The organism is Synechococcus sp. RS9916 (genome assembly GCF_000153825.1).
In the GTDB taxonomy this organism is placed as follows: Bacteria; Cyanobacteriota; Cyanobacteriia; order PCC-6307; family Cyanobiaceae; genus Synechococcus_C.
The window spans coordinates 456,887-567,231 of the sequence record NZ_DS022299.1; the positions used below are offsets into that span (position 1 = coordinate 456,887).

General features: G+C 59.6%; 119 protein-coding genes and 1 tRNA gene (2 of these 120 running past the window's edge). 67 read left to right on the plus strand and 53 right to left on the minus strand.

The window, feature by feature from the left end:
* On the minus strand, window positions 1-515 hold the 5' portion of the coding sequence (lepB, locus tag RS9916_RS02550) for a signal peptidase I (RefSeq protein ID WP_369791589.1). The gene continues 139 nt to the left of window position 1, outside the view; only the first 515 of its 654 coding nucleotides appear in the window; the start codon lies at window positions 513-515; the stop codon falls past the left edge of the window.
* 42 nt (window positions 516-557) lie between these two features.
* Between lepB and menD the strand changes: the two genes are divergently transcribed.
* The 5 genes from menD (at window position 558) to RS9916_RS02575 (ending at window position 6,442) form a co-directional block, all read left to right on the plus strand.
* The gene (gene menD, locus RS9916_RS02555; protein ID WP_369791590.1) at window positions 558-2,372 is read left to right on the plus strand and encodes a 2-succinyl-5-enolpyruvyl-6-hydroxy-3-cyclohexene-1-carboxylic-acid synthase; all 1,815 of its coding nucleotides are present in this window, start codon (window positions 558-560) and stop codon (window positions 2,370-2,372) included.
* Complete coding sequence (gene menB, locus RS9916_RS02560; RefSeq protein ID WP_007097646.1) at window positions 2,372-3,247, plus strand: 1,4-dihydroxy-2-naphthoyl-CoA synthase; 876 nt, start codon at window positions 2,372-2,374, stop codon at window positions 3,245-3,247. Before menD ends, menB begins: the two co-directional genes overlap by 1 nt.
* A gap of 74 nt (window positions 3,248-3,321) precedes the next feature.
* Window positions 3,322-3,903 carry a L,D-transpeptidase gene (locus RS9916_RS02565; RefSeq protein ID WP_369791600.1) on the plus strand — a complete coding sequence of 194 codons (582 nt, stop codon included), beginning with the start codon at window positions 3,322-3,324 and terminating at the stop codon, window positions 3,901-3,903.
* Between the two features lie 66 nt (window positions 3,904-3,969).
* The gene (gene glgA / locus RS9916_RS02570) at window positions 3,970-5,490 is read left to right on the plus strand and encodes a glycogen synthase GlgA (protein ID WP_007097648.1); all 1,521 of its coding nucleotides are present in this window, start codon (window positions 3,970-3,972) and stop codon (window positions 5,488-5,490) included.
* 103 nt (window positions 5,491-5,593) lie between these two features.
* On the plus strand, window positions 5,594-6,442 hold the full coding sequence (locus RS9916_RS02575; RefSeq protein ID WP_007097650.1) for a hypothetical protein: 849 nt from the start codon (window positions 5,594-5,596) through the stop codon (window positions 6,440-6,442).
* Between the two features lie 3 nt (window positions 6,443-6,445).
* On the opposite strand, the gene RS9916_RS02580 is transcribed toward RS9916_RS02575, so the two are convergent.
* Window positions 6,446-6,709 carry a hypothetical protein gene (locus RS9916_RS02580; protein WP_038023124.1) on the minus strand — a complete coding sequence of 88 codons (264 nt, stop codon included), beginning with the start codon at window positions 6,707-6,709 and terminating at the stop codon, window positions 6,446-6,448.
* 92 nt (window positions 6,710-6,801) lie between these two features.
* Between RS9916_RS02580 and murF the strand changes: the two genes are divergently transcribed.
* Window positions 6,802-8,223 carry a UDP-N-acetylmuramoyl-tripeptide--D-alanyl-D-alanine ligase gene (murF, locus tag RS9916_RS02585; RefSeq protein ID WP_038024075.1) on the plus strand — a complete coding sequence of 474 codons (1,422 nt, stop codon included), beginning with the start codon at window positions 6,802-6,804 and terminating at the stop codon, window positions 8,221-8,223.
* Here the strand turns inward: murF and RS9916_RS02590 are convergent.
* Window positions 8,159-9,010, minus strand: a complete 852-nt coding sequence (locus RS9916_RS02590; protein ID WP_007097653.1) for an HAD-IIB family hydrolase — start codon at window positions 9,008-9,010, stop codon at window positions 8,159-8,161. The two genes, murF and RS9916_RS02590, sit on opposite strands and share 65 nt — an antisense overlap.
* Window positions 9,004-10,713 (minus strand): alpha-amylase family glycosyl hydrolase, encoded by a 1,710-nt coding sequence (locus tag RS9916_RS02595; protein WP_007097655.1) that lies wholly within the window; start codon window positions 10,711-10,713, stop codon window positions 9,004-9,006. The genes RS9916_RS02590 and RS9916_RS02595 overlap by 7 nt, the downstream gene beginning before the upstream one ends.
* A 73-nt stretch (window positions 10,714-10,786) precedes the next feature.
* Here RS9916_RS02595 and RS9916_RS02600 point away from each other — a divergent pair, with 73 nt between their 5' ends.
* Window positions 10,787-12,043: a hypothetical protein gene (locus tag RS9916_RS02600; RefSeq protein WP_007097656.1), complete on the plus strand. Its 1,257-nt coding sequence runs from the start codon at window positions 10,787-10,789 to the stop codon at window positions 12,041-12,043.
* Here RS9916_RS02600 and RS9916_RS02605 read toward each other — a convergent pair.
* From RS9916_RS02605 to RS9916_RS02620, 4 genes are all read right to left on the minus strand, one after another.
* Window positions 12,040-12,234, minus strand: coding sequence for a hypothetical protein (locus RS9916_RS02605; protein ID WP_038023127.1), 195 nt, complete (start codon window positions 12,232-12,234; stop codon window positions 12,040-12,042). The two genes, RS9916_RS02600 and RS9916_RS02605, sit on opposite strands and share 4 nt — an antisense overlap.
* A gap of 86 nt (window positions 12,235-12,320) precedes the next feature.
* Window positions 12,321-13,661: a bifunctional UDP-N-acetylglucosamine diphosphorylase/glucosamine-1-phosphate N-acetyltransferase GlmU gene (glmU, locus tag RS9916_RS02610; RefSeq protein WP_007097658.1), complete on the minus strand. Its 1,341-nt coding sequence runs from the start codon at window positions 13,659-13,661 to the stop codon at window positions 12,321-12,323.
* A gap of 61 nt (window positions 13,662-13,722) precedes the next feature.
* The gene (locus tag RS9916_RS02615) at window positions 13,723-13,908 is read right to left on the minus strand and encodes a hypothetical protein (protein WP_007097659.1); all 186 of its coding nucleotides are present in this window, start codon (window positions 13,906-13,908) and stop codon (window positions 13,723-13,725) included.
* A gap of 98 nt (window positions 13,909-14,006) precedes the next feature.
* Window positions 14,007-14,288: a hypothetical protein gene (locus RS9916_RS02620; protein ID WP_038023130.1), complete on the minus strand. Its 282-nt coding sequence runs from the start codon at window positions 14,286-14,288 to the stop codon at window positions 14,007-14,009.
* Between the two features lie 611 nt (window positions 14,289-14,899).
* Here RS9916_RS02620 and RS9916_RS02625 point away from each other — a divergent pair.
* The gene (locus RS9916_RS02625) at window positions 14,900-15,088 is read left to right on the plus strand and encodes a hypothetical protein (protein ID WP_007097661.1); all 189 of its coding nucleotides are present in this window, start codon (window positions 14,900-14,902) and stop codon (window positions 15,086-15,088) included.
* A 75-nt stretch (window positions 15,089-15,163) separates the two neighbouring features.
* On the opposite strand, the gene RS9916_RS02630 is transcribed toward RS9916_RS02625, so the two are convergent.
* Both RS9916_RS02630 and aroA read right to left on the minus strand, forming a co-directional pair.
* On the minus strand, window positions 15,164-16,150 hold the full coding sequence (locus RS9916_RS02630; protein WP_007097662.1) for a tRNA (5-methylaminomethyl-2-thiouridine)(34)-methyltransferase MnmD: 987 nt from the start codon (window positions 16,148-16,150) through the stop codon (window positions 15,164-15,166).
* On the minus strand, window positions 16,125-17,444 hold the full coding sequence (gene aroA, locus RS9916_RS02635) for a 3-phosphoshikimate 1-carboxyvinyltransferase (protein WP_038023134.1): 1,320 nt from the start codon (window positions 17,442-17,444) through the stop codon (window positions 16,125-16,127). Before aroA ends, RS9916_RS02630 begins: the two co-directional genes overlap by 26 nt.
* Window positions 17,445-17,719: 275 nt before the next feature.
* On the opposite strand from aroA, the gene RS9916_RS14295 reads away from it, so the two are divergent.
* On the plus strand, window positions 17,720-18,343 hold the full coding sequence (locus RS9916_RS14295; protein ID WP_007097664.1) for a helix-turn-helix domain-containing protein: 624 nt from the start codon (window positions 17,720-17,722) through the stop codon (window positions 18,341-18,343).
* 355 nt (window positions 18,344-18,698) lie between these two features.
* Window positions 18,699-19,193: a ferritin gene (locus RS9916_RS02640; RefSeq protein ID WP_007097665.1), complete on the plus strand. Its 495-nt coding sequence runs from the start codon at window positions 18,699-18,701 to the stop codon at window positions 19,191-19,193.
* 217 nt (window positions 19,194-19,410) lie between these two features.
* Here RS9916_RS02640 and RS9916_RS13705 read toward each other — a convergent pair whose 3' ends face one another.
* Complete coding sequence (locus tag RS9916_RS13705; RefSeq protein WP_071961543.1) at window positions 19,411-20,004, minus strand: Crp/Fnr family transcriptional regulator; 594 nt, start codon at window positions 20,002-20,004, stop codon at window positions 19,411-19,413.
* Window positions 20,005-20,468: 464 nt separating this feature from the next.
* Between RS9916_RS13705 and RS9916_RS02650 the strand changes: the two genes are divergently transcribed.
* Window positions 20,469-22,148 carry an iron uptake porin gene (locus tag RS9916_RS02650; protein WP_007097668.1) on the plus strand — a complete coding sequence of 560 codons (1,680 nt, stop codon included), beginning with the start codon at window positions 20,469-20,471 and terminating at the stop codon, window positions 22,146-22,148.
* 104 nt (window positions 22,149-22,252) lie between these two features.
* Here the strand turns inward: RS9916_RS02650 and RS9916_RS13710 are convergent, their stop codons facing one another.
* Both RS9916_RS13710 and RS9916_RS02655 read right to left on the minus strand, forming a co-directional pair.
* Window positions 22,253-22,579, minus strand: coding sequence for a hypothetical protein (locus tag RS9916_RS13710; protein WP_083773026.1), 327 nt, complete (start codon window positions 22,577-22,579; stop codon window positions 22,253-22,255).
* Window positions 22,580-22,581: 2 nt separating this feature from the next.
* On the minus strand, window positions 22,582-23,250 hold the full coding sequence (locus tag RS9916_RS02655; RefSeq protein WP_007097670.1) for a Fe2+-dependent dioxygenase: 669 nt from the start codon (window positions 23,248-23,250) through the stop codon (window positions 22,582-22,584).
* Between the two features lie 92 nt (window positions 23,251-23,342).
* On the opposite strand from RS9916_RS02655, the gene RS9916_RS13715 reads away from it, so the two are divergent.
* A complete protein-coding gene (locus tag RS9916_RS13715) occupies window positions 23,343-24,353 on the plus strand; it encodes an extracellular solute-binding protein (protein WP_007097671.1) in 1,011 nt (336 codons plus the stop codon).
* A gap of 24 nt (window positions 24,354-24,377) precedes the next feature.
* Here the strand turns inward: RS9916_RS13715 and RS9916_RS02660 are convergent, their stop codons facing one another.
* Window positions 24,378-25,943 (minus strand): UbiD family decarboxylase, encoded by a 1,566-nt coding sequence (locus RS9916_RS02660; RefSeq protein WP_007097672.1) that lies wholly within the window; start codon window positions 25,941-25,943, stop codon window positions 24,378-24,380.
* Between the two features lie 67 nt (window positions 25,944-26,010).
* Between RS9916_RS02660 and RS9916_RS02665 the strand changes: the two genes are divergently transcribed.
* The 5 genes from RS9916_RS02665 to sds are packed head-to-tail and all read left to right on the plus strand — an operon-like array spanning window position 26,011 to window position 30,524.
* On the plus strand, window positions 26,011-26,775 hold the full coding sequence (locus tag RS9916_RS02665) for a 2-phosphosulfolactate phosphatase family protein (protein ID WP_007097673.1): 765 nt from the start codon (window positions 26,011-26,013) through the stop codon (window positions 26,773-26,775).
* Between the two features lie 33 nt (window positions 26,776-26,808).
* Window positions 26,809-27,630: a carbon-nitrogen hydrolase family protein gene (locus RS9916_RS02670; protein ID WP_007097674.1), complete on the plus strand. Its 822-nt coding sequence runs from the start codon at window positions 26,809-26,811 to the stop codon at window positions 27,628-27,630.
* Window positions 27,631-27,635: 5 nt separating this feature from the next.
* Window positions 27,636-28,727, plus strand: coding sequence for an N-acetylmuramoyl-L-alanine amidase (locus tag RS9916_RS02675; protein ID WP_007097675.1), 1,092 nt, complete (start codon window positions 27,636-27,638; stop codon window positions 28,725-28,727).
* A complete protein-coding gene (gene murI, locus RS9916_RS02680) occupies window positions 28,724-29,521 on the plus strand; it encodes a glutamate racemase (RefSeq protein WP_007097676.1) in 798 nt (265 codons plus the stop codon). The genes RS9916_RS02675 and murI overlap by 4 nt, the downstream gene beginning before the upstream one ends.
* A 31-nt stretch (window positions 29,522-29,552) precedes the next feature.
* Window positions 29,553-30,524 (plus strand): solanesyl diphosphate synthase, encoded by a 972-nt coding sequence (sds, locus tag RS9916_RS02685; RefSeq protein WP_007097677.1) that lies wholly within the window; start codon window positions 29,553-29,555, stop codon window positions 30,522-30,524.
* Between the two features lie 23 nt (window positions 30,525-30,547).
* Here sds and RS9916_RS02690 read toward each other — a convergent pair whose 3' ends face one another.
* The gene (locus RS9916_RS02690) at window positions 30,548-31,219 is read right to left on the minus strand and encodes an HAD family phosphatase (protein ID WP_007097678.1); all 672 of its coding nucleotides are present in this window, start codon (window positions 31,217-31,219) and stop codon (window positions 30,548-30,550) included.
* A gap of 113 nt (window positions 31,220-31,332) precedes the next feature.
* Between RS9916_RS02690 and acs the strand changes: the two genes are divergently transcribed.
* A complete protein-coding gene (acs, locus tag RS9916_RS02695) occupies window positions 31,333-33,315 on the plus strand; it encodes an acetate--CoA ligase (RefSeq protein ID WP_007097679.1) in 1,983 nt (660 codons plus the stop codon).
* A 20-nt stretch (window positions 33,316-33,335) separates the two neighbouring features.
* Here the strand turns inward: acs and RS9916_RS02700 are convergent, their stop codons facing one another.
* The gene (locus tag RS9916_RS02700; RefSeq protein ID WP_232199509.1) at window positions 33,336-33,872 is read right to left on the minus strand and encodes a tellurite resistance TerB family protein; all 537 of its coding nucleotides are present in this window, start codon (window positions 33,870-33,872) and stop codon (window positions 33,336-33,338) included.
* Window positions 33,873-34,647: 775 nt separating this feature from the next.
* On the opposite strand from RS9916_RS02700, the gene RS9916_RS02705 reads away from it, so the two are divergent.
* Window positions 34,648-35,070 carry a hypothetical protein gene (locus RS9916_RS02705; protein ID WP_156777457.1) on the plus strand — a complete coding sequence of 141 codons (423 nt, stop codon included), beginning with the start codon at window positions 34,648-34,650 and terminating at the stop codon, window positions 35,068-35,070.
* A 1,416-nt stretch (window positions 35,071-36,486) separates the two neighbouring features.
* Window positions 36,487-36,792, plus strand: a complete 306-nt coding sequence (locus tag RS9916_RS02710) for a hypothetical protein (protein ID WP_007097683.1) — start codon at window positions 36,487-36,489, stop codon at window positions 36,790-36,792.
* A 389-nt stretch (window positions 36,793-37,181) separates the two neighbouring features.
* Here RS9916_RS02710 and RS9916_RS02715 read toward each other — a convergent pair whose 3' ends face one another.
* Entirely contained in the window at window positions 37,182-37,931 is a 750-nt protein-coding gene (locus RS9916_RS02715; RefSeq protein WP_007097685.1) for a DUF1350 family protein, read from the minus strand.
* Window positions 37,928-38,389: a peroxiredoxin gene (locus tag RS9916_RS02720; RefSeq protein WP_007097686.1), complete on the minus strand. Its 462-nt coding sequence runs from the start codon at window positions 38,387-38,389 to the stop codon at window positions 37,928-37,930. The genes RS9916_RS02715 and RS9916_RS02720 overlap by 4 nt, the downstream gene beginning before the upstream one ends.
* Window positions 38,390-38,472: 83 nt before the next feature.
* Here RS9916_RS02720 and RS9916_RS02725 point away from each other — a divergent pair, with 83 nt between their 5' ends.
* The 4 genes from RS9916_RS02725 (at window position 38,473) to RS9916_RS02740 (ending at window position 41,744) form a co-directional block, all read left to right on the plus strand.
* Window positions 38,473-39,426: a 3'-5' exonuclease gene (locus RS9916_RS02725; protein WP_007097687.1), complete on the plus strand. Its 954-nt coding sequence runs from the start codon at window positions 38,473-38,475 to the stop codon at window positions 39,424-39,426.
* 82 nt (window positions 39,427-39,508) lie between these two features.
* The gene (locus tag RS9916_RS02730; RefSeq protein ID WP_007097688.1) at window positions 39,509-39,829 is read left to right on the plus strand and encodes a hypothetical protein; all 321 of its coding nucleotides are present in this window, start codon (window positions 39,509-39,511) and stop codon (window positions 39,827-39,829) included.
* 132 nt (window positions 39,830-39,961) lie between these two features.
* The gene (gene pstS, locus RS9916_RS02735; protein WP_007097689.1) at window positions 39,962-40,936 is read left to right on the plus strand and encodes a phosphate ABC transporter substrate-binding protein PstS; all 975 of its coding nucleotides are present in this window, start codon (window positions 39,962-39,964) and stop codon (window positions 40,934-40,936) included.
* A 217-nt stretch (window positions 40,937-41,153) separates the two neighbouring features.
* A complete protein-coding gene (locus RS9916_RS02740; protein WP_050752233.1) occupies window positions 41,154-41,744 on the plus strand; it encodes a Crp/Fnr family transcriptional regulator in 591 nt (196 codons plus the stop codon).
* A 156-nt stretch (window positions 41,745-41,900) separates the two neighbouring features.
* On the opposite strand, the gene RS9916_RS02745 is transcribed toward RS9916_RS02740, so the two are convergent.
* From RS9916_RS02745 to RS9916_RS02765, 6 genes are all read right to left on the minus strand, one after another.
* Window positions 41,901-41,974 (minus strand) — tRNA-Pro (locus RS9916_RS02745).
* Window positions 41,975-41,988: 14 nt separating this feature from the next.
* Window positions 41,989-42,336 carry a hypothetical protein gene (locus RS9916_RS02750; RefSeq protein WP_007097691.1) on the minus strand — a complete coding sequence of 116 codons (348 nt, stop codon included), beginning with the start codon at window positions 42,334-42,336 and terminating at the stop codon, window positions 41,989-41,991.
* Window positions 42,337-42,404: 68 nt separating this feature from the next.
* On the minus strand, window positions 42,405-42,566 hold the full coding sequence (locus RS9916_RS15080) for a hypothetical protein (protein ID WP_007097692.1): 162 nt from the start codon (window positions 42,564-42,566) through the stop codon (window positions 42,405-42,407).
* Complete coding sequence (gene msrA, locus RS9916_RS02755; RefSeq protein ID WP_007097693.1) at window positions 42,563-43,279, minus strand: peptide-methionine (S)-S-oxide reductase MsrA; 717 nt, start codon at window positions 43,277-43,279, stop codon at window positions 42,563-42,565. Before msrA ends, RS9916_RS15080 begins: the two co-directional genes overlap by 4 nt.
* A gap of 24 nt (window positions 43,280-43,303) precedes the next feature.
* Entirely contained in the window at window positions 43,304-43,555 is a 252-nt protein-coding gene (locus RS9916_RS02760; protein ID WP_007097694.1) for a hypothetical protein, read from the minus strand.
* 49 nt (window positions 43,556-43,604) lie between these two features.
* Complete coding sequence (locus RS9916_RS02765; protein WP_007097695.1) at window positions 43,605-45,356, minus strand: ABC transporter ATP-binding protein; 1,752 nt, start codon at window positions 45,354-45,356, stop codon at window positions 43,605-43,607.
* A 164-nt stretch (window positions 45,357-45,520) separates the two neighbouring features.
* Here RS9916_RS02765 and trpD point away from each other — a divergent pair, with 164 nt between their 5' ends.
* From trpD to RS9916_RS02805, 8 genes are all read left to right on the plus strand, one after another.
* Window positions 45,521-46,567 carry an anthranilate phosphoribosyltransferase gene (trpD, locus tag RS9916_RS02770; RefSeq protein WP_007097696.1) on the plus strand — a complete coding sequence of 349 codons (1,047 nt, stop codon included), beginning with the start codon at window positions 45,521-45,523 and terminating at the stop codon, window positions 46,565-46,567.
* 35 nt (window positions 46,568-46,602) lie between these two features.
* Window positions 46,603-47,742: a glutamine-hydrolyzing carbamoyl-phosphate synthase small subunit gene (gene carA, locus RS9916_RS02775; protein ID WP_007097697.1), complete on the plus strand. Its 1,140-nt coding sequence runs from the start codon at window positions 46,603-46,605 to the stop codon at window positions 47,740-47,742.
* Between the two features lie 72 nt (window positions 47,743-47,814).
* Window positions 47,815-48,171: an STAS domain-containing protein gene (locus tag RS9916_RS02780; protein ID WP_071961544.1), complete on the plus strand. Its 357-nt coding sequence runs from the start codon at window positions 47,815-47,817 to the stop codon at window positions 48,169-48,171.
* Entirely contained in the window at window positions 48,168-48,575 is a 408-nt protein-coding gene (locus RS9916_RS02785) for a ribonuclease III domain-containing protein (RefSeq protein ID WP_007097699.1), read from the plus strand. The genes RS9916_RS02780 and RS9916_RS02785 overlap by 4 nt, the downstream gene beginning before the upstream one ends.
* 14 nt (window positions 48,576-48,589) lie before the next feature.
* Window positions 48,590-50,236, plus strand: a complete 1,647-nt coding sequence (rlmB, locus tag RS9916_RS02790) for a 23S rRNA (guanosine(2251)-2'-O)-methyltransferase RlmB (RefSeq protein ID WP_007097700.1) — start codon at window positions 48,590-48,592, stop codon at window positions 50,234-50,236.
* 75 nt (window positions 50,237-50,311) lie between these two features.
* Complete coding sequence (locus tag RS9916_RS02795) at window positions 50,312-50,560, plus strand: DUF1816 domain-containing protein (protein ID WP_038024084.1); 249 nt, start codon at window positions 50,312-50,314, stop codon at window positions 50,558-50,560.
* 31 nt (window positions 50,561-50,591) lie between these two features.
* Window positions 50,592-52,055, plus strand: a complete 1,464-nt coding sequence (gatA, locus tag RS9916_RS02800) for an Asp-tRNA(Asn)/Glu-tRNA(Gln) amidotransferase subunit GatA (RefSeq protein WP_007097702.1) — start codon at window positions 50,592-50,594, stop codon at window positions 52,053-52,055.
* A gap of 99 nt (window positions 52,056-52,154) precedes the next feature.
* The gene (locus RS9916_RS02805) at window positions 52,155-55,688 is read left to right on the plus strand and encodes a DNA polymerase III subunit alpha (RefSeq protein ID WP_007097703.1); all 3,534 of its coding nucleotides are present in this window, start codon (window positions 52,155-52,157) and stop codon (window positions 55,686-55,688) included.
* 71 nt (window positions 55,689-55,759) lie between these two features.
* Here the strand turns inward: RS9916_RS02805 and RS9916_RS02810 are convergent, their stop codons facing one another.
* From RS9916_RS02810 to ruvA, 3 genes are read right to left on the minus strand one after another with little or no spacing between them, the layout of a single operon-like run.
* Window positions 55,760-56,167: a PAM68 family protein gene (locus RS9916_RS02810; RefSeq protein WP_007097704.1), complete on the minus strand. Its 408-nt coding sequence runs from the start codon at window positions 56,165-56,167 to the stop codon at window positions 55,760-55,762.
* Window positions 56,168-56,195: 28 nt separating this feature from the next.
* The gene (rpsO, locus tag RS9916_RS02815; protein WP_007097705.1) at window positions 56,196-56,465 is read right to left on the minus strand and encodes a 30S ribosomal protein S15; all 270 of its coding nucleotides are present in this window, start codon (window positions 56,463-56,465) and stop codon (window positions 56,196-56,198) included.
* Window positions 56,466-56,519: 54 nt separating this feature from the next.
* On the minus strand, window positions 56,520-57,170 hold the full coding sequence (ruvA, locus tag RS9916_RS02820; RefSeq protein ID WP_038023139.1) for a Holliday junction branch migration protein RuvA: 651 nt from the start codon (window positions 57,168-57,170) through the stop codon (window positions 56,520-56,522).
* A gap of 22 nt (window positions 57,171-57,192) precedes the next feature.
* On the opposite strand from ruvA, the gene RS9916_RS02825 reads away from it, so the two are divergent.
* Window positions 57,193-57,666, plus strand: coding sequence for a hypothetical protein (locus RS9916_RS02825; protein WP_007097707.1), 474 nt, complete (start codon window positions 57,193-57,195; stop codon window positions 57,664-57,666).
* Here the strand turns inward: RS9916_RS02825 and RS9916_RS02830 are convergent.
* Window positions 57,639-58,571: a DMT family transporter gene (locus RS9916_RS02830; protein ID WP_038023142.1), complete on the minus strand. Its 933-nt coding sequence runs from the start codon at window positions 58,569-58,571 to the stop codon at window positions 57,639-57,641. The genes RS9916_RS02825 and RS9916_RS02830 overlap by 28 nt on opposite strands.
* 80 nt (window positions 58,572-58,651) lie before the next feature.
* Between RS9916_RS02830 and dnaG the strand changes: the two genes are divergently transcribed.
* Entirely contained in the window at window positions 58,652-60,724 is a 2,073-nt protein-coding gene (dnaG, locus tag RS9916_RS02835; RefSeq protein ID WP_007097709.1) for a DNA primase, read from the plus strand.
* Window positions 60,725-60,727: 3 nt separating this feature from the next.
* On the opposite strand, the gene RS9916_RS02840 is transcribed toward dnaG, so the two are convergent.
* Both RS9916_RS02840 and RS9916_RS02845 read right to left on the minus strand, forming a co-directional pair.
* The gene (locus RS9916_RS02840; protein ID WP_007097710.1) at window positions 60,728-61,945 is read right to left on the minus strand and encodes an NAD(P)/FAD-dependent oxidoreductase; all 1,218 of its coding nucleotides are present in this window, start codon (window positions 61,943-61,945) and stop codon (window positions 60,728-60,730) included.
* Window positions 61,942-62,910 carry a hypothetical protein gene (locus RS9916_RS02845; protein WP_007097711.1) on the minus strand — a complete coding sequence of 323 codons (969 nt, stop codon included), beginning with the start codon at window positions 62,908-62,910 and terminating at the stop codon, window positions 61,942-61,944. The genes RS9916_RS02840 and RS9916_RS02845 overlap by 4 nt, the downstream gene beginning before the upstream one ends.
* A 124-nt stretch (window positions 62,911-63,034) precedes the next feature.
* Between RS9916_RS02845 and RS9916_RS02850 the strand changes: the two genes are divergently transcribed.
* The 3 genes from RS9916_RS02850 to RS9916_RS02860 all read left to right on the plus strand — a co-directional run bounded on the left by RS9916_RS02850 (window position 63,035) and on the right by RS9916_RS02860 (window position 64,817).
* Window positions 63,035-63,292 (plus strand): hypothetical protein, encoded by a 258-nt coding sequence (locus RS9916_RS02850; RefSeq protein ID WP_007097712.1) that lies wholly within the window; start codon window positions 63,035-63,037, stop codon window positions 63,290-63,292.
* Window positions 63,292-63,588 carry a hypothetical protein gene (locus tag RS9916_RS02855; RefSeq protein WP_007097713.1) on the plus strand — a complete coding sequence of 99 codons (297 nt, stop codon included), beginning with the start codon at window positions 63,292-63,294 and terminating at the stop codon, window positions 63,586-63,588. The genes RS9916_RS02850 and RS9916_RS02855 overlap by 1 nt, the downstream gene beginning before the upstream one ends.
* An 83-nt stretch (window positions 63,589-63,671) precedes the next feature.
* Complete coding sequence (locus RS9916_RS02860) at window positions 63,672-64,817, plus strand: NAD(P)/FAD-dependent oxidoreductase (protein ID WP_007097714.1); 1,146 nt, start codon at window positions 63,672-63,674, stop codon at window positions 64,815-64,817.
* Between the two features lie 24 nt (window positions 64,818-64,841).
* Here the strand turns inward: RS9916_RS02860 and RS9916_RS02865 are convergent, their stop codons facing one another.
* Both RS9916_RS02865 and RS9916_RS02870 read right to left on the minus strand, forming a co-directional pair.
* On the minus strand, window positions 64,842-66,116 hold the full coding sequence (locus RS9916_RS02865) for a Y-family DNA polymerase (protein ID WP_007097715.1): 1,275 nt from the start codon (window positions 66,114-66,116) through the stop codon (window positions 64,842-64,844).
* Window positions 66,116-66,547 (minus strand): LexA family transcriptional regulator, encoded by a 432-nt coding sequence (locus RS9916_RS02870; protein ID WP_038023144.1) that lies wholly within the window; start codon window positions 66,545-66,547, stop codon window positions 66,116-66,118. The genes RS9916_RS02865 and RS9916_RS02870 overlap by 1 nt, the downstream gene beginning before the upstream one ends.
* 96 nt (window positions 66,548-66,643) lie before the next feature.
* Between RS9916_RS02870 and RS9916_RS02875 the strand changes: the two genes are divergently transcribed.
* A complete protein-coding gene (locus tag RS9916_RS02875; protein WP_038023146.1) occupies window positions 66,644-67,042 on the plus strand; it encodes a hypothetical protein in 399 nt (132 codons plus the stop codon).
* Window positions 67,043-67,063: 21 nt separating this feature from the next.
* On the opposite strand, the gene RS9916_RS02880 is transcribed toward RS9916_RS02875, so the two are convergent.
* Window positions 67,064-67,252 carry a hypothetical protein gene (locus tag RS9916_RS02880; protein ID WP_007097718.1) on the minus strand — a complete coding sequence of 63 codons (189 nt, stop codon included), beginning with the start codon at window positions 67,250-67,252 and terminating at the stop codon, window positions 67,064-67,066.
* Window positions 67,253-67,697: 445 nt separating this feature from the next.
* Between RS9916_RS02880 and RS9916_RS15240 the strand changes: the two genes are divergently transcribed.
* A complete protein-coding gene (locus RS9916_RS15240) occupies window positions 67,698-67,832 on the plus strand; it encodes a hypothetical protein (RefSeq protein WP_255346323.1) in 135 nt (44 codons plus the stop codon).
* A gap of 203 nt (window positions 67,833-68,035) precedes the next feature.
* Here the strand turns inward: RS9916_RS15240 and RS9916_RS02890 are convergent, their stop codons facing one another.
* The 4 genes from RS9916_RS02890 to RS9916_RS02905 form a co-directional block, all read right to left on the minus strand.
* A complete protein-coding gene (locus RS9916_RS02890) occupies window positions 68,036-68,224 on the minus strand; it encodes a hypothetical protein (protein WP_038023149.1) in 189 nt (62 codons plus the stop codon).
* An 85-nt stretch (window positions 68,225-68,309) separates the two neighbouring features.
* Window positions 68,310-68,744, minus strand: coding sequence for a 23S rRNA (pseudouridine(1915)-N(3))-methyltransferase RlmH (locus RS9916_RS02895; protein ID WP_007097722.1), 435 nt, complete (start codon window positions 68,742-68,744; stop codon window positions 68,310-68,312).
* Complete coding sequence (locus RS9916_RS02900; RefSeq protein ID WP_007097723.1) at window positions 68,741-69,208, minus strand: hypothetical protein; 468 nt, start codon at window positions 69,206-69,208, stop codon at window positions 68,741-68,743. The genes RS9916_RS02895 and RS9916_RS02900 overlap by 4 nt, the downstream gene beginning before the upstream one ends.
* Entirely contained in the window at window positions 69,208-69,684 is a 477-nt protein-coding gene (locus tag RS9916_RS02905; RefSeq protein WP_007097724.1) for a pentapeptide repeat-containing protein, read from the minus strand. Before RS9916_RS02905 ends, RS9916_RS02900 begins: the two co-directional genes overlap by 1 nt.
* A 178-nt stretch (window positions 69,685-69,862) precedes the next feature.
* Here RS9916_RS02905 and RS9916_RS02910 point away from each other — a divergent pair, with 178 nt between their 5' ends.
* The 9 genes from RS9916_RS02910 (at window position 69,863) to RS9916_RS13725 (ending at window position 77,769) form a co-directional block, all read left to right on the plus strand.
* Window positions 69,863-70,333 (plus strand): aromatic acid exporter family protein, encoded by a 471-nt coding sequence (locus RS9916_RS02910; RefSeq protein WP_232199610.1) that lies wholly within the window; start codon window positions 69,863-69,865, stop codon window positions 70,331-70,333.
* 92 nt (window positions 70,334-70,425) lie between these two features.
* Window positions 70,426-70,821, plus strand: a complete 396-nt coding sequence (locus RS9916_RS13720) for a YraN family protein (protein ID WP_071961545.1) — start codon at window positions 70,426-70,428, stop codon at window positions 70,819-70,821.
* Between the two features lie 935 nt (window positions 70,822-71,756).
* The gene (gene rsmA, locus RS9916_RS02920; protein WP_038024086.1) at window positions 71,757-72,590 is read left to right on the plus strand and encodes a 16S rRNA (adenine(1518)-N(6)/adenine(1519)-N(6))-dimethyltransferase RsmA; all 834 of its coding nucleotides are present in this window, start codon (window positions 71,757-71,759) and stop codon (window positions 72,588-72,590) included.
* A gap of 4 nt (window positions 72,591-72,594) precedes the next feature.
* A complete protein-coding gene (gene ispE, locus RS9916_RS02925) occupies window positions 72,595-73,527 on the plus strand; it encodes a 4-(cytidine 5'-diphospho)-2-C-methyl-D-erythritol kinase (protein WP_007097728.1) in 933 nt (310 codons plus the stop codon).
* Window positions 73,524-73,898: a DUF3082 domain-containing protein gene (locus tag RS9916_RS02930; RefSeq protein WP_007097729.1), complete on the plus strand. Its 375-nt coding sequence runs from the start codon at window positions 73,524-73,526 to the stop codon at window positions 73,896-73,898. Before ispE ends, RS9916_RS02930 begins: the two co-directional genes overlap by 4 nt.
* Before the next feature lie 202 nt (window positions 73,899-74,100).
* Window positions 74,101-75,084, plus strand: a complete 984-nt coding sequence (locus RS9916_RS02935) for a pyruvate dehydrogenase complex E1 component subunit beta (RefSeq protein WP_007097731.1) — start codon at window positions 74,101-74,103, stop codon at window positions 75,082-75,084.
* A gap of 4 nt (window positions 75,085-75,088) precedes the next feature.
* Entirely contained in the window at window positions 75,089-76,570 is a 1,482-nt protein-coding gene (gene secD, locus RS9916_RS02940) for a protein translocase subunit SecD (RefSeq protein ID WP_007097732.1), read from the plus strand.
* Between the two features lie 13 nt (window positions 76,571-76,583).
* The gene (gene secF / locus RS9916_RS02945; protein WP_007097733.1) at window positions 76,584-77,546 is read left to right on the plus strand and encodes a protein translocase subunit SecF; all 963 of its coding nucleotides are present in this window, start codon (window positions 76,584-76,586) and stop codon (window positions 77,544-77,546) included.
* 52 nt (window positions 77,547-77,598) lie between these two features.
* Entirely contained in the window at window positions 77,599-77,769 is a 171-nt protein-coding gene (locus RS9916_RS13725; RefSeq protein ID WP_369791591.1) for a hypothetical protein, read from the plus strand.
* 17 nt (window positions 77,770-77,786) lie between these two features.
* Here the strand turns inward: RS9916_RS13725 and RS9916_RS02950 are convergent, their stop codons facing one another.
* Genes RS9916_RS02950 through mnmH form a run of 4 tightly spaced genes read right to left on the minus strand, consistent with a single transcriptional unit; the run spans window position 77,787 to window position 81,370 of the window.
* On the minus strand, window positions 77,787-78,785 hold the full coding sequence (locus tag RS9916_RS02950; protein WP_007097735.1) for an AI-2E family transporter: 999 nt from the start codon (window positions 78,783-78,785) through the stop codon (window positions 77,787-77,789).
* A gap of 13 nt (window positions 78,786-78,798) precedes the next feature.
* On the minus strand, window positions 78,799-79,887 hold the full coding sequence (locus RS9916_RS02955; protein ID WP_007097736.1) for an AI-2E family transporter: 1,089 nt from the start codon (window positions 79,885-79,887) through the stop codon (window positions 78,799-78,801).
* Window positions 79,884-80,270, minus strand: a complete 387-nt coding sequence (psb28, locus tag RS9916_RS02960) for a photosystem II reaction center protein Psb28 (RefSeq protein ID WP_007097737.1) — start codon at window positions 80,268-80,270, stop codon at window positions 79,884-79,886. Before psb28 ends, RS9916_RS02955 begins: the two co-directional genes overlap by 4 nt.
* A gap of 29 nt (window positions 80,271-80,299) precedes the next feature.
* The gene (gene mnmH / locus RS9916_RS02965; RefSeq protein ID WP_038023154.1) at window positions 80,300-81,370 is read right to left on the minus strand and encodes a tRNA 2-selenouridine(34) synthase MnmH; all 1,071 of its coding nucleotides are present in this window, start codon (window positions 81,368-81,370) and stop codon (window positions 80,300-80,302) included.
* A 40-nt stretch (window positions 81,371-81,410) separates the two neighbouring features.
* Here mnmH and RS9916_RS02970 point away from each other — a divergent pair, with 40 nt between their 5' ends.
* Window positions 81,411-82,124 carry a GUN4 domain-containing protein gene (locus RS9916_RS02970; protein ID WP_038024088.1) on the plus strand — a complete coding sequence of 238 codons (714 nt, stop codon included), beginning with the start codon at window positions 81,411-81,413 and terminating at the stop codon, window positions 82,122-82,124.
* Between the two features lie 67 nt (window positions 82,125-82,191).
* On the plus strand, window positions 82,192-82,701 hold the full coding sequence (locus RS9916_RS02975; RefSeq protein ID WP_007097740.1) for an ATP-binding protein: 510 nt from the start codon (window positions 82,192-82,194) through the stop codon (window positions 82,699-82,701).
* Here RS9916_RS02975 and RS9916_RS02980 read toward each other — a convergent pair.
* Complete coding sequence (locus RS9916_RS02980; RefSeq protein ID WP_007097741.1) at window positions 82,661-82,915, minus strand: DUF6439 family protein; 255 nt, start codon at window positions 82,913-82,915, stop codon at window positions 82,661-82,663. The two genes, RS9916_RS02975 and RS9916_RS02980, sit on opposite strands and share 41 nt — an antisense overlap.
* Before the next feature lie 61 nt (window positions 82,916-82,976).
* Here RS9916_RS02980 and RS9916_RS02985 point away from each other — a divergent pair, with 61 nt between their 5' ends.
* Window positions 82,977-83,309 (plus strand): hypothetical protein, encoded by a 333-nt coding sequence (locus RS9916_RS02985; RefSeq protein ID WP_007097743.1) that lies wholly within the window; start codon window positions 82,977-82,979, stop codon window positions 83,307-83,309.
* Here the strand turns inward: RS9916_RS02985 and RS9916_RS02990 are convergent.
* A complete protein-coding gene (locus RS9916_RS02990; protein WP_007097744.1) occupies window positions 83,291-83,569 on the minus strand; it encodes a hypothetical protein in 279 nt (92 codons plus the stop codon). The two genes, RS9916_RS02985 and RS9916_RS02990, sit on opposite strands and share 19 nt — an antisense overlap.
* A 72-nt stretch (window positions 83,570-83,641) precedes the next feature.
* A complete protein-coding gene (locus RS9916_RS02995) occupies window positions 83,642-84,709 on the minus strand; it encodes a class I SAM-dependent methyltransferase (protein WP_007097746.1) in 1,068 nt (355 codons plus the stop codon).
* Window positions 84,710-84,902: 193 nt separating this feature from the next.
* Between RS9916_RS02995 and RS9916_RS03000 the strand changes: the two genes are divergently transcribed.
* Window positions 84,903-85,160: a hypothetical protein gene (locus tag RS9916_RS03000; protein WP_038024090.1), complete on the plus strand. Its 258-nt coding sequence runs from the start codon at window positions 84,903-84,905 to the stop codon at window positions 85,158-85,160.
* A gap of 86 nt (window positions 85,161-85,246) precedes the next feature.
* On the opposite strand, the gene glnA is transcribed toward RS9916_RS03000, so the two are convergent.
* The gene (gene glnA / locus RS9916_RS03005) at window positions 85,247-86,665 is read right to left on the minus strand and encodes a type I glutamate--ammonia ligase (RefSeq protein ID WP_007097748.1); all 1,419 of its coding nucleotides are present in this window, start codon (window positions 86,663-86,665) and stop codon (window positions 85,247-85,249) included.
* A 223-nt stretch (window positions 86,666-86,888) separates the two neighbouring features.
* Between glnA and RS9916_RS03010 the strand changes: the two genes are divergently transcribed.
* The gene (locus RS9916_RS03010) at window positions 86,889-87,413 is read left to right on the plus strand and encodes an allophycocyanin subunit beta (protein WP_007097749.1); all 525 of its coding nucleotides are present in this window, start codon (window positions 86,889-86,891) and stop codon (window positions 87,411-87,413) included.
* Window positions 87,414-87,493: 80 nt separating this feature from the next.
* Window positions 87,494-88,678 (plus strand): alanine--glyoxylate aminotransferase family protein, encoded by a 1,185-nt coding sequence (locus RS9916_RS03015; protein WP_038023159.1) that lies wholly within the window; start codon window positions 87,494-87,496, stop codon window positions 88,676-88,678.
* On the opposite strand, the gene RS9916_RS03020 is transcribed toward RS9916_RS03015, so the two are convergent.
* On the minus strand, window positions 88,620-89,123 hold the full coding sequence (locus RS9916_RS03020) for a nucleoside deaminase (RefSeq protein WP_007097751.1): 504 nt from the start codon (window positions 89,121-89,123) through the stop codon (window positions 88,620-88,622). The genes RS9916_RS03015 and RS9916_RS03020 overlap by 59 nt on opposite strands.
* 65 nt (window positions 89,124-89,188) lie before the next feature.
* Between RS9916_RS03020 and RS9916_RS03025 the strand changes: the two genes are divergently transcribed.
* On the plus strand, window positions 89,189-90,625 hold the full coding sequence (locus RS9916_RS03025) for an aminotransferase class V-fold PLP-dependent enzyme (protein ID WP_007097752.1): 1,437 nt from the start codon (window positions 89,189-89,191) through the stop codon (window positions 90,623-90,625).
* Between the two features lie 90 nt (window positions 90,626-90,715).
* On the opposite strand, the gene RS9916_RS03030 is transcribed toward RS9916_RS03025, so the two are convergent.
* The 5 genes from RS9916_RS03030 to RS9916_RS03050 form a co-directional block, all read right to left on the minus strand.
* Window positions 90,716-92,314, minus strand: coding sequence for a YcjF family protein (locus RS9916_RS03030; RefSeq protein WP_007097753.1), 1,599 nt, complete (start codon window positions 92,312-92,314; stop codon window positions 90,716-90,718).
* A gap of 24 nt (window positions 92,315-92,338) precedes the next feature.
* Window positions 92,339-94,525, minus strand: a complete 2,187-nt coding sequence (locus RS9916_RS03035; RefSeq protein WP_007097754.1) for a transglycosylase domain-containing protein — start codon at window positions 94,523-94,525, stop codon at window positions 92,339-92,341.
* Complete coding sequence (lspA, locus tag RS9916_RS03040; RefSeq protein WP_156777459.1) at window positions 94,506-95,000, minus strand: signal peptidase II; 495 nt, start codon at window positions 94,998-95,000, stop codon at window positions 94,506-94,508. Before lspA ends, RS9916_RS03035 begins: the two co-directional genes overlap by 20 nt.
* The gene (locus RS9916_RS03045; protein ID WP_038024095.1) at window positions 95,000-95,566 is read right to left on the minus strand and encodes a biotin transporter BioY; all 567 of its coding nucleotides are present in this window, start codon (window positions 95,564-95,566) and stop codon (window positions 95,000-95,002) included. Before RS9916_RS03045 ends, lspA begins: the two co-directional genes overlap by 1 nt.
* A gap of 120 nt (window positions 95,567-95,686) precedes the next feature.
* The gene (locus RS9916_RS03050) at window positions 95,687-95,911 is read right to left on the minus strand and encodes a hypothetical protein (RefSeq protein WP_007097757.1); all 225 of its coding nucleotides are present in this window, start codon (window positions 95,909-95,911) and stop codon (window positions 95,687-95,689) included.
* Window positions 95,912-96,450: 539 nt separating this feature from the next.
* On the opposite strand from RS9916_RS03050, the gene RS9916_RS13730 reads away from it, so the two are divergent.
* The gene (locus RS9916_RS13730; RefSeq protein ID WP_007097759.1) at window positions 96,451-96,717 is read left to right on the plus strand and encodes an NAD(P)H dehydrogenase assembly family protein; all 267 of its coding nucleotides are present in this window, start codon (window positions 96,451-96,453) and stop codon (window positions 96,715-96,717) included.
* Here the strand turns inward: RS9916_RS13730 and RS9916_RS03055 are convergent.
* Together RS9916_RS03055 and RS9916_RS03060 are read right to left on the minus strand one after the other, a co-directional pair.
* A complete protein-coding gene (locus RS9916_RS03055) occupies window positions 96,647-97,939 on the minus strand; it encodes a pitrilysin family protein (protein ID WP_007097760.1) in 1,293 nt (430 codons plus the stop codon). The genes RS9916_RS13730 and RS9916_RS03055 overlap by 71 nt on opposite strands.
* Window positions 97,939-99,177: a pitrilysin family protein gene (locus RS9916_RS03060; protein WP_007097761.1), complete on the minus strand. Its 1,239-nt coding sequence runs from the start codon at window positions 99,175-99,177 to the stop codon at window positions 97,939-97,941. The genes RS9916_RS03055 and RS9916_RS03060 overlap by 1 nt, the downstream gene beginning before the upstream one ends.
* Window positions 99,178-99,338: 161 nt before the next feature.
* On the opposite strand from RS9916_RS03060, the gene RS9916_RS03065 reads away from it, so the two are divergent.
* The 11 genes from RS9916_RS03065 to RS9916_RS03110 all read left to right on the plus strand — a co-directional run.
* A complete protein-coding gene (locus RS9916_RS03065; RefSeq protein ID WP_007097763.1) occupies window positions 99,339-100,076 on the plus strand; it encodes a phycocyanobilin:ferredoxin oxidoreductase in 738 nt (245 codons plus the stop codon).
* On the plus strand, window positions 100,076-100,978 hold the full coding sequence (locus tag RS9916_RS03070) for an efflux RND transporter periplasmic adaptor subunit (protein WP_007097764.1): 903 nt from the start codon (window positions 100,076-100,078) through the stop codon (window positions 100,976-100,978). Before RS9916_RS03065 ends, RS9916_RS03070 begins: the two co-directional genes overlap by 1 nt.
* Window positions 100,975-102,147 (plus strand): ABC transporter permease DevC, encoded by a 1,173-nt coding sequence (gene devC, locus RS9916_RS03075; RefSeq protein WP_007097765.1) that lies wholly within the window; start codon window positions 100,975-100,977, stop codon window positions 102,145-102,147. The genes RS9916_RS03070 and devC overlap by 4 nt, the downstream gene beginning before the upstream one ends.
* Window positions 102,148-102,831 carry a DevA family ABC transporter ATP-binding protein gene (locus RS9916_RS03080; protein WP_007097766.1) on the plus strand — a complete coding sequence of 228 codons (684 nt, stop codon included), beginning with the start codon at window positions 102,148-102,150 and terminating at the stop codon, window positions 102,829-102,831.
* 36 nt (window positions 102,832-102,867) lie between these two features.
* A complete protein-coding gene (locus RS9916_RS14305) occupies window positions 102,868-103,023 on the plus strand; it encodes a hypothetical protein (RefSeq protein WP_006850288.1) in 156 nt (51 codons plus the stop codon).
* A gap of 92 nt (window positions 103,024-103,115) precedes the next feature.
* Window positions 103,116-104,048 (plus strand): glycosyltransferase family 2 protein, encoded by a 933-nt coding sequence (locus RS9916_RS03085; protein WP_007097767.1) that lies wholly within the window; start codon window positions 103,116-103,118, stop codon window positions 104,046-104,048.
* Between the two features lie 112 nt (window positions 104,049-104,160).
* Complete coding sequence (gene rpsB / locus RS9916_RS03090) at window positions 104,161-104,880, plus strand: 30S ribosomal protein S2 (RefSeq protein ID WP_007097768.1); 720 nt, start codon at window positions 104,161-104,163, stop codon at window positions 104,878-104,880.
* A gap of 88 nt (window positions 104,881-104,968) precedes the next feature.
* Window positions 104,969-105,628, plus strand: coding sequence for a translation elongation factor Ts (tsf, locus tag RS9916_RS03095; RefSeq protein ID WP_007097769.1), 660 nt, complete (start codon window positions 104,969-104,971; stop codon window positions 105,626-105,628).
* Between the two features lie 149 nt (window positions 105,629-105,777).
* Window positions 105,778-106,872, plus strand: coding sequence for a hypothetical protein (locus tag RS9916_RS03100; protein ID WP_232199511.1), 1,095 nt, complete (start codon window positions 105,778-105,780; stop codon window positions 106,870-106,872).
* Window positions 106,833-109,367: an ATP-dependent DNA helicase RecG gene (recG, locus tag RS9916_RS03105; RefSeq protein WP_007097771.1), complete on the plus strand. Its 2,535-nt coding sequence runs from the start codon at window positions 106,833-106,835 to the stop codon at window positions 109,365-109,367. Before RS9916_RS03100 ends, recG begins: the two co-directional genes overlap by 40 nt.
* A gap of 343 nt (window positions 109,368-109,710) precedes the next feature.
* A protein-coding gene (locus tag RS9916_RS03110; protein WP_232199512.1) for a M15 family metallopeptidase crosses the window boundary here: on the plus strand, window positions 109,711-110,345 show its 5' portion. It continues 145 nt past the right edge of the window; 635 of the gene's 780 nt are visible here — the first part of the coding sequence; it begins with the start codon at window positions 109,711-109,713; its stop codon lies off the right edge, out of view.

The window sequence follows — 110,345 nt, forward strand, 5'->3', positions numbered from 1 at the left end:
CACAGGTGGGAATCCAGGCTGGCATTGCGGTTATCGCCTAAAACCCACAACGTTTCGCTAGGCACTTCGATGGGGGGCATCGTGTAGTCGATGGGCTCGTTGCGCCAGGTCTCCTCCACCCGCTTGCCATTACGCCAGAGGGAACCGTCCTTGACTTCCACCACATCTCCAGGCCCCCCCACCACACGCTTGATCAGCGCGGTGTTGGGGTCATAGCCAGCGTCGATCAGGGGCTGGGGCACGGAAAAGACCACCACCCGGCCAAGCGCCACGGGTTGATGCCGTTGCTGCGCCAGCTTGGGGCGGATCTTTTCCACCAGAATCCGGTCCTGCAGTTCCAGGGTGGGCAGCATCGAACCTGAGGGAATCCAGCGCGGCTCCAGCACCAACCAGCGCAGCATCAGTGCCAGGAGCACCCACACCAGCACATCGCGCCAACCCTTCCACTGCCCCTGTGGCTTGTCTTGGGTGCCGTCGTTCGCCATTGCTGCCTTGCCGTTCCACGAGAATCGCATCAGGCCTTGGCGTTGTCTGGCCCAACCGTTTCTGATCCAGCTGTGACCCGAGCGATTGCCAACCTGCAGGCGGCCGTTGGCTTGCTGGATGCTCTGCGTCGGCATGGCCTTGCGCAAGTGGTGCTTTGTCCGGGGAGTCGATCCGGCCCCCTAGCACTAGCGGCGGGAGGTTTGGCGCGCGCGGGTCTGCTCAACCTGACCACGGCTATGGATGAGCGCTCAGCAGCGTTTCTTGCTCTGGGCAGTGCCACGGCGACGGGTCACGCCACCGCAGTGATCACCACATCTGGCACTGCAGTGGCCAATTTGTTGCCGGCTGCTGTGGAGGCGGATCGTTCCTGTCAGCCGCTGCTGCTGATCACGGCCGATCGCCCCCGCCGGTTGAAGGAGTGCGGTGCCAATCAAACGGTGAATCAAGAGGCCTTCCTGGAGCCGGTGTGTCGCTGGTTGGGCTCCGGGCCTGATTGCGGTTTGGATGCTGCCTCTGAAGCCGAGCTTCAACAGCTTGCGGATCAGGCCTGGCATCGGGCCCATGCCTGGCCCGGCCCGGTGCATCTCAACCTCGCGTTTGAAGAGCCTTTGCACGCTTCCGCGTCTGAGCAGGAGGCGGTGTGGGCCTCATTCATGTCGGGCGCCCTCGAGGGATTCGAGCTGCAGCAGTCGCCTGTTGCGCAGTCTTCATCGCAGTCAGCCGCATCAGCAGAACCTGCTCCTCCCCTACCTCTTGATCCTGATCGGCCTGGTGTGGTGGTGGTGGGTCCATGGCGCGGCCTGGCTGATGACCGTTTGGCCTTTGGTGATGCCCTGCGGTGTTGGCAACAACGCTCGGGATGGCCGGTGTTGGTGGATCCCCTCGCTGCGGTGCCTGCCGATTTGCCCGGCCAAGTGCGGGGCTGGGATCTGTTGCTGCCCCACCAGCTGCCATTGCCAGATGGCTTGACCCTCGACCAACTGCAGGTGTTGCGGCTCGGACCATTGCCGGCCAGTCGGCGATTGGAAGCCTGGTTGAAGGTTTGCACTGGCCCCCAGCTACTGATCAGTGAGGGGGAACCGCGAAACCTTGATCCCCTGCGGCAGGCCCAGCAATGGTCTGGTGGCTTGGCCGCTTGGGCCCAGCTCCAGGACTGGGGCGATCGGGATCAACCTCTGTCTCCTGGCAACAGGCGGTTGTGTGCCAGCTGGCAGCAGCGCGATCAGGAGGTATCGGCTTGGCTGGGGCAACGGCTGCCTGCCTCCGGAGCGGTCACCGAGCCGGCGTTGATGCAAGCGCTCGCCCGCAACCTGCCTCCTGAGTTGCCCGTGATGCTGGCCGCCAGCAGCCCGGTGCGTGACTGGCAGGCCTTCGCTCTGGCAGATCCAGGCCGGCGCCGCTGCATCAGTTTTCGTGGCGCATCCGGGATTGATGGCACCCTTTCGCTCGGCTTTGGCCTGGCAGCGGCCCAGGGCCGCACGTTGTTGATCACCGGTGATTTGGCTCTGCTGCACGACAGCAACGGCTGGTTGCATCGCGGAGTGAATGGAGCGCCGCTCCCTTTGGTGGTGGTGCTGATCGACAACGGAGGTGGCGGCATCTTTCAGCAGCTGCCGGTGCCTGCGGCCCCTGCCGAAGCGTTTGACCAGCTGTTTGCCATGCCCCAGCAGGTGGATCCCCTGACGCTGGCTGCCGCCCATGGAGTCCCGGGCCGGCAGATCGCTTGTCTGGACGACTTGCCTCTGGCCTTGGAGTGGGCGCTCGCGCAGCCAGGACCTGTGTTGCTGCGGGTGTGCACCGATCGCACAGAGGATGCGGCGTTGCGGCTGGCTCTTCGCCGGGAGGTGCAGCAGCTCACAATGGCTCCATCGTCGGTTCAGCCTTGATGAGCGCTCCTCAGCCCCGCCAGGTTCTTCCCGGTGATTCAGGCACGGCCTGGCAACCCTGGGGTGAGTATCAAGACATCCTGGTGGACCGTTCCGGGGACGGGATGGCCCGGGTGGCGATCAACCGACCGTTTCGGCGCAATGCCTTCCGTCCCCGCACGGTGGTGGAGCTTTGCGATGCCTTCACGCGCATCCGCGATGACAGCAGCATTGGCGTGGTGCTGTTCACCGGTGTTGGCCCCGCCGCAGACGGCGGCTATGCCTTCTGTGCCGGTGGTGATCAGAGCGTGCGCGGCGATGGGGGCTATGTGGATGAGGAGGGGATGCCCCGCCTCAACGTGCTTGATCTCCAGCGCCTGATCCGCAGTTTGCCCAAGGTGGTGATCGCCTTGGTGGCTGGGTATGCCATTGGTGGCGGGCAGGTGTTGCACCTGCTCTGCGACCTCAGCCTGGCGGCCGAGAATGCTCGCTTCGGGCAGACCGGTCCGCGGGTGGGCAGCTTCGATGGCGGGTTTGGTGCCGGTTACCTCGCTCGCCTGGTGGGCCAGCGCAAAGCCCGGGAAATCTGGTTTCTCTGCCGTCAGTACGGCGCCGATGAAGCGCTGCGCATGGGGCTCGTGAATGCGGTGGTGCCCCTCGAGCAGCTTGAAGCGGAGGGCGTGCGTTGGGCACGGGAGGTGTTGCAGCACAGCCCCACGGCGATTCGTTGCCTGAAAGCAGCCTTCAATGCCGAAACCGACGGCATGGCGGGTCTGCAGGAGCTTGCTGGTCAGGCCACCCACCTCTTCTACCGAACCGAGGAGGGTCAGGAGGGGCGTAATGCCTTCCTCGAGAAACGCAATCCCGACTTTTCCGGTTCGCCCTGGCTTCCGTAGCTAGCACTGGGGCCGGACTCACCCGTCGGATCGTCGTGACGCTCTCCCGCTTCACCGTGGCTGCAGCGGCTGCTTTGTTGCTGGCCGCTCCAGCTTCAGCCACCACCACTGCCTCCAGCGCGGCGCAGACCAAGCGTCCCCCGGATCCGATCCCTCCAGTGGCGGAGCCCATTTCCCTGGAGGCGTCCTTGGCCCGTGTGCCTATGGATCTACGCCAACGGCTTGGGGTGCAGCTGGTGTTGGATCGCACCCACCGTCAGTTGCTCGTGTTGCGCGATGGCGTGATCCGTCGTCGTTATCCCGCAGCGGTGGGCACCGAAGGCTGGGAAACACCGGCGGGCCGTCATCGCGTGCTCCAGAAAGTGCGTGAACCGGTTTGGACCCATCCGGTGGATGGGCGCCACATCAGTGGTGAGAAGAATCCGTTGGGCACCCGCTGGATCGGCTTCTACCGCGATTGCAAGGGACGCAACGGCTGGGATGGAGAGCAATATCTCGATATCGCAGGCTGCACCGTGGCGGGCTTCCACGGCACCCCGCACCGCTGGACGGTGGGCCGGGCCGTGTCCCATGGCTGCGTGCGTCTCTATGAGGAAAACGTCCAGGAGGTGTTCGATTTGGTTCGAGTCGGCACCCCGGTCACCGTTCTTCCCTGAGTTGGTTTCAGTTTTTCCTCTGAATTCAACTTAAAGTCGCGGCGCCTTTCAAAGCTCCGTCTGACCATGCGCGTGCTGTTTGCTGCTGCCGAGTGCGCTCCGATGGTCAAGGTAGGTGGCATGGGCGATGTGGTCGGCTCGCTGCCTCCCGCCCTTGCGGCCCTGGGCCACGACGTGCGCTTGATCATGCCCGGCTATAGCCGCCTCTGGAGCAAGCTCGACATTCCGGCAGAACCGATCTGGCGTGCCCAGACCATGGGCACCGAGTTCGCGGTGTACGAGACCCGGCATCCCACCAATGGCCTGCCTCTGTATCTCGTGGGCCATCCGGTGTTTGATCCAGAGCGCATCTACGGCGGTGAAGACGAAGACTGGCGGTTCACCTTTTTTGCGAGCGCCACCTCTGAGTTCGCATGGAATCACTGGAAGCCCCAGGTGCTGCATTGCCACGACTGGCACACCGGCATGATCCCGGTGTGGATGCATCAAGACCCTGAGATCAGCACGGTCTTCACCATCCACAACCTCAAATATCAGGGCCCCTGGCGCTGGAAGCTGGATCGCATCACCTGGTGCCCCTGGTACATGCAGGGGGATCACACCATGGCTGCGGCGCTGCTGTATGCCGATCGGGTGAATGCCGTATCGCCCACCTATGCCCAGGAGATCCGCACCGCCGAATACGGCGAACAGCTCGATGGTCTGCTCAATTACGTCTCCGGCAAACTGCGCGGCATCTTGAACGGCCTTGATCTCGAGGCCTGGGATCCGGCCACCGACAAAGCTCTGGCTGCCAATTTCAGCGCCGAGGATCTTTCCGGTCGTACAGCCAACAAGCGCGAGTTGCAGGAGCGCATGGGTTTGAACGTCAACCCCGACACCTTCCTGCTGGGCATGGTCAGCCGCCTGGTGGATCAGAAGGGCGTTGATTTGCTGCTGCAGGTGGCTGATCGCTTGCTGGCTTACACCGACACCCAGATCGTGGTGCTGGGCACCGGCGAGCGGGGGCTGGAATCCGGTTTGTGGCAACTGGCTTCCCGTCATCCCGGGCGGGTCGCTGTGTTCCTCACCTACGACGACGCGCTTTCGCGCTTGATCTATGCCGGTAGTGATGCCTTCCTGATGCCCAGTCGCTTTGAGCCCTGCGGCATCAGTCAATTGATGGCCATGCGCTACGGCTCAGTGCCCGTGGTGCGCAAGGTGGGGGGTCTGGTGGACACCGTTCCTCCCCACGACCCTGGCCAGAACAGCGGCACGGGTTTCTGCTTCGATCGCTTTGATCCCGTCGACTTCTACACGGCGCTCGTCCGTGCCTGGGAGGCCTATCGCCATCAGGAGAGCTGGCGGGAACTGCAACGGCGCGGCATGCGTCAGGACTACAGCTGGGCTCGTTCCGCTCTGGAGTACGACCGCATGTACCGCGAGGTCTGCGGCCTCAAGGAGCCAGGTCCAGATGCGGCGGCTGTTGAGCAGTTCTCCCGTGGTCAAGATGCCGATCCCTCGCGTGAGGCTGCGCCAGAGCAATCGCTCCCTGCTTCACCCACGCGCAATCCCCTGGCCCGACTGTTGGGCAAACAACGCCAATGAGCTTGTTTGGGCAGAGCGATCTGGCCTTGGCCATGATGCTCTGGTCCGAAGGGATCGTGATTGGATGGCCTGGGACTGTCGTTGTCTGACCGTTGAGTAAGTGATGCCAGAGCCGCGAGAGGAGCGGTTCCTGCCCGCTCCTTATCAGAGCCCTTGGGAGGCGTTGCGGCGGGATCTGGCTGCAGTCGTTGCCGACCTACGTCTTCGAGCTCAGGAAACTTGGCGCCGTAACCGTGAGGGTGATCTCGACGTTCCAGCCTTCTGGCCCCGTGATTTAGCTCCTCTGTTCTGGCCTCTTGTTGTGTCGCTGGCCTTGCTGCTGGTGGGGGCTGGGGTGGTTGTGCTGGCCGGGCGGGTCATTCCACAGCAGCAGTTGTCGAAGCCCCATCTCGAGTCCTTACCGGAATCTCCCGCTCCTGAACGTCCTGTTCCTCTCAGCTCCTCTCCCACGCCTGACATCGCCAAGACGCCACCGGTCGAGACGACACCGGTCGACGAAGCCGCACCGGCAAGACCAAAAGCTCCACCGCCATTTGCTGCTCCGTCAGTTCCTGCTGCGCAATCGACAACCCCTTCAGCTGCAGACGTGCAAGCGACTGATCAACCGCTTGCTGCTCCGCAGTCTGTTCCCGATCCGCTCCCCGATCCGCTGTTGGTGACGTTGCAGCAAGCCGCTGAGTCAACAGGTGTGGGTGTTGACGCCCCCAAGTTGGTGGTGGCGATTGCTCGGCGACCTGAGCGCAATGGTGTGCAGCTCACGCTCGCAGCGTCTTGGTGTGATCTCAAGCAGAGCCGACGTCAGGAACTGGCCGATCAGTGGTTGGAGCAGAGTCAGGCCGCGGGCTACGACGAACTCCTGCTCCAATCGGAGCAAGGAAAACGTTGGGGGCGATCTGCCCGTGTCGGGCAGGGCATGGTGATCCCGGAGCCGGAGACCTTGACCAAGCGGTGATGCTTAGAAGATGCCCAGGGTTTTCTTCTTGCAATACCCAGCCCCGATGTTCATCCATCCCGATAGACAGGCTTTGCCATTGGTGGGGGTGACTTCGTAGTACACCGGAGAGACACAGGTGGTGCCGAGGGTGTTTACATAGCCGAGTGGGCATTGGTCATGGCCGGGGGCTTTGGGGATCTCCCGTTGAGCCGAGGCCTCTAAAGGGGCTAGGGCTGGAACCGCGATCAGCACAGTCGCGAAAAGCCATCCGTGTCGACGTGTCATTGATCGATGCCATTGATCAGCTTTGATTGTGCCGAGCTTTTCACCACTTGAGCGGGTGGCGGTTCTTTGCTGTGCAAGCAGCAGTCGACGGCATGATCATCCGGTGTGTGGATCGCTTTGCTGTGGTGAACCTCGGCCAGTTGGTGCAGCTCTGGGGTGAGCCCGCAGGTCTCACTGCTGATCAATGGGTGCAGCGCCAGTCGGAACCGCTTGGCCCGGTGTGCACCGACAGCCGTCGCCTGGAGGCCGGTGCCCTGTTCGTGCCCTTGGTTGGGGAGCAGTTTGATGGCCATGCCTTTCTGGCTGATGCAGCTCGATGTGGGGCCCAGGCGGCCCTGGTCGCTGCCGGGTCGAACGCTTCTCTCCCCGAGGGGTTGCTGCATTGGCGGGTTCCTGACACGACCTTGGCGTATCAGCAGCTCGCGTCCCTTCATCGTCAGCAGCTGAACGCAGCGGTGGTGGCGGTGACCGGTTCAGCGGGTAAGACCACCACCCGGGAACTGATTCGTGCGGCCTTGGCTTCTTTAGGGCCCATCCAGGCCAGTGCCAGCAACAACAACAACGACATCGGCGTGCCCCTCACCCTGCTGGGGACCACCCAGCACCATGCCGCGGTCGTGGTGGAAATGGGGATGCGCGGCCCTGGTGAAATCGAGCGTTTGTCCCGTTGTGCTCAGCCTGATATCGCTGTCATCACCAACATCGGCACCGCCCATATCGGTCGTCTGGGCAGCCGGGAAGCGATCGCTGCTGCCAAATGTGAGATCACGGCTGCCCTCAAGCTCGATGGTGTGGTGGTGATCCCCGCTGGGGATCCTCTGCTGGAAACGGCTTTGGCTCGGGTGTGGCAAGGCAGGATCCATCGCGTGGCCTTGGTTGGTGATCCTGGGCTGACCAATTCCCAGTTGCCAGCGGCGAACGACCTGGCTGATGTGGATGAACAGAGTGGGGTGTTGACCCTGGGTGAATTCGATTACCGCATGCCTCTGGCGGGTCGCCATAACGCTCGCAATTGGCTCCTGGCCCGCGCCGTGGCCTCTGGCTTGAACGTCGATTCGGACAGTTTGGTTGCGCTGGATGTCGATGTTCCCGGCGGCCGCAACCGACGCCTGAAGCTCGGGGCTCTCACCGTGTTGGATGAGACCTACAACGCCTCACCAGAGGCGGTTTTGGCTGCTCTCGATTTGCTGGCGCAACAACCAGGTCGTCGCTTTGCGGTGCTGGGCACCATGCTTGAGCTGGGTGACGAAAGTGCCGCATTGCACCGTGCTGTGGTCGAGCGAGCCGTGGCGTTGAAGCTCGACGGGCTGGTGGTGGTGACGAGCGGTGCGGAAGCGACCGCCATGGCAGAGGCGGGTGCGAGCCTCGAGCGTTTTGCGGTGGTGGCGTCCCCGGAGGCCGCGGCCGAGCCCCTGCGGGGCTGGCTCAGTGCGGGTGATTGCCTGTTGCTCAAGGCCAGTCGAGGGGTGGCGCTGGAGCGCTTGCTGCCAGCGTTGGAGACACTCGCGCTTTGACATAAGCAATCACGCTGCAGGCCCAGCCAGCTGCGTGGGGGGCAGGCGCTAATGCGAAGCGGCCTTCACGAATGAATTCGGCGAGGCGGGGGTGGGGGCCCTTGGGGCCAGGCACGACCACACTGTGATCTCCCGCATGGAGCAAGGGCAGATCGTTCGGGGAATCTCCCAGCGCGATCACGTGCACATCCCCTTGCTGGAGTTTTTGTTTCAGCGCGTCCAGGGCTGCCCCTTTGCTGGTGCCGGCCTGCAACAGGTGGCTCATGCGATTGCCTTGCACCACTGTCAGGTTGAGGCGGGTTGCTTCTTGCTGCACCAAGCTCTGTCGGTCGCTGGGTGGATTCAGAAACGGCACACTCCACTGGCGTTGTTGGGCCATCTGGATCGCCTCCCCTTGCAGTCCAGTCAGGTCGGTGACTTGCTCAGGGGTGAGATCCTCCAGCGCCGTTAGAGGCGTATCCGTGACCACCGCCAGGGTGCTCAACTGATCCCGCAAGACGGCATGGGAGCTTCCCAGGCCCTGTTCCCAGGCTTGGGCGTCAGTGCCACCCAAGATGGCGCCACCGTTTTCGACGATGAAGGGTCCGTCGAGCTCGGCATCGCGCCGGAATCGCCGCACTTCCTCCGCCGTTTTGCTGGTGCAAGGAATCACGGAGATTCCAATCTGCTTCAACCAGGTCAACGTCGTCTTCGCCGCACTCCAGTCGTAGTGGTGATCAAGAAGGGTGCCGTCGAGGTCAGTCACGACCCAGAGATTGGCGGGTTCATGTGCTGGGTTGGTCAGCATGGTTGAAGCCAGTGCACGGCAAAGGGATCCAGGGTGAGCTGGGTCGGCACGGGGGCCGAGTTCTGGAGACAATCGCACCAATGCCCTTGATTGACGAGGCTGCGCAGGTCGAGGTTGAGGCGATTGGCGCTGAAGTTGTGCACGGCCCAAACGGTGTCGGTGCCGCTGCCGCGACGAATCACCACCCGATCAGCCATGGATCCACTTAGGCAAGCGAAGGCGGCCTGAGGGTGAAAGGCTGGGAGCGAGCCCCGCACGTCCATGGCATGACGCACGGTCTCAAGGGCGAACCTGGCATCGCTGTGGGGATCAGTGAGACGCCGTTCCAACCCCTCGCGATTGAACCGTTCGCGGTTCAAGTCGCGACGCTGACCACTGCTGCGGAAGCTGGCTTCATCGTTGCCTGAGGCCATCAGGGTTGGCAAATAGAACGCGGGAACCCCGGGGAGAGCCATCACGAACAACTGACTCAGGCGAAAGCGCTCGCGTTGTTGCAGGCGCGGATCCCGGCCTCCTGCGGCCATCGCTGCCCACCAGCTGATGTTGATTTCGTAGGGGCGTTCACAGCCGTTGCTGAGTCGACGATGACTGATCAATCCTCCACGTCGCTCACAGAGAGCCAACAGCTGCTCCAGTCTTTCGGCCTCCATCAATCCCTCCAAAGGGCGGAGCCCGACGCCGTCATGGCTGGCGCTGAAGTTGAGCAAGGTGGTCTGCTCGGGCAACTGCGGCCATCGCTCGAGCCAACGGTTGAGGAGATCCGGGCGCTCCCTCAGCACCGCCTCCAACAGCAGAGGAGGGAGCGGAAAGTTGTAGGCGATGTGGGCTTCATCGCCGGGCATCAGGTAGGAGAGGTTCTCCGCCTCGGGCACGTTGGTCTCGGTCACCACGACACCATGGCTGTGCTGGCTGTCGAGCAGAGCTCGGAGCAGCTTCACCAGCAGATGGGCGCGCGGGTGATGGATGCAGCTGCTGCCAGGTTCCTTCCACACGTAGCCCACTGCATCCAGGCGCAGCCAGCTCACCCCATGACGCACCAAGCGTGTCAACAGTTGGGTGAAGCCCAGCAGCACCGCATCGCTCGACCAATCCACATCCACCTGATCGGGGCCGAACGTGGTCCAGACCGGGACCAGACCGTCGTTGGTTTGCAACGGCGTGAACAAGGCTGAACTGCGTGGACGCACCACCTGGCTCCAGTCGGCGTCTGGATCAGGCGCCAGAACGCAGTGCACGCCAGGGTCCTGCCCCTGCCGGAATTGCTGCACCCACGGATGGGCTGCTGAGACATGGTTTAGCACCAGATCAGCCATCAGGGTGCGACCGATGCTTAGGGCTTGAAGCGCATCCCAGTCGCCCAAGTGCGCTTCAAGCTGTTCATGACTGGCAACAGCAAATCCCCCATCGCTTGTGGCTTGCAAAAAGGGGAGCACGTGCACAACCCCGGCCAGGGGATGGAGGTGTCGGTTGAGAAATGAACTCAGCGTCAGTAGGGCCGGTTCATCAGGGCTTCGAACCGTGTCGCCATAGGTGATCAACACGTTTGTGGATTGATCCCAACGCTGGTGATCGGGTGTTGGCTCTGTGGTCGTCTGCGCAAATTGAAGCAACGGCGACATCGCAGAAATGATCTCCTCCCGATCGTCGTGGGGTCGCCAACGCTTCAGCAGTTCAGCAAGTTGCTCCTGCCCCTCTCTCCCCACCGATTCATCCCTTCCCGATCAGGTCCCAGGGTGCGTGGTGAGGCTTCGTCAATGTTGTTGCACTGATCACGGAATGGACTTTCAACAGAATCTGATCACCACCATTCACGACTACACCCTGGCGCTTCAGGATCCAGTCCAGTTGCAGCAGGGACTGCGAGACAAGCCCACCACCATCTTGATTCCTTGCCTGATGGAGGAATTCCGCAGGCCGGCGTTGCGGTTAATCCGCTCCGTTCTTCAAGAGCTTGAGGGGCTGCATCAGTTGGTGATTGCCCTCTCAGCCGGCAGTGTGGAAGAGGTCCGAGAAGCGGAGCAGTTTTTCGCTGATATGCCCTTCCCGGTGCATGTGCAGTGGACCAATGCACCGGCCGTGAAGGAGCTGCTCAGTGGGTTCAGTGATCAGGGGCTGGATCTCATGGGGCCACCGGGCAAGGGGTGGGCCGTCTGGCAAGGGCTAGGCGTCGCGATCCGTGACGCAGAAGTGGTGGCCTTGTTTGATGCCGACATTCGCACCTTTACGCCGGCCTACCCCCAGCGCATGCTGCTGCCTCTGCTGCTGCCGTCCAGTGGCGTTGCCTATGTCAAGGCCTTCTACAGCCGCCTGTCTCTCGAGACCCATGCACTTCAGGGTCGAGGGACCCGTCTGTTTGTCGGCCCGTTGCTCACCGCTCTGTCACAGCTTCTGGGTGACAGTCCCTTCTTGGACTACCTGCAGGCTTTTCGCTACCCACTCGCCGGCGAGTTCGCTTTCACCCGCGACCTAGCGGTGAATCTGCGCATCCCCTGCGATTGGGGTCTGGAGATCGGTCTCCTTTCGGAAGTTCACCGTCATGTCGCCCTCAGTCGGATCGCTCAGGTGGACCTGGGATTGTTCGACCACAAACACAAGACCCTTGGTGAGTCCCCGCGGGAAGGTTTGCAGCGGATGTGCTCAGAGATTCTTGCCAGCGTGTTGCGCGGGTTGATGGAGCATCAGGGCACCACAATCTCCGCTGAGCAGGTGGCGACGTTGGAAGTGTTGTTCCGGCGGGTTGGTGAAGACCGGATTCGTCAGTTCGCCCTTGATTCAGCGGTGAACAATCTGCCTTACAACCGCCATGGTGAAGAACTGGCGGTGCAGCAGTTTTCGAGTTTGATTCGACCAGGGTTGCAGCGCTTCCAGCAAGATCCCCTGGCGATTCAGCTTCCCAGCTGGTCCCGGCTGCTCAGCTGCGCTTCACGGCTCCAGGATGATTTGGCGCAGGCCGGATTGGACCGCTGTGGAGACAACGATTCGGCGATCTCCCTGGCACCGAATGCACGATCGGGCTGTCCCTCGTTGGTCTAGGCGGCGCGGTGGCGTAAGGGATAGCTTTCGCAGCGGATCAGATCGATCGCGTGGGGATGGTCGTGGATGTAGCGCACCATTTCCATCGCCAGCACCCTGGCCTCGAACGCATCGTTCGCGTAATAACAACTTTCTTTTGTGATGCTGTTGGCGTCGCGATAGCGCACCGTATAGCGCTTCTGTGCAGACATGATTGTGATGGCGACGCTTTCACGCTCACACAGAGGCACATGATTGACATCCGCCTCGGTGTGAAAAGAATCTGAGGATTACTGATTCAGCTCCAGTTTTCCTTGATCAGTTGTTTGGCTCGGCCCAGTGCCAGTGCGCTGTCGGGCACGTTTTTGGTGATGGTGGATCCCGCACCAATCGTCACGTTGGCACCAATGGTGACCGGAGCGACCAACACGGAATTGGCGCCGGTTTTGCTGCTATCTCCGATCACAGTTTGGTGCTTGTTGACGCCGTCGTAGTTGGCAGTGATCGTGCCCGCGCCGACATTCACGTCCTGTCCGAGCTGGGCATCACCGATGTAGCTGAGGTGATTGACCTTGCTGCCGTTGTCGAGACGGCTCTTTTTCACCTCCACAAAGTTGCCGATGCGGCATTGATTGCCGATGTCGGCGCCGGGGCGTAGGTGGGCATAGGGGCCGATCGCCACACCATCACCGACCTGGGCTTCCCGCACCACGGAAAGCAGCACGCTCACGTCCTTGCCCAGGCTTGCGTTCTCGAGCATGGAGCCCGGGCCGATGCGGCAGCCATCCCCGATGCTGCAGCTGCCACGCAGATGGGTCTGCGGTTCGATCACCACGTCACGGCCGAAGCTGCAGTGCTCACTCAGGGTGCAGCTGGAGGGATCCACAAAGGTCACGCCTTCGTTCATCCAGTGATCCCGAAGCCGCTCCTGCAGCACTGCTTCGCACTGGGCCAGTTGCTTGCGGTTGTTAATGCCGTTGACTTCATCCGGATCGGCCACCTCCACATGCATGGCCTTGTCCAGCATGGCCACGGTGTCGGTGAGATAGAGCTCCCCTTGGTCGTTGTCGGTGCTCAGCTTCGGCAGGGTGGCTGCCAGCTTGCTCCAGTTGAAGCAATAGATCCCGGCATTGGTGAGGTTGTTGCTGCGTTGCTCGTCGCTGCAGTCACGGTGCTCGATGATGCCGCTCACCTGACCGGAAGCATCAGCGAACACCCGTCCGTAACCGGTGGGGTCGTCCAGGCGCGCGGTGAGCAGGGTGACATCGGCGCCACTGCGGCGGTGGGTGCTCACCAGTTCATCGATGGTTTCGGCCCGCAAGAGAGGCACATCCCCATTCAGCACCAGCAGTTCCCCACTGAAGCCCTCAAGGGCGGGCATCAGTTGCTGCACCGCATGCCCTGTGCCGTTCTGGGGCTGCTGGAGCACAAACTCCAGGCCATCCACGTTGCTGAGCTGTTGTTCCACCCGTTCGGCCTGATGACCAACGATCAGCAGCCGCCTGTCGGGGTTGAGATTGCGTGCGCTGTCGAGCACACGCTCCACCAGTGTGGCCCCAGCCAGTGGCTGCAGCACTTTCGGTAGGGCGCTCTTCATGCGGGTGCCTTTTCCGGCGGCCAAGACGGCAACGGCGAGCATGAGGCGGCTGAAACGGTTGGGCGGAATCTACCGGGACTCCGCCGCAGGATCGATCCTCGGTTCAGCGGCCGATCAGGCTGCAGCTGGGGCAGCGAATCAGTTCATGGGCACGGGCGTGGGTGTCGTCCATCGGATTGAGAACGGTGCTCAGCCGTTCGCCATCCCGAAGTGCTTCCAGCACAAGCAAGCTGCCGTAGAACACAACCTGAAAGGTCCAGGAGTCAAAGCCGGAGAGGGAAAAAGTCATGGTGGGCTTCCGATGGGATGCCCTCAAGCTCTCCCTTCTGGCTGTGAGTTGCGGTGCTGAGGGTCATGCAGCGCCGTGATCCTGGTCACAGGCGTTGATCAGCTCTCGCATTTCTTCAGTTCGGCTTGGGCATCAGGTCTGCTCACGAACGACCAGCCGTATTCCTCCTCGTATTTCCACGATGTTTTTGCCTGGCAATTGCAGCGCTCGCGAAGCGCATTCACTTCCTTGCTGCTTTGGCTTCCTCCCATCTGCTCTGCAAGATCAACTATGGCGATGCATTGCTCATAGGCCTTGCCACTGATTGAGTCTTCTGGAGGCATCCCTAAGCCACATGAAGTCAGGAGTGGTGCGAAACCTAGAAGCCAGATTTTTTTCATTGAACGGTTGAATTTTTTGCAGCTTAACTCTGTGTTGTGTCGCGATTTCCTTGCTAGGTAGTTTTATGCATGAGGCGCATTTTTTGGAGGGTTCATGCTGTTTGCCTCCTTCGCAGACCAGGCACTCCACGCGCCTGATGCGGTGGGTGATGGCTCAATAGCCCTTGAGGTTGCGGCCTGAAGTCGAGGTGCATTCCTATTCACCACCAGAAGTTTTTCGCTGTAGTCCTCAAGACCAAGTGTCAGTTGCTGTCACCATTTGGTCTGATGCCCAGCGAACCGCAGTCGCAAATCAGGGTAGAGGTCGCGTCCGGCGACTAAGCCAGTCTTTGAGTCTTGCCGGCAGGTGGGTGAGCTCATTGGCGAGTGGTTTGAATTGATTCCATCAGAAAAATGACCAATGCTTCCTATTTGTTTGTCTGTGGCTGATTAAATCTTTGTTGTTATCAATTGTCGATGACTCTAATGGCAGCCCATAGGCCCAGCGAGTGCTTCAAGTGCAAGTCGCCTTCCCCCTGATTGTGCGTTGTGGCACAACTGGAGGCTTCAAGCGTTGACAACACCAAAAGTGCAGCTAGTTGTGTAAAAGCATCTGATTTTCAACTGTGAAAATGGTTTTGTTTGTCGCATTCATGCTGTTGATGGCTCCTTTGGCTTCTTTCTCGGGAGACGTTCCTGCTTCTGTCATGACCCAAATTGAAGAGAGCTGCAACGAATCCGTTGCTAGCGATGACCAAGCAACAAACTCCGAAGAAAACTGTATTGCTGAAGCCGTGGAGGCCTATCACCAAGCCCACTAAGACGTCTGCCGAAACGGGATCCGCAGTCGTTCAGCGCTAAGGGTTGGTATTCAACATCCAGCGATGTTCAATGCCTTATTGCGCTGCAAGAGGTTTTGAGACTGTGCTGGGGGAAGCCAAGCCACGCCATCGCCGCTGCCAACTACTTGTGCTTTCTAGTGCGCAGCACTGTTGCTCGTTGCGCCGACGTTGTTGAATCGAGGCAGCGGGGTCCCGGCCCGTTGGGTCCCGATAGGGGATGGAGGCTCGGGTATGCAGATGCTCGATCTCCATCAGGCTGAGACCCTGCCAACCGGGTCCGCTGTCAGCCAGTGGATGACCTTGAATCAGGCGATGGGCCATGGTCCCCGAGCTCCATTCCTTGCGTTGTCCGGGGGCGGGCAGTAAAGAGCGCAGCTCGAGGCCGGCACGCTGGAGGCTACCCCGAATGGATGCAGCGCGGGAATAGGTCAAAAGCCTTCCTCCTGGAGCAAGTTTTTGCGCCAAGCCCCCAAGAAATTCTTCACTCCACAATTCCGGACAATGGCTGGGGGAGAAGGCATCCATCAGGATCAGATCCAGCTCAAGATCGCTGGGGAGCTTGTGAAGTTCTTGCCTGGCATCGCCCCAGAGCATGCTCCCGTCGCTGCCGTCCTCTGCGTCCCAGTGGCCGCGATCTCTGAGCGCTTCGAGCCGCGCCAACACCGGAGCACTCCACTGGGCGTTAAATCCCTGATGCCCTAAGGCCAATGCCAAGGGGCGCGGGTCTAATTCCAGCCCCCACCACTGCAGTTGGGGCGGCGCATCCAGAGGGAGTGCTTCCATCAGGGCGGCGCTGTTGTAACCCAAGCCCACGCACACATCCAGCACGCGGAGGGGTGTGCCGGATTGGAAGCGCTCCAACTGCGCCGGTGCCACGAACTTGGCTTTGGCCTCCGCCAGGGCGCCGGCTGAGCTGTGGAAGGCTTCAGAAAAGTGTGAGCTTTGCAGGCTGAGGCTGCCGTCCGCAGTGTCGAGAGCCGTCAGCTCCCCGAGGGGGTGGCCAGCCGCCCCGCATTCAGTTGCGGAGCCGTGTGAGGTCATCCCAGAAGGTGGGGTAGCTAACCGCGGCTGCTTCACTGCGGGCCAGGGTCGAATCACCCTCCGCCATCATCGCGGCGATGGCCAGGCTCATGGCAACCCGGTGATCGGTCTCGCTGTCGAGCACGGCGCCCTTCAGCGGGCGGCCCCCGCGAATGGTGAGCCCGTCAGGGTGCTCTTCAATATCGGCACCCATCGCTTTCAGTTGCCGGGCCATTACAGCCAGACGATCGGTTTCTTTCACCCGCAGTTCTTCTGCGCCGGTGATGCGGCTTTCCCCTTCGCAGAAGCAGGCGGCAACGCTCAGGATCGGCACTTCATCCACCAATCGGGGCATCACTTCTTCCCCGAAGTTGAAGGGCTTAAGGGGGCCATGGGTCACCCGAAGATCGCCTACGGGCTCACCGGCCACATCCCGCCGGTTCAGCACTTCGATGCGGGCGCCCATCTGTTCCAGCACCTCCAACACGCCAGTGCGCGTGGGGTTGAGCCCCACATTCTCGATGGTGAGATCGGCCCCGGGAACGAGGGCGCCAGCGACAAGCCAGAACGCAGCGGAGCTGATGTCGCCTGGCACCACCACGTGTTGGCCGGTCAGGGAGGCACCGGGTTTGACGCTGACGTGGCGTCCCATCTCTCCGCCCACATCTAAGTCGGCACCGAAGGCCTTGAGCATCCGCTCGCTGTGGTCGCGGGAGTGGGCTGGTTCGATCACCGTGGTGGGGCCATCGGCTGTGAGTGCTGCCAGCAGCAGCGCTGATTTCACCTGGGCACTGGCCACGGGGGTGCCGACAACCGCGCCGCGAAGCTTGCGACCCTGCACGGCCAGTGGAGCCAGATTGCCACCGTTGCGGCCCCGCACGTCTGCGCCCATGAGGGCCAGAGGTTGGCCGACCCGTTGCATCGGTCGCCTGCGCAGCGATGCATCCCCGCTCAGCACGAAATGACGTCCGTTACGGCCAGCCAGCAGACCAAGCATCAGTCGCATCGTGGTGCCCGAGTTGCCGCAATCGAGCACTTCGCCTGGTTCCTGCAGCCCATCGAGGCCCACACCTTCGACAGTGATTAGCTTGCCGTCTTCGATCGGACTGATCGTGGTGCCCATGGCCCGCAGACAAGCGGCGGTGCTGATCGGGTCTTCAGCAGGGAGAAGGCCTTCGATGGTCGTAGTGCCCTCGGCGATGGCACCAAACAACAGGGCACGATGGGAAATCGACTTGTCACCAGGCACACGTACCCGTCCGCTCAGTCCACCTCCTGCTTTGAGTTCTCGAGGGGACTTGTGCGTTGGCGTCACTGGTTAAAGATGGACTTGGCCTATTGATCCTATGGGTCGGCTTCACCCAACCGGAGAATCTGCCAAAAGAAGTGCTTTTTAATTATAGTAATCGAATGAATCTTCGTGCCATTAGCGCATATTTGATTTCGCTTATTTGCTTTTTGCTTTTTGTTTGTGTCGCTTGGTGGTGCCAAAAGTGTTTTGAAGGAGTAGCAATTGTTACGATGGTTCAACTCATTTGATCACTTGGATCGGCTTAGTGGTGCTCAAATGGATTCATTCATTTCGAATGCGTGAGCTCATTAACGCTAAAGCGCTCTCAAATTGCTGATTTCAAATTATTTAATTCAGGTCTTGTTGGCGACGACATCAGGCTATTAATTACTGACGGAGTGATTCGTCTCTTTGCTGTTCATTTGGCCAGCGGAGAGGCATTTACTTTGGGCTTTTTTGGCAATGAGAGCGTTTATGTGCCTGCAGCAAGATATGAGGGTTTAGAATTTAAATGCGAAGCGATGTCTTCGGTTTTTCTGGGTATTGATAAGGTTGAAATGGTTGATAGCAACGTAGACATAAAGCATTTTGAAGGCCAGTTGTCTTTGATGAATTGGTCATTGATTTTATCTATGATTGCATGCTCAAAAACTACATATCAAAAGATTGAAAGGCTGATAGTGATCCTTACGTTTCGTTTTGGAAGTAGAAATGCAAGGGGGTATTGCCTGCCTTTTACTGTAAGTCATCAAAGACAGTCTGAAATTTTAGGTTGCACTCGTTCGACTGTTACGCGCTATATGCTCTCCCTGAGAAAGTCTGGGATGATAGAAGTGCAAGGTTATGACAAAGCTTGGATTGTCTCTGAACACTTAATCAGTAAGCATGAAATATTTGTTGAAGGTCTTTTTGCTCAAACTTAATCGCGTCCGCATTTACATTTTCCTCCTTTCCATTTAGAGCATTTTGACTTTTTGCATCCCTTCTTCCTGGAATATTGCGTGAGGTCGGCGATTTTGACACGTTTACCCTTGGTTTCTGTTTGGTCTTCAGCAATGCCAAGCCCACTCCGCGAAAACCCCATCTAGTCTCTTGAGATTGACTCTCAATATAGCTTGTTAATTCTGCACAAGCGCGTCATTTGATACTTGACGTGCGCTCATTGACTACTCATCCTAAGAGGAACGCTAAGGATTTTTAACAATGGCTGGTGTTGCCCCCTCATCAGTTCCTGGCCTTGCCACCCAAGGTCCTTCAGGTCGGGTCATTGCTGAGTCAATGTCGCAGGAGCTTGTTGGTGCTATTCAACAGCACATCAATCTCGAGTTAGAAGCATCGATGACGTATTTGTCGATGTCGATCTGGTGTGCTGAGAGGGAGCTGGCAGGATTTTATAAGTTTTTTAGTGCAGAATCTGCTGAAGAGCGTGGGCATGCCATTCAGTTTGCTGACTATTTAGTCGCTCGTGCTCAACGTAACGACCTCCAACCTCTTCAAGCACCATGCCAAAACTGGTCAAAATTAGAAGATGTGGTATTCAGCTCTTTTAGGATGGAGGCTGATACTACGAGCTCAATTCAGCACTTATATTCGATTGCAGAACGTGAGAATGATGTAAGGACGACTGTCTTTCTTGACCCTTTATTAGAGCAGCAAATTGGTTCTGAAGATCAGTATGCTTATTTGCACGGCAGAATTAAATTCGCTGACAATGATTCGACCGCCCTTTTAGTTATTGATGGCGAAGTTCGGTCTGGCTTAACAAGTCGATAGAATTTGTGCTTCTTGATGCAACTTCTAAAAGGAATTTAGCTTCAATCCTTCTTGAATTCTTAGTCATATAGATATAGCTCTGTATGTTGGCAGAGATGAGTCTAAGCTCTTCGACAAGTCTTTCTCTAAGCTTGAAATTGGTGCAACGATTTAGCCGCTCGCTTATTTTTTGTTTGTTTTTGATTAGGTGAGTAATATTCATTTGCCTGATATCAGATTAAAATGATAGTGGGCTTGTATTGATTAGGTCTGGAGAAAGCCGTATCTCTGCTTCTCCTGGTGCAGTTTTTAGCATTTCACCATTTCTTAGTTTCGACATTAAGCGAGTTGATGTCACGCGCGTTGAGCCAATCAATTCCCCGATCCGTTCATGGGTCAGTCGGAACGGCAGGCTGCACCATTCTCCATAGCGCTTTCCGAGCCTGCTCACCAGAAGGCTGAGCAAAGCGTGAAGCCGTTGCTCGGCTTGGCCTAGATGCCGAATCCGAAGCAGCTGAAGCGTCCACTCGTTCACAGAGTCATAGCCATGCCCTGTGGCTTCTTCTGCTTTTGTTTCAAGCCGAAGGTTTGTAAGCGCTTCAACGCACACTCCATCACTGCAGAGACAATCGGTACGGAGCTGATCGCCGTCTTGCAGGAATGCAAGAGTCATTCCTTCAGTCTCTTCGCATGGGCAGTACACCCGAGCAATTCCCTCAAGAACGTTCAGCTTCAAGCACTCGGAGTGGTCGCTGCTGTTGATTAACACCGTTTGACCGGGAGGGATACGGATGGATCCGCTGGGTTCGTCTGGGAGAAATCGAAAATCCACGCGGGACCAGTGAAGCTAATGAGAATCCTTTGCAATATACAGCCTCTTCGCCCTTTCTGTGAACGATTCTCATTAGCGATAGCGTATTGAGACCGGGGATGTGCGTTTTGGGCCGTCTGGCTGCCTCCTAAGAGGATTTCGCCGTTGTTCGGAGGGTGGACGGCTCGTGCTGAGCCGGCTTGTTCCAGTTCTCCCTTGCTGTCAACAGCCCCGTGATCACAAGGCCCATCAGCGTCAGTTGAAAAGCTCTCAGCATTGGTGTGCGCACGTCGCCTCGTCTATCGAGTCTTTTCTGTCTAGATTTTCTTGATCTCGTCTGCGTATCAATTGATCGCCTTTGTTTGGTCATTTGATGCCCCTATGTCGATCAATGCGTTAATGCCCTTGTGACGCAATTTCGATATTGCGGTTTTTGAAACGGTTACTTTCCTCACAGCGCTTTGCGCCTTTTTGTGAGGAATTCAATGAAACTCTTCCAGCAATTGCTGGTGGCACCTGCTGCCCTGGGCCTTCTGGCTCCTTTGGCTGTTGATGCAAACCGGTCTGCTAATGCTGCTGAGCTGAACATCAACGGTGTGTCTGACTACGCCGCTAGTTCTTTAGGCAGCAGCCTCGAGCAGGTCACCAGTATTAGTCAGTTCTCGGATGTGTATCCGACTGACTGGGCCTACCAGGCACTGAGCAACCTGATCGAGCGCTACGGCTGCGTCGCCGGTTACCCCAACGGCACCTACCGCGGCAACCGTGCGATGACCCGCTATGAAGCGGCCGCACTGCTGAACGCTTGCCTCGACCGGATCACTGAAGTGACCGACGAGCTGAAGCGCCTGATGAAGGAGTTCGAAAAGGAACTCGCCATCCTCAAGGGCCGCGTGGACGGTCTGGAAGCTCGCGTGGGCGAACTGGAAGCAACCCAGTTCTCCACCACCACCAAGATGAGTGGTAAAGCTGACTTTGTGATCGGTGCCACGTCTTACGGTGGTGATAAGACTGATGACCTTTACGCGACCGATGAAGATGGCAAGCGAACTGGTTATTTAGGAGATGATGCCCTTTCATTTTCTTACCGTTACACGTTAAACCTGAATACAAGTTTCACGGGTAAGGATCTGCTCTATACGCGCCTGCGTACTGGTAACTTCAACGCCAATGCTTTCTCTGGAAAGGGTTACACCGGAAAGCAATCTCAGCTTGAAACTTCTAAAAGCAGTGCAGATATCCTGAAGGTTGATAAGCTTTGGTATGAGTTTCCTGTAGGCAATTTCAGGGTCTATGCTGGCCCTAAAATTGAAAACTATTACATGTTGGGTGCATCACCTAGCGTCTACAGGCACATCCTTAAGCAATTTAAGCTTGGTGGCTATTACGGTGCTTATGGTGCATCAACTTCTCCAGGTTTTGGTGTTAACTGGATTAGTGACCGTTATGCCAACTATGGAGACGCAAAACTGAAGTTGAGTGCCAACTATGTTTCCAAGAATGGTGCCAACTCCAACGCGCGTGAGGGCGGATTTATGACCGACAATGGCAAAGGTAAGTTCCTGAGCCAGATCGCCTACGGCAATACACAGTGGCAAGTTGCTGCCGCTTATGCATATTCCCAGCGGGGGATGACCGTTGGTGGTGCCGGTACTCCTTTGGGGGCTTCAACCAAAAATTATGAGGAAGCAAATCAAGTTAACTTGAATGCCTATTGGCGCCCTCAAGATAATGGTTGGATTCCCAGCATTAGTGTTGGTTGGAGTCTCAGCTCCTTCAATCTTCCCAAGGAAACCATCAAGGGTGAATTTAATGGAACCCGCACTGAGGCACAGGGTTGGCTGGTTGGCCTGAACTGGAAAGATGCCTTCATGAAGGGCAATCGTCTTGGCTTTGCTGCTGGTAGCCCTCAGTTTGTGACGGCTATTAAGGGTGAGGTCACTAAAAAAGATGGTACAAAGACCAAGTATCCAGATGATGGAAACATGGCCTTTGAACTCTATTATGATTTCCAGGTCACAGATAATGTGACGATCACCCCTGCTGTTTTCTACTTAAGTCGACCCTTTGGTCAGAAGACTGGCTCTAGTGCTGAGACGGGTGGTCTTGGTGCTGATCAATTCAATACCTTTGGTGGACTTGTACAAACCACATTCAAGTTCTGACCAATTAAGTTCGAACATAAAAATGAGGGGCTTTGCCCCTCTTTTTTATGCATTTAGAGTGAGGTGGTGGCTACGCTCACTCGTTTGACATGGTTGATCTTGTTTTACCAGCAGTTTTCTCCCTCTCCGATTGGAATGCAGACGCCTTCATCCTCTGCCTGCTTTTCTTGTTTTTTTAATGCCTCATCTTTGATTGCTTCGTCTGATACATCTTGCTCAGTTGTCCATTCTTGATAGCCCCCTTCGAGTTCTGCGGTCTGCACTGAAGTGGATTGCGCTTCTTCAGTCGACCCTGGAGTTCCAATGGCAACTGCAGTAGACGCCGCCAGAAGGAGGCTTAGGGCTGTCGATGTTTTCATAGAATAATAAAATTCTATTATTACTTGCCGATCTTTTGCTCGGAGATCATTTGTTACAGGCCAAGCGACCAAATTTAGCTTCCGAAGCTGCGGAGTAAGTTTGCATGGGCAAGAAATATTCGATCTAATGCTTCGGACCTACCTTGCGTTGCCAGCAGGTAGTTTGCTCCTGCTTCAAGGTTGAATAAATTCATGCGTAGCTCCTGGCTCGCAATATAGCTTTGGACCCATCCGATGCATGCAAGTCTGATTCCTGATGTAACTGTATTGACTTGGTGTAATTGGTTGCTTGGGTAGATGAAAGCATGACCTTGCTTCATTTTTACTGTTGTTGTCTCTGTTGCTCCGTGAATGACTAGCTCTCCACCTTTGTAATCCTTCTCGCTGCTAAGGCAAATTGTATAAGAAATGTCTGCTCTTCCTGTCTTCATAAATGCGTTATCGACATGTGTTCCGTAACCGCCGCCAGCTTCGGTTCTGCTGATCAAATTATGGTGCATTTTTTTTGGGATGCAAAAGCTTTTAAAGCTTGGGTTGTTTCGGAGTCTTTCCCTAATGGCTCTTTCTAGCTCTTTGTTTTCTTGGGTGTCGGGCTTGAGCTGAAGATTGATTTTTTTTGTTTTCGCATGGCTGCCTGTTGTTGTTTTTCCGTCAACCCAGTGTTTCGGGGTAAGCGTCAAAAGTTTGGCTTTGAAATCCTCGCACTCTGATTCGGTGAAAATTTTGATTTCGAGGCTTTCCATGCTGGATTGTGCTTAATTTGCTTTGGCACTGTGCCTTTTGTAACGCCTTTGGCTTTTGCCTGACCTTTGATACTACTAGTGTCCTTTCCCCTATGTCGACAGCTGCAAAAGTCGTTCTTGGCTCCCTTGGCTCGTTGTTGGTCTCGATCCCAGTTCTTGCCTCTCAGGAGGTTCGTGTTTATTCAGGGCGTCACTACAATACAGATCGAACGGTATTTAAGAATTTTTCTGATTCTACTGGCATTAAGGTCCGTCTTTTGGAAAGCAAAGGAGCATCTCTTGTTGAGCGGCTGAGGCGTGAAGGTAGTAATTCTAAGGCTGATGTCATCTTGCTTGTTGATGCTGCGCGGATTAATAATGCCGCCAATTTGGGTTTGTTTTCACCTGTTCAATCCGCTTCTCTTCAGAAAGATGTCCCTGCCCGCTATCGAGATCCAAAGAATCGTTGGTTTGGCGTGACTCGACGTGTGAGGGTCATGGTGGTTAACTCCAAGATCGTTCCAATGTCTAAGTTGAAGACCTATGCAGATCTTGGCAAGCCCTTTCTGAAGGGAAAATTGTGTTTGCGTCGTAGAAATAATGTTTATAACCAGTCACTCGTAGCTGATCAGATTGCCCTGCGTGGTGTTGAAGCAACGAAGGTCTGGCTTAAAGGGATGAGGTCTAATATTAATCAACCCTATTTCCCAGGCGATATTTCTTTGATTCGTGCTGTGGCTCAAGGTAAGTGTGGTGTCGGCATTGTGAATCACTACTATTACTCTCGAATGTTGGCAGGCGTGAATGGTGCAGGAGATCAGTCTCTCGCTAAGAAAATCAGAGTCTTTATTCCAAATCCTGCCCATGTCAATATTAGTGCTGCCGCAGTCGCGAAAAATGCCAAAAATAGGGGTAATGCGATTAAATTGATTGAATATCTTGCTTCGTCTAAGGGGAGTCGGCAGTTGGCTAATCCGACATTCGAGCATCCTATTTCTTCATTGAATACCTCTCCCTATGTCTCCCGCTTGGGTGCTTTTACTCCAGATTCCGTCACGATTTCTCGGTTGAGTCAATATCAGCCTCTGGCGATTCAGCTCATGGCTGCATCTGGTTGGCGTTGAGTTGAGCTTCGGATGCAGGGCTCCTCAGTCTTTTTTCAGCCCTGCTTTATTTATTAGCGACTCCAGCACGTAGCCAAACAAGGCCGGATCGGGCTCTTTCCCTGCCAGGTCATCGAGTCCGAGCTCTGCCATGCGGTCACTGACCCGTTGTTCCAGCTCGGCTGGGCGGCGAAGCGGTTCGCCCCACTCATGGTTTTTCTCCGGACCGATCTTGGTGGTGGCATCAATCGCCATCCGACCTCCAAGCCCAAGTTGTTCGCTGGCGAAATCGAGGGTGTCAAAGGGGGTGTTCTCGAGCACGAACAGGTCCCTTTGGGGGTCGACTTGGCCAGCGATGGCCCACACCACCTGGCGTGGGTCGCGCACGTTGATATGGCTGTCGACCACCACCACGAATTTGGTGTAGGTGAACTGCGGCAGGGCACTCCAGAAGGCCATGGCAGCTCGTTTGGCCTGCCCGGGGTAGGCCTTGTCGATGGAAATCACCGCCAGCTTGTAGCTGAGCGCTTCCATTGGCAGGAAGAAATCTTTGATCTCCGGAATCTGCTGACGCAGGATCGGTGTGTAGATGCGGTTCAAGGCGATGGCCAGCATCGCTTCCTCTTTTGGTGGCCGGCCGCTGAAGGTCGTGAGCATCACCGGATCGCGGCGTTGGGTGACGCAGTGGAACCGCACCAGCGGGGAGTCTTCGACATTCCCGTAGAACCCCATGTGGTCGCCGAAGGGACCATCGGGACGCACCTCCCCAGGCGTGATGGTTCCCTCCAGCACGATTTCGCTATGGCTGGGCACCTTGAGGTCGAGGGTTTTGCAGGGGGCCAGTCGGACCCCTTCGCCGGCGTAGAGGCCAGCAAACAACCATTCGCTCAACTGCACCGGGATCGGTGTGGCTGCAGCCATCACCAGAAGGGGATGCACCCCGATTGCCACAGCAACCTCAAGCTTCTTGCCCATCGCTGCTGCCTTGCGCAGGTGACGGGCGCCGCCCCGCACGCTCAACCAGTGCACCGTCATGGTGTTGATCGACTGCTTCTGAAGCCGATACACGCCGACGTTGGGCACACCGGTTTCCGGGTCTTTGGTAATCACCAACCCCAGGGTGATCACGCCACCGGCGTCGCCAGGCCATGGCCGAATCAGAGGCAGCGCATCGAGATTGACGTCGTCCCCTTGCCACACCTGTTGGCGGCAGGGGGGGGTGAGGTCACGGTCCGGGACCGCTTTGATCAAGTCCCAAAAGACTCGGGCAAAGGCTTTGGTTTCCTCCAGTCCTTTGGGTGGTTTTGGTTGCTGAAGCAGGGCCAGACGGCTGCCGAGTTCTTCCAGCTGTTCAGCACGCTCAAGTCCCATGCTCCACACCACCCGCTCCACCGTGCCCAGCAGGTTCACGGCCAATGGCATCGAGGAGCCAATCACGTTTTCGAACAGCAGGGCCGGACCGCCCATGGCCAACACCCGATCGGCAATCGCAGCCAGTTCCAGGTCGGGATCCACGGGAGCTGTGATCCGCCGGAGCTGACCCTTGTCCTCCAGCAGTTTGAGGAAGCCCCGCAGATCGCGGGTCGCTGGTCCGGAACGGAACAGGGCCATAGATGCTTCTGGTTGGCTGGGATAGCGGTCTCGTTACTGTGACGCACGCCCTTCGTCCAGCGTGGCCATGCAGCTCAGCTATTTCCACGTCGCTGCGGATGTTCCCGATTGCGGGCCTGACATCAAGGCGGCTGATAAAGCCGATGCTGCTGTCGTGATTGATGTCCTGCGGGCGACAACCACCATTGCCTGGGCTTTGCACAACGGTGCCGAGGCGGTTCAGACCTTCAGCGATCTCGATGAGCTGCGCTCCAATGCCCAGCAATGGCCTGAGACCTCGCGGCTGATGGTGGGGGAGCGAGGTGGCAAAACCCTGGATGGGTTTGACCTTGGAAATTCACCCGTTGCGGTGACTCCAGAGGTTGTGCGAGGGAAGCGTTTGTTCATGAGCACCACCAACGGCACCCGCTCGCTCCACAAGGTGCGTGACATTTCCCGTGTGGTGACGGCAGCCCTGCCGAATCGACGGGCTGTGGCTGAGCGCTTGCTGCAGGAGAAACCTGAGCGCGTCTGGATAGTGGGCAGCGGTTGGGAAGGGACCTATTCCCTGGAGGATTCCCTGGCGGCAGGAGCCGTGGCTGCTGTGTTGATGGACCAGGGGGCAGTGGCTGCCAACGATGAGATGCAGTCGGCCTTGGTGCTCTGGGAGCGCTGGCAATCCAATCCCGAGGCCTGTTTGCGTCTGGCCACCCATGGCCAGCGTTTGATCGGGATCGGAAACCACGATGCCGACTTCCGCTGCTGTGCCGGTCTGGATGAATTGGCGGTGGTCCCGACTCAGGTGGAACGTGGGGTGTTGCGGGCTGTTGGCCTTGCGGATGCATCGGCTTAATCCCCCTACAGTTCAGTCCTTTCCCGCACTCCTGTGAGCGACTTTCTGGCGGCCGCCGTGCAACTCACCAGCACATCGGACCTGGAGAGAAATCTCGCCGCCGCAGAGGAGCAGATCGAACTGGCGGCGCGGCGCGGTTCCGAGTTGGTGGGACTGCCGGAGAACTTCGCCTTCATGGGTGATGACGCCGCGCGGCTGGAGCAGGCTCCCGCCCTGGCAGATCAGTGCAGTCGCTTCCTGGTCACCATGGCCAGGCGCTATCAGTTGGTGGTTCTGGGTGGTGGCTACCCCGTGCCCTCAGGGGATGGGGCGACCACGTTCAACCGGGCGGAACTGGTGGGTCGCGATGGTCAGCTGCTGGCCCGTTACGACAAGATTCACCTCTTTGATGTCGACCTTCCCGATGGCGTCCCCTACCGGGAGTCGACCACGGTCACTCCAGGCCGCGAGTTACCGCCTGTGGTGGATGTTCCCGGTTTATGCCGGGTGGGGCTGTCCATTTGCTACGACGTGCGCTTCCCTGAGCTCTATCGCCATCTGGTTGGCTCCGGAGCTGAGGTGTTGATGATTCCCGCCGCATTCACCGCCTATACGGGCAAAGATCACTGGCAGGTGTTGCTTCAGGCGCGTGCCATTGAGAACACCGCCTATGTGGTGGCCCCGGCCCAGACCGGGATGCACGACGGTCGCCGTCAGACCCATGGTCACGCCATGGTGATTGACCCTTGGGGCACGGTGATGGCGGATGCCGGAGTCAGCTCTGGTGCCGCGATTGCTCCGGTTGACACCACTCATCTGCAGCGCATTCGTCGTCAGATGCCCAGTCTTCAGCACCGTCAACCGGCCCTGTTCTGAGCCCCATGCCTTCGGCGCAGTCCCGTCGTGTTGCCTTCATGGCCGCCGCTCTGCTGCAGGCGGCGAGCTTGCTCAGCGCGTTGCCTTCACGCGCTGCCAGTGCCCTGGCGGCCTGGCAGCTCACCAATGAAGGAGTGCTGAAACTCCGCACGGCGACGGGGGCCCGTCTGCAGGCCTTCTTTGAGGCCGGTGATTCGCGTCGCGGTCCTCGCGTTTGGATTGATTTCCCAGGCGAATTGAGTCGCTCCAGGTCCCTGCGGGGCAGCGGACCGGTCAAGGAAATTCGACTTGGGAAGCCCACGCCGGGTTCCACCCGACTGGTGGTCGAGTTTGCTCCTGGCGTCGAGCTTGATCCCGGTCGCCTCAAATTGGTGGGCACTGCCGTTGATCGCTGGTCGATGGCGTTTGAAGGCCTCCCCACCCGGGGTTTGCGCTCGATCGGCGAAGGGGATCTCACCCGCAGCAGCGGACGCTGGAATTCGGGGATCAGCATCACCCCATCGAAAACACCGGTCGACCCTTCCGGATTGCCAAGTGTGCCGCGGGGACGTTACCGGGTTGTGATTGATCCGGGTCACGGAGGCCCTGATCCTGGTGCGGTGGGCATTGGCGGTTTGCGGGAAACCGATGTTGTGCTCGACCTGTCGCTGCAGGTGGCGCAGCTGCTTGAAGCCAAAGGGGTGCAGGTGGTGTTGACCCGAACATCCGAAATCGATGTGGACCTACCGCCTCGGGTGTCCCTGGCCAATCGCATGCGGGCGGATGCCTTCCTCAGCATCCATGCCAATGCCATCAGCATGTCTCGCCCTGAGGTCAATGGAATTGAGACCTTCTATTTCTCTGATCCCCGTTCGGCTCGCTTGGCGGCCCACGTGCAACAGCAGGTGCTGAATGTGTCTCCGGGCAGTCCCAACCGGGGGGTGCGCCAGGGACGCTTCTTCGTGATTCGGCGCACCACCATGCCGTCGGCATTGGTGGAAACAGGGTTCGTTACCGGGCGACTGGATGCACCACGACTGGCTGATCAGGGACACCGGCGCCGATTGTCTCTTGCCATCGCTGCTGGCATCCTGAATTACCTGAGAGGACAGCGATGAGCGTCTGTCTGGGCTTGTTTGACAGCGGCGTTGGCGGGCTGACAGTCCTGCGCAGCATTCTTCAGCGCCATGGGCCCGTGCCCACGGTGTATCTCGGGGACACGGCCAGAGTTCCCTACGGCAGTCGTTCGCCGGCTGAGATCCGCTCCATTGCTGCAGAGGTGGTGGCCTGGCTGAAGCACCAGCATGTGTCCACCGTGGTGATGGCCTGCAACACCACCAATGCCTTGGCCAGGGATGTTGCTGAAGGCCAGGCTGGTGTTCCGGTGGTGGGCTTGATCGGTGCTGCCGCCGCCATGGTGCGTGAGACCCGGGTGGGGGTTTTGGCTACGCCCGCCACGGTGGCCTCGGGTGCCTACCGGCAGAGCATCGAAGCGCTCAATCCGGGGACCCTGGTGGTGCAGCAGGCCTGTCCGAACTTTGTGCCGTTGATCGAAAGCGGCGACCTGTCGAGCCAGGAGCTGCGGGAGGAGGCGATGGGCTATCTCACGCCTTTGCTTGAGGCCTCGGTGGAGGCCGTGATCCTGGGGTGCACCCACTACCCCTTGCTGGAGCCTTTGCTTCGCAGTCTTTTGCCTCCAGATGTGCGCTTGATCGACCCCGCCGAAGGGGTTGCCCGTCAGCTCGACGCGCTCCTTGGTTACCCGATCCCTGGTCGACCAGAGCGGCCGCTATCCCTGGAGAACACCCGTTTGTGCGTGACCGCTGATCCGGAGAGTTTTGCGCGCCGTGCCACTCCCTGGCTCGGGGCTCGTCCAATCGTGGAGGGCATCAGCCTGCGAAGGGAGGGCTGAGCCCTTTAAGATCGCCGCACCGAGGGGATCCATGACCACCGTCACTGAGCTGTTGCAGCCGGTCGAGCTCGACCTCGAAACACTGCTCAGTGATCTGCGCAGCTTGATCGGTGCTGGTCATCCGATTCTTCAAGCTGCTGCTGAGCACCTCTTCAGTGCGGGCGGCAAGAAGATTCGCCCCGGCATTGTTCTGTTGGTTTCCAGGGCTTTATCGCCTGAGGGTGAACTCACCGCCCGCCATCGCCGCCTGGCCGAGATCACGGAAATGATCCATACGGCCTCGCTGGTGCACGACGACGTGGTCGACGAGGCAGCCACGCGCCGCGGTGTGGCCACCGTGCACAGCCGCTTCAACCACCGTGTGGCTGTGTTGGCCGGTGACTTTCTCTTTGCTCAAGCCAGTTGGCACCTGGCCAATCTTGACGACCTTGAAGTGGTCAAGCTGCTCAGCCGCGTGATCATGGATTTGGCGGATGGTGAGGTGAAGCAGGGGCTATTCCGTTACGACACCGGTCAGTCGTTCGAGACCTACCTCGAGAAGAGTTACTGCAAGACGGCATCGTTGATTGCCAACAGTGCTCGTGCCGCTGGGGTTTTGAGTGAGCAAACCCCTGACCGTCTCGATTCCCTCTACCGCTTTGGGCGTCAACTTGGTTTGGCCTTCCAAGTGGTGGATGACATCCTTGATTTCACTGGTAGTGATCAACAGCTGGGCAAACCTGCCGCCAGTGATCTGGCCAGTGGCTATCTCACTGCTCCTGCTCTGTACGCCCTGGAAGAGAAGCCTGCGCTTGGCAGCCTGATTGAACGGGAATTCAGTGAAGAGGGTGACCTCCAGCAGGCCCTCGAGCTGGTGCGGGCCTCTGATGCCATTCAGCGCAGCCGAGCGTTGGCCGAGACCTTTGCCCGTGAAGCGCGTGAATCGTTGGAGTGGTTGCCGGAGTCGCCTTGCCGCCGTGCCCTTCTCGATCTCCCCGAATTTGTGCTCAGTCGCCTGTACTGACCGGACTGATTCCACTCAGTCAGTCATTGATTCCCTGATTGTTGCCGCTCCAGCACCTCATTGAGGCTGTTGATTGCCTCCCAGCGTCCGCCGGTGGGCAGTTGTTCGAGGTCGAGGTTCTGGCCGCCGGGGTTGAGGATCCACACCTGGCAGCCTGCGGTGATGGCGGCGTGCCCCCCAGCAGCTGAGTCTTCAAAGGCCCAGCAGTCCTTCGGGGCGACCCCGAGGCGTTGGGCAGCCAGAACAAACGGGTCTGGAGCTGGTTTTCCCGCTTTGAGGTCTGAATCGTCCCCCAGAACTCGGGTCCTGATCTGGTCGATCCAGGGATGGGACGCAGTCTTGTAGATCACCGACTCCCGCGAACTGCTGGTCACCAGCGCCATGGGCACCGCTTGGGTGATGCACCACTGGATCAGAGCTTCAGCCCCAGGATTGGCCGCGGCTGAAGGCAGCAGCTGTTTGGCGATCGGTTGTTGAATCTCAAGAAGCTGTTCGCAGCTGATCGGAGCTTCGATCCAACGCACCACCTGCTCGGCGCAGTCGCGCCGCCGGCGGCCCCGCAGCATCAGCAGCTGCGACGGGCTCAGGGCCGTTCCGAAATGGGCAGCTGCCTTGCCCCAGGCCTGACCATGCAGCGGCTCGGTGTCGAGCAGCAGCCCATCGAGATCAAACAGGCAGGCCGCAGGCACAGGCATCAGCCGATGTGAACAAAGGCGTTCTTCCAGATTCTCACCTCGACGACGAGTTGCGAAGCAGTCGGCCACGGGGCCAGACGGGCTCACTACTCTTCTGAGGGCCCAGATCAACGATGACCGGCGTGACCAGCGAGACTTCCACGATCGAATCGGTGTTGCACGAACAGCGCGTGTTCGAGCCTCCGGCTGCCCTGGCTGCCGACGCCAAGATCGGCAGCCTTCAGGCTTATCAGGCCTTGGCGGATGCGGCTGCCAAGGATCCCGATCAGTTCTGGGGGGAGGCCGCCAAGCGCGAGCTGCATTGGTTCCAACCGTTCAACACGGTGCTCGACTGGAGTGATGCTCCGTTCGCGAAGTGGTTTGACGGTGGCAAAACCAACCTTTCCTACAACTGCCTCGATCGCCATCTCGAGGGTCCTCGCGCAGAGAAAACCGCGCTGATCTGGGAAGGCGAGCCCGGTGATGTGCGTCGCTTCACCTACCGGGAGCTTCACGCCGAGGTGTGTCGGGCTGCCAACGCCTTGAAAGCGATGGGCATTGGCAAGGGTGATCTGGTGGCCCTCTACATGCCGATGATCCCTGAGGCAGCCATTGCGATGCTCGCCTGTGCCCGGATCGGCGCTCCCCACTCGGTGGTGTTTGGAGGCTTTTCTGCCGAAGCGCTGCGGGATCGTCTGATCGACGGTGAGGCCAAAGCCGTCATCACCGCTGATGGCGGGTTCCGCAAGGACAAGCCGGTGTCGTTGAAGCCAGCTGTCGATGCCGCCCTGGCTGAAGGGGCCTGCCCCAGTGTTCAGTCTGTGCTTGTGGTGCAGCGCACCAAGCAGCCGACAGAGATGGCTGAGGGCCGTGATGTGTGGTGGCATGACACCGTGCCCGCTCAGTCGGCGGACTGCCCTGCAGAGGCCATGGACAGCGAAGATCGCCTGTTCGTGCTCTACACCTCAGGCTCCACGGGAAAACCCAAGGGTGTTGTGCACACAACAGCCGGGTACAACCTCTGGGCCCATCTCACCTTCCAGTGGATCTTCGACATCAAAGAGGACGACGTCTACTGGTGCACCGCTGATGTGGGCTGGATCACCGGTCACAGCTACATCGTCTACGGCCCACTGTCCAACGGCGCCACGTCGGTGATGTACGAGGGCGCACCCCGTCCTTCCAAGCCGGGGGCGTTCTGGGAGTTGATCCAGAAGCACGGGATCACGATCTTCTACACGGCACCTACAGCGATTCGTGCCTTCATGAAGAGCGGTCGTGAGGTGCCTGATCAGTTCGATATGAGCACCCTTCGCTTGCTGGGCACCGTCGGTGAACCGATCAACCCCGAGGCATGGATGTGGTACCGCGAGGTGATTGGTGGCAATCGCTGTCCCATCGTCGACACCTGGTGGCAGACCGAGACGGGTGGCGTGATGATCAGTCCTCTTCCTGGAGCGACCCCCACCAAGCCAGGATCTGCCACCCTGCCCTTGCCTGGGATTCAGGCTGATGTGGTGGATGCCGAAGGCAACAGCTGCAAGGCCGATGAGGGTGGTTACCTCGTGGTGCGCCGTCCCTGGCCGGGGATGATGCGCACTGTGCACGGCAACCCGCAGCGTTTCCGGGAGAGCTACTGGGAGCACATCCGTCCTGCCGATGGCAGCACTATCTATTTCGCCGGTGATGGAGCCCGTCGCGATAGTGACGGCTACGTCTGGGTGATGGGGCGTGTGGATGACGTGATCAACGTGTCCGGTCACCGTCTCGGCACCATGGAAATTGAGTCGGCCCTAGTCAGCCATCCGGCTGTGGCTGAGGCTGCCGTCGTGGGCCGCCCCGACGACCTCAAGGGCGAAGGCATCGTGGCCTTCGTGACCCTTGAATCCGGACGGGACGCCAATGATGCGCTTGTGGCTGAACTGCGGGCACACGTGGGTCAGGAGATCGGTCCAATTGCCCGCCCCGATGAAATCCGCTGCAGTGATGCCCTGCCCAAAACCCGCAGCGGCAAGATCATGCGCCGGATTCTGCGGGCCCTGGCTGCTGGTCAGGAGGTGAGTGGCGACACCAGCACCCTGGAAGATCGCTCAGTTCTCGACAAGCTGCGCGCCTGATGTCTTTGGCCTTAGTTGCGTCACAGGCCCGGAATTTCCGGGCCCATCAGACCAGGATCGGGCCATGAGTTCTCTCCAAACAGGGCATCACCGACGAGCTGAAGCAGCGATTTTCCCTGCTTCAGCTCTGCCATGGCTGCCCATTCGATTTCGCTCAGTTCTTCGTCCTTGAGGTTCAGTGCCGCCACCAGTTCGCGATATGCAGAACGTTCCTTGGGATTGATGTCCTGTTGATCGCCTGGATTGCGCGAGACGCCTGCCACCAGACAAGCGATCCTGGCTGCGAGACAACGATCACCATGGGTCGTGAGCGTGTCGGCGAGGCTGGCAAGAGACTGCAGGTTCAGCCCAGACTGCGTTTCAGCGTTTTGCAAGCCCAGACGTTTGGGTAGATCGAGAAGCAGTTGTTCTTCCTGCTCTGACACGCTTCCATCACTGCGGGCGATCACTTGGGCGATTTGCAGCAAAGCTGCATGACTTGCGGGTATGACAGACCTTTCAGCCTCATGGCTTGGTTGATATTGGGTTTCTGTGGATGTTTGGTCAGAATTGTTCATGACGTGTACAGCTGTTCGACTATCTACCCAGCTGAAAGGTAGCCATGCTGACGAGACCTTTGATCAACAGGTGCTGACTCTTGATCCTTCTCACCTCCTGTCGACGACAGCTGCCGGCAGCGGCAAATGGGTTCTTGCTCCGTGTGAGCATTAATCAAAGGGCTGCCAAATTTACGCCAAATAGCTAATGGGCTTGTTCGTTCAATAGACAATAAATTAAAATTGCTAACCTTTAAGCAGGATAAGGAAGATTTAGTTTGTTCCTCTTTTGTTGACGTGCTGTTCTTTGCTGGGACTCTTTTGTTTCGTCTTTGCAAGTCAATATAAGGTTTCTTTCAGGGCGCTAGAGTCCTCGATTGCAGTGCTTTTGATGATTATCAATACCAGCGCATCACTTTCATCCTAGGCTTTATTGGGCATTGCTTGCTCGACTTGATCGTGGTAACTGCAGGGGATGGTGCCTGCTTTTGGAGGTTGAGTTGCAGGTTTTTAGCATTATTAATGTGTAAAGCCGAAGACGCTGAGGGTCAGGTTTTGTGGCTGTGATGGTGCCAGTGCTTCAGTGCTGGCTGTGATTAAGCTCGTAGGTGCGCTGCAGTGCTTCAAAATAATCTGAATTGTTATTCGGCATTTGTTTTTGTCTGAAGATTATCTTCGCTGCATAAATTTATTTGTTGGCCGAAGATTGACTCTCTCTTTGGTGTTGCCATTAAGTTGGACAAGATTTTGCCCCCAAGCCTATGTTTGAGTTCAGTGGTATGTCTAATGGTGTATAGTGACTTGGGGTTATTTGCCATTAATGGAAATTCTGGCAACAGCTTTGATTGTTCTCAACTGTTTTTTTGAGCGTCACGTAGTCGAATTTGATGGTGACTCAAACAGGATCAAGAGCTTTGCTGTTCCTATGGAGGCAAAGTTGGTCTGGATTTTTGGAAAAGAAGAGAGTTCAGTTCAGTGGGAGGGTGAAAAGTTTCCCGCTGAATCTGATTTCCCTGTTTCTGTAAAGGTCAATCAGAAAAGAGAGAAAAGTGACCTAGCAGCTAATAGTTCGAGTTTGGCTGATTCTTTCAAGCTCGATCTGAATCTTGTTGATGGACATTTTCAGGCATCGCGTAGGAGGTTTGATGGGTTTCTTCGAACTACTGAAGATAGAGGTAGCTGCGTTGTGGAGACGATTGAAAAGAGAGACTTTGATTGAATGAAGAAGCTGAGTTTAAAACTTCTTTAGGGCTCTGTTTCCCTGCTTGATCCAGGGTGGCTGGCCCTTGGTCACACCTCACCTGTTCGCTAGCAGATCGAATGGATTGTCTTTTCAAAACGATGCAAGCCTTTCATCATGCGCTCTAGGGCTTCATTGATATTGCTATACAGCACTTGGATTTAGTTATGGATGACTGCAATGGGCTGGGTCCAGTCTGTCAAAGAGTCCCTCAGTAGTGACGAGATACGCTTCTGAATAACTTGAGGCTAAAACGGCCTTTTGAGCTGGTCGATTGAATGGGTGCTGACTTTGATGGTTGGAACTGGACATTGGCTGCCCGAGTTCTTCGGAGCCCTTGCGATTGGCATGTCTTGATGTTCATTCTGGTGACTGGATCCGACAGCGAGAGTATTGTTTCACTTCAGCCGTGAAAAATTATGGATGTCTATTGCGAGATCGCTCCAAGTAGTTAGCTCTTACTCGACGCTATTAGAGCAGTCTTGAATGTTGTTGATCGAGACAAGGTTCGTTGAGTTTGCTTTGCTTCTGGCGCAGCTAAGAACCTTTTCAGCGCCAGCCTTGCGGTTGGCCTTTCCATTAACTGAGTGTGAGCTCAAGAAGAGAGCAATCCAAAATGCGGCACCCAATATGTTGATCAATAGTGTTTTGTTAGGCACGAAAGGAGTTTTGGACATTTCTTCATTTTATACAGCTTTCATCTTGGCCGGCTGTGGGCCCTGTGGGATCCCCCAGTACTGGCGCTTTCAGGGCTTAAGGGATGATTTGTGTGGGGTTGGTTGTAGCGTTTGCTTCTCTGGCTGCCTGGAGAAATCAAAAGGGTATGAAGATGGTCCTCCTCATGTTTCGTGAAGGCATAGGGCTCTCGAGGGGGTTTTGATCCTGTGCCGTCACGAGTGCCTGGGTGTTATTTGCTACTTACTGGCTGTAAGCAGTTGTTGGCAGCTGTTTTGTTGATACCTATAAAGAGAGCAAAGAGCGAGGTGAAATGGGCATTCCGACGAATTGGACCGAGGAAGATACCAGCAAGTTCGAGGCTTGGTGGCAGGCTCGACTTAGGCAGCTCATCAAAGATCAAAAATTGCCTTCTGCCATTGCATTGTTTGAGGAGTTTGAGCTTGAGCAAAAGTTGAATATCAATAAGCTTTAAACTGCTTGTTGTCTGAAGGTTGCATTCCGCATGTGCTCAATGAGCCTTCCTGCGTAGTTTCGCCGCTTGCAGGTCGCACATCGGCTCTTTTTGGTGTTTAGCACTGTCGAAGGCGAGTCGTGTGAATGGACTTCTAGGGGGCTTGGGGGGTCTCTTTGGTTTTGTAAGAGGTGGCTCCTCTGTGTCTCACTGGCTGTAAGAATGCCAATGGCATGGATTGATCCTTTCTCGCGCAGAAGACAGTAATGGCGGTGATGATTCTGATCTTTCTTCTGATGGTCGTAGGGTTCTGCGTAGCCCTGGCGACATCCCTATTGATTCTGTATTTGGGTTGGCGCGTCGGTCCCAGGTTTCGGAAAGATGCTGTTTTTTGCTTCCTGTTGATCGTTTTTGGCGTCTCTTTCTGGGTTGTTGTGCTGTCGCTCTTGTTTGATCCAATGGTTGGGACCGGTGCCGACTTTGTGCTGTGGCTGATTTATTCGGCTTTAGTTGGTGCTACACCATTGGCCGCATTTCCTGGACTGTTCTTGTACGGCTCCGGCAGGAGATAAAGCCTGTTTTTGGAGGGGCTTGGTGGGTTTTGCTAAGAGCTTTACCGATTGGCAATAAGAAATAATCGTTAAAGTGCATCATTTGATAGTTCTTTGTGTTCCCAGTAAAGAGCCAGTGGGCCTAGTGGGCTTTAGAAAAGCTCAAGCATTGAATATTGAATGACTTTTCAGAGTTGGGATGAGAAGCAGTCTCGGTGCCTAAGGGGGTGGTGGCGAAATCTTATCAATGAACTTCTGATTGAGGGGAGGGATAAAGATGCTGTTGCTCTATTCGAGGAGTTTGATCTCGACAGTGATTTGAAGAATGAGGTCTTCAAAATGATCTAGTTGATTGAAACGAGCTTGAGTGATGAGGAGGTGTTTGGTGAACCCAAGGCCAGTTCCGTGATCTATCCGGAGGCCGTCGTGCCGGTGACCGCCCAGGACGTGATCAACTGCTGAAGCTGTTCCACCTGTTGCTGTCGCTCGCTGCCTTCTGCCCAGTCGCCAAGAAATTGGCGACGAAGCCCGGCACTGGCAGGCGTGAGGTGATCCCCTGGCAAGTGCAGGAGCTGTGATCCATCGCCGTTGCGCGATTGCAAGGCTTTGACCAGCTCTAGGCTCTGGTCGAGTTGGTCATCGCCGAAGCGCACCACCAGATTGTGCGCCTGGTGGTAGTGGCAAGCGATCAGGCGAAGGGTTTCCTGGGGACTTGGGCTGAATTCCGTACTCACTCCCAGGCTTGGGGCCACCACTCCCAGCAGAGGAATGGATTGATCGGCGGTGAAATTGTTGAAACTGAGGGCCACCAGGCCATGGCATCCCCGCCCACCATCCGGTGCCAGGAGGTGCAGTTTGCAGCCCAGGCTGTGGCCAAGCCGAAGTGGCACTAGCCGTGAGCCAATGCGCTCCTGCAACGTTGTTCGGCATTGGCGCATGGCGTTCCAGGCTTGCCGCGCCTGGAGCTGGTGGTCAAAACCAGGCACATAGCTCCAGGCATGCACGGCGAGACCGCTGTGGACTAGTCCTTCGAGCAGGCGCCGATAACTGATATGGGGTGTGGCGGCCAGATAGCTGCCACCAACAAACTCAACCACGCCTTGCACTTGCTGGCGGGGCCAGAGCGTCCAGCACTCACCGCATCGTCGCCAGCTGCTCATGCCTGCGTGCGAAGAGAGCGCAGCACCTGCAGGGCCTCTCGCACATGGGCTGGCCCATCCAGCAGGTTGTTGAACACGTGGCGAATCACCCCGTTGCCATCGATCACGTAGGTCACGCGAGAAGGCAGCAGACCCAGGGTCTTGGGCACGCCAAATGCACGGCGAAGGGCCTGATCTCCGTCGCTCAGAAGGGGGAAGGGCAATTGATGGCGTGTTGCGAAGCGCCGATGACTGACGGCGTCATCCCCACTGACGCCCCATACCTCAGCACCCAGGTTTTGCAGTTCGCTGTGGGAATCGCGAAAGCCACAGGCTTCCGCTGTGCATCCAGGGGTGTCGTCTTTGGGATAAAAAAACATCACCAGAGGTGTGCCATTGCGTTCGCCGACCGCACAGCGCTTGCCGTCATGGTCCTCAAGCTGAAGGGAGGGTGCGCGGTCACCAACGCTGAGGGCCATCGAGGAGCAAGCCAATTGGAGCGGCAACCCTAGGAAGTGGTGGAGAAGAGCGGAGAATGGGCGAATCAAGGGGATGTGCACGCATGGAAAACCAGTCGGTGCCTGGTCAGCTTGATCTGCTCTCGCTCACCGGATATCAACCCGCTCCCACTCCCCGGGATCAGGAAGCCCCAGCTCCGGTGGTCGATGAACGCCCACTTGAGCCAGAGATTGCGCTTGAGCCTGAGACTCCGCCTGAACCAGCGTCCCCAGAGGTTCAACAAGAAGCGTCCGACGATCAATCCCCGGACCGCCGCTCGGCTTCTGAAGCCTCCTCATCTCCTGAGGTCGGGGCGTCACCCCGCACCCTGCTGATTCTCGACACGGAAACCACTGGCCTTGATCCCGAAACGGAGCATTGCCTTGAGGTCGGCGCGATCCTGTTTGACGTTCCGAGTCGCCAAGTGTTGGCCCAGCAGTCTTTTCTGCTCCCCGTGCAGGCCAATGCCGCTGAACCGATTAATCGCATCCCGGCGGCGGTCACCCGCCTCGCGCAGCCCTGGGAAGCGGCTCTGGCCTACTTCCAATCGCTGTTGGATGCCGCGGAGGTGCTGGTGGCCCACAACGCTGCTTTCGATCGCCAGTGGTTTGGCCGTGGATGCCTTCCTTCCACTGCGAAGCCCTGGCTCTGCAGCATGGACGACATGCGCTGGCCAAAGAATCGTCAGTTGCGCGCCCGTCCTTCAGTGCGTGATCTGGCGTTGGCCTACGAGGTTCCGGTCTGGGCTGCCCACCGTGCTCTCACCGATTGCATCTATATCGCGGAGGTGTTTCGCCGTTGCGAAGATCTCGAGCAGCGTCTGGTTCATGGCCTGGAGCCGCGCTTTCTGTTTAAAGCGCAGGTGAGCTACGACCAGCGCCACCTGGCCCGTGAGGCTGGATTCCGTTGGAACGATCCTGTGCCTGGGGCCTGGACTCGCCGCCTGAGTGTGCGTGAGGCCAAGGAGCTTGGGTTTGCGGTGGAAGACCTGGGTGAGGCCTTGCCCTTGGCCTCCTGAACGAGCGATGGATTTGCTTCATCAGTTGGAAGCCTCTTCGCAGGTTTGAGCGAGTCGCGCCTGTCGTCTTCAGGCTGGTGGCATGGCAGCGCTCCCTCGCAAAATTCATCGGCGCCGCAAGACCGCGGACCCGCAAGCCATCCATCGGGATTTGCCGCGGATGCGTTTGATGGCCTGGCAGCGGGTGCGCACCTGGGCTCGCTTGATTCGGGAAGCTGAGCAGCTGTGGCATGTGGACGTGCGAGAGCTCAAGCGGTTGGGCGCCTTGGAGCTCTCGCAAATTCTTGGGGAAATTCCTCCGTGCCAGCGCCAACGGGTGAACCGTTGGTTGAAGGGATATGCGGCAGCGACACGGCTACAAGCAAGTGATGATGCACCTCCTGCATCAAGGCCTTCCAAATAATCACCGTCCAATTCTTAGTAAAGGTAGCATTAATAAAGGTTGCCAAATAATAGTCAGCTCTTAAATCATCCCTAACGACCATGGGGGTGTTTCCCCGTTATTGATTGGAGGCCGATTTGATTAAGGCTTGCCATGAGCTTCGCTAAGAAGGCTCTGATTCTTTCCTCTCTGCTCGCTCTCGGTGCTGGCGTGTCCGCGTCTGCAGCCGGTCGCATCAACGGTGCAGGTGCTTCTTTCCCCGCCAAGATCTATCAGCGTTGGTTCTCTGATTTGGCCAAGTCTGGTGGCCCCAAGGTCAATTACCAGGCCGTGGGTTCTGGTTCTGGCCGTAAAGCATTCATCGACCAGACCGTCAACTTCGGTGCATCGGATGATCCGATGAAGAAGAAGGATATGGCCAAGGTCAAGCGCGGTGTGGTGCAAATCCCCATGGTGGGCGGCACTATCGCTTTCGGTTACAACTACCCCGGTTGCAACCTCAAGTTGACCCAGGAGCAAGCCGTCAAGGTTGCCATGGGCAAAATCAACAACTGGAAAGATGTCGGCTGCAAGCCCGGCAAGATGCTGTGGGTGCACCGTTCTGATGGTTCCGGCACCACCAAGGCGTTCACCAACTCCATGCAGGCCTTTTCCAAGACCTGGACTCTGGGAACTGGTAAGTCTGTCAAGTGGCCTGCCGGCGTGGGCGCTAAGGGCAACTCTGGCGTGGCTGGTGTGATCAAAAACACCAAGGGTGCGATCGGTTACGTCAATCAGTCGTACATCAGGGGTTCGGTGAAGGCGGCTGCTCTCCAGAACAAGTCTGGTGAGTATGTGAAGCCCAGCTACACCTCTGGGGCCAAGGCTCTGAATGGCATCAAGCTCGATGCCGATCTGGCGGGCACCAACCCCAACCCCTCGGCCAAGGGTGCTTATCCCATTGCCACGCTGACCTGGGTTCTGGCTTACAAGACCGGCAACGGTGCTAACACCGACACCATCAAGAAAGCATTCAACTACATGCTGAGCACCAAGGCTCAGGCTCAGGCTGATGACCTTGGTTTTGTTCCGCTCAAGGGCGACATCCTCATCAAGGCTCGCGCCGCTGTGAACAAGATCGGTCAGTGATCGGTTCCTGCTGAACCATTTCACCTTGATGATGCTTCTGCGAGGAGGGCTTCATGCCCTCCTTTTTTATTTGCATGATGGTCTTAATTGCATGTTAATGAGATGCTTCTCTTCCCTTTGTTTTAATGAACGCCCTTATTGATTAATTTCTATCTCAGTTGGATACAGCGACGTGGTTGCAGTTTGTTCACGCCCCGCCGTTCCATCTGACCGGCAGATGTCTTCTTTGAAGAAGTTCTGGTCCTCCACAAATAACGAGGTGCACCTCACGGCAGGCAGTGTCGTGCCTCTCATCAAAAATAGTGTCTGGGTGGTCACCACAGGCATGGTCAAGTTGGGGGCTGTGACTGAGCAAGGTGATGAATTGCTGCTTGGCTTGGTCGGTCCTCAGGAGCCCTTCGGTGAGCCTTTGAGCATGGTGGAGGCCTACGAGGCCCATACCCTGACGGACTGCGACCTCACCTGCCTCACGTTGGATGAGATTGCCCGTTCACCTGAGCTGTCAATGGCCATGGTGAAGGCTGTGTCGGCCCGTCTCCGTCAGGCTGATTGCATGCTCGCTTTGCTGGGTCTGCGGCGTGTGGAGGATCGTGTGCGTGGATTCTTGGAGCTGATCGCTCAGGAGTACGGCGAAGCTTGTGACCAAGGTCTTCGCGTCGGTCTGCGTCTGACCCATCAGGAGATTGCCAGCGCGCTGAGCACGACCCGGGTGACGGTGACGCGCGTGATTGGTCAGCTCAAGGATCAGGGCTGGTTGACGATCGATTCGCGTCGCCATTTGGTGATCAGCCACCTGCCGAAGCGTTGATGGTCGCTTGATTCAGATTGTCCGGTTTGCTTCGTTCAGCCGCGAGGTTTTCCCCTCGCGGTTTTTTTGTGCCTGCAAGCCAGCTGGGGGGTCTTGAAAGACAAAAAAAAGCCCCTCACAAGAGGGGCTTTCGCTGGGGTGACATTGAAAAGAAAATCGGAGCGGCGGGATTTGAACCCACGACCCCCACTACCCCAAAGTGGTGCGCTACCAAGCTGCGCTACGCCCCGGCAGAACGAAGTTATCACAAGGCATGTCGCCCTCTGTTCTTCCGCTTGATCCGTCGCAGCAAGCGCTGGCTGAGCCGGTCCCGGGAGTCACTGCTGTAGCCCCACACACGCAGTTGGCGGGCCAGTGCACGCAGCTCCAGAAGGCTCATGGAGGCCAGTTGCAGCTCCGGGAGGGTGCGCCACGCCCGAGTGGTCATCGGCATGACATCTCCGCCCTTGCGGATGTCCATGGAGAGGGTGCCGTCCGCCAGCCACTCCGGGATCAGCACCACCAGCACCGCCAGCAGTCCGTAGAGCTCAACAAGCCCCTTGGGCAGCGGATGCAGCCGACGATGCTTTCGGGAATCGGAAGGTGCCGCCACGAACGGGTGGTCAAGCGCAAACGCGCCTCACCATGGCAGCCCTGAAGCAGGTTGCGGCGCTGTGGTGGTCAGATTTCTACAGAGTCTCCGTTCGATGGCCCAGGGTCTCGCCAAAGCAGGGGTGGTCCATCTGGATTGCTGGGGCGAAGGCTGAAGGCCAATCCGAATACCACCAGCAGGGTCAACAGCAGTGCGACCAGCACCGTCCAATCAGGCCATGAGGGTTTCATGCCAGGGCGATCGGAGTGTTATCCCCCCGCAGGATGCAGTGGGAAATCGACCAGTCGTAGTGACTCCAGACGGTTGACGGCAATTTGTAGGCAGCACCATCAAAGGCTTCCAGGGCGACCCCGCTGGGCATCGCTGAGCAGTAGGGACGGCTGCCTGGTTTGGCGAGATATTGCTGGTGGTAGGCCTCGGCACTAAAGAAGGTGCGGTTTGCAGCGATTTCGGTGGTGATGGCACCGAAGCCTTTGCCATCTAACCCCTGCTGATAAGCCGCACGGCTGCTCTCCGCGAGTTCGAGCTGGCGCGGCGTGGTTGTGTAAATCGCAGAGCGGTATTGACTGCCGCGGTCATTGCCCTGACGGTCTCCCTGGGTGGGGTCATGGCACTCCCAGAACAACTTCAGCAGGTCACTGAAATCAATCGCAGGGGTGCTCCACACCACACGCACGACTTCGCTGTGTCCGGTGCGGCCGCTGCAGACCTGGTCATAGCTGGGTTGATCGGTCTGGCCGCCGGCATAGCCAACAGCAGTGCTCACCACGCCTGGAAGGCGCCAGAACCCTTTTTCAGCTCCCCAGAAGCATCCGCATCCGAACAGCGCCTCTTCCTGGTCATCCATCAGAGGGGCATTCAGAGCGGTGCCCAGCACCGCATGGCGAAGCTGTTCATCCGCGGAGCGCTGTGGGGTTTGTCCGGTCAACCAGGAGGGCAGCATTGCTGGTTCAAATCGACTGTCACCCTAGGAATCCTGGGCGGCCTGCAGCTGAATGTGGTTCAGCAGCGTGGTCACGAAGGCAAAGAGCAAAAAGGGAAGACTGAGCACCAGGATCAGCCCAACGCCCACCAGAGCGAATAGGGGGCGACTGGATCCCATCAGCCCCAGTCCTGCGGCGAGGCTGACGAAGATCACCGCCATCCATGCCAGCACCTGGACGTAGATATCTCCGAAAGTGAGGGTGCAGCGCACCGCGTAGCGACTGGCGGTGGACATGGTGGTGCAACCGTGCAACGGCAGCTTCAGCTAAGCCGGGAATCGGCAATCAGGCCACCGCTTCGAGACGTTCCGAAGCCTGCTCCCGTTCCCACAGGCGTTTGTAGGGGCCGTCGATGTTGACCAGGTCGTTGTGATGCCCCTGCTGAACCAGAGTGCCCTGCTCGATCACCAGGATCCGGTCACAGGCGGCCGCTGCTGACAACTGGTGACTGATCATCACGATGGTGCGCTGCCGCTGATTGCGGATCGACGCCAGGATTGCTGCCGCTGTGTTGTTGTCCACGCTGGCCAGGGCGTCATCCAGCACCAGCACGGGAGCGGTCATGAGCAGTGCCCGTCCGAGGGCGGTGCGTTGCCGCTGCCCCCCGCTGAGGGTGATGCCCCGCTCCCCCACCAGCGTCTTGAAGCCATCGGGAAAACCACGCACATCGTCGAGGAGACGGGCCTGATCCGCTGCGGCTTCCACCCTGGCGTCGTCAGCGTCTGGGTCGCCGTAGCGAAGATTGTCCGCCAGGGTGCTGGTGAACAAATAGCCCTCCTGAGGAACCAAGGCCACCTGTTGGCGCAGGTCACTGAGCCGCACCTGGGTGAGGTCGCATCCGTCGAGGAACAGTTGACCGGCTTCCACGTCCACCATGCGCCCCAGGGCTCGAGCCAAGGTGGTTTTGCCGCAACCCACAGGGCCCACAACCGCGACCAGTTCACCGGGTTCGATGGTGAACGAAAGGTCGGAGAGGGTGTCGTGGTTACTGCCCTCGTAGCGCACGGCTAATCCACGGGCTTCGATGCGCCCCTGAAGGGGGTGGGGTAGCGACGCTGGGGTCCTGGGATCAGCAATGCGCGGTTGCCGTTTGAGCAGTTCCTCCACCCGCTCGAGGCTCACCTGACCGGTCTGGAAGGTGTTGAGCGTGAATCCCAGCAGTGCGGTGGGGAACACCAAGCGCTCCACGTACAGGATCAAGGCCACCAGACCACCGATGCTGAGGGTGCCTGCTGCTAGTTGACCACTGCCAAGAGCGAGCAGCAGCAGCAAGGAGATGGAGGAAATCCCTTCGAGCAGAGGAAAGAGGGTGCTGCGGGTGCGGGCCAGACGAATGGCCGCATCGCGGTAGTTCTGGTTGCGCTCTTCGAACGCTTTCTGTTCCTTGGCTTCCTGGCCGTAAATCTTGATGGCGCCGATGCCTGACAAATCTTCCTGAATCAGTTCGCTGAGGCCTGCCAGCTGTTCCTGTTGTCGGCGCTGCTGGCGCATCATTCGCCCGCCGAACAGCCGCACGGTGCCCAGCATCACGGGGTAAAGGGCGATCGCCGCCACCGTCAGCCCGGGATCGATTGCCAGCATCGCTGGAAGCGTGAAGGCATAGGCCAGGCCGGTATTGGTGAGGCTGAGCACGGCAAAGCCCAGCAGCCGGCGCACATTTTCAACGTCGCTGGTGGCACGGCTGATTACCTCACCGCTTCCGGTCTCTTGAACCCATCCGGGTTCCTGCACCAGCATGTGATCAAACAGCTGTTGTCTGAGCTCCACTTCCACCTGACGGCCAACGCCGAAGACCAGTTGGCGTGAAATCAGCCGCACCACCCCCATGCTGGTGGCCAGCAACACGATCCATCCGGCCTGGCGCAGGACGTCGTCGATTGCAAATCCGTCTTGCAGGTCATCGATCACCCGCCTTACTTCCAGGGGGATCGTCACGCTCAGCATGTTGACGATCACCAGGGCCACTGCCCCCAGCAGCACTGTGCGGCGATGGGGGCGCAGGTAGCGACCGATCAGATCAAGACGGAAGGCGGCCATCCGCGCGGGAACGCAGGCATCAACCTAGGCACTGGTGGTCAGGGCCAGAGGTTGCCCTGATCCACAAAAACGGATCTGGCCAGACGCAAAATTTTGAGGGATATTGGATTTGTCCCCATCACCCGGCCCGGCGTGCTCAGCACCCGGGTTTTTTTCTGCTTCCCATGGTGAATGCCTCCCTCTCCTGGCCCCAAATGCTGGAGCATCTTCTTCAGGGCGGAACCCTGACAGAGGGGGATGCCTCCGCCTTGATGGAGGCCTGGCTGGCTGAAGATCTCACCCCTGTTCAGACCGGAGGGTTCTTGGCGGCGCTGCGGGCACGGGGTGTGGATGGCACAGAACTGGGCGCTATGGCGCAGGTCTTGCGCAAGGCTTGCCCTCTGCCTGGAGCCCGGCCTGAGTTGTTCATGGTCGATACCTGCGGCACCGGAGGCGATGGTGCTGACACGTTCAATATCTCCACTGCTGTGGCCTTCACCGCAGCGGCCTGTGGTGCGGTCGTGGCCAAACATGGCAACCGCAGCGCCAGCGGCAAGGTCGGTTCAGCCGACGTGCTCGAGGGGCTTGGCCTGCAGTTGAAAGCCCCTGCCTCAAAAGTGGTGGAGGTGCTCAGCAACACCCAGGTGACGTTCCTGTTCGCACCGGCCTGGCATCCGGCCTTGGTGAATCTGGCTCCCCTGCGCCGCAGTCTCGGGGTCCGCACTGTGTTCAACCTCTTGGGACCTCTAGTGAACCCCCTTCAGCCCAATGGACAGGTGCTGGGGGTGGCGCGGGCAGACCTGCTCGACCCCATGGCGGAAGCGTTACGACGCCTGGGGCAAGAGCGCGCTGTGGTGGTGCATGGATCTGGTGGCCTCGATGAAGCGTCTTTGGCTGGTGCCAATCACGTCCGCATCCTTGAAGGGGGTGCGTTGCGCTCTGAACAGATCAGTCCATCCGATCTCGGTTTGCAGGAGGCGCCCCTCGCTGCACTGCAGGGCGGCGACCTGAACGACAACGCCACCATCCTGCGCGAGCTGCTGCAGGGGCGGGGCACGGTTGCCCAGCAGCAGGTGGTGGCTTTCAACACCGCCTTAGTCCTATGGGTCGCAGGTGTGGAGATGGACCTGAAGGCCGGTGCCCAGCGGGCTCTGAGCTGTCTCGCAGAAGGGCGGCCCTGGGAGCGTCTTGAGAGCTTGCGCGAGGCCCTGAACGGCGGGGAGGAACAATAAGGAAACGAATTGATCCACAGAGGGTCTGCTTGCCCATGACTTCCGCCACCCCAACGGTCCCAGCGGTGCTGGTGCTTGCCGATGGCACTGTGTTTGAGGGACTGGCATGTGGCAGCCGCGGCAGCGTGGTGGGTGAAGTGGTCTTCAACACCGGGATGACCGGCTACCAGGAGGTGCTCACCGATCCCAGTTATTCCGGTCAGCTGGTCACCTTCACCTATCCGGAGCTGGGCAATACCGGTGTCAATGCCGAGGATCAGGAGGCCGATGTGCCTCACGCCCGAGGTCTGATCGCTCGCCAGCTCGCGCCCCTGCCAAGCAATTGGCGGTGTTCGCAGACCTTGCCGGAGTGGCTTGATCAGCATGGTGTTGTGGGTATCCATGGCATCGATACCCGTGCATTGGTGCGCCATCTGCGCGACACCGGAGCCATGAATGGCGTGATCAGCTCGGATGGTCGCTCCCCCCAGGTGCTGTTGGAGGAGCTGAAATCGGCACCCTCCATGCAGGGCCTCAACCTCGCTGATCGGGTTAGTACGGCGGAGCCTTACACCTGGACCTCAGCGTGTGCCGCCAGCTTTGATCAGCGGCTCAAGCCCCGCCCCGAGCATCCCTATCGCGTTGTTGCGATCGATTTCGGGATCAAACGCGCCATCCTTGATCGCCTGGTCGGCCATGGCTGCGAGGTGACTGTGCTGCCAGCATCCAGCTCCCTTGAGACCGTGCTCTCCCATGAGCCGGAAGGCGTTTTCCTGTCCAACGGACCTGGAGACCCCTCAGCGGTCACCGGAGGCATTGCCCTGGCCAAGGATTTGGTGGAGCACAAGTCACTGCCCCTGTTTGGTATTTGCCTGGGCCACCAGATCCTTGGTCTTGCCATGGGTGGCACCACCTTCAAGCTGGATTTTGGTCATCGCGGCCTCAATCACCCATGCGGCACCACTGGACAGGTGGAAATCACTAGCCAGAACCATGGTTTTGCCATTGATGCCCAGACACTGCCGGCCAGTGTTGAGGTGACCCATCTCAACCTCAACGACCGCACCGTGGCGGCGATGGCCCATCGCGAGCAGCCTCTCTTTGGGGTGCAGTATCACCCAGAAGCCAGCCCTGGCCCCCATGATGCCGATCATCACTTCGGCCGTTTTGTTGCTCTTATGGCAGAACGTCGCTGATGGTGGTCCGCCCAGTTCAAGCTCCCTACACTTCGGCCTAACAAGCCATGGGGGCCTGGTCCCATCACTGAACTGCAGCGACTCACCGTTTCTCTGCGTGGTGGCTTCGAGCAGCGTGACAACTGCCTGTTGTTCCATTTCACAGGGCAGCTTGATGCCTACTCCGAGAAACAGTTCCTGACCTACGTGTCGGATGTGCTCAAGGCCAACACCTCTTCATTGGTGATCGACCTGAGCAAAATTGACTTTATGGATTCCTCTGGCCTTGGAGCCATGGTGCAGCTGGCCAAGCTGTGCAACGACGCCAAGCGGGGTTTTTCAGTGGTGGGCAACGCCCGGGTCGCCCAGACTGTGAAGCTGGTGCGTCTCGAAGAGTTCTTGCACCTGGTGCCTGACCTGGAGAGCGCCTTCAGCCAATTGGCAGCTTGAGCGACTGGATTCGATCCCAACTGGGGCGCGGTGGTGGCGACGAGTTAGGGCCTCTCCAATTGGCTTGGCTTGGTGATGCAGTTTGGGAATTGCACCAGCGTCTACGTCATTGCCGTCGTCCTGGTCGCGCAGACGACCTACACAAGGCTGTGGTCGCTGAGGTCAAGGCTGATGCCCAGGCGGCTGTGTTGGAGCGTCTAGAGCCCTTGCTGAACGATCAGGAAATCGATTTGGTGCGCCGTGGGCGTAACCGGGCAGGCCGCGGCCCGCGGCGAGGGGAGGCTTCGGTTTATGGCCGGGCCACGGGATTTGAGACAATGGTTGGCTGGCTCTTTTTGCAGAATCCAGCACGGCTTGCCGAGCTTTTGGATCGACTGGATGAGACCGAAAACGACCTGTCATAGCCCCCGTTTCGACCATGAGTTTCCGTTCTGATCGCCGTTCTTCAGGCGATGGCCGCCCCTATGGCGGTGGCAATTCCTCCGGCGAAGGCCGGTCCTACGGAGGCGGTCGTCCTGGTGGTGGCCGATCAGGGGGTGGTCGTTCAGCTGATGGGCGTTTTGGCGGTGGACGCCCCGGAAGCCCCCGCTCTGGCGGTGGTGGGCGTCCTTTCCGTGGGGGACGACCGGATCAGGACCGTCGCTTTGACCGCGATGGTGCTCCCGGCGGGAAGAGTCGTTTTTCCCGTGACGATCGCGCTGAGCGTGGTTCAGAGCAGGGCGGCCGGGGTCGATTTGATCGCTTCGATCGCAAGTCTTCAGCGGGTCGGGGTGGCCGTTTCGAGGGGAAAGGCCGTTTCGAAGCCAAGGGGCGTTATGAGTCCAAAGGCCGTTTTGATGGTCAAGACCGTTTTGAACGCCGGGATCGCTCCGAGGAGCGTGGAGAGCGCTTCGGTGGTGATCGCTTCGAACGGTCGGGATCCCGGTTCGGTGGGCGCTCCGATCGCGGCGGTTCATCCCGTCCCGAACGTTCCCGTCCAGGCCGTCATGACTTTCGGGGCGGCTCGCGCCGTGGTGGCTGGAACCGGGACGAGGCCCGTCAGGCTTTTGCACCGGATCATCGCCAGGGAGAGGAGTTAGCCCATACCCCTGATGCCCAGGCCGATGACATGCTCTGGGGCCGCCATGCCACCCAAGCGGCCCTCGAGGCCGGGCGCCCGATTCACCGCATCTGGTGCACGTCTGAACTGCGCAGCTCGCCCAAATTCCTCCAGTTGCTGAGAGAAGCCAAGTCGTCAGGGGTGTTGGTTGAAGAGGTGACCTGGGCCCGTCTGGGTCAGCTCACCGGCGGGGCTGTCCATCAGGGCATTGCTCTGCAGACCGCTTCGGCCGACACCCTCGATCTGCCGACCTTGGTCGAAGGTTGCGCCGCTCTGGGTGAACCGCCTCTGCTGCTGGCGCTGGATGGCCTCACCGACCCCCACAACCTCGGCGCCATTGTGCGTTCCGCTGAGGCTCTTGGGGCCCATGGTGTGGTGCTTCCCCAGCGACGCAGCGCTGGCCTGACCGGCTCGGTGGCCAAGGTGGCAGCGGGTGCCCTTGAGCACCTTCCCGTGGCTCGGGTGGTCAACCTCAACCGTTCGTTGGAGACCCTCAAGGATGCGGGTTACCGGGTGGTGGGCCTCGCCGGTGAGGGTGATGTGACCCTGGCGGAGGCTGATCTGGAGGGGCCGTTGGCGATCGTCACTGGATCCGAGGGGCAAGGCCTGTCGCTGCTGACGCGCCGTCACTGCGATCAGTTGATTCGCATACCTCTGCGTGGGGTGACCCCCAGCCTCAACGCATCGGTGGCCACGGCGATGTGTCTGTATGAGGTCGCGCGTCGGGGCTGGATGAAGGATCTCAAGGGCCAGGCACCCTCGCCTCCGATTGTTCGCCCTCGCTGCCCCTCCCAGGTTTCGGAACCTTCTGTTGTTCCCACCGAGTCTGCAGACGCTGCTCCCCAGGTCGATGACGCTTCCATGGACCAACCCGTTGCTGAAGAAGTGGCGCTGGTTTTGGATCGGCAAGAGTCCAAAGAGCCCGCCATGGCTCCCCCCCACTTCCAAGACAGCGTGGATCTCTGATCCAGGCGCTCCCGATGGGCGAACGCCGCGGGCCGCAAAGCAGGGCACAATGTGCGAGCTCTGCATCATCTGCTGATGGGCCCCCTGATCAGGCCGCTGCGTAGTTTCGCCAACGGTCTCGGATTGGCGTGGTGGGGCCGGGTTCAGACCCAGGGTCCTGATGTGACCTATTGGTTTGGTCCGTTTGTCACACGCAAAAGTCTGGAGAGCCAGCTGCCCTCCTTCCTGGAGGATCTGGCCTCTGAGTCACCTGCCCACATCTCCCACAGCTGTGTGCGCTGCCGCCGCGGTGAGCCCTTCACCATCAGTGCCGACGACGGCTGATAGCGTCGCTGCTGTGTAGCAGTCCCTTTCGATGGCGATCGCCGAGTGGCGTCAGCAACTGGAGAGCGGCCAGGTGTCGGCCCGTGAACTCACGGACCATCACCTTGCGCGCATCGACGCCGTTGAGCCGACCCTCCATGCCTATCTGGAGGTGACCGCTGATCGTGCCCGCGCCGACGCCGATCGCATTGATGCCGCCCGCAGTGCGGGCGAGGACCTTCCCCCTTTGGCTGGAGTGCCTCTCGCCATTAAGGACAATCTCTGCACTAAGGGTGTTACCACCACATGTGCCAGTCGCATGCTCGAGGGGTTTGTCCCCCCCTATGAGTCCACTGTGACCAGCAAGCTCTGGGATGCCGGAGCTGTGTTGCTCGGCAAAACCAATCTCGATGAGTTCGCCATGGGCGGATCCACCGAAACTTCGGCCTTCGGGCCCACGGCCAATCCCTGGAACGTGGATCACGTGCCTGGCGGTAGCTCCGGTGGCAGTGCTGCGGCTCTTGCGGCAGGCGAATGCATGGCGTCTCTGGGCTCCGACACTGGTGGGTCCATTCGTCAGCCAGCGTCCTTCTGCGGTGTTGTGGGGTTGAAGCCCACCTATGGCCGCATCAGCCGTTATGGCCTTGTGGCCTTTGCCAGCTCGTTGGATCAGGTGGGTCCATTCACCTCCAACGTCGCGGATGCAGCTGCGCTGCTGCAGGTGATGGCTGGTCATGATCCACGGGATTCCACGTCGCTGAAAGCACCTGTCCCGGACTACAGCGCAGCGCTGGGCAAGCCGATCACTGGCCTGAAAGTGGGTCTGGTGCGGGAGTGTTTCGAGCAGGAGGGGCTTGATGCTGAAGTCAAGGCTTCTGTGATGGCTGCAGCCCAGCAGTTGCAGGCGCTCGGCGCCGAACTCGTGGATGTCAGCTGCCCCCGCTTCACGGACGGCATCGCGACGTACTACGTGATTGCCCCTTCCGAGGCATCCGCCAATTTGGCGCGTTACGACGGCGTCAAATACGGATTCCGTGCTGACGATGCCGAGAGTCTTGCCGCCATGACGGCCAGCAGCCGCGCGCAGGGATTTGGTAGCGAAGTGCAGCGGCGCATCCTGATCGGTACCTATGCCCTGTCGGCCGGCTATGTCGACGCCTACTACAAAAAAGCGCAGCAGGTGCGCACCCTGATTCGTCGTGACTTCGACGCGGCGTATCAGACGGTCGATGTGCTGTTGACACCAACGGCGCCGACCACGTCCTTCCGCAACGGTGCCCACGCTGATGATCCTCTGGCCATGTATCTGGCCGACCTGTTGACCATTCCGGCCAACCTGGCTGGGTTGCCTGCGATCAGCGTTCCCTGCGGTTTCAACAGCGCTGGTTTGCCGATTGGTGTGCAGCTCATCGGCAACGTGCTGGATGAGGCCCGATTGCTGCAGGTCGCGCATCAGTACGAGCAGTCTGCTCAGGTGATGGCATCGCGCCCTGAAGGGGCTCTGGTCCCAGCCTGATCAGCTGAATCTGATCCCTGCTTTCCCGATGCCCCCCCATATCTGGGGGGTCTTTTTATGCGGGACCCTCCATCTTGCGTAGCCCCTTAGGCTGGGGGTATGGCTTTTGTCCCTCTCCATAACCACAGCGATTACAGCCTCCTGGACGGGGCATCGCAGTTGCCGCAGATGGTGGAGCGGGCCAAAGAGCTGGGCATGCCAGCCCTCGCTCTCACCGATCACGGTGTGATGTATGGCGCGGTGGAGCTGCTCAAGCTCTGTCAAGGCACCGGCATCAAGCCGATCATCGGCAATGAGATGTACGTGGTGAACGGGTCCATCGATGACCCGCAGCAGAAAAAAGAGCGTCGTTATCACCTGGTGGTGCTGGCCAAAAACGCCACCGGATATCGCAATCTGGTCAAGCTCACCAGCATCAGCCATCTACGCGGCATGCGAGGACGTGGGATTTTCTCCCGGGCTTGCATCGATAAACATCTGCTGCAGCAATACAGCGAAGGGCTGATTGTGGCCACCGCCTGCCTTGGTGGTGAAATCCCCCAGGCGATCATGCGCGGTCGCCCCGAGGTGGCACGGGATGTGGCGCGTTGGTATCAGGAGGTGTTTGGTGACGACTTCTATCTGGAGATTCAGGACCACGGCTCTGTGGAAGACCGGATCGTCAATGTGGAGATCGTCAAGATCGCCAAGGAGCTCGGCATTGGCCTGATCGCCACCAACGACGCGCACTACCTCACGCGCAACGACGTGGAGGCGCACGATGCCTTGCTGTGTGTGCTGACGGGCAAGCTCATCTCCGACGAAAAACGCCTGCGGTACACCGGCACGGAGTTCATCCGTAGCGAGGAAGAGATGGGTCGGCTGTTCGTCGACCATCTGGATCCAGCAGTGGTGCAGGAAGCGATTGCGACCACTGCTGAGGTTGCGGAAAAAGTCGAGGATTACGACATCCTCGGGCGTTATCAGATGCCCCGCTTCCCCATTCCCGATGGCCACACTCCCGTGAGCTATCTCAAGGAAGTGACCGAGCAGGGCTTACGTGACCGGCTATCCCTGGCTGAGGGTGCGTCCATCGATGCGGTCTACGCCGAGCGTCTGGTGTACGAGCTGGGCGTGATGGAGCAGATGGGTTTTCCCACCTACTTCTTGGTGGTCTGGGATTACATCCGTTTTGCTCGCGAGCAAGGCATTCCCGTCGGCCCTGGCCGCGGCTCTGCTGCGGGGTCATTGGTGGCTTATGCCCTGGGAATCACCAACATCGACCCTGTCAGTAATGGCTTGTTGTTCGAACGCTTCCTCAATCCAGAGCGCAAGTCGATGCCTGATATCGACACCGACTTCTGCATTGAGCGCCGTAGTGAAGTGATCGACTACGTCACCCGGCGCTACGGCGACGACAAGGTGGCGCAGATCATCACGTTCAACCGCATGACGTCAAAGGCGGTGCTGAAGGATGTGGCGCGGGTGCTCGATATTCCTTATGGCGATGCAGATCGTCTCGCCAAGCTGATTCCCGTGGCCCGCGGAAAGCCAGCCAAGTTGGCGGCCATGATTGGTGAAGAGTCGCCCAATCCCGACTTCCGTGAGAAGTATCAAAACGACCCCGTGGTCAAGCGTTGGGTCGACATGGCGATGCGAATCGAGGGCACCAACAAAACTTTTGGTGTGCACGCTGCTGGTGTGGTGATTGCCGCGGATCCGCTCGATGAGCTGGTGCCGTTGCAACGCAACAACGATGGTCAGGTGATCACCCAGTACTACATGGAAGACGTGGAGTCGATGGGACTCCTGAAGATGGATTTTCTGGGGTTGAAAAACCTCACCATGATCGACAAAACCCTCGAGCTGGTGGAAGCCAACTTCGGGGAAAGCATTGATCCCGACAAGTTGCCGCCGCAGGATCCCGACACATTCGCCCTGCTGGCGCGCGGTGATCTGGAAGGCATCTTCCAGCTCGAGTCGAGCGGAATGCGTCAGATCGTGCGGGATTTGCGCCCTTCTTCGCTGGAAGATATCTCCTCAATCCTTGCGCTCTACCGACCTGGACCGCTTGATGCTGGTCTGATTCCCAAGTTCATTAACCGCAAGCACGGCCGCGAAGCGATCGACTTTGCGCACCAGGCCCTTGAGCCGATCCTGCAGGAGACCTACGGGATCATGGTGTATCAGGAGCAGATCATGAAGATCGCTCAGGATTTGGCCGGTTACTCGCTGGGTGAAGCGGATCTGTTGCGCCGCGCAATGGGTAAAAAGAAGGTCTCAGAGATGCAGAAACATCGCGGCATCTTTGTGAAGGGAGCGAGTGAACGGGGGGTCGACGAAAAGATCGCCGATGAGCTCTTCGATCAGATGGTGCTGTTCGCGGAATACTGCTTTAACAAGAGCCATTCCACCGCCTACGGCGCGGTGACCTATCAGACCGCCTATCTCAAGGCTCACTATCCGGTGGCCTACATGGCTGCACTGCTCACGGTGAATGCCGGAGCGAGCGACAAGGTGCAGCGCTACATCTCCAATTGCAATGCCATGGGCATTGAGGTGATGCCACCCGATGTGAATGCCTCCGGCATCGACTTCACTCCGACAGGCGATCGCATCCTGTTTGGACTTTCGGCAGTCCGCAATCTCGGGGATGGAGCGATTCGCCACTTGATCGCGAGTCGTCAGGAGGATGGGCCGTTCGAGTCGTTGGCGGATGTCTGTGATCGTTTGCCTTCTTCTGTGCTCAATCGCCGCAGCCTTGAGTCGTTGATTCACTGCGGCGCTCTCGATGCGCTGGAGCCCAAGGCCAATCGTGCCCAGTTGATGGCGGATCTGGATCTTCTGCTCGACTGGGCCTCCTCCCGTGCCAAGGATCGTGAAAGTGGCCAGGGCAATCTGTTTGATCTGATGGCGGCGGCCACCGCTGCGGAAGGAGAGGGTGCCAACGACCTCAGCATGGCGCCCAAAGCCCCTCCTGTTCCGGATTATCACCCCACCGAAAAGCTGCGCCTGGAAAAGGATCTAGTGGGCTTCTACCTGTCGGATCACCCCCTCAAACAGCTCACCCCACCGGCCAAATTGCTCGCGCCGATTGGCTTAGGCAGCCTGGAAGAGCAGGCCGACAAGGCCAAAGTCAGTGCGATTGCGATGGTGAGTGAATACCGGCAGGTCACCACGCGTAAAGGCGATCGGATGGCAGTGCTCACCCTCGAAGACCTCACCGGCAGCTGTGAAGCTGTTGTGTTCCCCAAGAGTTATGCCCGTCTGTCAGACCACCTGATGGCAGAAGCTCGTCTGCTGGTTTGGGCGGCGGTTGACCGACGGGATGAACGGGTGCAGTTGATCGTTGACGATTGCCGGGCGATTGACGACCTGCAGCTGTTGCTGGTGGAGCTGGCTCCGGACCAGGCCAGCGATGTGGCTGTGCAGCACAAGCTGCGTGAATGTCTCCATGCCCACAAGCCTGAGCAGGATGAGTTGGGCGTCCGTGTGCCTGTGGTGGCTGCCGTTCGTCATGGCAGTGAGGTGCGTTATGTGCGCCTTGGCCCCCAGTTCTGCGTACGCAACGCCGTCGCTGCTGCCAGCTATCTGCAGGAGCAGGCGTTTACGGCCACCACCAAGGCTGTCTTCAGTGGAGCGGTGCCGGTCTGATCGCTTGTTGACAACAAAAAAGTCACCGGAGCGCCAGCTCCGGTGACTCGAGTCTTGACCTGATCGTCACCTCAGTTCGATGCTTTTTGGGCTTTCATCGAGCTGCGCATTCGCGCAATGTTGGGCTTGATGTGCTCGAGGCCAAGCAACGTGCCGGGCTGAGGTTCCCAGCTGGCAGACAACACGCCGTAGCTCAATCCCACCAATCCCAGCAGGAAGCAGGCCCCAGAACTCACCAGCGTGATGCCAGGAGGAATGTCGAGAATTTGTTTGCTGACCAGTAAATAGCTGATCACAAAAACAGCCATACCCATCACCGAAGGCACACCAGTGGCAATCGCAACGCGTCGCGCCATGCGATTGGCCACAGCCTTGGGGATGGGCTGGGAGTTCACTGCCTTGGACTGACCAAGGCTTTTGCTGCTGTCATCGGCCGACCGTCGGGGTTCAAACGGCAACAGTTTGCGAGGGTCGGCCATGGCAAAGAAACGAAGGCGATGCGGCGGATCAGCCGCGGATGCCCAGCTTGCCAATCAGATCGCTGTAGCGTTGCTCGCTCTTGCCACGCACGTAGGAGAGCAGGCGCTTGCGGCGACCAATCATCTTCAGCAGACCCTGACGGGATGAAAAGTCGTGAATGTTCTTCTGCAGGTGGTTGCTGAGCTGCGAAATGCGCTCGGTCAGCATGGCCACTTGCACCTCAGCCGATCCGGTGTCGGTGGCGTGGGTTTGGTGGGTGTTGATCAGCTGCTGCTTTTGAGTGGTATCGAGCGACATGCGCGGCGTCTGGCCCTGACAGTGCAAACAACCAATTTACCTCCTCATGGGCCCCTAAGCCGTAGCCCGGCTCAGCCAGCGCAGGCTTTCCCGCAGCCAGGCGTCATGATCGCCGGCAGCAGGGGGCTCAGCAGCAGTCGCCACAGCGCGCATGGCTCTTCGGATTTCCAGGTCTTCGTAACCAAGGGCTTCGAGTGTTTGCTGCAGTTCCTGGAGAGGGTCGCCTTGCAGCGGCAGGGCTTTGAGATCGCTGCGGTCGACCAGTGACAGACCATCGTCCGCAGGGGCGCGCCAGCTGCCCAGGCGATCGCGCAATTCCACCGCCAGCCGTTCGGCTGTGCGTTTGCCCACGCCCTGAGCCTGGGTGAGCTGACGCAGATCGCCCTCCACGATGGCGTCCACAAGGGCCGTGGCCCCACAGCTTTCGAGCAGGGCGAGGGCCATTTGTGGCCCAACCCCGTTCACGCTGATCAGGGTTCGAAACAGGTCGCGTTCCCGCTTCTCAAGGAAGCCGTAGAGCATGCAGCCGTCCTCCCGTTGCACCTGATGGATCCAGGCGGTGCACTGGCGTTCCGCTTCCAGTCGCGTGCGATGTCCGCTGGTGAACTGCACCTCGTAACCCACACCGCCGCAGGCGATCACAAGGCCCTGGCGCCCCCCTTGGACCCAACTGTCAATCCGTTCCCCTTGCAGCCAGCCGATCATGGGGTTGTTCCTGATGCGCTCCATGCTGCCTGACCTGTCGAGCCTGGCCCACCTGCAGCGGCTTGGCCAAACCTTGATCCGCCGGGGGATAGCCCTGATCTGTGCCCTGGTCATCGGGGTTGGACTGACCGCGTGTAGTGCGGCTGATCAGCCTCCCCGTCTGGTGTTGTTGAAAGCTCTGGGGCTGCAGATTCAGCTCACCCAGACAGCGATCGCTCGCTCTTTAGACCTTGAGGCTGACGGTGACCCTGAGGTGAGCCGGGTCCGCGTGGAAGAGCAGGAGTCGATGCGCCTGGGGGATCACAAGGGGGTGCATTTGACCGGGCGCTTTGACTGGCGACTGCCCGGAGATCGTGTTCGGGTCGACAGTCCGTTTGAACTGTTTCTCGAACGGGGGGAGCGCGGCGAAAGCTGGCGGTTGGCGCAGCCCTCCGGATCGAGTGATGGCAGCAGTCAGGACTGGATCACCTATCCCTTGCCACTCGAGCCGAGCTGAGGCTGACGGGCACTGAGGCTAATCAGGGTCGCTCCCAGCACGCAGATTGCTCCGAGCACCACAGCTCCCGTAATGGGTTCAGCGAAAAACAGCACACCCCAGAGGCTTGCGAACACGACCTGCACGTAGTTGATCGATGTGGCACGGGCAGCGGGCAGAGCTGCGAGTCCTTCCGTCAGCCAGATTTGACCCAGCTGAGTGAACAGGCCCACACCGACCAGCCACAGCCATTGCTCAGGGGTCGGCCACATCGCTTGACCCCAAAGAAACGGAAGTGTCGCGGGTACAGAGACCAGTGGGAAATAGAACACGATCACCAGCGGATGTTCCCGCGCTGACAGCTGGCGCACACTCACATAGGCAAGGGCGGTGAGCAGTGCGCCACCGAGTCCAAGGGCCACGGCTGTGGCCGTCAGGTCTGGGATGGCAGGCGCCGCCGCTCCACCGAGCCACTCCGGCTGCACCACCAGCATCACTCCGATCCAGCCCATCAGCACCGCCAAGCCAATGCGGCGGCGGATCGGTTCCCCCAGTAACAACCAGGCGCTCAGAGCCGTGAGGGTTGGGTAGGTGTATTGCAGCAAGGTGGCCGTTGCTAATGGCAGACGGGCCAGGGCTTCAAAAAAACAGAGCAGGGCGGTGGTGCCGAGCACGCCACGCACGAACAGTCGTCCCCGCTGCTGACCCCAGGGGGAGACGCGGACGCGTCGGAGCATCACCAGGGTGATCGCGATGCTGATCAGGGACCGCACCAGCACGATTTCCGCAACAGGCAATGCGCCGCCGAGATGCTTGACGCAAACGGTCATCAGGCTGAAGGCCAGTGCGCAGAGGATCAACAGGCCGCAGGCCCGCCACTGCTGCGCTGACTGACTGCCGCGGATTGCCTTCAGCAGTGCTTGCATCCGTGCCTTGCAGATCAAGGGCCAACCTTCGCACCGCACCCTGGACTCCCGTTCGGCACAAGCTCTCGCAGAATGGTCCGATGGCGACACCCCGTCTTCACCCCCGCACGATCGACGCCGTCAAGGAACGGGCCGACATCGTTGATGTGGTGGGAGAGCACGTGGTGCTCAAGAAAAAAGGTCGTGAATTCGTTGGCATCTGCCCGTTCCACGACGACAGCAAGCCGTCGATGACGGTGTCACCGGCCAAGCAGTTTTATTACTGCTTCTCGTGCGGGGCCGGTGGCAACTCCATCAAGTTTCTGATGGAACTTCAGCGCCAGAGCTTCAGCGATGTGGTGCTGGAGCTGGCGCGCAAATACCAGCTGCCGGTGGAAACGGTGGATGGCCCCCAGCAGGAGCGGCTGCGCCAGCAGTTGTCGCGCCGCGAAAAACTCCACCGGGCGTTGGCCTTGGCCTCGGGCTGGTTTCGCACCCAGCTCCGCACTGCGGCGGGCCAGGGAGCGCTCCAGTATTTGCGTGAAAGCCGTGGGCTCTCGGAGGCGACCCTTGACGCCTTTGAACTCGGCTACGCCCCAGACCAGTGGGATGGCCTGCTGAAGCATCTGCAGCAGGTCGAAGGGTTAAGCCCCGAGATGCTCGAGGCCGCCGGACTGGTGGTGCCGCGTAAGGGTGGCAATGGTTTCTACGACCGTTTCCGTCATCGCGTGATGGTGCCGATCCGCGACCGTCAGGGTCGGGTGATCGGCTTCGGTGGTCGCAGCTTGGATGGCGCCGAGCCCAAATATCTCAACTCTCCAGAGACGGAGGTGTTTGAGAAGGGCAAGCACCTTTTTGGTCTTGATCGGGCCGCCAACGCCATCCGCAAGGACGACCGAGCGGTGGTGGTGGAGGGTTATTTCGATGTGATTGCTCTCCATGCAGCGGGGATCACCAATGCGGTGGCGTCCCTCGGAACTGCTCTGAGCAGCCAGCAGATCACCCAGCTCTGCCGATGCAGCGATGGCAAGCGCATCGTGCTCAATTTCGATGCCGATGGTGCCGGGATCCGAGCAGCCAATCGGGCGATCGGTGAGGTGGAGCAGCTCGCCCTGCAGGGGCAGTTGGAGCTGCGGGTGTTGCACCTGCCGTCCGGTAAGGATCCCGATGAATTCCTCAAAGACCATGGCGCCGGCGACTACCGGGCTCTGCTCGATCAGGCACCGCTCTGGCTCGACTGGCAAATCGAGCAGGTGCTGGAGGGTCGCGACCTCGCCAAGGCCGATCAGTTTCAGCAAGGGGTGAGTGCCCTGGTGGCACTGCTGGGCAAGTTGCCCCCATCGGCGATCCGCACCCATTACCTCCAGCAAGTGGCCGAACGCCTCAGTGGTGGCCAGGGGCGTCTGGCGCTTCAGCTGGAGGACGACCTGCGTCAACAGGTGAAGGGTCAGCGTTGGCATGGCCGTTCCGCCCGCTTTGAGCAGCCAGGCGAGTCGAGTCAGCGCGAACGCTCTGAGGCCGAGATCCTGCGCCTTTATCTCCATTGCCCCTCCCATCGCAGCGCCATCCGCCGTGAGCTGCGTCAGCGGGAGCTGGAGGATTTCGCCCTCCAGCACCATCGGCTGTTGTGGGCCTCGCTGACCGATCTGGAGGAAACCAATATTGGTGCCGGTCGGCTTGAGGCCGTCAGTCGCGGGCAGGACAGCGGCGATGAACTGGCTGACCTCGATCTCCCCCGTCTGCTGACCGATCAATTGCTGCTGGAGAACAGCGCGTTGGTGTCTCGGTTAACCCCTTTGTTGGAGCCGGGGGAGCTGCAGCTCCTGGCCTTGGCGAATCCGATGCAGCAGCTGCGCGGCACGGCGGCAATGCTCGAGCGCCAGAAGAGTCTCAAGCGTTGCCGCCATCTGCTGGAGGCTTGGGGTGGGCAGCGGCTGCAGACGTTGGAACGTTGCATCGCCTCGCTGATCGCGCAGGAGCAGGACCAGCCGCAGACGCTTGCCAACATCGACATGGAACAGCGCATTCAGGCCTTGTTCGACGACCTCAACGCCGATGCCCTTCGCTTTCAGGAGCTCTATTACAGCGAGCGCAAACACATTGCCCATCTCGATGAGCAGCGCTGTGCGGGCTATTCCGGACCTCAGGAGACTCCGGGGGGAGCCGCAGCCTGAGGCTTAGCGGGGCCGGCTCAGCGCTTTGATCAGAGCGGTGTCGTTCATTGACTCGAGCTCAAGGGCTTGCCACTGCTGTTGCCAGCCGCGTACCCGCACGGCCAGTCGTTGCTGATAGCGCTCGGAGAGTGCGGCTGGTGCGAGTCCCATCGCCACCCCTTTGCGGATCACCGTCGCGGCAAGCGCCCCGCTTTCGAGCGCTCGGTCGATGCCATGGCCTTGATGGGGGTCCACCAACGCTGCTGCATCTCCCGCGAGCAGGATTCCAGCTGATGACTGGGGTGCCGTAGTGGGGTGGATCACGGGGATGGCCATCGTCTGGATGGTTGACGTGTTGTGATGGCTCGCCTCGACTGCGGAATGATCCCAGTCGTGATTAAGGGTTTGGATCCATTGGCGAGTGCGCTCCATTAAGTCCCTGCCCCTGATCGGTAAGTCGCCATGGCGATTCACCATGGCGGCGACGCCGCAGTTGAACCCGCCTGGAACGGCGAAGGCCCAGGCATAGGTCGACTCTCCGGGCCAGAGGTAGTGGAGGCGTGACCGCGGTTGAGCTTGAGCGCTGCTGGTCTGGGACTCGTGCGGCGTCAGATAGCAACGACTGGCCAGGGCCTGAAGAGAGCGTGGTCGGGCTGGGTTGCTCTGTCGCTGAATGGCGGAGGCTGCTCCGTCGCAACCCACCACCACTGGCGTGGTGATGGCAAAGCGTTTGAGGGGCTTGCCTTCGCGGGTTCGGATCCGTCCGCGCACCTGCCACCGCTGGATCGCCTGGTCCCACCTCAGGCTTTCCACTTGCCAGCCAAACTCCATTGGCAGCTGGCGTTCCCTGCAGCGTTCCACCAGCCAGTGGTCGAGGTCATGGCGCCGAACGGTTTGGAGGCATGCTGTGCTCGACAGGATGGCCCCGCGTTCCGCAAGCCATCCCTGACCGGTCAGCCCTTGGTCATAACCCCGGGCTCTGACGCTGCCCCGCTCTTCCAGAGAGCTGCGGCACTGCAGCTCTGGGGACGTTGTAAGTAGCCCCAGATGCTGGACCAGGGTCTGGGCGCCGAGGGGCAGGGCATCGCCACAAATTTTGTCGCGGGGAAAGTGGGCACGATCCAGGGCCAGCACCTCCAGGCCGCTTCCTGCCAGTGCCATCCCACAGGCTGCACCTGCTGGGCCCAGGCCAACGATCAGCACCTGCACCTGTCGACTCTCTTGTTGTGGTTTTGCACTCATGGATTGGGCTGCAGCGGCTGATCCAGACGGTTGTGGGTGAGGACCCGAAGCAGGTGCATGGGTTCACGCGACACGCTGCCGGCGTGCAAGAGCGCCTCCAGCTCCCGCGCCCGGGCGATCACCATTTGGCAGGCCTCACCGTGGTGCTGAGGATCCAAGGTCTGGAGGTAGACGTGGGCGCGGGCGTCGTCGCGCAGACCGCCATCCGCGTTGAGGCCAAGGCTGTTCAGGAATAACGCAGCCTTGAACTGTCCTAGGGCCGCCAACATGCCCAGGGCATCAGCAATCAGCTCATCAAACAGGTTGATGCGCATTTCGCCCACAAGCCGTTTGCAGGCGATATGGGTGAGTTCATGCTCCAGTCGCCAACGCCTGGAGCGTTCGATCCAGTCCTCGTCTGACAGGTCTCCAGGGATGCATGAGGCAGGTAGGGAGCTGTAAGGCGCCTCATGCAGCATCAGCAGTTGACAGCGCTGCTCCCGCCCGATGTCGCGGATCAGCCCCCAATGAATCAGCCCCGCCACAGCCTGGGCGTGCACTGTGGCTTGGATGCTGGCAGGTTCACAGCGATGGGCCAGACAGCGCACGGCAAGCACGAAATCGGTTTGTGCTCGGAAGTGAATCACCGGGATCGATCCGCAGGGGTGCGGGGCCAGGCTGATGGTGATGCCTGCGGGGTCTTCCAGTTGGGGAGCCGCCCGCTGATCCGCAGGACTTGCGGCTTCGCCCTGCAACACCAGGCGACGGTAAAGCTCGCTGCTGGCAGCTCCCCGCCGCGGCGTGATCCAGAGCTGCGGTAGGTGCTCCCGCAGTGCATCGAGGGGGGCGCTGTGCTGGCGTTGGTTATGCCTTTGGCTGATCCATTCCGCCCACCAGAGATCCTGCGCTGCGCGGGGCAGGGGCAGGTCCGGCCAGGCTTGATCACTCCCGCAGAAGTCGCTGCAATAGCGCTCAAGCGAAGGCATGGAGGCTTGGATGTCCAGTGCTGTTGGTCTAGTCCCGCTGCTCCGGCTGCGCCCGCGGGTCGCCGGGATTGGATGATGGCCCAATCGGTGGCTTCGGCTGCTCCGTTCCGTTTGGTGGTTGGCAATGACGGCCTTTCTTGAAGCGTTCTGGCACGGCGAAGGCATTGGCGACGGCGGTGATCTCGAAGAAGCCCTTCAGGCCTATGTCGAGGTCAAGCCCGACGATGACGATTGGCCAGCGGCCTGTGCTGCTGAGGGTGCTGAACCACGGATTGAGCGCTTCGCGTCGTTTGAGGCCTATCTCGACAACGAGGATGCCCTGGAAGTCATCCCCGTGAGTGCGCAGATGATCGTTGATGCCCTCGCACAGCGTTCAGCCTGATGGTGGAAGCGTCCTTCGAGTTCTCGGCCTTTACTGCCGTGAATCACCTCTGGCCGGCGTTTGTTGATCAGCTTGGGGTGGTGAAGTCTCAGCAGGCGGTTCGTCAGGCGTTGGATTTGCAAGCCATGCACGGCAAGGACGGCACGGTGCCGGTCTTGTTTGTTGAAACGTGCGGAATCGCCCTGGCCAGTTCGGTTCTCCTGCGGGAGGAAACAGGCTTGAACGCCCATGGCGGCGGCATGGTGCTGCTTGTGTCCAAGCGGGCCCAAGAGCTTCAGTTGATCTGGGGCGTCTAAGACCCTGCTGTTTTTCTGGCGGTGGGTGTTGCGCTGATGGATCAGTGCCGGCAGCCTGCGGCTGATGTCGTTGAAGGGTTGGGATGACCTCCTCCAGTGCAGGGGTGCAGAAGGTGGCGATCATTGGTGGTGGTGTTGCCGGCCTCACGCTCGCCCTTGCCCTCCAGCGGCATGGCATCCGCGTGTCGGTGCATGAGAAGTACGACCATTACCAGAGCCAGTCGACCGGTTTCCTGATCTGGAGTTACGCCATCAAGATCCTGCAGGACCTTGATGTGCCGGTGCAGAACTTCGGGGCACCGCTGGAGGTCTTTCGCATGCACGGCCGCAAGGGGCAGCCCGTGGTCGATATGCCCATTGGCGATGTATCCCGTCGCAATGGTGCCGAGAGCTATGAGGTCAACCGCCGGCGTTTGTCACAGACCCTGGCGGCCATGGTGGGCAACGATCTCGTGCTCGGTCAGGAGTGCGTCTCGGTGGTGAACCATCCCGGACACGCCACGGCCCATTTCGCTGATGGCAGTTGTGTGGATGCCGATGTGGTGATCGCCTGCGATGGCGCCAACAGTGCCCTGCGCCAGCAGATGTTTCCCGATGTGCGCCTGCGCATGCTCGGTTCTGGAGGCTGGATCGCTGTGATTGACGCGATTCCGGAGGGGCTTGAACCAGGCGTGCAGATGGATTTTTGGCTTCCTGGCTGCAAGGCGGGGGTGGCTCAGCTTGGCCATGGTGAAACCCGCTGGTATGTGGCGTTCAACACCATCCAGCCGCAGGCTGACGTGGCCAAAAAAGAGCAGATTCAGCAGCAGATCAAGCGTGTGCCGGAGCTGCTTCAGCGTTGTCTGGAGCTGACGGATGAAGAGCAGATGGTCTTTACCCAAGCAGGTGATCTATTGGCCTTGTCACCGTGGTACCGCGATCGTGTTCTGCTGATTGGCGACGCTGCTCATGCCACCAGTCCCTACGCCGGGATGGGGGCCTGTTCTGCCATTGCGGATGCAGCCGTTCTGGCCGATTTGATCGCCTCAGGCCGTCCTGTCGCTGAGATCTTTCAGTGCTTCGAGGCGGCGCGTAAGCCTGCCGCTGATGCTGTGATCAAAGAGTCGCGTCATGGCCTGGATCGCTCCACCTGTGGTGGTCTGCGCAGTTGGATGCGCGATTTGATGTTCGCCAACATCCCCAGTCCCAAGCTCGATCAGATCGTGGAAGACATGGTCACCGGGCGCTGATGCCAGTCCCACCTTCGGCTGGGCTCAGGCCCGCACCACGGGCACGTCGCTCAGCCGGGTTGTGCAGGCCTGCCCCAGCCGATCACGGCGCATCATCCAGCTTGGGGTCATGCCGCAGGCGGCCCAGGCCACGGTGCCGCTGCCATAGCGGCGATTGAGGCCGTCAATCGTGGCCAGCAGAACCTCCCGGCGCTGGAGATCGGCGGGGTCGCATGGGGTGAGCAGGTGTTGTTGCAGGTGGTGGATGCCCTGCAGGTGTTGCATCAGCACCCCAGCTTTGGCGAGTGGGCGGTGCGGCTGAAAAATGCGTGCCACCAGAGGCAGTGCTGCCTTGAGCAGCACCGTGGTGTCGTTGCTGGGTAGGTCGAGTTGGCGGCTGGCAGAGCGGCTGTAGAAGCCTGGGCTGAATGGACTGGTGCGGGTATAAATCGTCAGGGCTGCGGCGCGTTGCCCCTGCTTGCGCAGCTTTTCGGCGGCCCGCACCACGTAGGTGGCGATCGCTTGTTGCAGTTCCTCGAGGCTGGTGACCGGTCGGCTGAAGCTGCGGCTGACGCAGGTTTCCTGTTTGGGGGAGGGGGCCAGGGCGAGGGGCAGGCAGGCATGGCCCCTGAGCTCCCGTTGCAGGCGCCAACCCACCACGCCGGCTTTGGCTTTCAACACACCGGTGGGCATGTCGCGCAACTGACGGGCGTTGGTGATGCCGCGGCCGCGGCACCAATGGGCGAGTTTGCGACCAATGCCCCACACGTCTTCGATGGCGATCGTTTCCAGCCAGGGGTCGGGGTCGCCACAGTGCCCCAGGTCAAACACGCCGGCATGGGCTGGGATGCCTTTGGCCAGTTGATTCGCCAATTTGGCCTGGCTTTTGCTTGGGCCCAGCCCGATGGCGATCGGCAGGCCCAGGTTGTGCTTGATGCGGGCTCGCAGTTGCCGCGCCCATCCCCTGAGATCGCCGTCCACGGGCCGGGTCAGGCATGCGAAGGCTTCATCGATGGAATAGATCTCCAGGTCTTCCGCCTGTTGCTCCAGCAGGCTCATCAGCCGCTGGCTCATATCGGCGTAAAGGGCGTAATTGGAACTGCGCACCACCACGTTCAGGCGTTCGAGATCATGCCGCGCTTGGAAAAACGGTGTGCCCATGGCGATGCCCAGTGCTCGGGCTTCAGCGCTGCGGGCCACGATGCAGCCGTCGTTGTTGGAAAGCACCACCACGGGTTTGCCTTGCAGCGCCGGATCGAGACTCTGCTCACAGGAGGCATAGAAGTTGTTGGCGTCGATCAGCGCCGTGGCCTTGGCCATCAGAGTGGATGAATCACGTGCACAGCCACGCCCCAGATCTGCACATCGGTGCAGTGATGCAGATCCAGACAGGGGTAAGCGGGATTGGCGGCTTCCAGGTGCAGCCCGCGTTGATCGCGCATCAACCGCTTGAGCGTGAAGGCCCCGTCGAGGATCGCCACCACGATGCGTCCGGGCCGGGGATTGAGGCTGCGGTCGACCACCAGCAGGTCGCCGTCATGGATGCCGGCACCGATCATGGAGTCACCGCTGACGCGCAGAAAAAAGGTGCTGCTGGGGTGGCGGATCAGTTGCTCATTGAGGTCGATGCCGACATCCACGTAGTCGTCGGCAGGTGACGGGAAACCGGCCGCCACGCGCTCCCCGGCCAGGGGAATGGCCAACGGGCGTCGTTGCGCTCGCAGCGGTAACGGCGTGTTCTGAACGTCCACGGCACGAACACCTCCTTCCTGTTAATAGTACAGATGTTCTGCTGTGTTGGTGGGGGTGGGTGCCGGAAGATGGACGCCCCACGCCATTGGATCGTTATGGCTGATGCTCCTTATCTGATCGCTTTGGCGTTGTTGGAGCAGAACGGAGCACGAGCCCTGCCTTTGGGGGGACGCTCGCTGCCGGCCGATGCCGACTTGACGCCCGGTGGTGAGCCCCACGTCATGGCCAAGGAGCTCGCCCTGGAGCTGCTGGTTCGGGTGTGGCAACGCAGTGATGATGGACCGCTTCAGCAGGCCTCACCGCAGGGCAGTTTGTTGCTGGCGGAGGTGCCCATGGGGTGCTTGCCCGAGGATCTGCCGACGCTCAAGGCCGCCTGGTTGAACAGTGGTGACACCACCGCTTTCCATCAGGGACTGCAGGCCATGGCCGGCCGGGTCTGGACCCTGTCATTCGCCAAGTTTCAGCCCCTTGTCTTTACACCTCTGGCCGCGTGAGCGGTTGGAGGAATCCCGCGATCAACGGCTCTGGTTTTCGTCGAGGGCGGCATCGAGCGTGATGCCGCGGGTTTCTGCTGTGGCCACAACCTTGTAGGCCGTTTGGCGGTTGTTCACCACATGGCAGTGCTGCTGGGCATCGCAAACCCGGAAGCGCCCTCCGGCCATGAAGTCAGCGGTGAGTCCGGAGGAGGTTCTCAGCATGCGCATGACGATGATCTCCGGCTTGCGTCATCCTCGGGCCGTTCCCGCGGAGGCGCTTGAGGAGGAATACCTAAAACCAAGGGCAATTGAGCGATTGCGCTCATGGATCTCAGTGCACCAATGCTTAGACCGGATTTAACCCTGCGGTTGAACGTCATGACTGCATCAAGGCCGTCAACGCATCAGCCTGAAGCGCACTCTCCCTCATGCCAGATTCCGCCTCGTCCCCAGACGATTCAGGCTCTGCTCAGCCTCGCTTGGCTCCATCCCCGCAGTGAGCGTCCGTCCTGGTTGCGGGCCGAACTTGGCGAATCTGGCCCGGACTGAAGCCAGTTCTCAGTTGTCCTTCGGTTGGATGACGGCTGCCTGAAGGAGGCTGAAGACAGCTGGAGCGGTTGATGTGGCTGTCTGTTCCCGATACGGCGCGCCGGGTTGCGGAACGGCGTGCTGCTTGGCCACGGCAGAGCAGTTTGCTTTTTACGTCAAGAACGAACCGCCGTTTCAGGCCTATTGCCCTTTGGTGGCGCGTTACGGAGAAACCCTGTTGGGATCATCCCGGTATGCCCATGCTGATGGGCGCCATTGAAGCGATCAGCGCTGCTTGGCTGCCATTGCATCGGTGCAATGGCAGGAATGGGAGTTGAGGGTTGGAGCGTGAGGGCAGACATCAGGGCCAGGCCGACGCCGATCAGGCCTGATTCGAACGACATAGATGGGATGGCAGTGGAGGTGTTGATCTCCGGATGCCTTCACCGTCGCTTCGCTGGTCTCAGCGCAAGATGATCTTGATCACAACGCGCTGTGATTTGGGTCACGCGCTAACCCCAGAGCGTTGGAGGCGCGGCGCAGATTGGCGCGTTCCAGCTGGGGACGTTTGCTCTCGACCAGGTGATAGCTGGACACCACACAGCAGGACTCAAAGCCGTCCTGCTGGAGGCAGACCCTTAGGCAACCGTCCGCAAGTGGTGTGACCTCCATGGGCAGCTCTTGGCCGTTAGGGCCATCCTGATGGGCTTGCGCCCCACTGACCAGAGGGCATTTGTGCTTAATGCAGGATGCGTGCTTAAGCCCGGTGATAAGGGCTGCCGGCACGGATCGTCTGGGCCCTGAACAGCTGTTCCAGCAGCAGCAGCCTGGCCAGTTCGTGCGGGAAGGTCATCGGAGACAGAGAGAGCTGCCAGGCCGCGGATGCCTTCAGTTCCGCGGTGATGCCATCGGCACCACCGATCACGAAAGCCAGCCGCTGGGATCCATAGCCCCCCAACCGGGAGGCAAAAGTGACCGAGTCGATGGTTTTGCCCTGTTCCATCAGGATCACGGGCACCTCGTCAGGGCGAAGCGCTTGGCGGATGGCTTCGGCTTCCTTTTCAGGAGTGCTGTCGCGGAGTTCGGTGATGGTCAGACCAGGAAGACGCTTGAGGTAAAGCGCAATGCCTTCCTGCACCCAGCTTTTGCGAACCTTGCCAACCGCCAGGATTCGACAGCGGGCCGGGTTCAAGCCCCATCCTCGTCGTCTTCCAGGAACAGCTGGCCGAAGGCGACATACATGCTCTCTTCTTCGCTGCCTGGGGCCACCTTGATCCGGCGGGGTTGGGTGTTCTTGCCTTTGCCCTGCTGACGACCGGGTGGCGAGGGCAGTGGTCCCGCTCCTGTGGATGGCGCCGGTGTTGTTGCGCTGCCACCAGCGGGGGAGCGGTTGGTGGCTTGACGACGCCGCTCGTCCTCGGCTTTTTGCTCCGCCTGTTTCAGGCGGGCCATCAAATGCTCCGGAACCGTTCCATCGGCGCTGACCGTCATCAGCTCGTGGAACAGCGCCTGGGGGTTCTCCTCGGTTTCCACCCGATGGCGCTTGTGCGTGGCCTTCGCGCGGGACTCTGCCTTGGGTTCGGGTTTCGCCAGCGGTTCCGGCAACTGGCGTCCCAGCTGCCTCAGGCGTTCCATGCTGCGGGGATCAAAGCTCATCAGCAGCCCAGGGTGTCGCGGGTGTCGCGGCCCGTCACGGGATTGGTGCCTTCGGCGGCGGCGCAGAGCGTCTTCAGAGCATCACCGCGAAACGGAACGTTGGTGAAGTCAGCGCCGGTGATGATCACGTTGCTGAAGCGGGTGTTGAACGCAAAAGCGTCCTCCAATACAGCATTGGTCAGGTTGGTGCCATCCAGCACTGCTGAGTCCAACGTGGCATCGCGCAAATTGGTGTCAGTCAGGTTGGCGTCCTGAAGTTTGGCGCCGTAGAGGCTGGCGCCCTGGAGGTCGCTGCCGGAGAAATCGGCTTCCCGCAGATTGGTCAGATTGAAGGTCACCCCCTGCATCTCACGGTTGGTGAAATCGGATCCGATTAACACCTGTTTGGCGTAATCCATAGCGGCATGGGCCGGAGCAAGCGGCAAGGTGATCGCCAGCAGCAAGGCGATCAGAGGAGCCAACAGGCGGCGGGGCATCGGCGGTGGGGGATCACAGCCCAACCCTAGGGCGCGTGAGCGAATCCCAGTCCATTGGGCGCACCATCTCGCGCTGAGTTCAAGGTCTGGGGAGAATGCCGTCAAGACGAGAGCCCGGGTGGTGTTGCAAGGTCCCCAGCTGCTTCGGGCAAAGACGGATCAGGTTTTGTTGTCTCAGGTGCCAAGGCCTCAGCATCTTTGGCATGCCCTGCGCACCGGAATTGCCGCAGCTACGGCCTACGGGCTCGCCGAATGGATTGGCATTCCTGAGTCCTATTGGGCTGCCATTTCCGCAATCATCGTCATGCAGTCCTCGCTGGGTGCTGCTTGGTCAACATCCAAGCAACGCCTGCTCGGAACCCTGCTGGGCGTGGTGCTGGGCGCCTGTCTGGTCAGTGCTTTGGGCACCCCTCATGTGGCCTTTTATGGCCTGGTGATGGTGCTGCTTGGCGGGCTTTGCTCCCTCTTGCGCATGGAGGTGATCGGCTATCGCTTTGCCGGTGTCACCTTCACCATCGTGGTGCTTGTGGCTGACCCTCAGCAGGTGTGGTGGGTGGGCCTTTACCGCTTTCTTGAGGTGTCGTTAGGGATCACCACCAGCCTGGTGGTGACAGCGGTGAGTGCGCGGCTGACGCGGCTGAGCGCTTGACGCAGGGCTGCGGATGATCTGGGCTGGCGGGTGATCCGAACGCGACGGATCAAGCGGGGAATCCTTCGGTTGATCCGTGGCTCTGGGTTGCCATGTCATCACCATCCCTCAACGATCCGGGTCGATGGGCGGAGCAGAAGGTGCTGTTGTTGCTCAGCGCACGCGGATGGACCTGTTTGGCGGAACGGTGGCGATGTCGTTTTGGTGAACTCGATTTGGTGATGGCCAAACAGAAAGGGAGTGAGGGCCGTCTGCTGGTGGTTGAAGTCAAGGCGCGCCGGCGCTGCGGTCGCGATGGTTGGGGAGTCGCAGCTTGCAATGCCGGCAAGCTTCAACGCCTGGCCAGGGCCATGGCCTGTTGGCGGATGGCCAATCCTTGGACTGCGACTTGGTCCATGGAGCTGGTGGTGGCCCTCGTGCCCTTGCCGCCTAACCGCAAGCCCGTTCGCTGGATACCCGTCGTCGATGGGGTCAACAGGCTTGGATGAAAGGAGGTCGAGGCCATCAAGAAGAAGAAATGCGTTCTGGTGTGTGATTGGCGCTGCGTCATCGCTTCTCTTTCCTGGCCTGAATGAAGACTTTGCCGATGAAGGTGATGTGTTGATGCGTTGGTAGCGAATACTCACGAATTGTCCGGGGGCACCAGGGGCACGACTGGCGCGATAGCGTTCAGTCAGACGATTTCCAGAAAGCTCGTAATAGGATTGATTGCGTTCAGTATTAGGGGGTGTATCGAGCAGGCCGGAGAGAGTTTTGTGGCACAGCTCGCTTGAAGGAACGTAGCTGATGCGATAGACGTAATTGCCTTCAATGCGTAGGTGAAAATGGTTGCGATCCCGATCGCTTGTTTTGTACATCGCTTGCGCCAGGCATTGCTGTTCTGGAAGCCTGGATAGACCTAATCCTTGCGGGAGAGGCAGTGGCTCAATCCGGTCAAATACTGTTTTTGTTTTGGTGTTGAGATCGAGGCTGTAGAAGCTGTCGTGATTGGTCTGCCTGTAGATCACTGGTTGCCCTTTGGCATCCTTGGATTCGTTGAAACGAATGGCTAACAAGGTTTTTCTGCAACGCCCTTCATGCATCTCCATCGCCCAGAGTGCGCCATTCTTTCTGGCCAGGCGCAGTTGGGGGGAAGCGGCTGGATCACGATTGACGAAATCGGTCTGGCGAAAGCAACGACTTTCAGGATTGTCGGTGTTGCTTTGAGTTGTTTGATTGGGGTTCCACGCACTGTTGCTACAGCCGCTGATGACCAACAGTCCTGCCAAGGAGGTGGTGAGAGCGTGGGCAGTTGCTGGAATGGTCATGTCACTGATCAACAGACTTCCCTCGACCGTATGCAGAGTCATCGCTCTCGCCGATGACTGCGATCACAGCGCCCGTTGATCTCCTGACTGATCCGGTGATCCTTCAGGCTGGAGCAATGAGCTTTTCTGGACACACCGCCCGCAAGCGCTTCGGCCAGCACTGGTTGCGGGATGAGCGGGTGCTGGATCACATCCTGGAGGCTTCCGGGTTGCAGGCTGACGACCGGGTGCTGGAGGTGGGTCCGGGGCGGGGTGCTCTGACCGAACGGCTTTTGCGCTCCCCCGCAGCGGCGGTTCATGCGGTGGAACTCGACCGCGATCTGGTAGCCGGATTGCGGGATCGTTTCGGCTCCGATGGGCGTTTCTCTTTGCGCGAAGGCGATGTGCTGGATGTCCCCCTGACCCTTCCAGACGAGGGGTTGGCGACCAAGGTGGTGGCCAACATCCCCTACAACATCACAGGCCCCTTGATGGAGCGTTTGATCGGTCGACTCGATCGACCTGTTGACCCTCCCTATCAGCGTCTGGTGTTGCTGGTGCAAAAGGAAGTGGCTGAACGCATCCGAGCGCGACCTGGCCATAGCAGCTTTTCGGCTTTGAGCGTGCGCATGCAGCTGCTCGCCCAGTGCAGCACGGTCTGCCCTGTGCCGCCCCGTTGTTTTCAGCCTCCACCGAAGGTGCAGTCGGAAGTGATTCGACTGGATCCCCTGCCCATGCAGCAGCGCCCTGAGCCTGCTTTGGCCCGGCGCGTTGAGAGTCTGCTCAAGCAGGCTTTCCTCGCCAGGCGCAAGATGCTGCGCAACACGTTGGCGGGCCTTTGCCCTCCCGAACAGCTGCAGATGTTGGCTGCTGCTGCTGGCATTGATCTTCAGCAACGGCCCCAGGAAGTGGCCCCTGCCGCCTGGGTGGAACTGGCCAGGGGTTTGAATCAGGCCGACTCCGCCGCTTGATCGGATGACGGCCACGGTTCGTGTTCTGGCTCCAGCCAAGATCAACCTGCATCTGGAAGTGCTCGGTCTGCGCGCCGACGGGTTCCACGAACTGGCCATGGTGATGCAGAGCATCGATCTGGCCGACGAACTGATCTGTGACAACACCGCCGATGGTCAGATCCATCTCAGCTGCGACGTCGAAGGTCTCAGCACCGGCGGGGACAACCTGATCACCCGCGCAGCAGAGCTGTTGCGCAGTCGGTCGGGCTTCAACGAACTGGGTGCTTCGATCCAGCTCAAGAAAAAGATCCCCATCGGGGCCGGTCTGGCGGGGGGCTCCAGTGATGGTGCTGCGGCGTTGGTGGCGCTCAACATCCTCTGGGGTCTGGGCCATGCGCCCGCAGACCTCGAAGTGATGGCGGCAGAGCTCGGTTCGGACATGCCTTTCTGTATCCGCGGGGGCACACAGCTCTGTTTCGGCCGGGGTGAACAACTCGAGCCCTGCTCCCCAGCGGATCAGGCCATGGGCATCGTGTTGGTGAAGGATCCGAGCGTCAGTGTCTCCACCCCCTGGGCCTATGGCGAGTGCCGCAGGCTGCGCGGTGCGTCCTATCTCGAAGGTGACGCAGCTTTTGCTGAGCGCCGCCAAGGTCTGCGGGCGTCTGATTGGCTCAACCCGTTGCGGCCTGACACCCCCCCTCCACTGCAGAACGATCTCCAGACGGTGGTGGCGCCGCAGACGGCCTCGGTGCGCACTGCACTCGCGTTGCTGGAAGCCCTTCCAGGTCAGCTGCGGGTTGCGATGAGCGGTTCAGGGCCAAGTTGCTTTGCTCTCTTTGCCAATCGAGAGCAGGCCGATCAAGCGCTGGAAGCCCATCGCAGCAGCTTTGAGCAGGCTGGCTTGGCCTGCTGGAGTTGTTCGATGCAGCCTGAGGGCGTCAAGCTGGCCCCATGAGCAGTCAAGACAGCAACGCCAAGGGGGTCGACGATCCTTCCTCTGAGGGAGATTCAGCCGCCTCCAAGAGTGCAGAGGACACGGTCGCCAGCAAGCCGCGCAAAGGCCCCCTCAGCTTTTTGTCGGGTTCGGCTACCAGCCTGGTGCTGGCCTGGTTCAGCTGGGGGTTCAGCAAGCGAATGGTGCTGTACTTCGCAGAACACTCGACCCATTTCAGTTCGTCGATCGCCCAGAGCATCGCCACCGCATTGAAGACGTTGATGACGGGCATGTGTTTCCTGGCCACCTTCAGCTTCGCGTTCATCGGTCTGGGGCTGTTTCTTGTGTTTCTTCGCAGTCTTTTCATAGGCGAACAACCTGACGCTGCCTAGGGTTTTGCCATTGATTCCCGCGTTTTTACCGCGGTACGGAACCAATGACTCCCCACGACCTCGGCCTGCTGGTGCTGTTGCTTTCTCCAGGTTTGTTGCTGTCGGTGCTTCTGCTCACAACCTTTGCTGCTGGAGGCTGAATCTGCACGGGCTGAGATAGCTTGGCCGCTGACGCCGGCATGGCCGGGATATCAGCAACGCCGTGGCAGGGACGCTTCTCTTCAACGCACTCCGTGAAGCCATCGACGAGGAGATGGCCCGTGATCCTCACGTCTGTGTGATGGGGGAGGATGTCGGTCAATACGGCGGCTCCTACAAAGTCACCAAGGATCTGTACGAGAAATACGGCGAATTGCGGGTGTTGGACACGCCCATCGCTGAGAACAGCTTCACAGGCATGGCTGTGGGTGCTGCCATGACAGGCCTGCGCCCGATCGTGGAGGGCATGAACATGGGCTTCCTCCTCCTGGCCTTCAACCAGATCTCCAACAACATGGGGATGCTCCGCTACACCAGCGGTGGCAATTTCACGATCCCGACGGTGGTGCGTGGTCCCGGTGGTGTGGGCCGTCAGCTGGGTGCTGAACACAGCCAACGCCTGGAGGCCTATTTCCATGCGGTGCCGGGCATCAAGATCGTGGCCTGCAGCACCCCCACCAATGCCAAGGGCCTGATGAAGGCTGCCATTCGCGACAACAACCCGGTGCTCTTCTTTGAGCACGTGCTGCTCTACAACCTCACCGAAGATCTGCCTGAAGGGGATTACGTCTGCGCCCTGGATCAGGCGGATCTGGTGCAGGAAGGCTCGGACGTCACGATCCTGACCTACTCACGCATGCGTCACCACTGTCTCAAGGCGGTGGAGCAGCTGGAGGCCGATGGCATCAGCGTGGAACTGATCGACCTGATCAGTCTCAAGCCTTTCGATATGGAGACCATTGGTCGCTCCATCCGCAAGACCCACAAGGTGATTGTGGTGGAGGAGTGCATGAAGACCGGCGGTATCGGTGCTGAGCTGATTGCCCTGATCACCGAGCAGTGCTTCGACGATCTCGACGCCCGTCCGGTGCGTCTTTCCAGTCAAGACATTCCGACTCCCTACAACGGCAATCTCGAAAATCTGACGATCATCCAGCCCCATCAGATCGTTGAGGCGGCTCAGCAGATCGTCCGCGAGGGGCTCTGAGGCAATGGCTCGACAGCAGGGCTGGTTCGCCCTCATTCTTTCTTTGGCGATCACATCAGCCCTGTGGCTGTTCGTGATTTCTCCAGGTGTTGATCTGGGGCTTGATCTTCGAGGCGGAAGTCAGCTCCTGCTTGAAGTGCAGCCCGCCGGCTCCATCACCAAGATCACCAAAACAGAGCTGGAGTCGGTCAAGAGCGTGCTCGACCGTCGGGTGAACAGCCTGGGGGTTGCTGAATCCACCCTCCAGACGGTTGGAGACGATCAGCTTGTGCTTCAGCTTCCTGGGGAAACAGATCCATCCAAGGCGGCCGAAAAGCTGGGTAAGACGGCTCTGCTCGAGTTCCGTGCTCAGAAGCCAGGAATTTCGGAAGAAATGCGAGGCCTGCAGAGGCTGCGCAGTCAGGTGAAAAGCATCCTCGCGGCTAAGGAAGCCCGTGGCGATTCTGATGAAACGTCGATCGATCCTGAGGCGTTTGCCGAAGCACAGAAGGCTCTTGGGCTTGAAGGCTCGGCAGGCAGTGAACAGGAACAACTTGAACAGGTGCTCGCCAAGGCGGATCGGCAGTTTGCGGATGGGTTTGAGCCTGCAGCTTTCAACGGCAAATTGTTGACTAGGGCCGGAACTCGCGGACCCACTGAGCAGAGTCCCGGATGGGCCGTCACCCTCAGCTTCAATTCCGAGGGTGGTGACAAATTTGCTGAACTGACCAAATCGATTGCCGGCACCGATCGCCTGCTCGGGATTTTTCTGGATGGCAGTCCCATCAGCGAAGCATCGGTGGGATCGCAGTTCAAGGTGGCCGGCATTACGGGCGGGAATGCGGAAATCACCGGTCGGTTCAGTGCCGAGGAGGCCAATGACCTGGCTGAACTCATCAATGGCGGTGCTCTTCCCCTGCCGGTTGAGATCCTTCAAGTGCGCACCATTGGCCCCAGCCTCGGTGCTGAAAACGTTCAGCGCAGTTTGGTGGCTGCCCTCTCAGGCCTTGCCCTGGTCACGGTGTTCATGGTTCTGATCTACCGCCTTGCTGGAGCGGTAGCAGTGGTGGCATTGGCTCTTTATGCCTTGTTCAACCTTTCGGTTTACTCCCTGATCGGGGTCACGCTGACCCTCCCTGGCATTGCCGGTTTCATTCTCAGTATCGGCATGGCAGTGGATGCCAACGTGTTGATCTTCGAGCGCATCAAAGACGAACTGCGCAGCGGAAACACCCTGGTGCGTTCGATCGAAACGGCTTTCTCGCAGGCCTTTTCTTCCATCATTGACGGCCACCTCACCACCCTGATCAGTTGTGCTGCTTTGTTCACTCTCGGCACCGGCCTGGTAAAGGGATTCGCAGCCACCTTGGGCATCGGCGTGGTGTTGAGCCTGTTCACCGCCCTGACCTGCACCCGCACGTTGTTGCGCTTCCTGATGGGCTATCAGGGTCTCCGACGCCCCACGAATTTCCTGCCCCAGCGGCAGCTTCCCACCCAATCCGCCTGAATCTCTTCGCGTCATGATCGCCCTTCAACTCAGTCGATCCCGTCGCCGCGTCTGGTGGATTTCCCTGCTGATGGTGGCGTTCAGCATCACCGGTCTTGCCCTCAGCTGGACGAACCCCGCCATCAAGGCGCCTTTGCGCCCAGGCCTGGACTTCACTGGTGGTACGCAGATCCAGCTCGAGCGACTCTGCGAGGACGCTTGCACACCGCTTCAGGCCAATGCGGTCGAAGCCATCCTCGGGGAAGTTGCCCTCAGTGCTGATGACACCACCAACGCCCCAAGTCTTGATTCGGCAAGGGTTCAGATTCTCGATGGTGGTCAATCGCTTTCTCTGCGGACTCCAGCGTTATCAGCGGCACAAAGCCAAGAGGTGATTGAGGCTGTCACGCCTCTGGCGGGACCGTTTCAGACGCAGGGGCAATCGGTTGACACCATCGGCCCGAGTTTGGGAAGCCAGCTTCTGCTCAGCAGTTTGGTGTCTCTGCTGGTGGCGTTTGCAGGCATCGCTCTCTACATCAGCATCCGCTACGACGGCCGCTATGCCGTTCTGGCTCTGCTGGCCCTGGCCCATGACGTGGTGATCGTCTGCGGCATCTTTGCCTGGCTTGGTCTTTGGATCGGTCTGGAGGTCGACAGTTTGTTTGCGGTGTCGCTCCTGACCATCGCTGGTTATTCCGTGAACGACACCGTCGTGGTGTTCGATCGCATTCGCGAACGTCAGCGTGAGGATGGTGATCTTCCGATTAACGATCAGGTTGACCGCGCCGTGTCTGCCACCCTCACCCGCACCATCTACACCAGTGGCACCACATTGCTGCCTCTGATTGCTTTGATTTTGTTTGGAGGGGCCACGTTGTATTGGTTCGCCATTGCCCTTGCCCTTGGAGTGATTGTGGGCAGCTGGTCCAGCATTGCCTTGGCCCCTTCATTGCTCACCATTTGGTCAGGTCGCCCTCGCGCTTCGGCCAGTGCCTGAACGGAATCCAACGCGACCTCGGTATGGAGAGCGATGGTTTCCCGTCCTCTTATTGGCGCTAGCTCTGTTTGATTTACGCATCGAGTTGATGTTGTTGAGGGATCACATCACCCTCACGGCAATCAGCAACGCAGTGCGTCATCACCTGCTTGCGGTGGTTGTTTTGGTGGCCATGCCTTCGCTTTGGCGGCGCTACGGCCCCTCGAATAGGCCAGATCACTGACCTGTGAAAGGGCGTGTTTAGGTCCAGCGATCCATGATCTGGCGCACCACGACAAGTTCCATGCCGACTTGGAGTACAACAACCAACGGCAGAGCAAGGAGAACACCGGGCAGGCCAAGCAGTGCACCAAGGCTGAGTTGAGCCATTAAGGCCACGGTTGGCAACAGATTCACGGTGCGCCTCAGCAAGATCGGTGTCAGCAGAAAGGCTTCCAAGTTCTGCAGCACCAGGCGCAGCACCAGCACCTGAAGCATCAAGGTTGGCGAGACCAGCAGGGCCATGGACAGTGGCAACAGGGTGGCTGCTGTGGGGCCGATGGTCGGTACAAAGGTGAGCAGGCCGCAGACCAGAGCACTCAGCAGTGCCAACGGAGCTTTGAGAAGGGCGAGTCCCAGCCAGGTCAGCAGAAACACGCTTGTCGCGGAGAGCGTCATGCCAGCCAGCCAGCCGCCAAGGGCCGTCCGGCATTGATCAAGGACCCGCTTCATCATCGGCCGGGCGGGTCTGGGGGTGGCGGCGATCAGCATGCGTCGATGGGACGCAGGATCCAACACCATCAACACGGCCAACAGGCTCATCAGCAGGAGCTGCACAACACCGTTGGCGGCGCCGCCCGCAACCCCGATCAGCTGGGTGCCGACGGGCTCAAGTCGTTCCCAGCTGAATTGACTGGGCAAGTTCTGCGTCAGGCTCTGCAGTCGTGGCTCGTTGGCCACCATCGTCTGCAGCTTGCTGAACACCACCGGGACGAGCGCGCCCAGCTGTTGGATCTGGTCGATCAGCTCCGGCACCAGCAGCTGGATGACCAGGCTGCCGCCCAGCACCATGACCAGCAGCACCGCCGCCAACGCAATTGGGCGGGGCAGACCAAATCGCTGCAGCTTCTGGATTGGGACATCCAGAGCAACGGCCAGCACCACGGCGCCGAACAGCACAAGCAGCACCCAGCGCAGCTCCCAGATCAGAAGCGTGAGCACCACAAGGGTGAGGATGGCGAGCAGGTTTCTGGCGTTCATCCCCGGCTCTCCTTCATCTCAGCGGGTTGAAGCGAAGGTGCTCCGGTTTCCACCGGTCAAGCATGTCGTGGATGATCACTTCTCGGATAATCACCTGCAGAACCACCGCGAGTGGTAGGGCTAGCAGCAAGCCCAGAGGTCCAAAGACCACGGTGAACACAAACTGGGCCGTGAGGGTCAGGCCAGGCAACAACTTCACCTGGTGGTGCATCACCGACGGGGTGATCACATAACTCTCCAGGTTTTGAATCACCACATAAAGGCCGAGAACGGCAAGTGATTTCCAAGGAGCATCCAGAAGAGCAACAGCCATGGGAAAAATGGTGCTCATCGTCGGCCCCACGTTGGGAATCACGTTGAGAAGCCCGGCCAGAAGTGCGTTGGCGACCACCAGCTTCACGCCCAGCAACGACAAGCCAATGCCGGCCAGCACCCCCACACACAACGAACTGATCAGTAACCCCACCATCCAGCTGCTCAATGCTTCACCGCACTGCAGCAAGATGGCGCGCGCCCGTCGCCTGTAAAACGACGGCATCAATTGGATGGCCACCTCCCGGTAAGCCTGGGGCTGCACGGCCACCATCAAGGTGACGGCGATCACGAACAGCAGCTGCACCAGCCCGCTGCCCAGGTTGCCGGCGAGCCCCAACAGCTGTTGAAGTCCGCCGCCAAGGCCTGAAGCCAACGTCGCGCTGTCTGGAAGGGCCGTTCCGTTGGACAGGAACTGGGCGCTCCAGTTGCGAGCGCCTTCGAGCCCGTAGACCCTCCCAGAGATGTTGTTGATGGTCGCGATCGCCAGCTGCTTGAGCTCATTAGCTGCAGCAGGGAGCTGCAGGAGCAATTGATGGAACTGGCTGACGAATGGCGGAACCAGGATCGAGGCTCCTATTCCCACCACCAGCACCAGGCCCAACAGGCAAATCAAAAGGGCCCATCCCCTGGGAATCGGCCAACGTTCCCGCAGACTCCCAACAAGGGTGCAAATCGCCATCGCCAAGACGATGGCGGCGAACAGATGGATCAGCACATCCCGCAGGCTCCAGAGCAGCAGGCAGGCGGCTGTCAAAGCCGCCAGACCGATCCATTGGGGCAATTTCACCCGTTTTCGTCATCCGCACCGGCATTCTCGCCGGAGTTTTCGGAATAGCCCAGGTCGTTTGCGGCTGCGTAACGCTGCGCGAAGCGCATAAAGCGCTCGAAATCAGCCTCACTCTTCCAGGTGTAGGTGGCTTCCAGAGCGAAGGGTTTGCCGTTCACAAAGCGTCCATTCACTTCCCGAGTGACCAGCGAGCCCTCTTCATCCACCATCCACATGCCGGCGATGTCACCGAGCGTCTCAGGGGCCAGTGCTTGAGGCTCTTCGAACACGAACTTGGCCTGGCCCGTGCGTCCATCGCGGCTGCGGGTCATACGGATGTCCGGCACGACCGGCTCATTCACACCGCGGAAAAACTGAATGGCTGCTTTGCTGCCGTCTGCCATGGAAGATCCGCCCAAGCCAAACGGAGACTTTAGAGATGAATGCCGTCCAGTGGCTCTGGTAGAGGACTGATCAATTGATCGCGCAGTAACTGATCGGCGGATTGTTCGGGATCGAGGCCAGTGAGATCGATGCTTCGCCGCTCCTCCGCCTGTTCCAGCTCGTGGTCGTAGCAACGGTCGTAGTAATCCAACATGGCCCGGCATGCCGTTGCCCAGTCCTGAGAGGCAATGGCTTCGAGGGCGCGTTGGGTGCGCTGCGGCCCGAGGCGACGGCTGATGCGTTGCGTGGCATCCGCCAGCTGTTGTCCACCTTGGTGGCCATAGACGGCCACCAATTGCGCGACCCGTTCCTCGGTGGAGCGTTGAATTTCAAGCACCTCCGCCGCTTGCATCTGCTGAAACAGATCTCTGGGAATGCGGCATCGACCGACTTGGGCACTTTCCGCTTCCATCCAGATTTCTTGGGCACCGGCATGTCGGTGTTGCTCCAGGGCCTCGACCAGGCGGTTTTCGTAGTGTTCCGTAGTGGGTTGATCGGGGAGACCGAGGCCTCCAAAGCTGCTACCGCGGTGGTGTGCTAGGCCTTCAAGATCCACCACGGCGACGTTGCGGTTCGCCAGCGCCAGTAGGAGATCAGTTTTTCCGCTGCCAGTCCGGCCGCCGAGCAGCTTCACCGGCCAGGGACGTGAACATTGCTCCAGCACCCAACGGCGATAAGTCTTGTAACCACCTTCAAGTACCTGGGGTTTCAGGTCCACTTGGGTGGCCAGCCAGGCCATGCTGTTGGAGCGCATTCCTCCTCGCCAGCAGTAAATCCTGAGTGCTGGATCGTCCGCCGCCGCCTCCTTTAAGGCCCGTGCCAGAGAAGCCAGAGCGGGGCCGACAAGCTCCAATCCCAGCTCCACGGCTTGATGTCGTCCTTGCTGCTTGTAGGTGGTCCCCACCTCCGCCCGTTGCTCGTCACTGAACAGCGGGATGTTGATGGCCCCTGGCCAATGCCCCTGTTGGTACTCCCCGGGGCTGCGCACATCCACCAGGCGGCCAGCGGCGCGTCGAAAAGTGTTGAAGTCGGTTGTCGTTTTGGCGCCCATGCCTGACATAGTGGGCCAACGCCGTGCCAGTGAGAGCCGGTCTCGATTCATGCTTTCCGGACTCTCCTCCACCCCCAGCCTGACCGTCGAGCAGTTGCTGGAGCGATTTCGCACCGGTTCTGCGCGCCAGCGCCGATCTTTGATCCCCACCGTTGAGAAGCGGGCCGAAGAGCTTGCGTCCCTTGGGTCCGCCGCTCTGGCCGGGTTTGATCCCAAGGGTGACGACTGGGCCGCCGGTTGGCTGCTGCAGGTGTTTCAACGTCAGCAACCCCAGGTGCTTCCTTCGCTGTTGGGGGCCTCCAACGGATGGTTTGATGCACCATCGGCGGTGGGGATTGATTACAGCCCTCTGCAGCGCGATTTGCTGGCGGAACAGTTTGAAGAGGCAGATCGGTTCACCAGCCGGGTGTTGCGGCAGCTCGCAGGGCCTGACGCAGAGCAGCGTGGGTACGTGTATTTCAGTGAAGTGCCTCCGATGCAAGGCCTGGATTTGATCACCCTCGACCGCCTCTGGACCGCCTATTCCCAGGGTCGGTTTGGTTTCACGGCTCAGGCCAAATTGTTGGCCGCTCTCGATGGTCGTTACGAGCGTCTGTGGCCACGGATCGGTTGGAAACAGGATGGTGTCTGGACCCGCTATCCCGGGGCTTTCACCTGGAGCCTGACTGCGCCTGAAGGTCATATGCCCTTGATCAATCAGTTGCGTGGTGTGCGCCTGATGGATGCTTTGCTCAACCATCCTTCTCTGGAAGGACGTCGTTAAGGCGTGATCGGTTGGGTGGCAGCCGCACCTGAGGCCGTTAAGGTCGAATCAGAGTGCTGCTCTGCCGATGGCGTCGAGCGAACACACGGTGGTGTCGTTGACGCAAAAGCTGCGCCCGCTTTCGCTTGTGCCCACGTTCCGCTGGGCTGATTTCATCCTCCCGTCAACGCTTCAGTTGAGTCCGTTGCTCGAGTTGTTGCTCGAACCGGTGACCTGCGAGCAGACCGCCATGCGCTTGGAACTGGGCCTTCAGGAAGCGCTGGTCAATGCCGTACGTCACGGCAATGGAGGCGACAGCGGCAAGTGGCTGCGGGTGCGGCGGATCCTGACCCCCCATTGGCTCGTGTGGCAGATCCAAGACGAGGGGGAGGGCTTACCGATCGAAGCTCGTGCAGGGGAGTTGCCGCAGCGTCTGGATGCCGCGCGAGGTCGTGGTCTGTTCCTGATCCATCAATGTTTTGATGATGTGCGTTGGAGTCGGCGCGGAAATCGGCTTCAGGTGGCCTGCCGTAAACCCCTACAAGATTCGTCTGGCTTCAGCGGTGGGGACAGCCAGGATCCTTCAGTTCCCGCTTGAGCCATCGCAGGCCCTGCTCGGTGAGAGCACAGGCATCAGCGTTGCTTCCTCCTTTCAACAGCTGGAGCAGTGCACCGGTGAGCAATTCGGCAGCACGACGATCGGCATCGGTTTTCAGAGCGTGCCAGTTCCGGTCCGTCAGGCGTAAGTGTTCATGGAGGTCCTGAGCTAGGGCAGCGGCTTCAGCAGGCCATTCGGTGGAGCGTGCAGGCATTGCGCTGCGGAATCAAGCGATCAACCTCCCTATCCTGCAGGGTGATCCCCGTTGATGCGGCATGGGTGCCCGCTGGAGCCGTTCGCATCGTCAGCTCCCTCGGCATGGCCATCAGCGCCACTCGGGTGAATGGAGGATGTTGCATGGTCTGGCGCGGCTGCTGGTGGTGCTTCAGCAGTTCCAGGGTTCTCGCGCCAAGCCGAGACGATCTTTGGGTCTACGCGAGCGCCGACTCCATCAACGCCATCGCCTGCTTCAGCAGTTGGCTGAGGCCAATCCAGCCTTTCAGCAACTCACTCCCCCGGCGAAAGGCTGGTGGCTCTGGCACGGTCTGCGCTGGGGTGGCCCTGCGGTGTTGATTGGGTGGTGGCTCGCTCAGGCCGCCACGGGTTGAGGTCGCACCACCACCACCGATGGGGGTCTGACGTTGCTGGGTTCAGCTTGATCACGGATCCAGGCCTGGTGAAGAGCACGACGGCGTCTGTCTTCAGCGAGAACAAGCCGGTCAGCGGCGCCCTGGGGACTTTCCCCGGGGTACATCCGCGTTCGCAAGCAGATCCCAAACCCGGTGGCCTCCACCTGCACATGCCCCTCCATCAGCACAACTTCAAAGGTCCAACCTTGAAGCCAGCGCACCTGAAAGGGGTTGGTCATGTCCTTCCTGATCCGTGTGGTTGAACCCTATGGACCGACAGAGGCAGCTGGCAGGGGGGTGTCAGCGAATGCCTATGCCGTTGGCGGTTTGGTGGCGGTCCAAACCCGGGTCATGAAGTGGGAGTCGGCGGCAATTCCTGTGAAGCCAGCCTGTTGAAGGCGACGTTCCATGTCATCGCTGATGTAATCGCGGTAATAAGGCTCGTGGAAGGCCTTGCGGAAGTTGTCCATCGCGAGTTCGAACTGAGGAGAATCCGCCAACTGGATGGAATCCGCCAGAACGAACACTCCGCCTGGCTCCAACACCCGATAGCACTGGTTGATCACGGCCTGACGGGCCTCCCCAGGGAGTTCATGCATCAGGAACACGCAGGTCACGGCCTGGGTGCTTCCGTCCGCGAGGGGGATGGACTCACCATTGCCTTGGAGCAATTGCACCAATGGGCTGTCACCTTGGTTCAACCAACGGTTGGCCTGCCGCAAATAAGCCTCGGAGAGATCGACTCCCACAAGGGTTGCTTCGGGCAGTGCTGCACGGATCTGTTGAAGCGTGCGTCCAGTGCCTGTGGCCACATCCAGAACCTTGAGACTTGCGGAAGGTCGTCCTTCAAAGGCCCGCAGACCGCGCTTCAGAGGGGCAATCACGCGCCTGCGCATGGCGTCAGCAGCGCCGTTGAACAGGATGTCCACCTGGAGGTCGTAGAGCTCAGCGGAGTGGTCGCTCAGGTAGCCATCGGTCTGGTGATGGAAGTTTTGAAGGTAGTAGTCGGGATAAAGCGCTTCATCAGCATGATCCGGCAGGTCGCGCACATTGCGCTCCCGACGGCGATTCCAGGTCGAAGGAAGATCGAGCCATAAACGCGGATAGCGGGTGGCCCAATCGACCCAAGGCAGATCAAATAACTGACTTTTCGGATAGAGCCCTTGCTCTGCTTCCCGCCAGTCGAGATCCTCAAGATCGGCCATGGCCTGTCGCAACTGCATCAGCATCTCGGCAGGCACAGGTTCGGTGCTGGGTGTCACCTCCGGCGCCATCAATTCCATCAGTTTTGTGCTGATTTCTTTGTGGGCTAGCCCCGCCAGACTCCGGCTTTGCTGCAGGGTGCGATAAGCGATCTCGGTCAGGGTGGGCGTCGCCATCGCAGCGGGGCATCAACAGGTGGCCACCTATTCCAGCGGATCCCGGGCGACGCTGTGGCTGCCCAATTTCCGAGCCGCCTGCTTGGTGCAGGTCTGGGTGGAGGCTGAGACAAAGTTTCCACGCAAAACCCAATCCGAACGAGCAATTGTGTAGCAATCGCTACATAATTGACTTATGCGTTGGGAGAGGGCGGTGGCTGTTCATCAAAAAAACGCCGCGGGCGACCCGCTGGATCGTCCGAACAGGGGTGCCATTGAATTTGTGACCTGGGCTGAGCACCATGGTCACGATGCGCGCCTTCATCAGGCCGCGATCGGGCAGATCAAAGACCATCCCGATCGGAAAGATGGTGCTAGTGCGTTGGCTCAGCAGGCGGCTTGGGCGCGCCGATCAAGCCACGAGCGCCGCTTGCGCGACAGCGCCATGGCCCAGTTGCAGGGAGGTGGCTGACCTGATCAGGGCAAGACCACAAGGCATGAAAAAACCCCTCCATTGCGGGAGGGGTTAAAGGTTTCACCGAGGTGAACAGGCGCCGATCAGGCGTCGTAGTACATGGTGAACTCGTGGGGGTGAGGACGCTGGCGCAGCTGCTGCACTTCCTCGTATTTGATCTCGATCCAGTTGTCGATGAAGTCTTTGGTGAACACCCCACCTTCCAGCAGGTAGTGGTGATCTTCACGCAGAGCTTCGAGAGCGCCGTTCAGTGAAGCGGGCACGGTTGCGATCTTGGCCAGCTCGTCTGCGGGCAGTTCGAACAGGTCAACATCGACACCGTCGCCAGGATCGATCTGATTCTTGATGCCATCGATGCCGGCCATCATCATGGCGCTGAAGGCCAGATAAGGGTTGGCGAGGGCGTCGCCGGAGCGGAACTCAAGACGCTTGGCCTTGGGGCTGGGGCCGGTGAGGGGGATGCGAACGGCTGCAGAGCGGTTGCCCTCGGAATACACCAGGTTCACAGGAGCTTCGAAGCCCGGCACCAGGCGCTTGTAGCTGTTGGTGGTGGGGTTGGTAAACGCCAGGAAGGAGGGGGCGTGCTTCAGGATGCCGCCGATGTACCAGCGCGCTGTCTGAGAGAGGTTGGCGTAGGTGCCCTCACCGAAGAACAGGGGAGCTCCAGCCTTCCAGAGGCTCTGGTGCACGTGCATGCCGCTGCCGTTGTCGGCAAAGATCGGCTTGGGCATGAAAGTTGCGGTTTTGCCGTACTTCTTCGCCACGTTGCGCACGACGTACTTGTACGTCATGACGTTGTCGGCAGCCTGAATCAGCTCCGCGAATTTCATTCCCAGTTCGTGCTGGGCGGTGGCCACTTCGTGGTGTTGCTTCTCAATCGGCACACCCAAGGAACCCATGGTGAGCAGCATCTCGCTGCGGATGTCCTGTGACGTGTCGTTGGGGCTGACGGGGAAGTAACCCTCCTTCAGCTGGATCTTGTTGGCCAGGTTGCCGCCCTCTTCCACGCGGTTGGTGTTCCAGGGGGCTTCGATCGAGTCGACGCTGTAGGAACTGGATCCGTTGCTGCTCTCGTAGCGAACGTCGTCGAACAGGAAGAACTCGGGTTCTGGTCCGAAGAACGCGGTATCGGCAAGGCCGGTGCTGCTCAGATAGTTGAGAGCCTTCTGGGCCAGGGCACGGGGGCAACGTTCATAGGGCTCGCCCGTGCGCGGATCCATGATCGAGCAGATCATGCTCAGTGTTTTGTGGCGATAGAAGGGATCGATCCATGCGCTCTTGGGATCCGGAACCATCGCCATGTCGGAGGCGTTAATCGCTTTCCAACCACGAATGGATGAGCCGTCGAAGGCGAGGCCGTCGGTGAAGGCGTCCTCGTCGAGCAGGTCGGTGCAAACGGTGAGGTGTTGCCACTTGCCGTGCAGGTCAGTGAACTTGAGGTCAATCAGTTCAATGCCTTCGTTCTTGATCGTGTTGAGAACGTCCTGTGCGGTCTTGCCCATGGGGTCCAGTAAGGCTCACCTTTATGTGACATGAGAAACGTAAACACCCCGCAGGGCCCTTTTTGTATCAGCAGGCACACTTTCTGTGTTGGTCGTCTAAAACGTCTGCTGGGTGCCGCATTGGTAACCGTTTCTGTCAACTTGGTCACATCGCAGCCCACATCGGGGTTCTGAGCCAATCGATGGTGTTACGTTTCACTATGACACCGTCTATGCCTTTGCCATGCGTGATGCCATCACCGGGTTGATCGGTCGTTACGACCAGCTCGGTCGCTATCTCGATCGCAATGCCATGGACAGCATTGATGGCTATCTGGGTGAGGCTGAGCTGCGCCTCCAGGCTGTTGAGTTGATCAACAGGGAAGCTGCCGAAATCGTTCGCGAGGCCAGTCAGCGCCTGTTCAAAGGCGATCCTGAGCTGTTGCTTCCAGGTGGAAACGCTTACACCACGCGTCGCTTGGCTGCTTGCTTGCGGGACATGGATTATTTCCTTCGTTACGCCAGCTACGCCCTGGTCGCGGGCGACAGCACGATCCTGAATGAGCGTGTTCTGAACGGTCTCGACGACACCTACAAGAGCCTCGGCGTGCCCACCGGCCCCACGGTGCGCAGCATCGTTTTGCTGGCCGATGTGTTGTGCGAAATGCTGGTGGCGGCTGGGGTGTCTGTTGAACGTTGCGCAGTGGTGCGTCAGCCCTTTGATCACATGGCGAAGGGTCTTGCTGCCACTGATGTGCGTTTGCGCTAATCGCGTTGCAATCTCACATCTTCAATCTGGTTGGGTGACCTGACTGCGTAGGCTGCATCTCACGATTCGCTTCTTGGGCCTTGGCGACACCGCACTCTCACCTCCCGGTTGATCCGTGCCATCGCAGCTCTTTGGCCCCGATCGCCACGCCCGATCGGTTGCTCCTCGGCCCAGGCCCGTCGAACGCGCATCCCACAGTTCTTCAGTCGCTCTCCCGCACACCCATTGGCCATCTGGATCCGCTCTATGTGGAGCTGATGGCCGAGGTGCAGGAATTGCTGCGCTACGCCTGGCAAACCGATAACCGTCTCACCCTCCCCATGAGTGGCACCGGTAGTGCCGCCATGGAAGCGACCCTGGCCAACACAGTGGAGCCCGGTGATCGGGTTCTGGTGGCCGTCAAGGGGTACTTCGGCAATCGCCTTGTCGATATGGCCGGTCGTTATCGCGCTGATGTGCGTGTGGTGGAAAAGCCCTGGGGCGAAGCCTTTTCGCTCGATGAGCTTGAAGCTGCTCTGATCGAGCACAAACCAGCGATTCTCGCCATGGTTCATGCCGAGACATCGACTGGTATCTGCCAGCCCATGGATGGGGTGGGCGATCTTTGCCGCAAGCACAACTGTTTGCTGTTGCTCGATACGGTCACGTCCTTGGGAGGTGTTCCCCTGTTCCTGGATGCTTGGAAGGTCGATCTGGCCTACAGCTGCAGCCAGAAGGGGCTGAGCTGCCCTCCGGGCCTGGGTCCATTCACCATGGGTCCTCGAGCCGAAGAGAAGTTGGCTGCCCGCAAAGACAAGGTGCCCAACTGGTACCTCGATGTTTCTCTCCTCAATCAGTACTGGGGCAGCAATCGTGTGTATCACCACACAGCTCCCGTCAACATGAACTTCGGTATGCGTGAGGCCCTGCGCCTCCTCGCTGAAGAGGGGCTGGAGCAGTCTTGGTCTCGGCATCGCAGCAATGCCGAAGCGCTTTGGTCTGGCCTGGAAGGTTTGGGTCTGGTGATGCACGCTCCCGTCGAGCTGCGACTGCCCACGCTCACCACGGTGCGGATTCCGGAGGGCGTGGATGGCAAGGCCTTCACCCAGCACCTACTCGATAACCACGGCATTGAAGTCGGCGGTGGTCTTGGCACACTGGCCGGAAAGATCTGGCGGATCGGCCTGATGGGTTACAACTCCACTCCGGAGAATGTGAACCGCTTGCTCAATCTGTTTGAGACCGAGCTGCCGAAGTTCCGTCAGCCCGCCGTCGCCGCAGCCTGAACCACTGGGCCAGCATCGTGCTGGCCTCCTCCTCCAACACCCCGCCAATCACCTTCATGTGGTGATGAGCGCTCGGGTGTTGGCTGAGGTCGATCGTTCCTCCCATCGCACCCCGCTTGGGGTCTCTGGCGCCGTAGATCACTTGCCCCATCCGAGCCTGCACCAGAGCGCCGGCACACATTGGGCAGGGTTCCAGGGTGACCAACAGGGTGCAGTCGTTCAGTCGCCAGTCCCCCCGCAAGACAGTGGCCTGGCGGATGGCCACCAATTCGGCGTGGCCAAGGGGATCCTGATCCCGTTCCCTGGTGTTTCCTCCGAAGCCGATGCAGCGCCCCTTGCCATCGAGCACGAGAGCGCTCACGGGCACTTCGCCTTGTCGTCCGATCGCTTCGGCGCGCTGCAGCAGCAGGCCCATCCAGAACCGTTGCTGGTCCTCACTGAGCACCAACGGTGCATTCAAAGTCCTGATTCCGCACCTCACTACCAATCAATGTGCCATCGCGGTGGAGAATGAACGTTGTTGATCGCGAGTCTTTGGTCGGCCATCTGAAGCCAGCAACGACCGAGCTCCTCGCTCCCTTCGCGTCTCCGCAAGGTCTCGACCCCGATCTGGAGCGTTTCCTCCATGCCACTGCGAGCCAGCTCTGCCGCTGGCTTGGTCATGCCTCAAGCGGTGGCCCCCTTCCGAATCTGTCCGTGCTGCCCGCGGTCGCCCCTGAGCCTGATGGTCTTGGTATGGACCGGCTGCTGGAGGACCTCCAGCAGGTGATGGATGGCTCGTTTCAGCCTTCCCACCCCGGCTCTCTCGCCCACCTCGACCCCCCACCGCTGACGGCGTCGATCGCGGCCGATCTGATCTGCGCCGGTCTGAACAACAATTTGCTCGCTGAGGAGCTCTCTCCCAGCCTCAGTCGTTTGGAGCGTCAGTTGTGTGGCTGGTTCTGCTCTCGTTTGGGTTTACCGGACAGTGCTGGTGGCGTGGCGGCCAGCGGCGGCAGCCTTAGCAATCTCAACGCGCTCGTGGTGGCCCGCCAGGCTGTTGGACTGGCCCAGAACCCCGATGCGGTGGTGTTCGCGAGCATCGATGCCCATGTCTCCCTCGCCAAAGCGGTGCGGGTGATGGGGTTGCGCGACGACGCCCTGCAGATGATTCCGGTGGATGACAACGGTTGTCTGCAGCTGGATGGTCTCGAGGAGCGTCTGCAGGCGTTGCGCCTTCAGCACCGCCCGTGTCTGGCTGTGGTGGCCACCGCTGGAACAACAGTGCGCGGCGCCATCGATCCCTTGCAAGCTCTCGCCGAGCTTTGTGCTCGCGAGCAACTATGGCTTCATGTCGATGCTGCCATCGGGGGCGTCTTTGCATTGGCCGAGGCCACAGCGCCAATGTTCGAAGGGTTGGGTCAGGCGCAGTCGATCACTGTGAACCCCCAGAAAGTGCTGGGCATCACCAAAACTTCCTCATTGCTGCTGGTTGCAGAGCGCAAAGCCCTCGCGGATGCATTTGCGACTGGGCTGCCCTACATGGAGCCCGCCTGGGGTGAAAGTCATGGTGGAGAGCAAGGTCTGCAGGGAACACGCCCCGCTGAGGTTTTGAAGCTCTGGCTGGGTTTGCGACAACTTGGCGAAAGCGGCATTGCGGCAGTGCTCAGTGCTGCTGTCGATCGGCGCAGGATTTTGCAAGGCCAGCTGGATCACGACCGGTTGCGACTGCGCACCGGTCCGCTCCACCTTTTGGCTGTCCGACCTGTTCGCGGGGACCAGGCTGCGATCGAGGGCTGGTCATTGCATACCCGGCAGCGTCTGCTGGACCATCAATTGATGCTCTCGCGGCCCCTCTATGAAGGTGCCTACCACCTCAAAGCTGTGCTCGGAAATCCGCACACCCAGGCTGATCATCTGCACCAGCTGGCTGAGATCCTGAACGCATCCACTGCGGGGCTTCACTAATGCCAGCACCCCCCTCAACCCAGGGCCGTTGGGTCGCGATCGTCACCGGAGCGTTGTCGGTGGCCATCGGCGTGCTCTATCTGGCTGTGATCACGGTTCTCGACTCCCGCGGTCCGATGCGTCCACCTCCGCCCGAGGCCCTGGCCGAGGTGGAAGCTGCCGCTGCACCTGCCGTTGCAATGGCTCCACAACCCGGCGCACTGCCGTTTGCAGGAAACGCTCCAACGCTGAATCGCGTCGATTGAGGTCGTAGTGGCGCTGCACAACGTCTTGCATTCCACCATCTCCCCAGTCTTGGTCTTGTTGGAAATAGGTGATGAAGCTGGCCCCTGCGATGCGGGTGAGCCAGGCAGCAGCAACCCCCTGCACGGCCCGTCCCACCAGCAGGGTGGGCAGATTCAGGCTTAACGCGGTGCCAATCAGGGAGACTCCTCCTTTCACCACGCCCACTCCGGCCAGGGTGCGGCCAACGGAGACGGCGAGATCTTGGGCCCGTTGGCGGGTCAACGTGACCCCATACACAGCAGCCACTTCGATCACCATCTGGGCATTCACCGCTGCTGTGCCCAGGAGATCCACGCCCGGTAGCGGTGTGGCGGCCACCAATCCCCCACTGATCCAGCTGTAGCGATCGACGCAACGGCGGGCTTCCGTCTGGCGTTGTTGATCCAGAAGCTGTCGGCCCGTTGCGCCCAGATGACGACATTGGAGAAGGATGTTGTCGGCAAGCAGTTCGTCACCGTCGGCATGCAAGACGCTGGCCAGCCGCCGTAGCAGGGCCTCCACCTCTGGGGGTGGTTGCAGTGGTTGTTTGCCAGGCCGTGGCAACGACTGCGGGCAAGCGCTCGTCGCAATCACATCAGCAGGGCTCAGTAGGTCGGCACAACGTTGTTGCAGGAGTGCGATCAGGCGTTTCTCCTCCTCCTCCCCGCGCAGGTCGCATTTATTGAGCACCAACAGCAGGCGTTTGCCGAGGCTGGCGAGATGGCGTGTGACGTCCAGCTCAGCGGCGCGGAGATCGCCATCCACCACCACCAGCATCAGATCGGCACGACTGGCGCGGCGACGGGCCTCTCGTTCCCGTTCACGGCCATCGCGGCCACTTTCAAGAATTCCCGGTGTGTCGATCAGCTGCAGCCCTCGTTGCAGCCCCTTCAATCGCAATCGGTAGGTCTGGGTCTTGGTGGTCGTTCCCATCGAGGCACCGACGTCGCCAACGATCTCGTTGAGCAACGCGCGAATTAATGAGGTCTTTCCGCTGGATCCGGTGCCAAACACCACCACCGTGAGGTCACCGCGTTGGAGTTCGCGCGCCACCCGTTCCCGTTCTTGACGCAGCCCTTCCCGGCTCACTGCGTCGTCAAGTTTGTCCAGCAAACGATCGATGCTTTCCAGACTCTGCTCAGCGGCTTTGCGCCGGGTATCAGGAGGCGGTGGTAATTCCGCCGTGCTCTGGCGCGGCTGATCCTGGCGGCGCTTCCAGGCTTGAAACCATGGCCAACCGATCTGCGTGATCAGGGCCACCACCAGAGCAGCAGCCAACAACAGCACTGGCCCCACCATCCATGGCGGGAGCCAGTAGCTGAGATCCCAGAGCAGATTGCGCAAGGCCTGCAGCACCATGCCCAACACCACCAGGGCGATCAGGGCACCACCTGCCCAGAACAGCCAGCGCTTGTTGCCTTTCACCTGTTGCGCGTCACCGTTGCGTCCTCAGCGTGTTGTGCTGCTGTTCGGTCTTGTCGCCCGCATGATGTCTCCCCAGAGCGTGGCTGCCAAGGCACTGGAGGCAGCGGTGGGTCGGTTGTCATCGTTTCCGAGCCAGATTCCCAGCACCCAATGACGGCTGGGCTCGTAGCCGATGAACAACAAATCCCGGCCGTCATTGGTTGTACCGGTTTTGCCACCTTCGAGGCCTCCTAGGGAGGCGTTACGGCCTGTGCCGTTTTGCACCACGCTGCGCAGAAGGGCCTGCATGGACCTGGCCACTTTGGGAGCGACAGCTTGTCTTGCTCCTGCGATGGCGGTAGTCCCACCCCCAACGCTGCCGCATTGCGTGAGCTGCTCCAGTCGGCAGGTCTCGGCATCCACTAACCGTCGGATCGTGCTGGGTGGATGCCAAACGCCATCGTTGGCGATGCCTGCATACGCGGCGGTCATTTCGATCAATCGCACCTCGCTTTGTCCCAGCACCAGACCGGGCACCGGGTCGAGCGGAGTCGTGATCCCCAGTTTGCGCGCTTGCTGCACCACCTGATCGAGTCCGACTCGCTTGGCTAACCGCAACGTGGCGGTGTTGCTGCTGGAGGCAAATGCCCGGGTCAGGCTCAGCTGGCCGACGCAACCACTGTTGAAGCGTTGTCCGCCCCAGCTCAGAGGATTGCAGTCAATGCTGTCGTTCGGTTTCAGGCCCCGTTCGAGCGCTGCCAGGTAGGTCATCAGCTTGAAGGTGCTGCCCGGTTGGCGCAGGGCCATGGAGGCGCGGTTGAACTGACTGTTGCGGTAGTCCTTGCCTCCGGCAATGGCCAGCACTCCGCCGTTGCGGCTGTCGAGCACCACGGCAGCCCCTTCGCCAACGCCGAGGCTCCGGGATGCCTGCAGGAGCTGGCGCAGTTGCCGCTCTACCACCTCTTGCACCGCAGGATCGAGATGGGTCTCGATGAGGAAATTGCCTTCCGCTGCCACATCGGGGCCCACCAGTGCTCCCAGATCGCGGCGCACTTGATCGGTATAGAAGGGCGCTGCTCGCCGTTGTGCTTGAGCCGTGCAGGCTTCGGGTGCGAGTTGCACGGGTCGGCGACGTGCCTGCCGCGCTTGCGCCAGGGAAAGCCGACCGGCATCGGCCATTTTGTTGAGCACGCGGTTTCGCGCTTCGAGAGCGCGTTGGGGAAAACGGCAGGGGTCATACCCGTTGGGGGATGGCAGCAGACCCACCAGCAGAGCCGCTTGCTCAAGGCTCAGATCCGAAGCGGAGCGTCCAAAGTAAATCTGTGCCGCATCTTCAAAACCCCAGCCCACTCCGAGATAGACCCGGTTCAGATAGCTGAGCAGCAGCTCACCTTTGCTGAAACGGCTCTCCAGCTGAAGCGCGACGAGCAGTTCCCTCCATTTGCGCCCAAGGGTGTCGCCTTGGCCGACGAGATCCGGGTAAAGACTGCGAGCCAGCTGTTGCGTCAAGCTGCTGCCGCCTTCTTTCAATGCGCCACCGCTGAAGTTGGTGAGGAATGCCCGCAGCGTGCCAATCGGGTCCACACCCGGATGCCACCAGAAGCGGTTGTCTTCGCTGCTCAGCAGAGCATCGACCAGGGAGGGCGAAAAGCTCCCGAGGGCAGGAAGTTCGCGGTGGCGACTGGAGTCGATCGAATGCAGCGGAATGTTGTTGCGGTCGTAAATCGCAATCGGTCCCTGCACCGCCGCCAGGCGTCCCCGCACCGGCAAGGTCACGGCCGCCAACAACAGCAATAAGCCGCCTCCCCCCAAACCTGCGAGCACCACCGCGGCCAAGCTCCGTTCCAAGCGACGGCGCCAGCGTTCGGCTGGGTGCTGAAACTGCAGCACTGGAGCACTGCTTTCAGTTTCAGGCGCTAAGGCGACACGATCACCATCGCGGAGCTCCAAGGTCTGCACACGCCGCCCTTTCCACCACAACCCATTGGTGGATTGCAGATCCTTCAGCCGCCAACGGCGCCCGTTCCGTTCGAGCACGGCATGAACCCTGCTGACGGCGCCGTGGTCCAGTGCAATCTCAAGGGTTTGGTCGCGTCCAATGCGATAGAGGCCGCCATGCAGGGTGAGGCATCTGTCGGGCTGATCCCCCTGATGAATCAGCAGTTGCCACTGCCCTGGATTGGAACTGCTGCCAGGCTCGCCCCGACTGACGTCAGCGTTTGTGGTGCTCATGGCGGCGTGTCAGCGCATCGATCACGAAGCAGGCAACGGCCAGATTGATGGCGATATCGGCGCCATTGAAGATCGGAAAGTTGATTGGCACCAGCTCGAGAAAGTCGGTCACGTGGCCAAGACTCCAGCGATCAATGCCATTTCCCACGGTTCCCCCCAGCAGGAAGGCCAGCGCCAGGCCCTGCCAAAACGGTTGTTGTCGACTCTTCCAGATCCAGACCGCCACCCCTAGGGCCACCACCAAGCTCAGCAACCCCAACACGAGAGTGGAATCACGGAACAGACTGAAGGCTGCTCCTGTATTGCGCACCCAGCGCAGCTGCAACAGACCAGGCAAAAAGGGTGCGGGAAGTCCTGGCTGCAAATGGGCGCAGACCCAAGCCTTGCTGGCCTGATCGATCACCACAATCACCAAAGTGATCAGCAACAGCGGTCTGCGGGCCAGCTGGCTGGGTAGGGGGCGCAAGGGACGCATCATTCGACCAGCAGGAGGCGGCGTAGCGGAAGTGCCAGCAGGCCTGCGGCCACACACAACGCCATCTGGGCCGGCAGCGGCCCAAGGCTGTAGCTGAAGATCAACTGTGCCAATGGCTCACTCCATCGGCCAAACAAAGCGCCAATCAGCAGGTTGAGCACACCACAGGCCTGAATCATCAGAAGTCCTGCCAGGGCGGCCAAGCTCAGTCGCCCCAATTCATTCATGCCGTCTTGCTGGGAGAGACGGCCGCAGAGCCAGGCCGCAGGCACGAAGCCGGCCAGGTAGCCGAATCCTGGATTGAGCAAATAGCCGAGACCACCGCCTTCATGAAACACCGGCAGATCCACCAGGCCAACGGTGAGATAAGCCATGGCGGCAATGACCCCTGAACGGGGTCCGCAGACCAGGGTGCAGACCAACAGAGCGGGCACTTGCCAGGTGCTGGGGAGGGGCAACACCTGCAAAGGATTGGTTGGAACCACAAACGCTGCGGGAACGAGGCCGCCCACGAGGATCAACATCAGGCCGGCGAAAGCGCCGCTCCAGGTGGCCAGTGCCCGCACGGGCTGCAATCAGCTCGACCCATCCTGCAGCAGGAGACGCTGATTGCCCAGGGTGCAAAAGACTTTTAGAGAGTCCACCAACTGGGTTCAAAGACCCAGCCGAGAGGTGTCCAGACCCAGTCAGACAGACTCGTTTTCAAATGAATGCTCCATTAAAGCCCTAAAGAGTTCTTGTTTCTTGTGCTGCAAGAAGTCCTGCTCTTCTGCTGCTCCTCCTGGCCAGTTTCGGAGGGCATCACAGGTCGTCTTGAACTCGAGCTTCAAAGCAGTCAGGTTGTAATTGAAGGTTGCCACGACGTCCTCGTTCATTCCTTCCCCCAGTACGTTTCGATTATTGCGTTCCATGACGGCGGGTTGACGTATCAGGTGTAACCGTGGTGGTTCCTAGCAGATTGTCTTTGGGGTTGAGGGGTTGAGCGAGTGTGGAAATCTCCGTCACGAGGACCTCAGGAGTTTCGCCAAGGTTTTCAGGTCGATTTGATTTCCCATCTCAATGACCTACGAAATCCGCAATTGGGCAGTCGTTGCAGCAGCAATGGAAGCTCAGGGTGCCACTGATAGCCAGATGTACCATCGTGCAAAAGCCATGTCAGAGGGCAAGCCTGATCCAATGCCGACGAGCTGCCCAGCGGCCCCCAACAGCATCTCAATTGTCTGACGATTGTTGAGCAGGAGGGGAACTCACACCCCTCTTTCTCCTCGACCAACACGCTTGTAGAGGCGGTGGACTTTTGGGTGGACTGCACTGAGGCTTTCGTCAACAGCTTGAATGTTTGAGAGCCTGAAGGGATCGATGCCATTCAGCATCGCCCCAAGAATGTGAACACTCAGGCCCGATTCAAGTTTTAGCCTTGTTCGCCTTATCCCCACTTCGCCCAGGGTGCATGGACGTTTCAATCGGTGATCAGGTGCGCCTGGCGCGACGTCTGTCGTACCTCAAAACAGCCGATCCAATGCCGATGTTGCGTCCCCCCGATCTGGTGACCAGCGATGAGCTGGGTGAAGTGGTTGGTTTAAGGCCCATGCAAACCGCAGCGGTGCGCTTCCGCAGGGGCACCTTTCTTTTGCCAATCGACCATCTCAGTCCTGCTGATGCGGGATCGGCCTCTGCCTCTCCTGCTTCTGTTCCCACTGATCACCAAGGGCCCTGAGCGAAGTTTCAGGCCCGCAGAGGCTGAGAAGAGGGTGTCCCAGATGGCGTTGCGCAGCGTCTTGAACAGCGTTGGCGTCCAACGCATCCATCACGGCAAGGCTCCGCTGGTCGTAGTCATCAGGGAGCCCTAGACCCCTGAGTTGGGCCCGCCGTTCAGCGCGCTGGCCTGTGGTCTGGGAGCCATGGGCGAGTTGCCCACGCACCTTGACTCTGGCGAGCTGCAAATCGGCCTCACTCAGGGGAGTGCTGCAAAGTTCATTCCAGCTCTCATGGAGCAGAGACAGGCTCAGGGATGCCTTGTCCACGCTGGTGGCGGCATGGAACACAAAAGGACTGGCCTCAGCCCGCGCTGGGTAATGAACTCCCACGTCGTAGGCCACTCCATGCTCTTCCCGCAGTCGACGGAACAGCAGGCTCGACATGCCCTGACCGAGGTGGGTTTGCAGCAGGCGCAGGGCAGGGTCATCCGCGTGGCCGTGGGGCAGGCTCGGTTGGCCAAGCATCATCACCACTTGCTCTGTGTTCTGAACGCGCAGGCAAAGGCTTTGCGGTCGGTCTTCGCTGCTGACAGTGGCCTGGTCTTGGATGCCGTTGTCTGTCGCTGATGAAGCGGCTTGCGATTGGAACGCCTCGTGGTCGTTCAGCAAGTTGAGTAGCGCCTTGGGAATCGTGCCCGACATCGCCAGAACACTCGATGCACCATCGAGCTGCTTGGCCAGGGCGACAAGCTGATCACGCTCCAGTTTGTCGAGGTCACCGGTGACACCCAAGGGGTCATGGCCATAGCCTCCGGAGCCGTAGGCCAGGGTCCGCCATCCGTCGTAAGCCAGATGGAAAGGATCTTCCTTCTGGCGCACCAGGGCTTGGAGGCTCAGCTCTTTTTCCAGCTCCACCTGATCGGGCAGCAGATGGGGCTGGTGCACCATCCATCCGATCACCGGCAACAGGCGCTCGGCGTCGTTGTCACGGCATTTCAGGCTGATCAGTAATCCGTCTTCGTTGGTGTCACAGCGCAGGCCTGCACCGCTGCCTTCCACCAGATCGGCGAGCTCCATCGGTCCATAGGGACCGCAGCCGCGGCTGAGCAAGGAGCCCAGCAATTGATGGGCGCCGCGTTGCTGGTGGGGATCGCAGGCACTTCCACGCCGGATCCAGAGTTTGGCGGCCAGCACTCCTGCCGTTGTGTGGGGATCAAGAATCAGCTCGGATGCCGGGTTCATCAGCCTCCCTCCTTCGGTAGTGCCACGAGGGTGTAGGCCCGATCGGGTTGAAGATGGGAAAACACGTCGCGCTGCAGTTCAGCGGCTGTCCACTGGTCAAGATCGGCCAGTGCGGCCAAAGGCGCTTGAGGGGTTCGCCAAAGCGCTTGCGAGCCAGCAATGGCAGCAACAGAACCAGGAGCTTCCAGGCTGAAGCGCAACCCGTTTCCGACCAGTTGCCGAGCCCGTTCGAGTTCCTCAGGTTGGACAGATTCAGTACTGCATTGCCGGAGGACCCGATGCACTTCCTTCTCCACGTCGTCGATGGTCTCGGGAGGACAGCAGGCTTCCAACATCACCAGGCTTCCTTGCTCGAGGGTTGTGAGATCCATGTCAATGGATTCGACGATCTGCAGCTGTTCGCGTAATCGCTCCACGAGGCGGCTTCGACGTCCCTCGGCCAGCAGTGTGGTGGCCAGGTCGTAGCCCATCACGTGATGCTGTTGACCCGCTGGTGCAGCAGGCCAGGCCATCAGCAGTCGCGCCGCTTCGAGACGGTCAACCTGGATCTTGGAGTGGCCGGATTGAAACGAAAGACGTCCTTGGGTTGGTGCAGCAGGGGTGTCTTCGGGTCCATCCGAGCTCCCACTCTCCAGATCGGCCAAGCGTCCAGTCCGCAAATCTTGGGGTAGTCCGTCAGGAATCGCCCCTGTCACGAGCAAACAACAGTTCGGGCCCCGATAGCGACGTCGATGGAAGGCCGCCATGGTCGCCGGTGTGCTCGCTTTCAAGCTGTCTTCCCAGCCCAGGATGGGGCGTCCGTAAGGGTGGGTTGGGCAGCTGGCTGCCAGCAACTGCTGCACCACTTGTTCATCCGGTTGATCGCGGTATTGGGCGATTTCCTCCAGCACCACATCACGCTCCATGGCGTAAGCATCGGCGCGAAGTGCCGGCTCCAGAACCAAGTCGAGCAGCAGCTCAAGCGCCTCCTGGGCACCGTCCGGTGGCACGAGCACATGGAAATGCACGTCGTCGAAGCCGGTGGCCGCGTTGCTGCTGCCTCCGAGGGCTTCAACACGCAAGTCAAAGGCTCCAGCCTCGAGGCGTTGGCTGCCCTTGAACACCATGTGTTCCAAGAAATGCGCAAGTCCCTCCTCGCCTGGTTGCTCGAAGGCACTCCCGGCTTTGCACCAGAAATCAAGGCAGGTGAGTCCTGCTTCGGGGATGGGGGCGAAGACGCAGCGACAGCCGTTGGCCAACGTCTGATAGGTCAGTTCAAGACCGTTCGAGCAGCGGATCGGGACCCCATGTCGCAGGACCCCAGACTATTCCGGTGACGCCTGGTTTTTGGCTGTTGAGGCGATCGAGCAGAGACGTGCGGCATAGTCCCCATAGCTTCCAGTAGTGCTGAGCCACGCCAGTGCCCTCGACCTCATCACCTTCCAAGGAGCTGCATCCCCTGGTGGATGCCTTGGCCGATCGCATCCGTGAATGCCGCTCTGCCATGCCCGAGCTTGCACCCCTTGCTGTGGACCCGGCGCTTGAAGCGATTACGGCCACGTTGGATGGCGAAGCACTGTTTATTCGCAATGAGCTGAACCAATGCCGCGGGCTGCGCAAACTCCATCTGGAGACGGCACGCCTGGGGCTTGGTCTGCAGATTCTGCACTGCGTTTTTTTCCCTGATCCCCGCTTCGACCTGCCGGTGTTTGGCGCCGACATTGTTGCCAGCCCTGCAGGCATCTCGGCAGCGATTGTCGATCTTTCACCGGTGGGATCAGATCTGCCTGCTTCCGTGCGTCAGCCGCTGGAGGCGATCACCCTCCCGCCGTTCGAACAGGTGAGGGAACTTCCTGCTTGGGGAACCATCTTTTCCCCCTTCGTTCGCTTCATCCGCCCTGTGAACAGCACCGAAGAAGGTTGGTTTGTGGACTTGGTTGGCCAATACCTTGATGTCTTGCGTCAGGCGGTGGAAACCACGGAGCCTGATTCCTCAGACAATCCTTCTACGATCAATCGTCATCAGGGCCAGCTCTCCTATTGCCTCCAACAGAAGCGCAACGACAAAACACGCCGCGTGTTGGAGAAGGCGTTCACCGTCGAATGGGCCGATCGCTACATCGAGGAGCTGCTCTTCGACAATCCGCCCACGCTCTGATGCGCCGACCAGCTCTTTTGCTGCTGACTGGGGGACTCGGTCTCGCCGTTGTGTTCGGTTTGCTGCAGCTGACGCGCCGCCAGGCTGAGGTTCAACCGCAGGTCCCCAGCCCAGTCGTTCGTGCTCCTGAGGCGGTGGCTGCCCTCGGACGACTCGCGCCAGCCGGTGATGTGCGTCGTTTGGCGGCACCCATTAGTGGTTTTGGTGGCACCCCGCGGGTGGCCGAGCTGTTGGTGTCAGAGGGGGAAAGCCTCCGCAAAGGTCAGGTTTTGGCTCGCTTCGATAACCGTCCGCAGATTCAGGCTGACCTCGCTGGTGTGCAGGCCCGTTTGCGCACGCGGGCTGCAGAGATCAAACTTCAGGTTCGCGAAGTGCAGCGCTACGCCAAGGCCGCTGAGGTAGGTGCCGCGTCTTTGGTGCTGCTCGATGAGAAGCGTGATGAGTTGCTTCGTCTCCAGGGAGAGCAACAACAGGCTGAGGCGGAACAGCGCAAACTCATGGCCGATCTGGCCAATAGCGAGCTTCGTTCGCCCCTTGATGGGCTCGCGTTGCGGATCCACACCCGGGAAGGCGAGCGTCCCGGATCCGATGGTGTGATCGAGGTGGGGGCCAGTCAGGCGATGGGAGCGCTGTTGGAGGTCTATGAGTCCGACATCAATCGTGTCCGTGTTGGTCAACCGGTCGCCTTAACGAGTGAGAACGGTGGCTTCAAAGGCACCCTCAGCGGTTCGGTGACGGCCATCAGTCCCCAGGTGCGGCAGCGGCAGGTGTTGTCGACTGATCCCACCGGTGATGCCGATGCCCGGATTGTGGAGGTCAGAGTCAAGCTCGATCCTCAGTCGGCGCAGAGGGTTCGCTCCCTGGCCGGCATGAAGGTGATCGCCCGCTTCAGCGCGCAGTGAACGTGGGCTTCTGGCAACGCCGACGGATTCCGCTGGCCTCGTTGATGTTGGTTCGTCAGCCCGTTCGGCTGATTGTGGCTCTGGCGGGCATCAGCTTTGCGGGCATTTTGATGTTCATGCAGCTTGGCTTCCGCGATGGGCTGTTTGACGCCAGCGTCACCGTGCATCGGCGTTTTGATGCCGATCTGGTGTTGATCAGTCCGCGTTCCACGAGCTCGGTGCGCATGGCTGGGTTTCCCAAGCGGCGCTTAATCCAGACGATGGCTGATACCGAAGTGGAGGGCATCACTCCCGTGCATTGGAGCTTGATGCTGTGGCGAAATCCGGAAACCAAAAGCACCCGCTCGATTCTGGGTCTGGGATTTGATCCGGAGGACCCGTTCTTCGTGGACCCCGAATTGGCCGCCAAGAGCCGGCCGCTCTCCCAGAAAGGCAGGGTGCTGTTTGATGAGCGCTCCAGGCCTGAATTCGGTCCCGTTGCGGAGTGGTTTAAGCAGGGGCGCACGGTTGAAAGTGAAATCGGTGGTAACCGGGTTCGTGTGGCTGGACTGGTGGCCTTGGGAACCAGTTTTGGTGCGGATGGCAACTTGCTCACCAGCACAGAGACGTTCCTCGACCTGATGCCGAACAAGCCCCCGGGCAGTATTGAGCTTGGGCTCATTCGCCTGAAGCCAGGGGCCGATCCGTTAGCGGTGCAGTCCCGACTCGCCGCCCTGCTTCCCCAGGACGTCAAGGTGCTGACGAAGCAGGGGTTCATTGACTTTGAACAAAATTACTGGCGGAGCAGTACGTCGATCGGTTTCATCTTCACGCTCGGCGCCGCCATGGGATTTGTGGTGGGCTGCGTGATCGTTTATCAGGTGCTGTACACCGACGTCAGCGATCACTTGCCTGAATACGCCACCTTGATGGCGATGGGCTACCGCGTGATCACCCTGGTGGGTGTGGTGGTGCGCGAAGGCTTACTGCTGGCCTTGATCGGATATGTGCCGGCCTATCTGGCCGGCCAGGGGTTGTACTGGTTTGTGCGGGAGGCCACGCGGTTGCCTGTTGGCATGGATGTCACGCGGGCTGCCACCGTGTTCACCATGATTCTTGTGATGTGCATGCTGTCCGCAGGACTGGCCATGCGCCGTCTTGTGGATGCTGACCCAGCGGAGATCTTCTGAATGGGCTCCACCGTTGCGATTGAAGGTTTGAGCCATTGGTATGGCCGCGGCAGCAATCGCCGTCAGGTGCTGCAGTCTGTTGATCTCAGGATTGAGCCTGGTGAGGTGGTGCTTCTGACCGGTCCCTCCGGTTGCGGCAAGACCACCCTGCTCACCTTGATTGGCGCGCTGCGAACAGTCCAGGAGGGCCAGGTTTCTGTGCTGGGCCAGTCGCTGCAAGGGGCTGGCCGCGGCGCCCGGCAAAAGCTGCGCCGCCGCATTGGCATGATCTTTCAAGGGCACAATCTGCTGCGATGTCTCACGGCTGAGCAGAACGTGCAAATGGGTGCGGATCTGTTGAATGACCGCTCCTATCTCGCCCGCCGCAACCTGGCCAGGGAGTGGCTGCGAGCTGTCGGTCTTGGTGATCACCTCGGTAAGCTCCCCCACGATCTTTCCGGGGGACAGAAACAGCGTGTCGCGATTGCAAGGGCCCTGGCCGCCCATCCCCAGTTGTTGTTGGCGGATGAACCCACGGCTGCTCTTGACAGCACAACAGGCCGCGAGGTGGTGGATTTGCTCAAACGGCTCGCCCGGGAACAAGCGTGTTCGGTGTTGATGGTGACCCACGACCCGCGCATTCTTGATGTGGCAGATCGCCTGGTTCGAATGGAAGATGGCCGCTTGTTCACCTCGGTTGGGTAGATTGATCGAAACCAATTCGTTTCATCACCCCACGCGATGGCCAAGCGCAGGAACCTCAAGAAGGAAAAGCAGGAGCGCAACCGCGCCTACGCCCGCAAGTTCAAGAAGCGCAAGATGCGGAATGACGGCCGTGGTGAAGGTGCTGGCAATGGTGTGACCGGTACTGCCAACAACGGCGGCGCTGCTGACTGATTCACCCACGTTTTCAACGTTGAAGGGGGGCGAAAGGTCCCCCTTTTTTCATGTCTTTAGGCTGGTTGTCCACTCGCTGCGGTCGTGCGCGGATGTTTATCAGCGTCGTCATCCCCACCTACAACCGCTGGCCGATTCTGGAGAAGTGTCTGGTGGCTTTGGAGCAGCAGACGCCGTCTGGTGAGATCGAGGGCTATGAGGTCGTTCTGGTTGACGATGGCTCCACGGATGGCACCCCTGATCGGCTTCGCCAGCAGTCCGATCGCTTCCCCCATGTTCGCCTTTTTGAACAGGCCCATGGCGGGCCGGCGGAGGGACGCAACCGAGGTGTTGACCAGGCTCGAGGGGATGTCATCGTCTTCATCGACAGTGACCTGGTGGTGATGCCGGGGTTTCTTGCCAGTCATGCCCGTGCCCTCCAACGCACCTGGACGCAGCGCGGCGATCGCCTGTGCTTCACCTACGGCGCTGTGATCAACACGGCCAACTTTGAAGATCCGACCGCCGAACGCCACAAATTGCGGGATCTGTCTTGGGCTTATTTCGCCACAGGCAACGTGGCCATCGACCGGTCAGTGCTGCAGCAGTCAGGTTTGTTCGATCTGGGCTTCCGCCTTTATGGCTGGGAAGATCTCGAGCTGGGGGAACGCCTGCGCCAAATGGGGGTGGTGCTGGTGAAATGCCCTGAAGCCGTCGGGTATCACTGGCACCCAGCGCTGAGCATGACCCAGATTCCTGATCTGATCAGGGTCGAGCAGGAGCGGGCCAAGATGGGGCTCGTTTTTTATCGCAAGCACCCCACCCGGCGCGTGCGTTTCATTATTCAGTTCACCTGGTTGCATCGGCTGCTCTGGGAACTTCTGACGCTTGGGGGGCTTATCAATGAGCGTTCCTTGCGCCCATTGCTGAATTGGCTGATCAGCCATGGTCGCGCTGCTTTGGCGATGGAATTGCTGCGTCTTCCTCTCAATCGCATTGGTGTCAGGGCGCTGTATCGGGAAGCCAGGGCGCTCGGAATTCGTTGACCGGCTTTTTGATAAATTCACTGGGTTCTTTCAACCCGCACACCTGTCTGTTTCGGGTGCTGGTCTTTGACCATCCCTGACAGGTGGAGGCGAACCCGAAACCTCAATCACTATGGCTGTTGTCACTCTCGCTGAGATGATGGAAGCTGGCGCCCACTTTGGGCACCAGACCCGTCGTTGGAACCCCAAGATGTCGCGCTACATCTATTGCGCGCGCAACGGAGTTCACATCATTGACCTCGTGCAGACGGCCGTCTGCATGAACAACGCTTACAAGTGGGTGCGCTCCGCAGCTCGCAGCGGCAAGCGTTTCCTTTTTGTTGGTACCAAAAAGCAAGCATCCGAAGTGGTGGCCCTGGAGGCTGCCCGTTGTGGTGGTTCTTACGTGAACCAGCGTTGGTTGGGCGGCATGCTCACCAACTGGACCACCATGAAAGCGCGTATCGATCGTCTCAAAGACCTCGAGCGCATGGAGTCCAGTGGTGCCATCGCCATGCGTCCGAAGAAAGAAGCAGCCGTGCTGCGCCGCGAGCTTGATCGTCTCCAGAAGTACCTGGGTGGCCTCAAGAACATGCGTCGTCTTCCCGACGTGGTGGTCCTGGTGGATCAACGTCGCGAGACCAACGCAGTGCTCGAGGCTCGCAAGTTGGACATCCCCCTGGTCTCCATGTTGGACACCAATTGCGATCCCGACCTTTGCGAGGTGCCCATCCCTTGCAACGACGATGCTGTGCGTTCCGTTCAGCTGGTGTTGAGCCGTCTGGCAGATGCCATCAACGAAGGCCGTCACGGTTCCAACGATCAGCGTGGTGGCGACGACAGCCAGGGCTGATCTCGCCTAACCACTCGGTTTCTGCCGCCATCCCGCTCCTGCGGGACGGCGGCTCTTCTCATCCAATTTCTTTATTTCCCCTCCTCCGATGGCTGCTGCCGTATCCGCCAAGCTCGTCAAGGAACTGCGCGACAAGACCGGCGCAGGAATGATGGACTGCAAGAAAGCCCTTGCAGCAACTGAAGGCGATGCCAATAAAGCCATTGAATGGCTGCGTCAGAAAGGTATCGCCAGCGCTGAGAAGAAATCTGGCCGCACTGCGGCTGAGGGTGCGATCGGCAGCTACATCCACACGGGTGCTCGCGTTGGTGTCCTGGTTGAAGTCAACTGTGAAACCGACTTCGTCGCCCGTGGCGACATGTTCCAGGAGCTTCTGCGTGACGTGGCCATGCAGGTTGCAGCTTGCCCTGGTGTTGAGTACGTCAGCACCGATGAGATCCCTTCTGAAATCCGTGAGCGCGAAAAGTCCATCGAGATGGGTCGCGATGATCTCGAGGGCAAGCCTGAACAGATGAAAGAGAAGATCGTTGAGGGCCGCATTGGCAAGCGCCTGAAGGAACTTGCACTGATGGAGCAGCCCTTCATCAAAGACAGCTCGATCACCGTGGCCGAGCTGGTCAAGCAGACCGCAGGCAAGATCGGCGAGAACGTCAAGGTGCGTCGCTTTACCCGCTACACCTTGGGTGAGGGCATTGAGATTGAAGAGAATGATTTCGCTGCCGAAGTGGCATCGATGACCAAAGGCTGATCTTGGCTTCAGACCAGGACGGTTTGAAACCGCACAACCCAGACGAGCAATTCGCACGTCTTCAGAGCTGGTGCCGTCAATCGGCACCGGCTTTTTATGCTGACCAAGCGCACTACCTTGTTGTGCTGCGCGAGAGTTTGGCAACAGCAGTGCATCGTTCCTTGGCGGAATGGCTCTGCTCCTTAGAGCCGGAATGCCTGAGCCAAGTCTCCGATCAAGAGAGGGAGTCTCTTCAGGAGCGCATCGACCAATTGGTGCAGCGTTGCACTTCGCTGCTCACGATTGAGCAGCTTCAGTTACTCGCCAAGAACCTGGCTAGGGAACGCAAGCAGCGTCGACAACAGGCTCAGCAGGCGATGGTTGAGGGGTTGCAGCGTTCCACAGAACCCTCGGATGGGGAATCAACTGATTTGCCCTCCAATCAACCCGGGGATTCGGATGCTGCGGGTGGGTCCGTGAACCTCAGTTTTGCTCCCCCAATCGATCAGCCAGCGCTGTTGGATGGATTGGTCACCCCGCGTGAATCAGGCGACAGTGAAACCGATCACGACACCCACGACCCTTCGGATCTGGATCTGAGTTTCGATGATCCCCCGGAAGAGTCCGTGCAACAGGCTGAGGCGGATCTGGAACAGAACGGAGAGGGGACCAGCGATCTTGATCTCCTGCGTTCGCTGTTTGTGATGGCAGGTCAGGCCATGGATGGGCCAGGCGACCATGACGGACTAGGCCCGACTGCCGACAACGACGCCATCAGTGATGCCGCGGAATCCTCCGAGGCTTCCGCCTTTATGCCCACCATGCCGTTGGAGCTCTTGCGCTGGCTCGATGGCTTGGATCAGGCGATTGTGCGACGGCTCCGCAATCTTTCCCATGCCATCAACGTGGAGTTGCTGCGCGCCGGTCTGGCCAGCAGCCTTCTGCCGATGAGCCTTCTCGATGCGGTTCTCAATGGTCAGGTGGAGACGCTGCCGGCTCCGTCCAATTTGCTCAGACTGCGCGTCCCATTGCCGATGACGACCCCGGGGGAGCCGTTGATGGATCTCACCTGCGTCCTTTTGCGACCCTCCGAACTGGAATTCGACGGCCCTCCATTGCGTCGTAGCAGAGCCAAGCTCCGCCAGCGCCGGCGCAATCTGCTCACAATGGTGCGACAGGAACGCCATTGGCAGAGGCGTGCCCAGACCCAACAGGTGCAGACGCAGTGGTGGCCGAGTCCTCCAACCAATCCGCCCCAGAGCTGAATCAGGGCTGTTCTGCCGCTGATCTGGAGTTGCTTGCTGCATGGTTACGGCCTCTGCAGACAGCTCTCACGCTTGAGGCGGATCGTGGCTTTGGCGATCTGCAGGGGCGCCAAGAGCGCTTTCACAATTTTCTTGTGCGCCAACTTGGGGAGCCACCTCCGATTCCGCTCCCTGCCGATAGCCGGGCACGTCTCCAAGACTTTGTGGTCTCCTATTGCGACTACCCCGGTCTGCCTGAGCCCTCCCGCCGCCGGTTGGTCACGATCACCCGGCAGTGGCTGCATGGATTGCGCCAACGCTTGGAGCCCACGCGTCCGATGGCCCCGCCCCGGTTGCGGGTGGTGGAGTCTTCCGCGCCGCAGCGATCGGCGGATGGACAAGGGACGTTGGTCCTCGATGCACCCTTGTCGCGCGTGAAGGGAATTGGCCCGAAGTTGGCTGAGCGATTGGCTTCGCTCGGGTTGCTGCTGGTCCGCGATCTGTTGCTCTACTACCCCCGCGATTACGTCGACTATTCGGCGATGCGGCGCATTGAAGCGCTGGAACCCGGAACGACGGCAACGATTGTGGCCACCGTGCGGCGCTGCCACGGATTCACCAGTCCGCGCAATCCCAATCTCTCGATTCTTGAGCTGCAGGTTCAGGATCCGACCGGACGGCTCAAGGTGACGCGTTTTCTTGCAGGCAAACGATTCAGCAGCCCAGCGGCACTGCACACCCAGACCCGCCAATATCCAGTTGGGGCCACCGTAGCCATTAGTGGTCTGGTGAAATCCGGCCCCTACGGTCTCAGTTTTCAGGATCCGCTGATTGAGGTGTTGGAGAGTGCAAGCGCTCCGGTTCGATCCCCTCAGATCGGGAGATTGCTCCCTGTGTATGCACTTACTGAGGGGCTCGCCGCCGATCGCCTGCGCAAGCTCGTTGCGTTAGTGCTGCCGGCTGCTCAGCACTGGCCAGAGCCTCTCAGTGCCGATCGGCGTGACGCCCTTGAGCTGATGTCCCGCCCTTTGGCCCTCGATCAAATCCATCGCCCGAAGAATCGGGATGCTCTACAGCGGGCGCGGCGGCGCTTGGTGTTTGACGAATTTCTCTTGCTTCAGCTGGGTTTGATGCAGCGCCGAGCTGCACACCGTCAGCGTCAAGCCCCGTGTCTTGAAGGGGTCGGTCAGCGCGATGGTCTCGTCGGCCGCTTCCTGAGCTTGCTGCCCTTTGACTTGACTGCAGCACAACAACGGGTGCTGGCTGAGATTGAAGTCGATCTGGCCAAGGCGGAACCGATGGCCCGTTTGGTGCAAGGGGATGTGGGAAGCGGGAAAACGGTCGTGGCTGTTGCGGCGTTGCTGAATGCGGTGGATGCCGGTTGGCAAGGCGCGTTGATGGCTCCCACCGAGGTGCTGGCTGAACAGCACTACCGCAGTCTTTGCCAGTGGCTCACCCCGCTGCACATCAGCGTGGAGCTGCTCACTGGCTCCACCTCAAGGCCCAATCGACGCCGCATGCTCACCGATCTGGCCAATGGCACCCTGCGCATTCTGGTGGGTACCCATGCTCTGATCGAAGACCCGGTCGACTTCTCCCGCCTCGGTCTTGTGGTCGTTGACGAACAGCATCGTTTTGGCGTGCGTCAGCGCAATCGCTTACTCAGCAAAGGTCTGCAACCGCATCTGCTCACGATGACGGCAACCCCGATTCCGCGAACCCTCGCCCTTTCGCTTCACGGAGACCTGGATGTCAGTCAGATTGATGAGCTTCCTCCCGGGCGCACACCAATCCAAACCCGTCAGATTTCGGGATCTGATCGTGATCAGGCCTACGACTTGATCCGAGAGCAAGTGCAGGCGGGTCAGCGTGCGTATGTGGTTCTGCCTCTTGTCGAGGAGTCAGAAAAGATGGATCTTCGTTCCGCCGTTGATGTTCATCGACAACTGGTGGAAGAGGTGTTTCCCGATTGTTCTGTGGGCTTGCTGCATGGACGTCTGAACAGTGCTGAGAAACAGGCGGTGATTCAGGCGTTTGCCCGTGGCGATTGTCAGGTTCTCGTCTCCACAACGGTGGTGGAGGTGGGTGTGGATGTGCCGGAGGCCAGTGTGATGGTGATTGACCATGCTGACCGCTTTGGCCTGGCCCAGCTGCACCAGCTGCGAGGGCGAGTCGGCCGTGGTGCTGCGGCTTCCCACTGTCTGTTGGTGAATGACAGCCGTAATCCTTTGGCTCGGCAGCGCCTGGATGTGTTGGTGCGATCCACCGATGGGTTTGAAATTGCCGAGATGGATTTGCGCCTTCGGGGGCCTGGCCAAGTTCTCGGGACGCGCCAATCAGGCTTGCCTGATCTGGCTCTGGCCAGCCTTGCCGATGACGGTGCCGTTCTCGATGATGCACGCGAGGAAGCGAGCCGTTTGATTCAGGAGGATCCTGGTCTCAATGGCTACCCCGTGCTGCGTCAATTGCTTGAGAATCAACTGCTAAGAATGACCAGTGCTGGGCAACTCAATTAAGCGCCAGTAATTTCCACAGGCATGAGTCTCGTTTGGGTCTCGCTTGTTTATTTTTGCTTATTTTTTCAGCTTTTGCTCACAAAGCAGGCGGGTGTTGGTTGTTTTGGTTGGCGCTTGCCTCTCGTTCTCTTTTGAGGCTTTGTCGCCGAGATCTCCTGCGCTGCAGTCTTTTCCTCAGGGGCTAGTTCTTCATTGCCGAGGATCTGAAGAATGGCTTAATGGTTGTCGGTTGCCTAAGCCGCTAGTGGGGTGTAACGCAGCCGACCCGAGCCTGGATCGGCTCCCGTGAGACGCAACCTGGGGAAAACCAGTGTTCACTTGTGGAAATGGCTTGGTTGAGCGCGTGTCTGCGACTCTGGTGCCACTCGCCAAGGCATCGGTGTTGCGTCCGTGGAGCGACCGAGAAATCAAGGATTGCGGAGAGCCTTTGCGCCCTCTGCGTCCTGAGCTGTTATGTCTTTGCCCCCATCCCTATCAATCCTTAGGGGCGCCCTACGGCCAGGCCGCGGATCCCTTTGTCCTTCGGGAGGGTGTCCGTCAGCGACTAATCGCAGCAGAGCAGCAGCTCCGACGTCAGCACCCTGATCTGTGCTTCGCCATCTTTGATGCCTGGCGACCCATTCCAGTGCAGCGCTTCATGGTCGAGCACGCTGTGGCTGAAGAGGGGGCCCGCCTTGGCCTTTCTCCGCTTGACCCATCGGCGCAAGGGCAGTCACCTGACCCTGCACTTCAGGCTGCCTGGGATGAGGTGCGACGAAGTGTGGGGCGTTTCTGGGCTCCTCCGAGCAATGATCCATCAACGCCACCACCGCACAGCACGGGTGCCGCGGTCGATCTCACCTTGGCGAATCTGCAGGGGGAACCTTTGGAGATGGGGGGAGCGATTGATGCGATCGGTGCGGTGTCCGAGCCGGATTTCTACGCCGAGGCCGCGCGTACAGGAGCTGACCCCCAGGGGGCTCAATTCCACGATCGGCG

Bases quoted from the DNA above. Each gene is read 5' to 3' on its own strand.
- RS9916_RS02810 (WP_007097704.1), bottom strand. From the start codon at position 56,167: ATGGCCGACCCTCGCAAACTGTTGCCGTTTGAACCCCGACGGTCGGCC.
- RS9916_RS02970 (WP_038024088.1), top strand. From the start codon at position 81,411: ATGCTTTCCGGACTCTCCTCCACCCCCAGCCTGACCGTCGAGCAGTTG.
- glmU (WP_007097658.1), bottom strand. From the start codon at position 13,661: ATGCTCGCCGTTGCCGTCTTGGCCGCCGGAAAAGGCACCCGCATGAAG.
- RS9916_RS02990 (WP_007097744.1), bottom strand. From the start codon at position 83,569: ATGACCAACCCCTTTCAGGTGCGCTGGCTTCAAGGTTGGACCTTTGAA.
- RS9916_RS02975 (WP_007097740.1), top strand. From the start codon at position 82,192: ATGGCGTCGAGCGAACACACGGTGGTGTCGTTGACGCAAAAGCTGCGC.
- RS9916_RS02985 (WP_007097743.1), top strand. From the start codon at position 82,977: ATGGGTGCCCGCTGGAGCCGTTCGCATCGTCAGCTCCCTCGGCATGGC.
- ruvA (WP_038023139.1), bottom strand. From the start codon at position 57,170: ATGATCGGCTGGCTGCAAGGGGAACGGATTGACAGTTGGGTCCAAGGG.
- secD (WP_007097732.1), top strand. From the start codon at position 75,089: ATGGCTCGACAGCAGGGCTGGTTCGCCCTCATTCTTTCTTTGGCGATC.
- RS9916_RS02930 (WP_007097729.1), top strand. From the start codon at position 73,524: ATGAGCAGTCAAGACAGCAACGCCAAGGGGGTCGACGATCCTTCCTCT.
- RS9916_RS02795 (WP_038024084.1), top strand. From the start codon at position 50,312: ATGGGCCCCCTGATCAGGCCGCTGCGTAGTTTCGCCAACGGTCTCGGA.
- RS9916_RS02620 (WP_038023130.1), bottom strand. From the start codon at position 14,288: ATGAAAAAAATCTGGCTTCTAGGTTTCGCACCACTCCTGACTTCATGT.
- glgA (WP_007097648.1), top strand. From the start codon at position 3,970: ATGCGCGTGCTGTTTGCTGCTGCCGAGTGCGCTCCGATGGTCAAGGTA.
- RS9916_RS02740 (WP_050752233.1), top strand. From the start codon at position 41,154: ATGTCTTCTTTGAAGAAGTTCTGGTCCTCCACAAATAACGAGGTGCAC.
- RS9916_RS02600 (WP_007097656.1), top strand. From the start codon at position 10,787: ATGGACTTTCAACAGAATCTGATCACCACCATTCACGACTACACCCTG.
- RS9916_RS02850 (WP_007097712.1), top strand. From the start codon at position 63,035: ATGACGGCCTTTCTTGAAGCGTTCTGGCACGGCGAAGGCATTGGCGAC.
- RS9916_RS15080 (WP_007097692.1), bottom strand. From the start codon at position 42,566: ATGAAACCCTCATGGCCTGATTGGACGGTGCTGGTCGCACTGCTGTTG.
- secF (WP_007097733.1), top strand. From the start codon at position 76,584: ATGATCGCCCTTCAACTCAGTCGATCCCGTCGCCGCGTCTGGTGGATT.
- RS9916_RS02605 (WP_038023127.1), bottom strand. From the start codon at position 12,234: ATGTCTGCACAGAAGCGCTATACGGTGCGCTATCGCGACGCCAACAGC.
- RS9916_RS03025 (WP_007097752.1), top strand. From the start codon at position 89,189: ATGAACGTTGTTGATCGCGAGTCTTTGGTCGGCCATCTGAAGCCAGCA.
- RS9916_RS02675 (WP_007097675.1), top strand. From the start codon at position 27,636: ATGCCTTCGGCGCAGTCCCGTCGTGTTGCCTTCATGGCCGCCGCTCTG.
- lspA (WP_156777459.1), bottom strand. From the start codon at position 95,000: ATGCGTCCCTTGCGCCCCCTACCCAGCCAGCTGGCCCGCAGACCGCTG.
- RS9916_RS02590 (WP_007097653.1), bottom strand. From the start codon at position 9,010: ATGCTGACCAACCCAGCACATGAACCCGCCAATCTCTGGGTCGTGACT.
- RS9916_RS03050 (WP_007097757.1), bottom strand. From the start codon at position 95,911: ATGGAACGCAATAATCGAAACGTACTGGGGGAAGGAATGAACGAGGAC.
- RS9916_RS02660 (WP_007097672.1), bottom strand. From the start codon at position 25,943: ATGGCCCTGTTCCGTTCCGGACCAGCGACCCGCGATCTGCGGGGCTTC.
- RS9916_RS02880 (WP_007097718.1), bottom strand. From the start codon at position 67,252: ATGCGCATGCTGAGAACCTCCTCCGGACTCACCGCTGACTTCATGGCC.
- RS9916_RS03080 (WP_007097766.1), top strand. From the start codon at position 102,148: ATGGGCTCCACCGTTGCGATTGAAGGTTTGAGCCATTGGTATGGCCGC.
- RS9916_RS02655 (WP_007097670.1), bottom strand. From the start codon at position 23,250: ATGGAAAGCCTCGAAATCAAAATTTTCACCGAATCAGAGTGCGAGGAT.
- gatA (WP_007097702.1), top strand. From the start codon at position 50,592: ATGGCGATCGCCGAGTGGCGTCAGCAACTGGAGAGCGGCCAGGTGTCG.
- RS9916_RS02950 (WP_007097735.1), bottom strand. From the start codon at position 78,785: ATGAACGCCAGAAACCTGCTCGCCATCCTCACCCTTGTGGTGCTCACG.
- rsmA (WP_038024086.1), top strand. From the start codon at position 71,757: ATGAGCTTTTCTGGACACACCGCCCGCAAGCGCTTCGGCCAGCACTGG.
- RS9916_RS02725 (WP_007097687.1), top strand. From the start codon at position 38,473: ATGGAAAACCAGTCGGTGCCTGGTCAGCTTGATCTGCTCTCGCTCACC.
- RS9916_RS02640 (WP_007097665.1), top strand. From the start codon at position 18,699: ATGTCGCAGGAGCTTGTTGGTGCTATTCAACAGCACATCAATCTCGAG.
- RS9916_RS02875 (WP_038023146.1), top strand. From the start codon at position 66,644: ATGGCTGATGCTCCTTATCTGATCGCTTTGGCGTTGTTGGAGCAGAAC.
- psb28 (WP_007097737.1), bottom strand. From the start codon at position 80,270: ATGGCAGACGGCAGCAAAGCAGCCATTCAGTTTTTCCGCGGTGTGAAT.
- RS9916_RS02710 (WP_007097683.1), top strand. From the start codon at position 36,487: ATGGCGGTGATGATTCTGATCTTTCTTCTGATGGTCGTAGGGTTCTGC.
- RS9916_RS03070 (WP_007097764.1), top strand. From the start codon at position 100,076: ATGCGCCGACCAGCTCTTTTGCTGCTGACTGGGGGACTCGGTCTCGCC.
- trpD (WP_007097696.1), top strand. From the start codon at position 45,521: ATGGTGAATGCCTCCCTCTCCTGGCCCCAAATGCTGGAGCATCTTCTT.
- RS9916_RS02580 (WP_038023124.1), bottom strand. From the start codon at position 6,709: ATGACACGTCGACACGGATGGCTTTTCGCGACTGTGCTGATCGCGGTT.
- acs (WP_007097679.1), top strand. From the start codon at position 31,333: ATGACCGGCGTGACCAGCGAGACTTCCACGATCGAATCGGTGTTGCAC.
- RS9916_RS02890 (WP_038023149.1), bottom strand. From the start codon at position 68,224: ATGGAGGTCACACCACTTGCGGACGGTTGCCTAAGGGTCTGCCTCCAG.
- RS9916_RS02760 (WP_007097694.1), bottom strand. From the start codon at position 43,555: ATGTCCACCGCCAGTCGCTACGCGGTGCGCTGCACCCTCACTTTCGGA.
- mnmH (WP_038023154.1), bottom strand. From the start codon at position 81,370: ATGTCAGGCATGGGCGCCAAAACGACAACCGACTTCAACACTTTTCGA.
- RS9916_RS14305 (WP_006850288.1), top strand. From the start codon at position 102,868: ATGGCCAAGCGCAGGAACCTCAAGAAGGAAAAGCAGGAGCGCAACCGC.
- RS9916_RS02860 (WP_007097714.1), top strand. From the start codon at position 63,672: ATGACCTCCTCCAGTGCAGGGGTGCAGAAGGTGGCGATCATTGGTGGT.
- RS9916_RS03035 (WP_007097754.1), bottom strand. From the start codon at position 94,525: ATGAGCACCACAAACGCTGACGTCAGTCGGGGCGAGCCTGGCAGCAGT.
- carA (WP_007097697.1), top strand. From the start codon at position 46,603: ATGACTTCCGCCACCCCAACGGTCCCAGCGGTGCTGGTGCTTGCCGAT.
- sds (WP_007097677.1), top strand. From the start codon at position 29,553: ATGACCACCGTCACTGAGCTGTTGCAGCCGGTCGAGCTCGACCTCGAA.
- RS9916_RS02625 (WP_007097661.1), top strand. From the start codon at position 14,900: ATGGTTTTGTTTGTCGCATTCATGCTGTTGATGGCTCCTTTGGCTTCT.
- murF (WP_038024075.1), top strand. From the start codon at position 6,802: ATGATCATCCGGTGTGTGGATCGCTTTGCTGTGGTGAACCTCGGCCAG.
- RS9916_RS02650 (WP_007097668.1), top strand. From the start codon at position 20,469: ATGAAACTCTTCCAGCAATTGCTGGTGGCACCTGCTGCCCTGGGCCTT.
- RS9916_RS02805 (WP_007097703.1), top strand. From the start codon at position 52,155: ATGGCTTTTGTCCCTCTCCATAACCACAGCGATTACAGCCTCCTGGAC.
- RS9916_RS02665 (WP_007097673.1), top strand. From the start codon at position 26,011: ATGCAGCTCAGCTATTTCCACGTCGCTGCGGATGTTCCCGATTGCGGG.
- RS9916_RS02865 (WP_007097715.1), bottom strand. From the start codon at position 66,116: ATGGCCAAGGCCACGGCGCTGATCGACGCCAACAACTTCTATGCCTCC.
- RS9916_RS02615 (WP_007097659.1), bottom strand. From the start codon at position 13,908: ATGACTTTTTCCCTCTCCGGCTTTGACTCCTGGACCTTTCAGGTTGTG.
- RS9916_RS02730 (WP_007097688.1), top strand. From the start codon at position 39,509: ATGGCAGCGCTCCCTCGCAAAATTCATCGGCGCCGCAAGACCGCGGAC.
- rpsB (WP_007097768.1), top strand. From the start codon at position 104,161: ATGGCTGTTGTCACTCTCGCTGAGATGATGGAAGCTGGCGCCCACTTT.
- RS9916_RS02575 (WP_007097650.1), top strand. From the start codon at position 5,594: ATGCCAGAGCCGCGAGAGGAGCGGTTCCTGCCCGCTCCTTATCAGAGC.
- pstS (WP_007097689.1), top strand. From the start codon at position 39,962: ATGAGCTTCGCTAAGAAGGCTCTGATTCTTTCCTCTCTGCTCGCTCTC.
- RS9916_RS03055 (WP_007097760.1), bottom strand. From the start codon at position 97,939: ATGAACCCGGCATCCGAGCTGATTCTTGATCCCCACACAACGGCAGGA.
- RS9916_RS02995 (WP_007097746.1), bottom strand. From the start codon at position 84,709: ATGGCGACGCCCACCCTGACCGAGATCGCTTATCGCACCCTGCAGCAA.
- murI (WP_007097676.1), top strand. From the start codon at position 28,724: ATGAGCGTCTGTCTGGGCTTGTTTGACAGCGGCGTTGGCGGGCTGACA.
- RS9916_RS13730 (WP_007097759.1), top strand. From the start codon at position 96,451: ATGGACGTTTCAATCGGTGATCAGGTGCGCCTGGCGCGACGTCTGTCG.
- RS9916_RS02900 (WP_007097723.1), bottom strand. From the start codon at position 69,208: ATGAGCTTTGATCCCCGCAGCATGGAACGCCTGAGGCAGCTGGGACGC.
- tsf (WP_007097769.1), top strand. From the start codon at position 104,969: ATGGCTGCTGCCGTATCCGCCAAGCTCGTCAAGGAACTGCGCGACAAG.
- RS9916_RS02630 (WP_007097662.1), bottom strand. From the start codon at position 16,150: ATGACCTCACACGGCTCCGCAACTGAATGCGGGGCGGCTGGCCACCCC.
- RS9916_RS13720 (WP_071961545.1), top strand. From the start codon at position 70,426: ATGTCATCACCATCCCTCAACGATCCGGGTCGATGGGCGGAGCAGAAG.
- RS9916_RS03010 (WP_007097749.1), top strand. From the start codon at position 86,889: ATGCGTGATGCCATCACCGGGTTGATCGGTCGTTACGACCAGCTCGGT.
- RS9916_RS02980 (WP_007097741.1), bottom strand. From the start codon at position 82,915: ATGCCTGCACGCTCCACCGAATGGCCTGCTGAAGCCGCTGCCCTAGCT.
- glnA (WP_007097748.1), bottom strand. From the start codon at position 86,665: ATGGGCAAGACCGCACAGGACGTTCTCAACACGATCAAGAACGAAGGC.
- dnaG (WP_007097709.1), top strand. From the start codon at position 58,652: ATGGCGACACCCCGTCTTCACCCCCGCACGATCGACGCCGTCAAGGAA.
- RS9916_RS03085 (WP_007097767.1), top strand. From the start codon at position 103,116: ATGTTTATCAGCGTCGTCATCCCCACCTACAACCGCTGGCCGATTCTG.
- RS9916_RS02840 (WP_007097710.1), bottom strand. From the start codon at position 61,945: ATGAGTGCAAAACCACAACAAGAGAGTCGACAGGTGCAGGTGCTGATC.
- rlmB (WP_007097700.1), top strand. From the start codon at position 48,590: ATGAGTTTCCGTTCTGATCGCCGTTCTTCAGGCGATGGCCGCCCCTAT.
- RS9916_RS02825 (WP_007097707.1), top strand. From the start codon at position 57,193: ATGCTGCCTGACCTGTCGAGCCTGGCCCACCTGCAGCGGCTTGGCCAA.
- RS9916_RS02845 (WP_007097711.1), bottom strand. From the start codon at position 62,910: ATGCCTTCGCTTGAGCGCTATTGCAGCGACTTCTGCGGGAGTGATCAA.
- RS9916_RS02830 (WP_038023142.1), bottom strand. From the start codon at position 58,571: ATGCAAGCACTGCTGAAGGCAATCCGCGGCAGTCAGTCAGCGCAGCAG.
- RS9916_RS13715 (WP_007097671.1), top strand. From the start codon at position 23,343: ATGTCGACAGCTGCAAAAGTCGTTCTTGGCTCCCTTGGCTCGTTGTTG.
- RS9916_RS02720 (WP_007097686.1), bottom strand. From the start codon at position 38,389: ATGGCCCTCAGCGTTGGTGACCGCGCACCCTCCCTTCAGCTTGAGGAC.
- msrA (WP_007097693.1), bottom strand. From the start codon at position 43,279: ATGCTGCCCTCCTGGTTGACCGGACAAACCCCACAGCGCTCCGCGGAT.
- ispE (WP_007097728.1), top strand. From the start codon at position 72,595: ATGACGGCCACGGTTCGTGTTCTGGCTCCAGCCAAGATCAACCTGCAT.
- RS9916_RS02700 (WP_232199509.1), bottom strand. From the start codon at position 33,872: ATGAACAATTCTGACCAAACATCCACAGAAACCCAATATCAACCAAGC.
- menB (WP_007097646.1), top strand. From the start codon at position 2,372: ATGAGCGCTCCTCAGCCCCGCCAGGTTCTTCCCGGTGATTCAGGCACG.
- RS9916_RS02855 (WP_007097713.1), top strand. From the start codon at position 63,292: ATGGTGGAAGCGTCCTTCGAGTTCTCGGCCTTTACTGCCGTGAATCAC.
- RS9916_RS02765 (WP_007097695.1), bottom strand. From the start codon at position 45,356: ATGGCCGCCTTCCGTCTTGATCTGATCGGTCGCTACCTGCGCCCCCAT.
- RS9916_RS02905 (WP_007097724.1), bottom strand. From the start codon at position 69,684: ATGCCCCGCCGCCTGTTGGCTCCTCTGATCGCCTTGCTGCTGGCGATC.
- RS9916_RS02690 (WP_007097678.1), bottom strand. From the start codon at position 31,219: ATGCCTGTGCCTGCGGCCTGCCTGTTTGATCTCGATGGGCTGCTGCTC.
- RS9916_RS02715 (WP_007097685.1), bottom strand. From the start codon at position 37,931: ATGAGCAGCTGGCGACGATGCGGTGAGTGCTGGACGCTCTGGCCCCGC.
- rpsO (WP_007097705.1), bottom strand. From the start codon at position 56,465: ATGTCGCTCGATACCACTCAAAAGCAGCAGCTGATCAACACCCACCAA.